This is a genomic window from Rheinheimera baltica (genome assembly GCF_030731985.1).
Classification (GTDB): domain Bacteria; phylum Pseudomonadota; class Gammaproteobacteria; order Enterobacterales; family Alteromonadaceae; genus Alishewanella; species Alishewanella baltica.
Window position 1 is genome coordinate 173,014 of sequence record NZ_JAPJDY010000002.1, and the last position, 115,343, is coordinate 288,356.

Annotated in this window: 96 protein-coding genes, 2 tRNA genes, 1 other RNA gene and 1 pseudogene (2 of these 100 only partly in view); 33 read left to right on the forward strand and 67 right to left on the reverse strand. The window is 47.3% G+C overall.

What is annotated here, in order from left to right; genetic code table 11:
* From mrdA to lipA, 7 genes are all read left to right on the forward strand, one after another.
* Positions 1 to 567 carry the 3' portion of a penicillin-binding protein 2 gene (mrdA, locus tag ORJ00_RS03700; RefSeq protein ID WP_306126113.1) on the forward strand. The gene continues 1,302 nt to the left of window position 1, outside the view, so the window shows 567 of its 1,869 coding nt (coding positions 1,303–1,869); its start codon lies off the left edge, out of view; it ends in the stop codon at positions 565 to 567.
* Positions 560 to 1,678: a rod shape-determining protein RodA gene (gene rodA / locus ORJ00_RS03705; RefSeq protein WP_306139027.1), complete on the forward strand. Its 1,119-nt coding sequence runs from the start codon at positions 560 to 562 to the stop codon at positions 1,676 to 1,678. Before mrdA ends, rodA begins: the two co-directional genes overlap by 8 nt.
* Entirely contained in the window at positions 1,675 to 2,490 is an 816-nt protein-coding gene (locus tag ORJ00_RS03710; RefSeq protein ID WP_370304633.1) for a septal ring lytic transglycosylase RlpA family protein, read from the forward strand. The genes rodA and ORJ00_RS03710 overlap by 4 nt, the downstream gene beginning before the upstream one ends.
* 46 nt (positions 2,491 to 2,536) lie before the next feature.
* A complete protein-coding gene (locus tag ORJ00_RS03715) occupies positions 2,537 to 3,694 on the forward strand; it encodes a serine hydrolase (protein WP_027669747.1) in 1,158 nt (385 codons plus the stop codon).
* Between the two features lie 96 nt (positions 3,695 to 3,790).
* Complete coding sequence (gene ybeD, locus ORJ00_RS03720; RefSeq protein WP_027669746.1) at positions 3,791 to 4,072, forward strand: DUF493 family protein YbeD; 282 nt, start codon at positions 3,791 to 3,793, stop codon at positions 4,070 to 4,072.
* A 49-nt stretch (positions 4,073 to 4,121) separates the two neighbouring features.
* On the forward strand, positions 4,122 to 4,829 hold the full coding sequence (gene lipB, locus ORJ00_RS03725; RefSeq protein ID WP_306139029.1) for a lipoyl(octanoyl) transferase LipB: 708 nt from the start codon (positions 4,122 to 4,124) through the stop codon (positions 4,827 to 4,829).
* Positions 4,822 to 5,787, forward strand: coding sequence for a lipoyl synthase (gene lipA / locus ORJ00_RS03730; RefSeq protein ID WP_306139030.1), 966 nt, complete (start codon positions 4,822 to 4,824; stop codon positions 5,785 to 5,787). Before lipB ends, lipA begins: the two co-directional genes overlap by 8 nt.
* A 109-nt stretch (positions 5,788 to 5,896) precedes the next feature.
* On the opposite strand, the gene ORJ00_RS03735 is transcribed toward lipA, so the two are convergent.
* The gene (locus ORJ00_RS03735; protein WP_306126111.1) at positions 5,897 to 6,190 is read right to left on the reverse strand and encodes a hypothetical protein; all 294 of its coding nucleotides are present in this window, start codon (positions 6,188 to 6,190) and stop codon (positions 5,897 to 5,899) included.
* Between the two features lie 292 nt (positions 6,191 to 6,482).
* On the opposite strand from ORJ00_RS03735, the gene ORJ00_RS03740 reads away from it, so the two are divergent.
* Complete coding sequence (locus tag ORJ00_RS03740; RefSeq protein ID WP_305975930.1) at positions 6,483 to 6,839, forward strand: PilZ domain-containing protein; 357 nt, start codon at positions 6,483 to 6,485, stop codon at positions 6,837 to 6,839.
* A gap of 6 nt (positions 6,840 to 6,845) precedes the next feature.
* Here ORJ00_RS03740 and ORJ00_RS03745 read toward each other — a convergent pair whose 3' ends face one another.
* The 17 genes from ORJ00_RS03745 to rlmE all read right to left on the reverse strand — a co-directional run bounded on the left by ORJ00_RS03745 (position 6,846) and on the right by rlmE (position 24,373).
* Positions 6,846 to 8,021 carry a hypothetical protein gene (locus ORJ00_RS03745; protein ID WP_306137303.1) on the reverse strand — a complete coding sequence of 392 codons (1,176 nt, stop codon included), beginning with the start codon at positions 8,019 to 8,021 and terminating at the stop codon, positions 6,846 to 6,848.
* A complete protein-coding gene (gene nlpI / locus ORJ00_RS03750) occupies positions 8,011 to 8,919 on the reverse strand; it encodes a lipoprotein NlpI (protein WP_306139031.1) in 909 nt (302 codons plus the stop codon). Before nlpI ends, ORJ00_RS03745 begins: the two co-directional genes overlap by 11 nt.
* Positions 8,900 to 11,029 carry a polyribonucleotide nucleotidyltransferase gene (pnp, locus tag ORJ00_RS03755; protein WP_306139032.1) on the reverse strand — a complete coding sequence of 710 codons (2,130 nt, stop codon included), beginning with the start codon at positions 11,027 to 11,029 and terminating at the stop codon, positions 8,900 to 8,902. Before pnp ends, nlpI begins: the two co-directional genes overlap by 20 nt.
* A gap of 177 nt (positions 11,030 to 11,206) precedes the next feature.
* Positions 11,207 to 11,476 carry a 30S ribosomal protein S15 gene (gene rpsO, locus ORJ00_RS03760; RefSeq protein WP_027669738.1) on the reverse strand — a complete coding sequence of 90 codons (270 nt, stop codon included), beginning with the start codon at positions 11,474 to 11,476 and terminating at the stop codon, positions 11,207 to 11,209.
* Between the two features lie 121 nt (positions 11,477 to 11,597).
* Positions 11,598 to 12,521: a tRNA pseudouridine(55) synthase TruB gene (gene truB / locus ORJ00_RS03765; protein ID WP_306139033.1), complete on the reverse strand. Its 924-nt coding sequence runs from the start codon at positions 12,519 to 12,521 to the stop codon at positions 11,598 to 11,600.
* Positions 12,521 to 12,979: a 30S ribosome-binding factor RbfA gene (gene rbfA / locus ORJ00_RS03770; protein WP_037053468.1), complete on the reverse strand. Its 459-nt coding sequence runs from the start codon at positions 12,977 to 12,979 to the stop codon at positions 12,521 to 12,523. Before rbfA ends, truB begins: the two co-directional genes overlap by 1 nt.
* Positions 12,980 to 13,050: 71 nt before the next feature.
* Positions 13,051 to 15,735 carry a translation initiation factor IF-2 gene (gene infB, locus ORJ00_RS03775; protein ID WP_305975922.1) on the reverse strand — a complete coding sequence of 895 codons (2,685 nt, stop codon included), beginning with the start codon at positions 15,733 to 15,735 and terminating at the stop codon, positions 13,051 to 13,053.
* A 21-nt stretch (positions 15,736 to 15,756) separates the two neighbouring features.
* A complete protein-coding gene (gene nusA / locus ORJ00_RS03780; RefSeq protein WP_305975920.1) occupies positions 15,757 to 17,256 on the reverse strand; it encodes a transcription termination factor NusA in 1,500 nt (499 codons plus the stop codon).
* Positions 17,257 to 17,285: 29 nt separating this feature from the next.
* The gene (gene rimP, locus ORJ00_RS03785) at positions 17,286 to 17,741 is read right to left on the reverse strand and encodes a ribosome maturation factor RimP (protein ID WP_027669734.1); all 456 of its coding nucleotides are present in this window, start codon (positions 17,739 to 17,741) and stop codon (positions 17,286 to 17,288) included.
* A gap of 323 nt (positions 17,742 to 18,064) precedes the next feature.
* Positions 18,065 to 18,141 (reverse strand) — tRNA-Met (locus ORJ00_RS03790).
* 74 nt (positions 18,142 to 18,215) lie between these two features.
* A tRNA-Leu gene (locus ORJ00_RS03795) sits at positions 18,216 to 18,300 on the reverse strand.
* 15 nt (positions 18,301 to 18,315) lie between these two features.
* Positions 18,316 to 18,645, reverse strand: coding sequence for a preprotein translocase subunit SecG (secG, locus tag ORJ00_RS03800; RefSeq protein ID WP_027669733.1), 330 nt, complete (start codon positions 18,643 to 18,645; stop codon positions 18,316 to 18,318).
* A gap of 2 nt (positions 18,646 to 18,647) precedes the next feature.
* Complete coding sequence (gene tpiA, locus ORJ00_RS03805; protein ID WP_027669732.1) at positions 18,648 to 19,400, reverse strand: triose-phosphate isomerase; 753 nt, start codon at positions 19,398 to 19,400, stop codon at positions 18,648 to 18,650.
* 83 nt (positions 19,401 to 19,483) lie between these two features.
* Positions 19,484 to 20,818 carry a phosphoglucosamine mutase gene (gene glmM / locus ORJ00_RS03810; RefSeq protein WP_027669731.1) on the reverse strand — a complete coding sequence of 445 codons (1,335 nt, stop codon included), beginning with the start codon at positions 20,816 to 20,818 and terminating at the stop codon, positions 19,484 to 19,486.
* Between the two features lie 3 nt (positions 20,819 to 20,821).
* The gene (gene folP, locus ORJ00_RS03815; RefSeq protein WP_306139034.1) at positions 20,822 to 21,655 is read right to left on the reverse strand and encodes a dihydropteroate synthase; all 834 of its coding nucleotides are present in this window, start codon (positions 21,653 to 21,655) and stop codon (positions 20,822 to 20,824) included.
* Between the two features lie 110 nt (positions 21,656 to 21,765).
* Complete coding sequence (gene ftsH / locus ORJ00_RS03820; protein WP_306126203.1) at positions 21,766 to 23,685, reverse strand: ATP-dependent zinc metalloprotease FtsH; 1,920 nt, start codon at positions 23,683 to 23,685, stop codon at positions 21,766 to 21,768.
* Between the two features lie 58 nt (positions 23,686 to 23,743).
* The gene (rlmE, locus tag ORJ00_RS03825) at positions 23,744 to 24,373 is read right to left on the reverse strand and encodes a 23S rRNA (uridine(2552)-2'-O)-methyltransferase RlmE (protein ID WP_305975912.1); all 630 of its coding nucleotides are present in this window, start codon (positions 24,371 to 24,373) and stop codon (positions 23,744 to 23,746) included.
* Between the two features lie 83 nt (positions 24,374 to 24,456).
* Here rlmE and yhbY point away from each other — a divergent pair, with 83 nt between their 5' ends.
* Together yhbY and radD are read left to right on the forward strand one after the other, a co-directional pair.
* The gene (yhbY, locus tag ORJ00_RS03830) at positions 24,457 to 24,753 is read left to right on the forward strand and encodes a ribosome assembly RNA-binding protein YhbY (protein ID WP_027669727.1); all 297 of its coding nucleotides are present in this window, start codon (positions 24,457 to 24,459) and stop codon (positions 24,751 to 24,753) included.
* Positions 24,754 to 24,867: 114 nt separating this feature from the next.
* A complete protein-coding gene (gene radD / locus ORJ00_RS03835; RefSeq protein ID WP_306139035.1) occupies positions 24,868 to 26,619 on the forward strand; it encodes a DNA repair helicase RadD in 1,752 nt (583 codons plus the stop codon).
* A gap of 62 nt (positions 26,620 to 26,681) precedes the next feature.
* Here the strand turns inward: radD and greA are convergent, their stop codons facing one another.
* The 5 genes from greA to ORJ00_RS03860 all read right to left on the reverse strand — a co-directional run bounded on the left by greA (position 26,682) and on the right by ORJ00_RS03860 (position 34,655).
* The gene (greA, locus tag ORJ00_RS03840; protein ID WP_027669725.1) at positions 26,682 to 27,158 is read right to left on the reverse strand and encodes a transcription elongation factor GreA; all 477 of its coding nucleotides are present in this window, start codon (positions 27,156 to 27,158) and stop codon (positions 26,682 to 26,684) included.
* Positions 27,155 to 30,376 carry a carbamoyl-phosphate synthase large subunit gene (gene carB / locus ORJ00_RS03845; RefSeq protein ID WP_305975908.1) on the reverse strand — a complete coding sequence of 1,074 codons (3,222 nt, stop codon included), beginning with the start codon at positions 30,374 to 30,376 and terminating at the stop codon, positions 27,155 to 27,157. The genes greA and carB overlap by 4 nt, the downstream gene beginning before the upstream one ends.
* Positions 30,377 to 30,520: 144 nt before the next feature.
* Positions 30,521 to 31,660, reverse strand: coding sequence for a glutamine-hydrolyzing carbamoyl-phosphate synthase small subunit (gene carA / locus ORJ00_RS03850; protein WP_306139036.1), 1,140 nt, complete (start codon positions 31,658 to 31,660; stop codon positions 30,521 to 30,523).
* 197 nt (positions 31,661 to 31,857) lie between these two features.
* Positions 31,858 to 32,667, reverse strand: a complete 810-nt coding sequence (dapB, locus tag ORJ00_RS03855; RefSeq protein WP_306139037.1) for a 4-hydroxy-tetrahydrodipicolinate reductase — start codon at positions 32,665 to 32,667, stop codon at positions 31,858 to 31,860.
* 101 nt (positions 32,668 to 32,768) lie between these two features.
* Positions 32,769 to 34,655, reverse strand: coding sequence for an MFS transporter (locus ORJ00_RS03860; protein WP_306139038.1), 1,887 nt, complete (start codon positions 34,653 to 34,655; stop codon positions 32,769 to 32,771).
* Positions 34,656 to 34,827: 172 nt separating this feature from the next.
* Here ORJ00_RS03860 and ORJ00_RS03865 point away from each other — a divergent pair, with 172 nt between their 5' ends.
* Positions 34,828 to 36,147 carry a Na+/H+ antiporter NhaC family protein gene (locus ORJ00_RS03865; protein ID WP_306136208.1) on the forward strand — a complete coding sequence of 440 codons (1,320 nt, stop codon included), beginning with the start codon at positions 34,828 to 34,830 and terminating at the stop codon, positions 36,145 to 36,147.
* Between the two features lie 95 nt (positions 36,148 to 36,242).
* On the opposite strand, the gene ORJ00_RS03870 is transcribed toward ORJ00_RS03865, so the two are convergent.
* The 3 genes from ORJ00_RS03870 to dnaK all read right to left on the reverse strand — a co-directional run bounded on the left by ORJ00_RS03870 (position 36,243) and on the right by dnaK (position 40,266).
* Positions 36,243 to 37,043: a M48 family metallopeptidase gene (locus ORJ00_RS03870; RefSeq protein WP_084153434.1), complete on the reverse strand. Its 801-nt coding sequence runs from the start codon at positions 37,041 to 37,043 to the stop codon at positions 36,243 to 36,245.
* 107 nt (positions 37,044 to 37,150) lie between these two features.
* On the reverse strand, positions 37,151 to 38,287 hold the full coding sequence (dnaJ, locus tag ORJ00_RS03875) for a molecular chaperone DnaJ (protein ID WP_027669718.1): 1,137 nt from the start codon (positions 38,285 to 38,287) through the stop codon (positions 37,151 to 37,153).
* Positions 38,288 to 38,352: 65 nt separating this feature from the next.
* Positions 38,353 to 40,266 carry a molecular chaperone DnaK gene (gene dnaK, locus ORJ00_RS03880; RefSeq protein ID WP_027669717.1) on the reverse strand — a complete coding sequence of 638 codons (1,914 nt, stop codon included), beginning with the start codon at positions 40,264 to 40,266 and terminating at the stop codon, positions 38,353 to 38,355.
* A 225-nt stretch (positions 40,267 to 40,491) separates the two neighbouring features.
* On the opposite strand from dnaK, the gene luxS reads away from it, so the two are divergent.
* On the forward strand, positions 40,492 to 41,001 hold the full coding sequence (luxS, locus tag ORJ00_RS03885) for an S-ribosylhomocysteine lyase (protein ID WP_306139039.1): 510 nt from the start codon (positions 40,492 to 40,494) through the stop codon (positions 40,999 to 41,001).
* A 44-nt stretch (positions 41,002 to 41,045) separates the two neighbouring features.
* On the opposite strand, the gene ORJ00_RS03890 is transcribed toward luxS, so the two are convergent.
* The 25 genes and pseudogenes from ORJ00_RS03890 to ORJ00_RS04005 form a co-directional block, all read right to left on the reverse strand.
* Positions 41,046 to 42,668 (reverse strand): diguanylate cyclase, encoded by a 1,623-nt coding sequence (locus ORJ00_RS03890; protein ID WP_306126097.1) that lies wholly within the window; start codon positions 42,666 to 42,668, stop codon positions 41,046 to 41,048.
* Entirely contained in the window at positions 42,665 to 44,917 is a 2,253-nt protein-coding gene (locus tag ORJ00_RS03895; RefSeq protein ID WP_440480642.1) for a PAS domain-containing protein, read from the reverse strand. Before ORJ00_RS03895 ends, ORJ00_RS03890 begins: the two co-directional genes overlap by 4 nt.
* Before the next feature lie 15 nt (positions 44,918 to 44,932).
* Positions 44,933 to 45,439 (reverse strand): annotated as a pseudogene (locus ORJ00_RS19055) (GAF domain-containing protein); the annotation flags it as partial.
* Entirely contained in the window at positions 45,439 to 47,910 is a 2,472-nt protein-coding gene (locus ORJ00_RS03900; RefSeq protein WP_306139041.1) for an ATP-binding protein, read from the reverse strand. The gene ORJ00_RS03900 and the pseudogene ORJ00_RS19055, both read right to left, overlap by 1 nt.
* Before the next feature lie 27 nt (positions 47,911 to 47,937).
* Positions 47,938 to 48,321: a response regulator gene (locus ORJ00_RS03905; protein ID WP_306126094.1), complete on the reverse strand. Its 384-nt coding sequence runs from the start codon at positions 48,319 to 48,321 to the stop codon at positions 47,938 to 47,940.
* A gap of 17 nt (positions 48,322 to 48,338) precedes the next feature.
* On the reverse strand, positions 48,339 to 51,242 hold the full coding sequence (locus ORJ00_RS03910; protein WP_306139042.1) for a response regulator: 2,904 nt from the start codon (positions 51,240 to 51,242) through the stop codon (positions 48,339 to 48,341).
* Between the two features lie 97 nt (positions 51,243 to 51,339).
* The gene (locus ORJ00_RS03915) at positions 51,340 to 52,830 is read right to left on the reverse strand and encodes a PAS domain-containing sensor histidine kinase (protein ID WP_306139044.1); all 1,491 of its coding nucleotides are present in this window, start codon (positions 52,828 to 52,830) and stop codon (positions 51,340 to 51,342) included.
* Positions 52,827 to 53,642, reverse strand: coding sequence for an alpha/beta fold hydrolase (locus tag ORJ00_RS03920; protein WP_306139045.1), 816 nt, complete (start codon positions 53,640 to 53,642; stop codon positions 52,827 to 52,829). The genes ORJ00_RS03915 and ORJ00_RS03920 overlap by 4 nt, the downstream gene beginning before the upstream one ends.
* Positions 53,643 to 53,733: 91 nt before the next feature.
* Positions 53,734 to 56,508 carry an FAD-binding and (Fe-S)-binding domain-containing protein gene (locus tag ORJ00_RS03925; RefSeq protein WP_306139046.1) on the reverse strand — a complete coding sequence of 925 codons (2,775 nt, stop codon included), beginning with the start codon at positions 56,506 to 56,508 and terminating at the stop codon, positions 53,734 to 53,736.
* Positions 56,509 to 56,612: 104 nt separating this feature from the next.
* Positions 56,613 to 57,773, reverse strand: a complete 1,161-nt coding sequence (gene pelA / locus ORJ00_RS03930; protein ID WP_306139047.1) for a pectate lyase — start codon at positions 57,771 to 57,773, stop codon at positions 56,613 to 56,615.
* Complete coding sequence (locus ORJ00_RS03935; RefSeq protein ID WP_306139048.1) at positions 57,773 to 60,781, reverse strand: TonB-dependent receptor; 3,009 nt, start codon at positions 60,779 to 60,781, stop codon at positions 57,773 to 57,775. Before ORJ00_RS03935 ends, pelA begins: the two co-directional genes overlap by 1 nt.
* 162 nt (positions 60,782 to 60,943) lie before the next feature.
* Positions 60,944 to 62,569: an NADP-dependent glyceraldehyde-3-phosphate dehydrogenase gene (locus ORJ00_RS03940; RefSeq protein ID WP_306139049.1), complete on the reverse strand. Its 1,626-nt coding sequence runs from the start codon at positions 62,567 to 62,569 to the stop codon at positions 60,944 to 60,946.
* A 423-nt stretch (positions 62,570 to 62,992) separates the two neighbouring features.
* On the reverse strand, positions 62,993 to 63,949 hold the full coding sequence (locus ORJ00_RS03945; RefSeq protein ID WP_306139050.1) for a sugar kinase: 957 nt from the start codon (positions 63,947 to 63,949) through the stop codon (positions 62,993 to 62,995).
* Between the two features lie 11 nt (positions 63,950 to 63,960).
* A complete protein-coding gene (eda, locus tag ORJ00_RS03950) occupies positions 63,961 to 64,617 on the reverse strand; it encodes a bifunctional 4-hydroxy-2-oxoglutarate aldolase/2-dehydro-3-deoxy-phosphogluconate aldolase (RefSeq protein ID WP_305976958.1) in 657 nt (218 codons plus the stop codon).
* Positions 64,618 to 64,619: 2 nt separating this feature from the next.
* Complete coding sequence (locus ORJ00_RS03955; RefSeq protein WP_305976957.1) at positions 64,620 to 66,104, reverse strand: mannitol dehydrogenase family protein; 1,485 nt, start codon at positions 66,102 to 66,104, stop codon at positions 64,620 to 64,622.
* Positions 66,105 to 66,286: 182 nt separating this feature from the next.
* Positions 66,287 to 67,711, reverse strand: coding sequence for a glucuronate isomerase (gene uxaC / locus ORJ00_RS03960; RefSeq protein WP_306139051.1), 1,425 nt, complete (start codon positions 67,709 to 67,711; stop codon positions 66,287 to 66,289).
* Between the two features lie 50 nt (positions 67,712 to 67,761).
* The gene (locus tag ORJ00_RS03965) at positions 67,762 to 69,318 is read right to left on the reverse strand and encodes a UxaA family hydrolase (RefSeq protein WP_306139052.1); all 1,557 of its coding nucleotides are present in this window, start codon (positions 69,316 to 69,318) and stop codon (positions 67,762 to 67,764) included.
* A gap of 277 nt (positions 69,319 to 69,595) precedes the next feature.
* Positions 69,596 to 71,041: a glycoside hydrolase family 28 protein gene (locus ORJ00_RS03970; RefSeq protein ID WP_306139053.1), complete on the reverse strand. Its 1,446-nt coding sequence runs from the start codon at positions 71,039 to 71,041 to the stop codon at positions 69,596 to 69,598.
* A gap of 163 nt (positions 71,042 to 71,204) precedes the next feature.
* Positions 71,205 to 72,248 (reverse strand): LacI family DNA-binding transcriptional regulator, encoded by a 1,044-nt coding sequence (locus ORJ00_RS03975; protein WP_306126087.1) that lies wholly within the window; start codon positions 72,246 to 72,248, stop codon positions 71,205 to 71,207.
* Between the two features lie 4 nt (positions 72,249 to 72,252).
* Positions 72,253 to 73,035 carry an IclR family transcriptional regulator gene (locus ORJ00_RS03980; protein WP_306139054.1) on the reverse strand — a complete coding sequence of 261 codons (783 nt, stop codon included), beginning with the start codon at positions 73,033 to 73,035 and terminating at the stop codon, positions 72,253 to 72,255.
* 26 nt (positions 73,036 to 73,061) lie between these two features.
* The gene (locus ORJ00_RS03985; RefSeq protein WP_306139055.1) at positions 73,062 to 74,357 is read right to left on the reverse strand and encodes a TRAP transporter large permease; all 1,296 of its coding nucleotides are present in this window, start codon (positions 74,355 to 74,357) and stop codon (positions 73,062 to 73,064) included.
* A complete protein-coding gene (locus ORJ00_RS03990) occupies positions 74,357 to 74,857 on the reverse strand; it encodes a TRAP transporter small permease (protein WP_305977184.1) in 501 nt (166 codons plus the stop codon). Before ORJ00_RS03990 ends, ORJ00_RS03985 begins: the two co-directional genes overlap by 1 nt.
* A complete protein-coding gene (locus tag ORJ00_RS03995) occupies positions 74,850 to 75,857 on the reverse strand; it encodes a TRAP transporter substrate-binding protein (protein WP_306139056.1) in 1,008 nt (335 codons plus the stop codon). Before ORJ00_RS03995 ends, ORJ00_RS03990 begins: the two co-directional genes overlap by 8 nt.
* Positions 75,858 to 75,963: 106 nt before the next feature.
* Positions 75,964 to 76,806 (reverse strand): 5-dehydro-4-deoxy-D-glucuronate isomerase, encoded by an 843-nt coding sequence (gene kduI / locus ORJ00_RS04000; protein ID WP_305977182.1) that lies wholly within the window; start codon positions 76,804 to 76,806, stop codon positions 75,964 to 75,966.
* A 31-nt stretch (positions 76,807 to 76,837) separates the two neighbouring features.
* Positions 76,838 to 77,596, reverse strand: a complete 759-nt coding sequence (locus tag ORJ00_RS04005; protein WP_305977181.1) for an SDR family oxidoreductase — start codon at positions 77,594 to 77,596, stop codon at positions 76,838 to 76,840.
* A gap of 373 nt (positions 77,597 to 77,969) precedes the next feature.
* On the opposite strand from ORJ00_RS04005, the gene ORJ00_RS04010 reads away from it, so the two are divergent.
* The 4 genes from ORJ00_RS04010 to ORJ00_RS04025 all read left to right on the forward strand — a co-directional run bounded on the left by ORJ00_RS04010 (position 77,970) and on the right by ORJ00_RS04025 (position 85,404).
* On the forward strand, positions 77,970 to 80,753 hold the full coding sequence (locus tag ORJ00_RS04010; RefSeq protein ID WP_305977180.1) for a TonB-dependent receptor: 2,784 nt from the start codon (positions 77,970 to 77,972) through the stop codon (positions 80,751 to 80,753).
* A 123-nt stretch (positions 80,754 to 80,876) separates the two neighbouring features.
* Positions 80,877 to 83,387, forward strand: a complete 2,511-nt coding sequence (locus ORJ00_RS04015) for a glycoside hydrolase family 88 protein (protein ID WP_306139057.1) — start codon at positions 80,877 to 80,879, stop codon at positions 83,385 to 83,387.
* A 257-nt stretch (positions 83,388 to 83,644) separates the two neighbouring features.
* Complete coding sequence (locus tag ORJ00_RS04020; protein WP_306139058.1) at positions 83,645 to 84,655, forward strand: pectinesterase family protein; 1,011 nt, start codon at positions 83,645 to 83,647, stop codon at positions 84,653 to 84,655.
* Positions 84,652 to 85,404, forward strand: coding sequence for a rhamnogalacturonan acetylesterase (locus tag ORJ00_RS04025; protein ID WP_306139059.1), 753 nt, complete (start codon positions 84,652 to 84,654; stop codon positions 85,402 to 85,404). The genes ORJ00_RS04020 and ORJ00_RS04025 overlap by 4 nt, the downstream gene beginning before the upstream one ends.
* Positions 85,405 to 85,450: 46 nt before the next feature.
* Here the strand turns inward: ORJ00_RS04025 and grpE are convergent, their stop codons facing one another.
* Positions 85,451 to 86,014 (reverse strand): nucleotide exchange factor GrpE, encoded by a 564-nt coding sequence (gene grpE, locus ORJ00_RS04030; RefSeq protein WP_306126084.1) that lies wholly within the window; start codon positions 86,012 to 86,014, stop codon positions 85,451 to 85,453.
* A 30-nt stretch (positions 86,015 to 86,044) separates the two neighbouring features.
* Positions 86,045 to 87,076, reverse strand: coding sequence for a heat-inducible transcriptional repressor HrcA (gene hrcA, locus ORJ00_RS04035; RefSeq protein WP_306139060.1), 1,032 nt, complete (start codon positions 87,074 to 87,076; stop codon positions 86,045 to 86,047).
* 127 nt (positions 87,077 to 87,203) lie between these two features.
* Between hrcA and nadK the strand changes: the two genes are divergently transcribed.
* The 3 genes from nadK (at position 87,204) to ORJ00_RS04050 (ending at position 90,277) form a co-directional block, all read left to right on the forward strand.
* Positions 87,204 to 88,085, forward strand: coding sequence for an NAD(+) kinase (nadK, locus tag ORJ00_RS04040; RefSeq protein ID WP_306126082.1), 882 nt, complete (start codon positions 87,204 to 87,206; stop codon positions 88,083 to 88,085).
* A gap of 100 nt (positions 88,086 to 88,185) precedes the next feature.
* Entirely contained in the window at positions 88,186 to 89,859 is a 1,674-nt protein-coding gene (gene recN / locus ORJ00_RS04045; RefSeq protein WP_306139061.1) for a DNA repair protein RecN, read from the forward strand.
* 67 nt (positions 89,860 to 89,926) lie between these two features.
* A complete protein-coding gene (locus ORJ00_RS04050) occupies positions 89,927 to 90,277 on the forward strand; it encodes an outer membrane protein assembly factor BamE (RefSeq protein WP_027669708.1) in 351 nt (116 codons plus the stop codon).
* Positions 90,278 to 90,322: 45 nt separating this feature from the next.
* On the opposite strand, the gene ORJ00_RS04055 is transcribed toward ORJ00_RS04050, so the two are convergent.
* Together ORJ00_RS04055 and ORJ00_RS04060 are read right to left on the reverse strand one after the other, a co-directional pair.
* Positions 90,323 to 90,670 (reverse strand): RnfH family protein, encoded by a 348-nt coding sequence (locus ORJ00_RS04055; protein WP_027669707.1) that lies wholly within the window; start codon positions 90,668 to 90,670, stop codon positions 90,323 to 90,325.
* A 1-nt stretch (position 90,671) separates the two neighbouring features.
* The gene (locus ORJ00_RS04060) at positions 90,672 to 91,106 is read right to left on the reverse strand and encodes a type II toxin-antitoxin system RatA family toxin (protein WP_306136182.1); all 435 of its coding nucleotides are present in this window, start codon (positions 91,104 to 91,106) and stop codon (positions 90,672 to 90,674) included.
* A 105-nt stretch (positions 91,107 to 91,211) separates the two neighbouring features.
* On the opposite strand from ORJ00_RS04060, the gene smpB reads away from it, so the two are divergent.
* The 5 genes from smpB (at position 91,212) to ORJ00_RS04085 (ending at position 96,925) form a co-directional block, all read left to right on the forward strand.
* Positions 91,212 to 91,694, forward strand: a complete 483-nt coding sequence (smpB, locus tag ORJ00_RS04065) for an SsrA-binding protein SmpB (RefSeq protein WP_027669705.1) — start codon at positions 91,212 to 91,214, stop codon at positions 91,692 to 91,694.
* A 145-nt stretch (positions 91,695 to 91,839) separates the two neighbouring features.
* Positions 91,840 to 92,200: a transfer-messenger RNA gene (gene ssrA, locus ORJ00_RS04070) on the forward strand.
* Between the two features lie 250 nt (positions 92,201 to 92,450).
* The gene (locus ORJ00_RS04075; RefSeq protein WP_305977764.1) at positions 92,451 to 93,608 is read left to right on the forward strand and encodes a DUF748 domain-containing protein; all 1,158 of its coding nucleotides are present in this window, start codon (positions 92,451 to 92,453) and stop codon (positions 93,606 to 93,608) included.
* A 31-nt stretch (positions 93,609 to 93,639) separates the two neighbouring features.
* Positions 93,640 to 94,527: an MlaA family lipoprotein gene (locus tag ORJ00_RS04080; protein WP_306139062.1), complete on the forward strand. Its 888-nt coding sequence runs from the start codon at positions 93,640 to 93,642 to the stop codon at positions 94,525 to 94,527.
* Positions 94,499 to 96,925 (forward strand): efflux RND transporter permease subunit, encoded by a 2,427-nt coding sequence (locus ORJ00_RS04085; protein WP_305977601.1) that lies wholly within the window; start codon positions 94,499 to 94,501, stop codon positions 96,923 to 96,925. The genes ORJ00_RS04080 and ORJ00_RS04085 overlap by 29 nt, the downstream gene beginning before the upstream one ends.
* 47 nt (positions 96,926 to 96,972) lie before the next feature.
* Here ORJ00_RS04085 and ORJ00_RS04090 read toward each other — a convergent pair whose 3' ends face one another.
* Complete coding sequence (locus tag ORJ00_RS04090) at positions 96,973 to 97,389, reverse strand: organic hydroperoxide resistance protein (protein WP_306126079.1); 417 nt, start codon at positions 97,387 to 97,389, stop codon at positions 96,973 to 96,975.
* A gap of 172 nt (positions 97,390 to 97,561) precedes the next feature.
* On the opposite strand from ORJ00_RS04090, the gene ORJ00_RS04095 reads away from it, so the two are divergent.
* Both ORJ00_RS04095 and ORJ00_RS04100 read left to right on the forward strand, forming a co-directional pair.
* Positions 97,562 to 98,011 (forward strand): MarR family winged helix-turn-helix transcriptional regulator, encoded by a 450-nt coding sequence (locus ORJ00_RS04095; RefSeq protein WP_306126078.1) that lies wholly within the window; start codon positions 97,562 to 97,564, stop codon positions 98,009 to 98,011.
* A gap of 314 nt (positions 98,012 to 98,325) precedes the next feature.
* Positions 98,326 to 99,132: a PEP-CTERM/exosortase system-associated acyltransferase gene (locus ORJ00_RS04100; protein ID WP_305977870.1), complete on the forward strand. Its 807-nt coding sequence runs from the start codon at positions 98,326 to 98,328 to the stop codon at positions 99,130 to 99,132.
* Positions 99,133 to 99,152: 20 nt separating this feature from the next.
* Here ORJ00_RS04100 and ORJ00_RS04105 read toward each other — a convergent pair whose 3' ends face one another.
* Positions 99,153 to 99,653, reverse strand: coding sequence for a DUF1543 domain-containing protein (locus ORJ00_RS04105; protein ID WP_306126077.1), 501 nt, complete (start codon positions 99,651 to 99,653; stop codon positions 99,153 to 99,155).
* A gap of 177 nt (positions 99,654 to 99,830) precedes the next feature.
* Between ORJ00_RS04105 and ORJ00_RS04110 the strand changes: the two genes are divergently transcribed.
* The gene (locus ORJ00_RS04110; protein WP_306139063.1) at positions 99,831 to 101,198 is read left to right on the forward strand and encodes a GAF domain-containing sensor histidine kinase; all 1,368 of its coding nucleotides are present in this window, start codon (positions 99,831 to 99,833) and stop codon (positions 101,196 to 101,198) included.
* Here ORJ00_RS04110 and ORJ00_RS04115 read toward each other — a convergent pair.
* Both ORJ00_RS04115 and ORJ00_RS04120 read right to left on the reverse strand, forming a co-directional pair.
* Positions 101,188 to 102,444 (reverse strand): ABC transporter permease, encoded by a 1,257-nt coding sequence (locus tag ORJ00_RS04115; RefSeq protein ID WP_306139064.1) that lies wholly within the window; start codon positions 102,442 to 102,444, stop codon positions 101,188 to 101,190. The genes ORJ00_RS04110 and ORJ00_RS04115 overlap by 11 nt on opposite strands.
* Positions 102,438 to 103,148 (reverse strand): ABC transporter ATP-binding protein, encoded by a 711-nt coding sequence (locus tag ORJ00_RS04120; RefSeq protein ID WP_306126075.1) that lies wholly within the window; start codon positions 103,146 to 103,148, stop codon positions 102,438 to 102,440. The genes ORJ00_RS04115 and ORJ00_RS04120 overlap by 7 nt, the downstream gene beginning before the upstream one ends.
* A 52-nt stretch (positions 103,149 to 103,200) precedes the next feature.
* Between ORJ00_RS04120 and ORJ00_RS04125 the strand changes: the two genes are divergently transcribed.
* On the forward strand, positions 103,201 to 103,761 hold the full coding sequence (locus ORJ00_RS04125; protein ID WP_306139065.1) for a DUF3299 domain-containing protein: 561 nt from the start codon (positions 103,201 to 103,203) through the stop codon (positions 103,759 to 103,761).
* Positions 103,762 to 103,858: 97 nt separating this feature from the next.
* On the opposite strand, the gene ORJ00_RS04130 is transcribed toward ORJ00_RS04125, so the two are convergent.
* The gene (locus ORJ00_RS04130) at positions 103,859 to 104,419 is read right to left on the reverse strand and encodes a ZrgA family zinc uptake protein (RefSeq protein ID WP_306139067.1); all 561 of its coding nucleotides are present in this window, start codon (positions 104,417 to 104,419) and stop codon (positions 103,859 to 103,861) included.
* Positions 104,420 to 104,544: 125 nt separating this feature from the next.
* Here ORJ00_RS04130 and ORJ00_RS04135 point away from each other — a divergent pair, with 125 nt between their 5' ends.
* Genes ORJ00_RS04135 through ORJ00_RS04145 form a run of 3 tightly spaced genes read left to right on the forward strand, consistent with a single transcriptional unit; the run spans position 104,545 to position 108,943 of the window.
* The gene (locus tag ORJ00_RS04135) at positions 104,545 to 106,065 is read left to right on the forward strand and encodes a cryptochrome/photolyase family protein (protein WP_306139068.1); all 1,521 of its coding nucleotides are present in this window, start codon (positions 104,545 to 104,547) and stop codon (positions 106,063 to 106,065) included.
* The gene (locus ORJ00_RS04140; protein WP_306139070.1) at positions 106,062 to 107,435 is read left to right on the forward strand and encodes a DASH family cryptochrome; all 1,374 of its coding nucleotides are present in this window, start codon (positions 106,062 to 106,064) and stop codon (positions 107,433 to 107,435) included. The genes ORJ00_RS04135 and ORJ00_RS04140 overlap by 4 nt, the downstream gene beginning before the upstream one ends.
* Positions 107,432 to 108,943, forward strand: coding sequence for a cryptochrome/deoxyribodipyrimidine photo-lyase family protein (locus ORJ00_RS04145; protein WP_306126070.1), 1,512 nt, complete (start codon positions 107,432 to 107,434; stop codon positions 108,941 to 108,943). Before ORJ00_RS04140 ends, ORJ00_RS04145 begins: the two co-directional genes overlap by 4 nt.
* A gap of 16 nt (positions 108,944 to 108,959) precedes the next feature.
* On the opposite strand, the gene ORJ00_RS04150 is transcribed toward ORJ00_RS04145, so the two are convergent.
* From ORJ00_RS04150 to glnB, 3 genes are all read right to left on the reverse strand, one after another.
* Positions 108,960 to 109,859, reverse strand: a complete 900-nt coding sequence (locus ORJ00_RS04150) for a M28 family peptidase (protein WP_306139072.1) — start codon at positions 109,857 to 109,859, stop codon at positions 108,960 to 108,962.
* A 1-nt stretch (position 109,860) separates the two neighbouring features.
* Positions 109,861 to 110,991 (reverse strand): tetratricopeptide repeat protein, encoded by a 1,131-nt coding sequence (locus ORJ00_RS04155; protein WP_306126068.1) that lies wholly within the window; start codon positions 110,989 to 110,991, stop codon positions 109,861 to 109,863.
* A 76-nt stretch (positions 110,992 to 111,067) separates the two neighbouring features.
* Complete coding sequence (gene glnB / locus ORJ00_RS04160; RefSeq protein ID WP_027670788.1) at positions 111,068 to 111,406, reverse strand: nitrogen regulatory protein P-II; 339 nt, start codon at positions 111,404 to 111,406, stop codon at positions 111,068 to 111,070.
* A gap of 149 nt (positions 111,407 to 111,555) precedes the next feature.
* Here glnB and nadE point away from each other — a divergent pair, with 149 nt between their 5' ends.
* Both nadE and ORJ00_RS04170 read left to right on the forward strand, forming a co-directional pair.
* Entirely contained in the window at positions 111,556 to 112,383 is an 828-nt protein-coding gene (gene nadE, locus ORJ00_RS04165) for an NAD(+) synthase (RefSeq protein ID WP_306126067.1), read from the forward strand.
* A 90-nt stretch (positions 112,384 to 112,473) separates the two neighbouring features.
* Positions 112,474 to 112,974: a GspH/FimT family pseudopilin gene (locus ORJ00_RS04170; protein WP_306126065.1), complete on the forward strand. Its 501-nt coding sequence runs from the start codon at positions 112,474 to 112,476 to the stop codon at positions 112,972 to 112,974.
* Here the strand turns inward: ORJ00_RS04170 and ORJ00_RS04175 are convergent, their stop codons facing one another.
* The 4 genes in view from ORJ00_RS04175 to ORJ00_RS04190 are tightly spaced (at most 9 nt apart) and all read right to left on the reverse strand, a layout consistent with a single transcriptional unit that may run on beyond the window.
* Positions 112,975 to 113,448: a type IV pilin protein gene (locus ORJ00_RS04175; RefSeq protein ID WP_084153533.1), complete on the reverse strand. Its 474-nt coding sequence runs from the start codon at positions 113,446 to 113,448 to the stop codon at positions 112,975 to 112,977.
* The gene (locus ORJ00_RS04180; RefSeq protein WP_306139073.1) at positions 113,449 to 114,522 is read right to left on the reverse strand and encodes a hypothetical protein; all 1,074 of its coding nucleotides are present in this window, start codon (positions 114,520 to 114,522) and stop codon (positions 113,449 to 113,451) included. It abuts the gene before it with no gap.
* Between the two features lies 1 nt (position 114,523).
* Positions 114,524 to 114,895, reverse strand: coding sequence for a hypothetical protein (locus tag ORJ00_RS04185; RefSeq protein ID WP_305976446.1), 372 nt, complete (start codon positions 114,893 to 114,895; stop codon positions 114,524 to 114,526).
* A gap of 9 nt (positions 114,896 to 114,904) precedes the next feature.
* Positions 114,905 to 115,343, reverse strand: partial view of a PilW family protein gene (locus ORJ00_RS04190; protein WP_306139074.1) — the 3' end only. 515 nt of this gene lie beyond the right edge of the window; only the last 439 of its 954 coding nucleotides appear in the window; its start codon lies beyond the right edge, outside the window; it ends in the stop codon at positions 114,905 to 114,907.

The following is a 115,343-nucleotide window of genomic DNA, read 5'->3' on the forward strand; positions in this document are numbered from 1 at the left end:
TGGAAGCGCGCCAGACACAATCAGCCTTGGTATCTCGGTGATACCGTGCCGTTAAGTATTGGCCAAAGTTACTGGACGACGACCCCACTGCAACTGATTGTTGCCACGGCCGTAATATTAAATGAGGGGCAGTTGGCTACGCCACATCTGGTAACTGCTTTTAGCGATGAACAAAACACCACTTTTCACTCACCACCATTACAACCGGCAATAGAAGTTGTAGACCCAAATAACTGGCAGGTGGTAAGAGATACCATGCATCGCACAGTGAAAGACATCGGAGGCACGGCACACAAAGCGTTTATTGGTGCCAGCTATGATGCGGCAGGTAAAACAGGCACCGCACAGCTAGCCGCCATTGCCCAGGATGCAAAATATGATGCCAAGGCGATAGATGAACGGTTGCGGGATAATGCTATGTACATTGGCTATGCGCCTTACGACAACCCAAGTATTGTTATCGCTGTAGCATTAGAAAATGCCGGTGGCGGTGGCAGTAATGCGGCGCCGATAGCACGGCATATGCTGGACTATTACTTTACCGCCGGAGTAAACGCCAATGAATGAACAGTTTGACAGCTCAGCCAGACAAAGCAGGCTGGCGCTGTTCCACATTGACGGCCCCTTACTGCTCGGATTAATGCTACTGATGGGCTTTGGCCTAATGATCCTCTACAGTGCCTCAGGCCAAAATATGATCATGATGAAAGCTCAGCTTATTCGTCTTGGCGTTGCCCTGGCGGTGATGGTAGCTATTGCGCAGGTTAAGCCTCAAACCTTGAAGCGCTGGTCATTGCCGCTTTTTATTGCCGGCTTAGGCTTATTAGTTGCCGTGTTATTGGTTGGGCACGTGGGTAAAGGTGCCCAGCGCTGGTTAGATTTAGGCTTTATGAAGTTTCAACCATCAGAAGTAATGAAGCTGGCCGTTCCAATGGCCGTGGCATGGTTTATCTCGTCGCACAATTTACCTCCCAGACTATGGCATTTGTTGGTGGGTTTTCTCATGTGCGCTATTCCCACCTTACTTATTGCCAAACAACCCGATTTGGGTACCTCTATTTTAATTGCTACTGCGGGTGTGTTTGTGTTGTTTATGTCCGGCATGAGTTGGCGCATTATTATTTTTGTTGCTGGCGTAATTTCGGCATTTTTACCGGTCTTGTGGATTTTTTTGATGCATGACTACCAACGTCAACGTGTCCTCACTTTTCTTAACCCGGAAAGCGATCCACTTGGCTCTGGCTACCACATTATTCAATCAAAAATTGCTATTGGCTCAGGTGGGTTAGAAGGTAAAGGTTACCTACAGGGCACACAGTCACAACTGGAATTTTTGCCTGAACGCCACACAGATTTTATCTTTGCCGTGGTAAGTGAAGAAATGGGGTTGCTGGGCGTGCTGATTTTGTTAGGTGTCTATCTGTTTATTATTGCCCGTTGCATGTTCATTTCTACTCAGGCACAAGAGAATTATAGTAAGTTAGTTGCGGGGAGTTTTACCCTGACCTTTTTTGTCTACGTATTTGTTAATATCGGTATGGTATCGGGCTTGCTACCGGTTGTGGGAGTGCCACTGCCGCTGGTAAGTTATGGCGGTACCTCTATGGTAACTTTGATGGCTGCTTTTGGGGTAATAATGTCTGTCTGTACACATAAACGCATGTTGGCAACGCCATGATGAAATACTTGTGGGTAGTGCTTTGCCATCTCTGTCTGCTGTTGGCATGCAGCAATACACGTGATAATGCTCAGAGCCGCGCCAGCGAGCCTAATGCCGGTCGTTATCAACAAAGCAAAGACAGCATTCCCAAGCGACTCCCAACCTTATTGGAAATGACTGACCCAACGCCTCAATCTGAACCGCTTAGTCGAGGCGGCAACAAGCCATATAATTTATTTGGCCAAGATTACACGCCATTAATTAGTGCTGTAGATCATACTGAAGTTGGCATTGCGTCTTGGTATGGTAATAAATTTCACGGTCATCTGACGTCAAATGGTGAAACCTACAACATGTTTTCTATGACAGCGGCCCACAAAACGCTACCGCTACCGTCATACGTTAAGGTAACTAATCTGGATAACAAACAAACTGCCATTGTCAGAGTTAATGACCGCGGCCCGTTTCACCCCAACCGCATTATTGACTTATCCTATTCTGCTGCCAACAAGCTGGGGATGCTACAACAAGGTACAGCCAGAGTTCAGTTAGAACTGTTACAGTCGCCGGCCATGCTGGCACAGACAACACCTGTCGAGCCATGCTATATTCAGGTCTTTGCCAGCGTCGACAGCAATAAGCTTTCGCAATTGCAGCAAGAACTGAAGCAGCAACAAGCCTTGCCGTCTGAAGTTCGCCCTGCCAGTGGAATTTTTCGCTTGTTGGTTGGTCCGATACATGACAAGCAACAGGCTCAACGCTGGCTAAGTCAATTGCGTACGGGAAGTTTCCCATCAGCCTATTTTGCTGATAGCCAGCAGTGCAGCTGAACTCGAATTAGTGTTTAATCATCCATAAATTAAAAGAACAGGTCTCATGAATAGTTATTGCCACGTTTTCTCCGTTGCCGCCCTTACACTCGCTAGCATTAGCCTTACGGCTCAAGCACAAACGGTAATGCCTGAGCCACCTGAGGTTGCCGCTAAAGGTCACATCCTGCTTGATTTTGACACTAATAAAGTCTTAGCTGAAAATAATGCAGACATGTCATTAGCCCCTGCTAGTTTAACAAAAATGATGACTAGCTATGTTATTGGTACTGAGTTAAAAAACGGTAATATAACCAATGACGATATGGTGACTATCAGTGAAAATGCCTGGGCGAAAAACTTTCCGGGTTCGTCACTGATGTTTATTGAAGTGGGCACCAAGGTTTCAGTAGCAGACTTAAATAAAGGTATCATTATCCAATCAGGGAATGATGCCTGTGTCGCCATGGCAGAGCATATTGCAGGCAGTGAAAGTGCCTTTGTTGATTTAATGAATGCCCACGCTCAGCGCTTGGGTATGCATAGCAGCCGCTTTGGTAACTCACATGGCTTACCAAGTGCAGAGAATTTTTCTACACCAAGAGATATGGCCATACTGGCAGCAGCACTTATCCGTGATGTACCAGAAGAATATGCTATTTACGCTGAAAAAGAATTTACCTATAACAACATTAAACAATACAACCGCAACTCTTTGTTGTGGGATCGCAGCCTGGACGTTGATGGTATAAAAACCGGCCACACCAGTGAAGCTGGCTTTAGCTTAATTACATCTGCAACACGCGATGGCATGCGGCTTATATCAGTTGTAATGGGCACTAACAGTGAGCGTAGTCGCCAAACCGAAAATAAAAAATTACTTACCTACGGCTTTCGTTTTTTTGAAACCTATATGCCTTATCAAGCTGGAGAGCAGTTTGCTGAGCAACGAATTTGGCAGGGTGATAAAGAGAATATCCAGCTCGGTATTTTGCAGTCAGTGCAAGTTACAATTCCGCGAGGCCAACGCAAAAACCTACAGGCAGACTTTACCTTGAATCAACAACTTATTGCCCCCATAACCAAGGGCCAGCAAGTTGGTACTATTTACCTTAAACTCAATGGTGAAGACATTGCTACCTATCCGTTAGTTGCACTGGAAGATGTTGCCGAAGGTGGTATCTTCAGCCGTATGATTGACTATATTAAAATGCAGTTTATCTAACTGGCTCAGTTGTAAACGGATGAAGTCCCGGCAACGCCCGGGACTTTTTGTTACAATACACCTATTAACAGCAACACCTGCGACAGAGAGACAACCATGGTGCAAGAAGTAAAAAATACCAAGTTCGACGAATATCTGGAATTTCCTTGCCAGTTCAGTTTCAAAATACTGGGCCTGGCTGAAGACGCGTTGGTAGATCAAGTGATGGCTGTGGTGCGGGAACATACTGAGGCCGGTGATTATAGCCCGGCCGTTAAGCCTAGCAGCAAAGGCACTTATCACTCCGTGTCTGTCAACGTAACTGTGACCAGTAAGCAGCATATTGAACTGCTGTACACTGAGCTTGGCAAAATTGAGCTGGTGCGTTACGTACTTTAAGGTAATACCACAGGCATAGCCATTCGTATTCCATGTATAAGGCGGTATAATGCACAGCGTTTCGAACCACGCCGGACAACAAGTGCCTTTAGAACAACATATAAATAGCCAACTCGTTGTACGTGATCTGGCATTGCAGGACTACACTACCGTGTGGCATGCCATGCAGCAGTTTACGGATCAGCGCAACGCTAGCACACCGGATCAATTGTGGTTGCTGGAACACAACCCGGTGTTTACCCAGGGGCAGGCCGGAAAAGAGGAACACCTGTTGTTTCCCGGCGATATACCGGTGGTAAAAGTTGATCGGGGTGGCCAGGTAACGTATCACGGCCCTGGGCAACTGGTAGTCTATGTATTATTCGATTTAAAGCGACGTAACTTAGGCGTACGCCAGCTGGTTACGTTACTTGAGCAGGTGCTGGTGTCATTATTAGCATCCTATGGCATCAATGCTTATGCCAAATCCGATGCGCCAGGTGTCTATGTTAATGATGCCAAGATTGCCTCGTTAGGTTTAAGAGTGCGCAAAGGCTGTACCTTTCATGGCCTGGCATTAAATGTAAATATGGATTTGGCGCCGTTTTCCCGTATTAACCCCTGTGGTTATGCTGGTATGACGATGATCCAATCAAACGATTTAGGCGGCCCGCAAAGTATTGCCGAGGCCAAACAAAAAATAGTGCAGTGTTTTATGCAGCAACTGAATGTCGCGACACTGCAGCACACCACAGGGTTAGACTGGCAAAATGACTAAAACTGCACGTATGGAACCGGGCGTAAAACTGCGCGACGCGGAAAAAATGGCACTTATTCCGGTGAAGGTGTTACCGACAGAGCCAGATCAAATGTTGCGTAAACCCGAGTGGCTAAAAATCAAACTGCCAAAAAGCTCAGAACGTATTGACCAGATTAAAGGCGCACTGCGCAAACATGGTTTACATTCTGTATGCGAAGAAGCCGCTTGCCCCAACCTGACAGAATGCTTTAATCATGGTACCGCTACGTTTATGATCCTTGGCGCTATATGCACCCGTCGCTGCCCATTTTGCGACGTAGCGCATGGCCGCCCCCTGCCGCCAAGTGCTGAAGAACCTGAAAAACTGGCGTTGACCATTCGTGACATGAAACTAAAATATGTTGTAATTACGTCAGTCGACCGCGACGACTTGCGCGATGGTGGTGCGCAACATTTTGCCGACTGCATTAGTGAAATACGTAAACATAACCTTGAAATAAAAATTGAAGTGCTGGTACCTGATTTTCGTGGCCGCATGGATACTGCACTGGATATTTTGACGCAAACCCCACCAGACGTGTTTAACCACAATCTGGAAACCGCGCCACGACTATACAAGCTTGCGCGTCCGGGCGCTGACTACAAATGGTCGCTACAACTGTTACAACGCTATAAAGCGGCCCACCCGGAAGTTGCAACCAAGTCAGGTTTAATGGTCGGCCTGGGTGAAACCACGGAAGAGCTGATTGAAGTATTAAAAGACCTGCGTGCGCATGATGTCGACATGCTTACGGTGGGCCAGTACCTGCAACCGAGTAAACACCACTTACCAGTAAAACGCTATATGCCACCGGCCGAGTTTGACGAGATTAAACGCATTGCTTACGAGCTGGGATTTAAGCATGTTGCCAGTGGCCCCTTTGTGCGCTCAAGCTACCATGCCGACCGCCAGGCAGCAGGTGAAGATATTAGCTAACAAAGATTGTAATTAATGCATTATATAAAAGCGCCATAAGGCGCTTTTATATAATGCGAAATCAGCTACTTGTGTTGCCTCCACACTAATTTCATTCCTAGCTGTAGCGCTAATTTGTTACCATGTAAGCAGTGCCTTTGCAGGTCATATACGCATAACAACTTGCTCTTGTGGTTTGCAGGCCACATGCTTGAAAGACAACGCCGTTACCGCCTAAGCGCTGTGTATCAATCTTTAGTTTTGTCATCAAATAGCCCTGGCTGGGTTTTTCATCCATTCTATCAACCTGGCAGTAGTCTGCATCAACATACCCCACTACAGCAGCGTTTAATTGCCAAATCTCACCCTCGGAGTATTCTTTTACCACACCCGCTCTAATACTATTTTCTGCTTTGTTTTGCACGTAAGGACCCATGTTAGAATTAAACACAATTCCTGAGCACCCCGTTAGATAAAAACACAATATAAACAAGCTTGCTTTCATAAGCCCTCCAAACACGCACCAAAACTTTATTTCATTCTACCTGGTGAATGTTAATTTACAATAAGTCAAACTAACTAACATATTCTACTAAATCAATCGGAACTTACTTTGCTTTCCAAGCTACAATGCTAAAGATATACTGCGGGAGCATTGTCGTGCTTTTGTTTAACTTAAAAGACGCTATGCTCAATAAAGATTAATGGGGGACGAAATGGATAACAGACGTTTTAGCCGGGTCAATTTTAAAGGCAAAGCTCATCTTGATATGGGTGAGCACAGCTTACTTACTGAAGTACTGGATCTCTCATTGCAAGGTGCCTTGATCAGCAAACCTAACGACTGGCCAACGGCTATACCTCAGCAACTTCAATTGCGTATTCAGTTGGATGATTTTCCGTTGGAAGTAATTATGAGCGTTAGCGTTGCGCATACTTCTGATACGGTAATAGGATTGCACTGCGAAAAAATAGATATAGAAAGCGTCTCACATTTACGCCGGTTGTTAGAACTTAACTTAGGCGATGCTGAGCTCTTAAGCCGAGAACTGTCAGAACTAAGCGCAGACTAGTCCCTGTTAATCTACTGCTAATGCTTGCTGCGCATCTGCATAACCTTGTTCAGATGCGCGTTGCATAAACTGTTGCCACTGCAACCAACTTTGCTGCTGTCTAGCAAGATAAGCAAAATAATATTGTACCGGCATTAGCTGCTGTGGGTTTTGCAACACTTGTTGCGCTAAAGCCAGATATAAATCCGGTAATCCAAGCTCATAAAATCGCATCACATTTGTTGCACTTACCACACGATAGGCTTGCTGCCCAATAGACTGGCAGGTTTTTACAGCGGTTAAAGCAATATCCTCTGGCGCTAATTGCCAATGTTGCAAATACGCTGTGCTATTGTCACCAATAATAAGATTGGGGTAGCGCATACCCGGCTTACATATCGCTATAGCCGCTTGCTCTGTCAAAGGATACTCATCTACAAAGCCCAAAACATGCATAAACTCGTGACGAAATAATGCCAAGTCAGCATTGTCTGGCAGCTGCAAAATACCGTTGTTGTAACTGGCTTTACCCCGCCCAGCAATAACCAATAGCTGGCTAAATCTGCCAGTTTCAACAACAGTGTCAAGTGCTCGATAATGGCACTGTATAAGGGTGTCACTGCTTTCTGTACAGCCCAAAACGGTGCTATCCAGAGTATATACTGGCAAAAAACAGACTGGTAGCTGCGACAACTGCGGATCTTGTTGCCATTGCTGAGATAAGCTTTGCCAGTTGTCTGCCCCAGCCTGCTGACTAATAACCGGTTGCAACGTGAGTTTACAGCCAAGAGCATGGGAAATGCCCGCAATACGGGGTTTGTTTTGTTGCCATAATCCCAACTCAGCACGCTGTGCCAGATTTACGGCAGCGTTATTAATAGTATTGCTATCAAGTTGTTGCTGCAGCCACTGCGCTGTAGCAAGCCTACCTTGTTCGCGCTGTTGTAACTGCAAGGCATGATGCAACGCAATATCATCGCCAAGTAACGCTGCATGTCGAAACCAACGCAGCGCTGCATCATACTCTGCCGAGGCTAAGCGCTGACTCGCTAACGTAACTGCAGCAACGGGGTCGTCTGCAGCCCTTCGCATCAACTCAGCCTGATTATTATTTACCGGCTGACAAGCACTCAGTAACAGAAAAGCAAAAAAGCCGGTAAACCGGCTTTTTATAAATCGTTGTACCAATATATTACGGCTCATCGTATTCGCTGGCGGGCATAGTGTCACCTCGCAAACGTGCTATTTCCAAGCGGGCATAGCGGTGCTCAACAAACTCAAATACGTTAGTCGCCAATACTTGCTTGTAATAAGTTAATGCTTGCTCCTGACGATTCTGACTTTCATGCCATTTAGCCAAGTAGAAATACACTTCACACAATCTTTCGGCCAACAGCTGTGAATTGCTTAAATCTTGTAATACAGAATCAAGCAACGTTTGCTCAGCCATTTCTCCCGCCAGAAAGCGCACTATGTTAGTAGACCATTCCGCCTTATCTAACTTAGCAAGGTTCTGCTTCAATTCTAAGCGGGCTTGCTCAGTGGATACATCGCTTTGGGCAAGGTATAACCAAATAACACGGTAAGCATCGTTAGGTTTTAACGCCAAAAAACGTTTGAAATCAGTTAGAGCTAATTCAGTTTTGCCAGCATAATATAACGCAATACCACGATTTAAATAGGCAAATTCATGCTCGGGCGCTAGCTCTAAAGCAGAATCAAATGCTTCAAATGCCGAGTTAAAGTCACCATTAACGGTATTGTGAATACCAACAAAATTGTATGCGTCCGCCATATCAGGTTTTAAACGCAAAGCGCGAATAAAATCCAGGCGAGCCAATGAACGTAACCCAACGCTATCGTACATCACACCACGGTCGTAGTATAACTGCGCAGACTGTTCTTCCGACAACTCTGCACGGTACAAGATTTCACTTAACCGGGCGATAGCCAATTCAGTACGGGTTGACGCGGCAAGCGGTTCTGGTACAAGCCAACCAGCATGCATGGCCGGCTGCGAAGCGCAGCCGCCAAGTAACGAAGCCAATAGCGCCAAAGGCGCTATTTGACTTAACAGCCTATTAGGCATTGTCTTCAACATTTGCAGGCTCAGTAGCAGGTTTAGCGGTCGCTTCTTTAATACTTAAGCGCACGCGGCCTTGCTTGTCGACTTCTAACACCTTAACGGCAACTTTCTGACCAACAGTTAAGTGTTCAGAAACATTATTCACGCGCTCATCAGAGATTTGTGAAATATGCACTAAGCCATCTTTACCCGGTAACACGTTTACAAAGGCACCGAAATCAACAATACGTACGACTTCACCTTCATAAATGGTACCTACTTCAATCTCAGCAGTAATAGCGTTGATTTTGTCGATAGCAATTTGTGCCGCTTTGGCTGTTGTAGCGGCAATTTTAATGCTGCCGTCGTCTTCCAGTTCAATGGTAGTACCTGATTCTTCAGTGATCTGACGAATTACTGCACCACCTTTTCCGATAACTTCGCGGATTTTCTCCGGGTTAATCTTCATGGTGTAAATTCGCGGCGCGTATTCTGACATTTCTTCGCGGTGACCGCTGATAGCCTGGTCCATCACGTTCAGAATATGCAAACGGGCAGCTTTAGCTTGCTTAAGCGCAATTTGCATAATTTCTTTGGTGATACCATCAATTTTGATATCCATTTGCAGCGCTGTAATACCGTCGGTAGTACCCGCTACTTTAAAGTCCATATCACCTAAATGGTCTTCGTCACCTAAGATGTCTGACAGAACAACGAAATCGTCACCCTCTTTAACCAACCCCATAGCGATACCCGCTACAGATGCTTTGATAGGTACGCCAGCATCCATAAGTGCTAATGAAGAACCACACACCGATGCCATAGAACTTGAACCGTTTGATTCAGTGATTTCAGACACGATACGAACAGTGTATGGGAAGTCATTAAAATCAGGCATAACAGCTAGTACGCCACGCTTCGCTAAACGGCCATGACCAATTTCACGACGCTTAGGCGAGCCAACCATACCGGTTTCACCAACACAGTACGGAGGGAAGTTATAGTGCAGCATAAAGGTGTCGGTTTTTGCACTTAGCAAGTCATCGATATTTTGTGCATCACGGGCAGTACCCAAAGTTGCAGTTACCAACGCTTGAGTTTCACCACGGGTGAACAAGGCTGAACCGTGAGTACGAGGCAAAACGCCCGTCATCACGCTTAAACCACGGATCATTTCCGGGTCACGGCCATCGATACGCGGCTCGCCCTTGGTAATACGACCACGTACCACTTTAGATTCCAACTCGTGGAAAATATCGCCGACGTCGTTTTTATTAAGTTCTTCACCGTCAGCCAGCTCAGCAGTTAATTTTTCAACTAAAGCGGCTTTGATTTCACCAATACGCTCGTAGCGTTTGGCTTTTTCAGTGATTTGATAAGCTTCACTCAGTTGAGCGCGTGCTAATGTGTCAATTTTATCAATTAACGGCTGGTTCTTCGCAGGAGACTGCCAGTTCCACTTAGGCTTCCCGCCTTCAGCAGCAAATTCATTGATAGCATTGATAGCCGTTTGCATTTGCTCATGGCCATACATTACTGCACCTAGCATGACATCTTCAGACAGAATGCCGGCTTCAGATTCAACCATTAACACAGCACTGGAAGTACCGGCTACCACTAAGTCCAGCTTAGAGGTTTTCAGCTCTTCTTCTGACGGGTTCAGGACGTACTGGTTATTAATATAACCAACACGAGCCGCACCGATAGGGCCTGCAAACGGAATACCTGATAACGCCAGCGCAGCAGAGGCACCGATTAACGCAACGATATCGGGTTGAATTTCCGGCTGTACGGATACAACAGTAGCAATAACCTGAACTTCATTAATGAAGCCTTCAGGAAACAGTGGACGAATTGGCCGGTCGATTAAACGCGACGTTAAGGTTTCACCTTCAGATGGGCGGCCTTCGCGTTTAAAGAAACCTCCAGGGATACGACCGGCAGCATACATTTTTTCTTGATAATTTACCGTTAACGGGAAGAAATCCTGACCAGGTTTTGGCTCTCTCTTACCCACTACCGTTACTAAAACTGACGTATCACCCAGGCTGGCCAGCACTGCGGCATCTGCCTGACGGGCGATAACGCCGGTCTCTAAGGTAAAAGTGTGTTGGCCGAATGGGAATGATTTTACGATGGGAGTCACGTGTTTGTTTCCTTTACTTAATCGCCTAATTGCGATGTCATTTTTGTCGTTTAATTCTTACGTAGTATACTCTGTAACCAAAGCGGAAAGATAGTTCAGTCAATCGTTAAGTTTGTAGAAAATTTCATCGCCTAATATAAAAAAAGGGGCTAAAAGCCCCTTTTTTACTTAAACCGATTAACGGCGTAAGCCTAAACGCTCGATCAGTGTGGCGTAACGGCTCTGGTCTTTACCTTTTAAGTAATCCAGTAATTTACGACGCTGGCTAACCATGCGCAACAAACCACGACGAGAGTGGAAGTCGTGCTTGTGCTGGGCAAAGTGGCCTTGTAAATGGTTGATTGACGCAGTTAACAGGGCTACCTGTACTTCTGGTGAACCTGTGTCGCCTTGCTTAACAGCAAAGTCAGCAACGATTTTTGCTTTATCAGCAGCGTTTAAAGACATATGTAACTCCAAATGTGAGTGAACTAAAATAAGGGAATTGCCGATCACTCATCCAGCAAGCCCAAAAAACCGCGCGATTATACCATTTTACGGTTTTTTCTCAATACGTTTTTCACTAGCATTACAGTGCAGCTGTATTAAGTAAACGCCGTGAACTTAAGACGTTATCGGTTATCTCGCCAATACCAAAAAAGCTATCGTCAGGACCATGTAGTTTTATTGCCGTAATGTTCTGCGCAGTCACCTGACAACTCTGGCCATGTTGTAACCGATGCTGCTCAGCACCAGTCAGAACTATTTTAGGCATAGCAACAATACCCGCATCCATCGGCAGTAGCAGGCTGTCCATAGTGGTGAAATCGGTACTTTGATGACAAGCTTCAGCCAATTCATCCAATTGTAATGGCGTAATCATTTGCGCCGCGTCAAACGGGCCAACCTGAGTTCGGTGCAACTTAGCAACATGAGCACCACACCCCAGCGCCTCACCTAAATCATCAATCAGTGTGCGAATATAGGTGCCTTTTGAACAGTGCACTATAAAATCAGCATTACTACCCACCATTGCCAGTAGCTCGAAGCGAAAAATACTAATGGGCCTTGCATCACGTTGTACTTCGATACCCTGGCGCGCATAGCGATACAATGGTTGGCCTTGATACTTCAAAGCAGAAAACATCGTTGGCACCTGCAGAATATCCCCGCGAAACGCCTGCATCGCCAGCTCCAGCTCTGCCTGGCTGAAATTGACCGGCTTTTCGCTGATTATTTCACCTTCGCTGTCACTCGTATTAGTTCTAACACCAAAGGTCGCCGTAACGAGATAGGTTTTATCCGTATCGAGTAGAAACTGGCTAAACTTGGTTGCCTCACCAAAACATATAGGCAGTAAACCTGACGCCATGGGATCTAATGCCCCAGTATGACCGGCTTTTTGAGCCTGAAACAACCAACGAACACGCTGTAAAATGCCGTTACTGCTAACTTCCAGCGGCTTATCCAGTAATAAAATGCCATTTACCGCACGGGCATTTTTACGCGCCATTAGTTATTAGGCTCGTCGCTGTTGCTGACTTCTGTATCCGCTGCGTCTTTATTTGCGTCAACATCATCCAACGCTTGGCCTGATTCCAACCGGCGACGGTCATCATCAGCGCGAGCTGAGCTAACCAAGGTGGCCATACGAATACCTTCGTTAAGCGACTCATCAAACACAAAACGAATGTGGGGCACAATACGTGCCTGGATCCGCTTGCCAATTAAGCTTCGGACAAAACCAGACGCGTCGTTTAAAATTTTAAGGTTGTCTTCAACCTTTTCATCGGCAAGGCCTAAAAAGGTCACAAATACCTTGGCATGCGATAAGTCTCTTGATACTTCCACATCGGAGACCGTAATCATGCTGTGTAAACGCGGATCTTTAATTTCACGCTGTAAGATCACGGCCATTTCTTTTTTCATTTGCTGCGACAATCTGTCGACGCGCGAGAATTCTTTACTCATACACTTATTTCCGTTGTATGCAGCAGACAAAACAGGGGCCGTCGGCCCCTGTTTTATTGTTGCGTTGCCTGTTACAGGGTACGTTCAACCTGTATCACTTCGAACACTTCGATTTGGTCGCCTTCGCGAACATCGTTGTAGTTCTTCACGCCGATACCACATTCGAAGCCGTTACGAACTTCACTAACGTCATCTTTAAAGCGACGTAATGACTCCAGCTCACCTTCAAATATAACCACGTTGTCACGCAGTACGCGGATAGGCGCGTTACGCTTAATAACACCTTCGGTAACCATACAGCCGGCAACCGCACCGAATTTCGGTGAACGGAACACGTCACGTACTTGCGCCAGACCAATGATCTGTTGCTTAAATTCAGGCGCTAACATACCGGTCATTGCTGCACGAACTTCGTCTAACAGCTCATAAATGATACCGTAGTAACGTAAATCCAGACCTTCATCTTCGACTAACTTACGTGCAGTACCATCAGCACGCACGTTAAAGCCGATAACAATAGCTGAAGACGCTGCGGCTAATGTTACGTCGGTTTCGGTAATGCCACCTACGCCGCTACCAACAATTTTAACTTTAACTTCGTCAGTCGACAGCTTCATTAATGATTCAATGATAGCTTCTACCGAACCTTGTACGTCAGCTTTCAATACGATATTTAGTTCTGACACATCGCCTTCAGTCATGTTAGCAAACATGTTTTCCAGCTTAGATTTCTGCTGACGTGCTAACTTAACATCACGGAATTTACCTTGGCGATACAGCGCAACTTCACGAGCTTTACGCTCGTCTTTTACAACAGTAACTTCGTCACCCGCCTGAGGTACGCCAGATAAACCTAAAATTTCTACCGGAATAGATGGGCCAGCCGTTTTAACGTCTTTGCCGTTCTCATCACGCATCGCACGAACACGGCCGTATTCAAAACCACACAGTACGATTTCGCCCTGCTTCAACGTACCAGCTTGCACTAGTATAGACGCAACCGGACCACGACCTTTATCCAGACGTGACTCAATTACCACGCCACGCGCTAAACCATCTTTAACGGCCTTTAATTCTAACAGTTCAGATTGGTTCAAAATGGCTTCTAGTAAGTCGTCAATACCCATACCAGATTTAGCCGATACTGGCACGAACTGAACATCACCGCCCCACTCTTCTGAAATAACATCGTATTGTGACAGTTCGTTACGTACACGTTCTGGATCAGCTTCTGGCTTATCCATTTTATTAACTGCAACCACTAACGGCACACCAGCAGCTTTCGCATGCTGAATAGCTTCTTTGGTTTGTGGCATCACGCCGTCATCAGCCGCTACCACCAAAATAACGATATCCGTTGCTTTAGCACCACGAGCACGCATAGACGTAAACGCAGCGTGACCTGGCGTATCTAAGAACGTGACCATACCGCGGTCAGTATCTACGTGGTAGGCACCGATATGCTGGGTAATACCACCGGCTTCGCCTGCAGCAACTTTCGCTTTACGGATATAATCCAGTAATGATGTTTTACCATGGTCAACGTGACCCATTACCGTAACAACCGGTGCACGAGACTCTAGTACACCCTGACCTTCACGGTCAGACATTACCGCTTCTTCCAGCTCATTTTCTTTTGTCAGCGTAAACTTATGGCCCATTTCTTCACAGACAATGGCCGCCGTTTCCTGATCAATAACCTGGTTAATGGTTGCCATAGCACCCATTTTCATCATCACTTTAATAACTTCTGATGCTTTAACGGCCATTTTGGCTGCCAGCTCAGCAACAGTGATGGTTTCACCGATTTTCACTTCACGCTCAACCGGCTGAGCTGGCTTGTTGAAGCCATGCTGCATACTCGTCGGCGTTTTCTTTTTCTTAGCATGACGGTTAGCACGGTTAAATGCTTCTTTGTCATTAGCATCGTCTTTCTTTTTACCTTTTACAGGAGGCGCTTTTTTACCTGCACCACGACGACCTGCACGCTCTTCTTTCGCGTCCACTTCATCTTCAGCCTGTTTAGCAAACTCGTTGCTGGTTAGGTGGTAATCATCAGTGTCTGCTGGCTTGGCTTTTTCTTCCTGAGCCCATCGTTCACTGTTTTCTTCTGCCAGTTTACGGGCAGCTTCGGCTTGCTTGGCCGCTTCTTCTTCTAGCTTCCGAAGTGCTTCAGCCTCTTGCTGCTGACGAATATGCTCAGCTTCTTTACGGGCTTCTTCTTTTGCTGCGCGACGTGCTGCTTCTTCCGGATCATCTTTCACCAGCTGAGCTTGCTTAGCTTCTTCACGACGTTTAGCTTCTGCAGCTTTGCGTTCAGCCTCTTCTTTGGCTTTTGCTGCCGCAATTTCTCTTGCTTTGCGATCCGCTTCCTGACGCGCGTGGTCAGCTTCGGCTTTCGCTTTTTCTTCTGCTAAACGGGCTTCTTCCTGTGCTTTTAATGTCGCTTCATCAACCAGAGGCTTTTTCACGAAGGTCTTTTGTTTTCGAACTTCAACCTGAATCTCACGGTTACGACCTGCGCCACCAGACACACTCAGCGTGGTCTTCTCTTTGCGCTTTAACGTTAAGCGCGCTGGCTCTGATGAGTTTCCACCATGCTGTGCACTTAAATGTTCCAGTAAAGATTTCTTTTCATCTTCGCTGACTACCTGTCCGGCTGCTTTATTGATACCGGCATCAGCGAATTGCTGCACTAACCGTTCAACAGTAGTACCGACATCACTGGCTAGCTTTTCTATAGTGACTTCTGCCATTTGTGTTGTTACCTCCGTTGACTACTTATTTTCTTCGCTAAACCAGACAATATTACGGGCGCCCATAATCAAGTCGGCGGCTTGTTGTTCCGACATGGTGGCAATTTCCAGTAAATCATCAACACCCAGCTCTGCCAGGTCGTCTAACGTTGTTACCCCTTTACTGGCTAAAACATAAGCCATATGGGTATCTAATCCTTCCAGCGCTAACAGCGCTTCGCTTGGTTGGGCGTCTTCCAGCGATTCTTCGCTAGCGAGTGCGCGAGTTGTTAACACTGCTTTAGCACGACCGCGAAGTTCTTCAACCATCGCTTCGTCTAAACCATCAATGCTTAACAATTCACTCACAGGTACATAAGCAATTTCTTCTAGTGTCGAGAAACCTTCGTCAACTAAAACATCAGCAAAGTCTTCATCAATCTCTAAAGCATCAACAAAAGCCTGGCGTACCTTGGCTGTTTCTTCCTGGTGTTTCTGTTTCATGGCAGAAACAGACATAACATTCAGTTCCCAACCTGTAAGCTGGCTTGCCAAACGTACGTTTTGCCCATTACGGCCAATTGCCATTGCCAGGTTTGAATCTTCAACCGCAATGTCCATAGAGTGGGTATCTTCATCAACGATGATAGAAGCCACTTCTGCTGGTGCCATTGCGTTAATAACAAACTGGGCATCGTTGTCGTCATACAACACGATATCTACGCGCTCACCGGCCAATTCGTTTGATACCGCCTGTACACGTGAACCACGCATACCAACACAAGCACCAACCGGGTCAATACGACGGTCGTTACTCTTCACCGCTATTTTGGCACGTGCCCCCGGATCACGAGCAGCACCACGCAGTTCAATCATTTCTTCGCCAATTTCTGGCACTTCAATGCGAAACAGCTCCAATAACATTTCTGGACGTGAACGGCTTAAAAACAGTTGCGCACCACGCGCTTCTGGCTTTACTTCAAACAGTAAGGCACGAATACGGTCACCCGGACGATAGGTTTCACGTGGTAACATTTCGTCACGACCCAACATCGCTTCAGCATTGTTGCCTAAGTCGACAATGATGCTATCGCGATTAACTTTTTTCACTACACCTGTGACTAACTCACCCACTTGGTCGACATAAGCTTCAACAACTTGTGAACGTTCTGCTTCACGCACTTTTTGCACGATAACCTGCTTGGCCATCTGCGTGGTGATACGGTCAAATTCGATAGAATCGATTTGCTCTTCGTAGTAATCGCCAATCTGCACTGAAGGCTCGTCGTACTGCGCTGCCGATAATGTCATTTCACGGTACGGGTGCTCTTGCACCTGATCATCCGGGATAACTTGCCAGCGACGGAAAGTTTCATAGGCACCGGTTTTACGATCAATACTGACGCGTACTTCGATGTCGCCTTCATTTTTCTTCTTCGTAGCTGCTGCCAACGCAAATTCTAATGCCTGGAAGATTTTCTCCCGCGGTACCGATTTTTCGTTTGAAACTGCATCAACAACTAATAATATTTCTTTTGCCATTGTCTGTTGCCTCGCTTTGCCCCGATACCTTAAAAAACAGGTACCACGTTTGCTTTATCTACGTTATCCATCAGCAAACGATAGGGTTTGCCATCTACTTCCACTATCAACATATCGTCTTCAATAGCTGTTAGTACGCCTTTAAACTTGCGACGGCCATCCTGTGGAATCGCAAGTTTCACTTCAATCTTTTGCCCTACTACTACAGCGAAATGTGCCGGAGTAAATAGCGGGCGATCTAAACCCGGCGACGATACCTCAAGCAGGTATTCGTTCGTGATAGGATCTTCCACATCTAAAATGGCGCTGACTTCACGGCTGACCAGTGCGCAATTATCAACATTCACGCCATCGGCATGGTCAATATAAATGCGCAAAGTCGAATGACGACCAGCCTGCACCAGTTCCAGCCCTAATAACTCAAAGCCAGTTGCTTCAACTGTTGGAAGCAACAGCTCGGTCAGTGTTTGTTCTTGCTTAGTCAATGCGACCTCCGAAAAACCTGTATCTGCTGCAACCAGGTCCTAGGTCGCAACAAATAAAAAAAGGGCTGCGTAGCCCAATACTGCTTAAAACTGAGTCTGCAGATACGAAAACGCCCCGAACTAGCGGGGCGAATGGGCATCTAATCAGTAAACATATCGCCAATGTTTACTGAAAAACATAATCACTTTTGCCTTAAAGCATCATCATATGCGACAAGACTGAAAGTTGGTTGCGGGAGCCGGAGCCGGATTTCAGACCTTCGCCCTGCCGTTATAAAGAGGAGCCCGTTGGACTTTCTCTGTAACTGCTTAACCATTAAATTTGGTTGCGGGAGCCGGATTTGAACCGACGACCTTCGGGTTATGAGCCCGACGAGCTACCAGGCTGCTCCATCCCGCGTCCGTAATTGGCGCTTATTATATAGCGCTGACTGGTTAATCGCAAGGGTTGCGATGGCAAACTGTTGATTAATTTGGTGCCGAGAGCGGGACTTGAACCCGCACGTCCGAAGACACTACCCCCTCAAGATAGCGTGTCTACCAATTTCACCACCTCGGCAAATTCTTTGTTAACTTAGTTGCCTACAGGAATATCGCTAGCATCGTCTTTTTTCAATTCGACTTGCTCTGTAGTAGGAACAGAAAGATCCTGCCATTCGTCAACTTTTTTACTCTGGCCTGCACTGTAATTGCCCAGTACAATACTCAGGACAAAAAAGATGGTTGCCAGAATAGTGGTGGTTTTGGTAAGGAAGTTACCAGTACCAGAAGAGCCAAACACTGTAGCAGACGCACCAGCACCGAAAGAAGCGCCCATATCAGCACCTTTACCGTGCTGTATTAACACTAAGCCAATTAATGCCATCGCAACTAACAGATAAACTACTATAAAAATTTCGTACATGCTTATTCCTTTGCACCTTTTGTAACTGCAAGGCAAATTTGCGCAAATTCAACTGGCTTGAGGCTAGCGCCACCTACCAGTGCACCGTCTATGTCGGCTTGCTGAAATAACGCAACACAATTGTCTGCATTAACACTGCCGCCATACAATAATTTCACCGTTACGGCTGACTGCGAATTATATTTCGCCAAATGCTGCCGGATAAAATGGTGAGTTGCTTGAGCCTGTTCTGGCGTAGCTGACTCTCCGGTACCGATAGCCCATATTGGCTCATATGCAATAACTGAGTTTGCCAGTAATTCGGGCTGCGAAGCATACACCGCATCAAGTTGCCGTGCAAGAACCTGCTGAGTTTTTTCTTGTTGTCGCTCAGATAATGATTCACCAACACACAAAATAGGTGTTAAGCCTGCTGCTACTGCACGACTGAGCTTTGCCGCAATCAAGGCGTCAGTTTCAAAATTTAATTCGCGTCGCTCAGAATGCCCAACAATGACATAGGTTGCACCCGCTTCAAGGAGCAAATTGGCACTCAACTCACCGGTAAAAGCACCGCTAACTTCATGACTTAATGTCTGGCCACCTAAGGCGAACGTCTTTGGATTAGTAAAGGCTGTAAGCAAAGTTGCCGGCGGGCAAACCACAACAGTGGTAGTACCTTGCGACAACTCATTAAGCGCGGCAGTCATGTCTTGTGCCAGTGCAGCCGAACCGTTCATTTTCCAGTTAGCAGCAATCAGTGGTGTACGATGCATGATGCGGTATCCCCATTATTTACCGGGCGCGATAGTAACCAACCACGCCCAGCCAAACAAGTATTATTGGCGCAATTGAACAATCAACTGGCTATTTTTACCGCAGCGGCGATCTGTTCAGCATATTCACGCACCAATAATGCGTCTTCGCCTTCTACCATTACCCTGATCAAGGGTTCAGTACCACTTTTACGAATTAGCACTCGACCAGATCCATTAAGCCTAGTTTCAACATCTGCGATAACTTGCTTAACATGCTGCTTTTCTAAAGGTGCAGTGCCTTTTTCAAACTTCACATTGACCAGCACTTGTGGCAACTTGTGCATACCTTGGCTAAATTCAGCCAGCGTCATTTTCGCTTCAATCATCGCGGTTAATACTTGCAGTGATGCAATAATGCCATCGCCGGTACAGGTATGATCTAAGTTAAGTACATGACCAGAATTTTCACCACCGATACGCCAGTCTTTCTCACGCAGCAATTCCATCACATACCGATCACCAACTGCACTTCGGGCAAAGGGAATATCTAATTGCTGCAATGCCAGTTCAAGGCCAAGGTTACTCATTAAGGTGCCTACGACACCTCCATGTAACTTATTTTGTGACTTCGCTGCACGGGCAATAATATAAACAATTTCATCGCCATCAATAACACGACCAGTATGATCAACCATCATGACCCGGTCACCATCGCCATCATAGGCAATACCTAAATCAGCTTGTTGTTCTACTACCGTTTTCTGCACTAAGTCTGTATGCGTCGCGCCGCAGTCAGCATTAATGTTAATGCCATTCGGGCTAGCACCAATAAGCACAACCTCAGCACCGAGCTCTTTAAATACGGCAGGTGCAATGTGATAGGTGGCGCCATGCGCGCAGTCGATGACAATTTTCATCCCACTGAGCGATAGGTGGTTTGGTAAATGACTTTTACAAAACTCGATATAGCGGCCTGCCGCATCTTCGATACGCTGTGCCTTACCAAGCTTTTCTGACGATTCACAGACCATGGGCTGTTCCAGCTCATATTCTATCGCAAGTTCAACTTCATCCGGCAGTTTAGTACCATCAGCAGAGAAGAACTTAATGCCGTTATCATAGTATGGGTTATGTGACGCGCTAATAACGATACCGGCTTCGGCACGAAAGGTACGGGTGAGATAGGCAACGGCGGGGGTTGGCATTGGGCCCAGCAGGCGTACATTGATCCCGGCGGCAATTAAACCTGCCTCTAGTGCAGTTTCAAGTAAATAACCGGAAATACGTGTGTCTTTACCAATAAGCACTTTACGCGTGCCACGCTGCGACAACACCCGACCGGCTGCCCATCCTAGTTTCATGGCAAACTCAGGTGTAATAGGAAAATCCCCTACTTTGCCGCGTACGCCGTCGGTACCAAAATACTTTCTGCTCATCCTTTATACTCCATACTGCATGGCTGTCACTACCTTGACGGCCTGCACGGTTTCTTTAACATCATGCACCCGTATAATTTGGGCACCTTTTAATGCTGCAATAGTAGCGCAGGCCAGACTGCCTGCCAAACGTTCGTTCACTGGCAGGCTAAGTAACTGCCCTACCATAGACTTGCGCGACATACCGGCAAGCAACGCATAACCGGTATCACAAAACTGAGAAAGCTGGCGCAGTAACGTATAGTTGTGCTCCAGGCTTTTGCCAAAACCAAAACCGGGGTCAAGAATGATATTGTGTTTTTTTACACCGGCATGTTCACAGGCTATCGCTCTGTGTAGTAAAAACTGTTTTACCTCAGCGGTAACATCGTCGTACTGCGGTGCATGTTGCATACTGCGTGGCGCACCTTGCATATGCATTAAACAGACAGGAACCTGAGACGCCACAGCAACCGCGAGTGCTCCGGGTTCCTGCAGTGCCCGTACGTCATTGATAATATCTGCACCTGCATGAACCGCCGCTGACATCACTGCAGCTTTACTGGTATCAATGGAAATAACACAATCAAACCGTTGCCTTATCGCCTCAATAACAGGTATTACCCGCAGCAGTTCAGCTTGTTCCGGCACCTCGTCAGCACCTGGGCGGGTAGACTCACCACCAATATCTAAAACCTGCGCACCATCTGCCAGCATTTGCTCGGCTTGACGCAGTGCATCGTCTACCCGCTGAATACGACCTCCATCGGAAAACGAATCTGGTGTGATATTTAAAATCCCCATCACCACTGGCCGTGTTAAATCAAGTTGGCGCTGACGAGGTAGAGACAACAGCATAGCGACTCCTGTAAAGCATAAACGTTATTTTTACTTACGATAAAAATAGGCACTAAAAATAAACCCCGGCAAAACCGGGGCTTGGACAATATCAATTTTAGACAACGTGCTTAGTGCAGATTACCTTCAGAAGGCTTCGCCGATGTTGCGGTATCATCGTTACTTGATTTCGCATCCGGCTTATCATCAGAACCCGGTTTATCACGAGGTTCCCAGTTTTCCGGTTGACGAACTTCACGACGCTCCATTAGGTCGTCAATTTGTTTAGCATCGATGGTTTCATACTTCATTAACGCATCTTTCATCGCATGCAGTATGTCCATATTCTCTTCAATCAGCTTTTTAGCTCTGTCGTAGTTGCGATCGATAAACTGCCGGATCTCTGCATCAATGGCTTTTACGGTATCCTCAGACATATGCTTATTTTTACTGACTGAGCGTCCAAGAAACACTTCGCCTTCTTCGTCTGCATACAACAGCGGCCCCAGTTTTTCTGAGAAGCCCCACTGCGTTACCATTTTGCGCGCCAAATCTGTGGCACGTTCAATATCGTTAGAAGCACCTGTAGTTACAGACTCAAAACCGTAGATCACTTCCTCAGCAATACGACCACCGAACAACGAGCTTATCATGCTCTCAAGCAAACGCTTGCTGTGTGATACGCGGTCACGCTCAGGTAAGTACATAGTCACCCCCAGGGCACGACCACGCGGGATAATACTCACTTTGTAGACAGGATCGTGATCCGGAACTAAACGTCCAACAATGGCATGGCCTGCTTCATGGTAGGCCGTCATCTCTTTTTCTTTTTCCGTCATCACCATAGAGCGGCGTTCTGCACCCATCATGATTTTGTCTTTGGCTTTTTCAAACTCATCCATCGACACCACACGACGATTTCCGCGGGCAGCAAACAATGCCGCTTCGTTGACCAGGTTGGCTAAGTCTGCACCTGAGAAACCCGGCGTGCCTCGCGCGATTACTGAAGGCTCAACACCTTCAGCTAAAGGTACTTTGCGCATATGCACTTTAAGAATTTGTTCACGACCTTTCACATCTGGCAAACCAACAACTACCTGACGGTCAAAACGACCTGGGCGCAATAACGCTGGGTCCAATACGTCTGGACGGTTGGTAGCGGCAATAATGATGATACCTTCATTACCATCGAAGCCATCCATCTCTACCAGCATCTGGTTTAACGTTTGTTCACGTTCGTCGTGACCACCGCCTAAACCGGCACCGCGCTGACGGCCAACTGCGTCAATTTCATCAATAAAAATGATACAAGGTGCGGCTTTTTTCGCCTGTTCAAACATGTCACGTACCCGTGACGCACCCACACCAACGAACATTTCAACAAAGTCTGAACCCGATATTGTAAAAAACGGAACTTTAGCTTCGCCAGCAATGGCTTTTGCAAGTAACGTTTTACCGGTACCTGGTGGGCCGACCATTAAGATACCCTTGGGGATCTTTCCGCCCAGCTTCTGGAAGCGTGATGGGTCTCGCAAGTAATCGACCAGCTCAGACACCTCTTCTTTTGCTTCGTCACAGCCTGCGACATCAGCAAAAGTGGTCTTAATCTGATCTTCGCCCATCAAGCGTGCTTTACTCTTACCAAATGACATAGCGCCTTTACCGCCACCACCCTGCATCTGGCGCATGAAGAAAATCCACACACCAATGAGCAGCAACATTGGGAACCATGAAATAAAGATGGTCGTTAGCCAGCTACTTTCTTCTGGTTTGCTACCAAAAGAGTCCACTTCATTTTTAATCAGGTCATCATTTAACTTTGGGTCATAACCTGTCGGAATAACGGTTTCAAAGCGCTCACCGCTGCGTTTCACACCAGTAATAACGCCAGCGCGATCCACTTTAACTTCGCGGATCTGGCCTTGATTTACCTCTTTGATAAACTGAGTGTAACTGGTTTGTCTCTCACTGTTGTCACCGGGTCCAAAGCTATTGAACACCGACATTAGTACAACGGCGATAACTAACCAGACAATCACATTTTTTGCCATGTCACTCAAGGTTATAACCTCTTCTTACCGAAAATTAGATAATTACCAGACTACTTTACTAGACTTTAAAGCCGGTAGCCACGATATATGTCTCTCGTGAACGCGCACGAGACGAATCTGGTTTACGAATTTTAACCGTTGTGAAAGCCGCTCGCACATCTTTTAAGAACTGCTCAAAGCCATCACCCTGAAATACTTTGACCACAAAACTACCATTTTGCTTCAATACTTTGTGACACATATCCAACGCAAGTTCCACCAGATAAATAGAACGCGCCTGATCCGTGGTGTCATTCCCGCTCATATTCGGCGCCATATCAGATAGCACTACATCTACGTTCTGACCATTAATTCGGCTCAGTAGTGCATCAAGTACCGTTTCTTCGCGAAAATCGCCTTGTAAAAAACTAACCCCGTTTATCGGGTCCATCGGCAAAATATCGCACGCAATAATAGTGCCTGAGCCCCCAACTAAACCAACACAAAATTGAGACCAACTGCCCGGCGCTGAACCCAAATCGACTACGGTCATGCCCGGTTTAATCAACTTGTCTTGCAGATTAATCTCTTCAAGTTTAAACGCTGCGCGCGATCTTAAACCGAGTTTTTGTGCCTTTTGCACAAATTTGTCATCAAAATGCTCTTTCAACCAGCGTGTTGAACTGGCAGAGCGTTTTTTCTTGGTCATGCTATCACTCTTGATTAGTGTTATGCGTTAGATGGCGCTACAATAACGCAAATTCAAGCGTTATCTGCGGAAATAGTCATTTTATGAGTTTAACCAATAAACAAAAACAATTTTTAAAAGCAAAAGCACATGATCTTAAACCCGTCATTCTGCTCGGCGGCAATGGCCTGACCGAAGGTGTAGTAGCAGAAATCGACGTGGCGCTTAATTTTCACGAACTGATTAAAATTAAAGTTCCTACAGAAGATCGTGAAGAAAAAGTGCTCATCATGGATGCTATTGTTCGTGAAACTAAAGCAGATAAAGTACAGGTAATCGGTAAAACACTGGTACTTTTCCGCCAGGGTAAAGATAAAAAGATCCCACTGCCTCGCGGTTAATGTTGCTGCCATTAACTCTGTAGCAAGCTACTTAACTATATTATCAACTGCCTGCATCATCATGTAGGCAATGGTAACATTAAACATTTAAACAGTCACAATACCGAACCTGCCGTGCAATTAAGAGACTATCAACAGCAAGCCGTTGACGCTGCTATTGCCCATTTCAGGCACAGTAGCGAATCGGCAGTTATAGTACTGCCGACTGGTGCAGGAAAAAGTTTAGTACTGGCAGAGTTGGCGCGCCTGGCCAACGGGCGGGTACTTATTTTGACGCATGTTAAAGAGTTAGTGGCACAAAATGCCGAAAAAGTGGCTTTACTAAGCCAAGCTGGCACTGTGTTTGCTGCAGGACTAAAGCAAAAGGACAGTAGTGGTAAGACGGTTATTGCTAGCGTGCAATCAGCAGCACGTAACCTGACTCAGTTTAGCCAGCCTTTTTCGCTAGTCATTATTGATGAATGCCATAGAATTAGTCTTAGTGAAGATAGCCAGTATCAGTTACTGTTTACTCATTTACTTCAGCAAAATTCCACGCTTAAGCTCCTTGGACTTACTGCTACGCCATACCGGTTAGGAACAGGCTGGGTATACCAAAGTCACTACCACGGTAAGGTAGGCTCTGTCGAGCAGGCCACTTTTACGCGTTGTATCTTCGAACTGCCGTTACGGCCACTTATCAACAAAGGCTATTTAGCTAAACCAGTGTTGTTGGACGGCTTGGCAGCGCAGTATGACTTTAGCCATCTTGTTCCCACTGAGGGTGGTGATTACAGCGAGCAACAGGTTGATTCAATTCTCGGTAAAACGGGCCGTGCTACTAAATTAATTGTCGGCCAACTAAATCAGTTAGCCCATAATAAGCAAGGTGTGCTTATCTTTGCCGCTTCGGTGCGTCATGCCAACGAAATTGTTACTCTACTCGAGGGCTTAAATCAACAAGTCGCCTTGCTCACTGCAACAACACCTGGTAACGAGCGCGACCAGCTGATTAGCGAGTTTAAGGCGCAGCGACTGAAGTTTTTAGTTAATGTTGCAGTGCTTACCACTGGGTTTGATGCGCCTCATGTCGATTTAATCGCTATTTTGCGCCCTACAGCCTCGGTCAGTTTATTTCAGCAAATGGTAGGGCGTGGCCTTCGCAGTGCACCAAATAAAACCCACTGCCTGATTATTGACTACGCCGCAAATGGCTATGACTTATATTACCCTGAAGTGGGCAGCCCAAGGCCTACCAGCAAGGCAGTACCCGTTCAAGTGCCTTGCCCACAATGTCAGTTTGCCAACATATTTTGGGGGCTGGTCGATAACGACGGGGATATTATTGAACACTACGGCAGACGCTGCCAGGGGCTAGCAGAGCATGCGCCCACCACAGTACCCAACCAATGCAGTTATCGGTTTCGTGCCAGAATTTGTCCAGATTGTGGTGGCGAAAATGATATTGCCGCCAGAGTGTGTCAGCAGTGTCAGTCTCAACTTATCGACCCTGATAAGCGTTTGAAAGAGGTATTAAACCAAAAACATCATCATTTGTTTCGTTGTCAGCACATGTTGCTTGCTGATGTGCAAGGCAGATTGCAAGTGCAGTATGTAGATATTGATGGCAATCCGTTTTATCGTCAGTTTGCACTTCAAACCGCAGCACAGCGTAGGGCATTATTTGCGCTATTTATTTTACCGCATCAACGTGCACCAGGATTAAAACCTAAAAACTACCTGACAGCCCGTGAAGTCGTCGCCGATCAAGATAAATTTCGCATGCCGCAACTTATTCTGTTAAAAAAAACCAACAAAGGTTGGCAACATCTGGACAGTATTTTTGATTACAACGGCCGTTATCAATCTAATGCTAGCATAACGTAGCACTATAGAAATAAAAAACGCCAGCCTTAAGGCTGGCGTTTTTACATCAGTAGCGTTAATGCTTAGATATATTTAACATCTATAATTTCAAACTCTACCACCCCTTTTGGCGTAGTAATGTTAGCAACGTCATCAGCAGATTTGCCAATCAAGCCACGCGCAATAGGCGAATTGACAGAGATCAGGTTATTTTTAATATCGGCTTCATCATCTCCAACAATGCGATACGTCACTTCTTCTTCAGAATCTAAATTCAAAATAGTGACTGTACAACCAAAGATCACCTTACCATTGTTAGGTTGTTTACTAATATCAATGATCTGCGCATTAGATAACTTAGCTTCTATATCCTGAATACGCCCTTCACAAAACCCTTGCTGCTCTCGCGCAGCATGATATTCAGCGTTCTCTTTTAAGTCGCCGTGTTCACGCGCCGTCGCAATAGCCTGAATAATGATAGGCCGTTTTACTGACTTAAGTTCATGCAGCTCGGCGCGTAATCTCTCTGCGCCCAGCACTGTCATCGGAATTGCACTCATCCGTTTACTCTCTTATGTAGTTCCTGCACCGAGGCTACGCTATCAAACGCACTGGCAGTGTTTGATTTAACGGTAGCAAAGGCGGCATTTAAAGTAGTGGTATAGTTGGCTTTATACTGCAGCGCTCCACGACGAATGACTTTGGAGTCTTCAATGGCCTGGCGACCGTCAGTGGTGTTTACAATATAACTGTATTCACCGTTTTTAATACGATCTAATATATGCGGCCGACCTTCTGATACTTTGTTAACCGTACGACACTCCACGCCTGCAGCTTGTAAAGCTTTAGCCGTACCGCCGGTTGCATCTAGCTCAAAGCCTTTTTCTACCATCCGTTTTGCCAGTTCAACAACGCGCACTTTATCGCTGTCACGAACTGAAAGCAAGGCACGGCCACCGGTTGGAATAAGCGTACTTGCGCCTAACTGTCCCTTAGCAAAGGCTTGTTCAAACGTGTCGCCCACCCCCATAACTTCGCCGGTTGAACGCATTTCCGGGCCTAAAATAGGATCGACACCCGGGAATTTGTTAAACGGAATAACCACTTCTTTTACTGAGAAGAACGGTGGAATAATCTCTTTAGTCACACCTTGCTGAGCCAGAGACATGCCTGCCATGCAACGTGCGCCTACTTTAGCCACCGCTACACCGGTCGCTTTAGAAACAAACGGCACTGTACGGGCAGCACGCGGGTTGACTTCAATTAAGTACACTTCGTTATCTTTAACCGCAAACTGGGTGTTCATCAGGCCAACTACGCCTAACTCAAGTGCCAGTTTCCGTACTTGCTCACGCATCACATCCTGAATTTCTTTGCTCAAGCTATGCGGTGGCAGCGAACAGGCAGAGTCACCAGAGTGCACACCCGCTTGTTCAATGTGTTCCATAATGCCGCCGATGACAACATCTTTACCATCACAGATGGCATCGATATCAACTTCGATCGCATCGTCAAGGAAGTTATCCAGCAATACCGGTGAATCGTTAGATACACTGACCGCTTCGTTCATATAGCGGCGTAAGTCTTGCTCGTCATAGACAATTTCCATTGCCCGGCCACCCAACACATAAGACGGGCGCACCACCATCGGAAAACCAATATCGACCGACTTAGTAATCGCCTCTTCCATACTGGTTACGGTAGCATTTTTCGGCTGTTTAAGCCCCAAGCGCTCAACGGCCTGCTGGAAGCGCTCACGATCCTCAGCACGGTCAATAGCATCAGGCGAAGTACCAATAATTGGCACTCCGTTAGCTTCCAGCGCACGTGCTAATTTCAGCGGTGTCTGACCACCATATTGCACGATAACGCCTTTAGGTTGTTCTTTGCGGACAATTTCCAATACGTCTTCTAACGTAATCGGTTCAAAGTACAACCGATCTGACGTGTCGTAATCGGTAGAAACGGTTTCCGGGTTGCAGTTCACCATGATAGTTTCAAAACCATCTTCGCGCAGTGCCAGCGCGGCATGAACACAGCAATAATCGAACTCGATACCCTGACCTATACGATTTGGGCCACCACCGATAATCATAATTTTATCGCGGTTGGTCGGTGCAGATTCACATTCTTCATCGTAGCTTGAGTACATGTAAGCCGTGTTAGATGCAAACTCGGCGGCACAGGTATCTACCCGTTTATAAACCGGATGAATACTGAAACTGTAGCGCTTTTTACGCACTTCATTTTCACTGACACCTAATACGTCAGCGATACGCTTATCGGCAAAACCTTTGCGTTTCAGGCGTGCAATACGAGCTTTATCCAGGGCAACAAAACCGTCTTTAGCTAATGAATGTTCTTCTTTAACTAAATCTTCCAGCTGCACTAAAAACCAGCGGTCAATATTGGTTAGGCTGAAAATATCATCCATGCTCATGCCCATGCGAAATGCATCAGCAATGTACCAAATACGGTGCGAACCCGGCTCTTTTAATTCACGAATAATCTTATCTTTGGCTTCTGGCAGCGTGATATCAATTATTGGATCTAAACCGCAAACGCCAATTTCCAGGCTACGCAGCGCTTTTTGTAAAGACTCTTGCTGGTTACGACCAATCGCCATTACTTCACCAACCGACTTCATCTGGGTGGTTAAGCGATCGTTAGCGCCGGCAAATTTCTCAAAGTTAAAGCGTGGCACCTTAGTGACAACGTAATCGATACTCGGCTCAAACGAGGCAGGCGTTTTACCACCGGTAATATCATTGGCCAACTCATCCAACGTATAGCCAATCGCCAGCTTAGCGGCCACTTTGGCAATAGGGAAGCCTGTTGCTTTGGATGCCAGTGCAGAGGAGCGTGATACCCGAGGGTTCATCTCAATAATAACCATACGGCCATCAACCGGGTTAATACCAAACTGTACGTTTGAACCGCCGGTTTCAACGCCAATTTCACGTAAAACTGCCAACGAGGCATTACGCATAATTTGATATTCTTTATCGGTTAGGGTTTGCGCTGGTGCGACAGTGATAGAGTCACCGGTGTGCACCCCCATAGGGTCGAAGTTTTCAATGGCGCAGACGATAATACAGTTATCGTTTTTGTCGCGCACCACTTCCATTTCGTATTCTTTCCAGCCGATCAATGATTCGTCAATTAACAACTCTTTGGTTGGCGACAAATCTAACCCACGGGTACAAATTTCTTCAAACTCTTCGCGGTTATAGGCAATACCACCGCCTGAGCCGCCCATGGTAAAAGAGGGCCTGATAATACAAGGGAAACCGATATCATCCAGTACCTGATACGCTTCATCCATCGAGTGAGCAAAACCTGCTCGCGGACAGGCCAAACCAATAGAACGCATAGCTTTATCAAAGCGCCCACGGTCTTCTGCTTTGTCGATAGCATCGGCTGTGGCGCCAATCATTTCGACATTATATTTAGCCAATACGCCATGACGCTCTAAATCCAGCGCACAGTTCAGTGCAGTCTGACCACCCATTGTTGGCAGCACTGCACAAGGGCGTTCTTTTTCAATAATTTTTTCTACTACCTGCCAGTGTATTGGCTCGATATAAGTAGCGTCAGCCATTTCCGGATCAGTCATAATGGTGGCTGGGTTAGAGTTCACCAGAATAACGCGATAACCTTCCTCTTTTAAGGCTTTACAGGCCTGAGCGCCGGAATAGTCAAATTCACAGGCCTGACCAATTACGATTGGTCCAGCGCCTAAAATGAGAATACTTTTTAAGTCGGTACGTTTTGGCATTGCTGCTATATCTCCGTAATTCGTGTCTGCTTATACCCTTCATCTGTCATCATGCACGGTCGTTGCCTGTGCCGAGGTGCCCAATCACTTAGCACAACTAAGCTCATGAGCCCCCGGTCTTGCCGCCTACGTGCATTTCGACATTTATTGGGTAACGGCTTTATGCTGTTGCATCAGCGCAATAAAGTGGTCGAACAGCTCAGAAGCTTCGTGCGGCCCCGGACTGGCTTCAGGGTGCCCCTGAAAGCTAAATGCCGGCTTGTCGGTACGATGTATACCCTGCAAGGTGCCATCAAACAACGATTTATGGGTTGCGCGCAAATTCGTTGGCAAACTGGCTTCATCTACTGCGAAGCCATGGTTTTGTGCAGTAATCAGCACGCGCTTGGTATCCAGGTTTTGCACCGGATGGTTACCACCGTGATGGCCGTGGCTCATTTTCACGGTTTTTGCACCGCTGGCCAATGCCAGTAACTGATGGCCTAAGCAAATGCCAAACAGCGGAATATCTGTATCTAAAAAGGCTTTGATAGCGTCAATGGCATAAGTACAGGGTGCAGGATCGCCCGGGCCATTAGAAAGAAAAATGCCATCTGGCTTCATCGCTAACACATCACTGGCCGGTGTTTGAGCGGGTACCACTGTTAACTTGCAACCACGGTCTACCATCATGCGCAAAATATTACGCTTCACACCAAAGTCATACGCTACTACATGAAACTGTTCTGTGGGTGCGCTGCGGTGTCCTTCGCCTAACGCCCAACTTCCTTCCGTCCAGTGATAAGGGGCCTTAACAGTAACTTCTTTGGCTAAATCCATACCTGACAAACCAGGAAAGCCCTTGGCAAGTAGTAATGCTTTAGCTTCATCTAGGTTGTCACCAGCCATTAAGCAGCCGTTTTGAGCGCCTTTTTCACGCAAAATACGGGTTAATTTACGGGTGTCGATGTCGGCAATGCCGAGTATGTTGTGTTGTGCTAAATACTGACTAAGTGAGAGTTGGTTACGGAAATTACTGGCAAGAAGTGGTAAGTCGCGGATAATCAGGCCTCGGGCCCAGATTTGTCCGGATTCTTCGTCTTCAGTGTTGGTACCGGTATTGCCGATGTGTGGATAAGTAAGCGTTACAATCTGTTCTGCATATGAGGGATCAGTTAATATTTCCTGATACCCGGTCATAGAAGTGTTAAACACCACTTCACCAACAGAAACTCCTTCAGCGCCAATGGCTGTACCGCGAAATACGGTGCCGTCTTCCAGTACGAGCAGGGCGGACTTAGTCAAGATAACCTCCAAACAGCAAAAAACGGGCGAAAACTGACACTGTTTTACAACCCGTTTTGACCCAAAATGTGATACCCGGATTTGCCTTAGGCAAACCTGACTATTTTAGGCGATAAGCACAGAATTAGCTATGCTTTTTTTGATATTTATCACAAATGGCAAGTTAAGCGTAATTTCATCCTTAATAAGGCAAAAGACTAGCTTAAATCAGCCAAACCTAACACTTGTTGCATAGTATAAAGTCCTGCCGGTTTATTTTGTAACCACTGAGCAGCACGCAGTGCGCCTTGCGCAAAGGTGTTTCGGCTTGATGCTTTGTGTGTAATTTCCAGTCTTTCGCCTAAATCTGCGAATAAGGCAGTATGGTCACCAATAATATCGCCGCCACGTACGGTAGCAAAGCCTATTGTTTGCTGCTCACGTTCTCCAGTAAACCCTTCACGACCATAAACTGCAACGTCAGCTAGATTGCGATCAAGCGCTTTGGCAATGCTCGTGCCAATGGCCATTGCGGTGCCTGATGGCGCATCTTTCTTGAAGCGATGGTGCGCTTCTATAACCTCAATATCAGCGGTTTGTCCCATTACCTTGGCGGCTGTTTGCACCAAATGCAGCAACAAGTTCACACCAACACTCATATTAGGTGCCCAAACAATCGGAATATGCTGGCTAGCCTGCTGTACCTTAGCATATTGCGCGTCAGTTAAGCCGGTAACACCAATAACCATAGCTTTTTTGGCTGTTACAGCAAGCTCAAGGTGCGCAAGCATTGGTTCTGGCATGGTAAAATCGACCCAAACGTCGGCCAAACTTACGCTGTTCTGGTTGGTTTGTTTCAGAGCTACATCACATTTACCAACGCCAGCTAGTTCGCCAGCATCAACGCCTATAAGTTCAGAACCTGCCCGCACCGTAGCAGCGGTCAAATTAAGCTGCTGCTCTTTGGCAACAGTGATTAATGCACGCCCCATACGGCCGTTAGCACCAAAAATTCCGATAGTGGCCATAGTAAAACTCTTTATAAAATTCAGATGGCGGCTATTAAAGCAAAAGCCGCCTGCGGTAGGAAGAGAAATAGCCATCTTTATAGCTAAATAATAAGCTTTGTTTAGACGCGTTTGCTCTCGACACTGTCTTGATAGAGTTGGCGGACTTCTTGCTCCAACGTCATTGCATTGGCGGCCTCTGCAGCTATGGCTGCATTCGCAACAAGACCAACTTTTGACCAGAGCCGACCTTTGAATTTGAATGCCCCACTGCCATGATGACTAAAGAACGACCCCCACAACCCTTGTAACGCCATTGGAACGACTGGTACCGGCGTTTCAGCCAAAATACGCTCTATCCCTGGACGAAAGCTATCTATCTCGCCAGTTTTGGTTAAACGCCCTTCTGGAAAAATACAGACCAGGTTTCCAGCGTCTAGCTCACGCTTGATAGCAACAAATGCAGCTTCATATACGACTTCATTTTTTTGCTTACTACAAATCGGAATAGTACGCGCAGCTTTAAACAACCAATTGGCTACCGGTAAATCATAAATGGCTTTTTCCATCACAAAGCGCACCGGCCGACGCACGGCCCCTCCTATTAGCAATGCATCGACATAACTAACATGGTTTGCAACCAGCACTGCCGCGCCTTCTGCCGGAATATGCTCCAGCCCGCGGCTAGTTACCCGGTACATAGTATGGCTCAGCAAATAAATGACAAAACGCACCGCAAACTCTGGCACCTGGCTGAATACGTAGAGTGCAATAACCGCATTCATAATGGCCAGCACCAGAAAGTATTCCGGGATTGCTAAATCCAATACACTTAAAAATAAGATACCGGCTAACGCGCTTACCACCATAAACAGCGCATTAAAAATATTATTGGCAGCAATCACCCTGGCCCGTTGCTGCGGTTCGGCTCGTTGTTGTAACAGCGCATATAGAGGCACAATAAACAGGCCACCAAATATGCCAATAAACAATAAATCAAATAGCACTTTCCAGCCGAGGCCGGTTGCCAAAAATTGCGACAGCGATAACAATTCTGTTGTTATACTGGCGGGGCTGCTAAAAAACAGACTGATACCAAATATGGTTAATCCTAAGGCCCCAACTGGCACAATCCCCAGTTCAACCTTATCGCAAGACAAACGTTCACACAGCATTGAGCCTGCGCCTACCCCTACTGAAAAAGCCACCAGCAGCGCTGTAACGACGGTATTGTCGCCGCCCAGAACCGTCTTGGCAAAGTTAGGAAACTGCGTTAAATAGCCAGCGCCCAAAAACCAAAACCAGCTAATCGCCATAATCGACAGATACAAGGTGCGGTTTTGATAGCTGATACGCACCGCTGCCTTTGTTTGCTGCCACGGTGCAAATTTGAACGGATCCGCTTGATGCACTTCACCAACCAACGGAATATTGCGGCTGACAAGGTAACCCAATACAGAAAATACAATAACAACAGCCCCAATCCAGATCGGTGCATTAGCAACACCAACCAACAAACCACCCACTATAGTGCCAAGTAAAATGGCGACAAAGGTACCCATCTCTACCCAGGCATTGCCGCTTAATAAGGTTTTGTCATCCAACAACTGCGGTAATATGGCGTATTTTACCGGACCAAAAAAAGCAGACTGGCTGCCCATTAAAAACAGCACCCCCAATAGCAACAAATATTGCTGATAGTAAAAAGCCGCCCCCGCTAACAGCATTAAGCCAATTTCTAATAGCTTAAGTGCACGGATAAGCTTTGTTTTACACATGGCATCGGCCAGGGTGCCAGCCGTTGCGGAGAACAATAGAAAAGGCAATATAAACAGCCCGGCAGCTAAGTTCATGGTTAAGTCCGTGTCCCATGGCAACGCATTAGCAGCAGTAAACGCCAGCATTAACATCAGCGCATTTTTAAATACATTGTCGTTAAAGGCGCCGAACGCCTGAGTAAGAAAAAACGGCAAAAAGCGCCGCGAGTAGATTAACCGGTTAGCTGACATAGACACTCCAGCGAAAAAAGCAGCCAAATAAATAAGTTGCCAGCATAATCAACTCAGGTAGCTTATACCAGCAGAGAAAATAATCTGCGCAAATTGACAGGCCATCTAGCCATCTATATATTGCGCAGCTATTAAGATGCCCAGGCCGTCTGTTTACTGAAAAGGTAATACTATGAATTCACATTCTTCGACACCAATTGGCGCCAAACGCTCGTTGTTGCCGCTGCTCTTTTTTGTCGCGTTATTTCTGGGGACCGGCTTGTATTTACATAGCCAGGACGTAGCGTATGCTTTTTATCAGCTACCGGGGCATGTGGCGATTATTCCAGCACTTATGCTTGCAATCTGGTTACATAAAGCGCCGTTACAACAGTCGATCGATGTAATGATTAAAGGCGCTGGTAACAGCAATATTATCACCATGTGCATTATTTACCTGTTAGCTGGTGCTTTTGCTAGTGTTGCTACAGCAACCGGTGGTGTGGATGCGGCTGTTAATGCCGGCCTGAGTTTAGTGCCTGCCCCCTGGTTATTGCCTGGCTTGTTCGTGATTGCCGCGCTCATTTCCACGGCTATGGGTACTTCTATGGGCACCATTGGCGCCTTAGCCCCCATCGCTGTGGGTCTGTCCAATCAAGCGGACCTGGAACCGGCGTTAGTTGCCGGTGTGCTGTTAAGCGGCGCGATGTTTGGTGACAACTTATCTATTATTTCCGATACCACCATCGCCTCTACCCGTACACAAGGCGCACAGATGGCAGATAAATTTCGAGAAAATATTAACATTGCTCTACCCGCAGCACTGCTCACATTGTTACTGTATGTAGTGTGGGCCGGTGACAGTGCGCAAGTGCAAACAAACGCGGTAAACTGGACCGGGGTGTTGCCTTATGCGGCAATATTAGTGTTAGCCGTACTGGGTTTAAACGTCTTTGTTGTGCTGTTGCTGGGCATCGTCTTAGCCGCATTACAAGGTGCAGTATTTGCCGATTATGCCATCGCAAATTTGGGCAAAGATATCGCGACAGGTTTCGCTAATGTACAGGAGATATTCTTACTGGCGATGCTGGTAAGTGCGTTAAGTGAGTTTATTAAGCAGCAAGGAGGCTTACAATGGATAGCCGACAACATTCAACGTATCGCCAACAAGCTCCAGCTGGCAGGTAATAAAGCACAACAACTAGCCATAGCCGCGCTGGCATTTATCAGTAACCTCTGTATAGCCAATAACACTGTTGCGATTGTGCTTACCGGTGACGTGGCTAAAACGCTGGCGCAACAGCATCACATTACACCCCGGCGTAGCGCCAGCTTACTGGATATTTTTGCCTGTATCAGTCAGGGTTTAGTTCCCTACGGTGCACAAGCGCTACTGTTAGGGGCCAGTTTTGGTATTTCACCCTGGCAAGTCGTTAGCCAAAGTTACTATTGTCTGCTGCTGTTACTGGTAGCCGTGTTGGTCGTGTTGTTACGTAAAACCACAACGCCTTAGTTTGACGGGATAGCTGGACGGAACAGTTTGGCGTTATCACATTACCGTATAACGAGGTAGCTGTTATGCGGTAATGTGCAAAATACGTTAACCGTTCATAATCTACATTTAGGCAGTGCTGACGCGGCTTTGCGTTCATTAAATGTTTTCATAGCTTCAGGCAGTTTCTCTCGCAACTCACGGATACGGGTATCTGGTGCCGGGTGGGTAGACATAAACTCTGGCGTACCACCACTGCCTTGAGCAGCCATATTTTGCCACAAATTAACCGCTTGACGTGGTTCAAAACCGGCCCGGGCCATTAAGTCTAAGCCAATAATGTCAGACTCAGACTCGTGCGCCCGGCTAAATGGTAACACAATACCAAATTGAGAACCGGCACCAATCAATGCCATAATTTCCTGCTGGTATTTAACACCATAGGCTTTCATACCGGCATCGCCCAACGACATTGCCGTCTGAATTGCCTGATTAGTGGATAAACGCTCATTGCTGTGGCCTGCGATGACGTGGCCAATTTCATGACCCACCACAGCAGCCAGTTGATCTTTATTTTCTGCCACTTTTAACAAACCAGTGTAAACACCAATTTTACCGCCCGGCAACGCAAAGGCATTTACCTGATCGGATTCAAACACCACGATTTCCCAGCTTTGTGCACGAACATTCTCCGGCGTAACGGCCAACAAACTGTTGGCCACACACTGCACATAATTATTGGTTTTTGCGTCTTTAGAAATAGGGACTTCAGCTTTCATACTGTCGAAGGTTTGTGCACCCATTTTGCTTAAATCAGCGTCATTAAACAGCATAATCTGGCGTCTGCCAGTAGGGGACTGCGCACAGGCGGCAATAACGAGAGCGCAGGTCGCGGTAATAAACAACTTTTTCAACATGAATATATCCTTATTTGTGACCAAAGCGGGTAAACATATGTCAGCACCACTTTATTGTATCCCCGAAAAAACAAAAAACCACCCGCAGGTGGCTTTTTCATTTGCAGTTAACTGGTTAAATCATCAAAAAACTTCTTCACACCATCGAAGAACCCTTTAGATTTTGGCCGATGTTTGGCCTCACCATCACCCGCCATAGTGTCATCAAGCTGTCGCAGTAAGTCTTTTTGCTTATCGCTTAAATTGACCGGTGTTTCAATCACGACCTTACAAACTAAGTCACCAACACCACCACCACGCACAGACTTAACACCTTTACCCCGTAAACGGAACATTTTCTCTGTTTGCGTTTCAGCAGGGATTTTAAGTTTAACGCGGCCATCCAGTGTGGGTACGTCAATTTCGCCCCCAAGCGCTGCGGTAGTAAAACTCAGCGGCACATCACAGTAAAGGTTATTACCATCACGCACAAAAATAGGATGCTCTTTAACATGTACCTGCACATAAAGATCACCCGCTGGTGCACCATGCATACCGGCTTCACCTTCACCGGTTAGACGAATACGATCACCAGTATCTACGCCGGCTGGAATTTTTACAGACAACGTTTTGGTTTTCTCTATGCGGCCTTCGCCATGGCACTTGCTGCAAGGATCCGGGATGATTTTACCGCGGCCACTACAGGTTGGACAGGTTTGCTGTACCGCAAAGAAGCCCTGACGCATGGTAACCTGACCAGCGCCATGACACGTTGGACAAGACTTAGCTGATGTGCCTTTTTTGGCACCTGAACCATCACAGCTGTCACAACCCACCATAGTCGGTACTTTAATATCTACCGACTTGCCACGAACGGCGTCTTCCAGGCTCATCTCAAGGTTGTAGCGTAAATCTGAACCACGCTGGGCTCGAGATTGGCCACGACGTCCACCGCCGCCACCGAAAATATCACCGAATACATCGCCGAAAATATCACCGAAATCAGCACCACCGGCACCGCCGCCTGCGCCGCGGTTAGGATCTACTCCGGCATGGCCATAACGGTCATAGGCTGCACGCTTCTGCTCATCCGACAACACCTCATAGGCTTCCTGGACTTCTTTAAACTTCTCTTCCATAGCTTTATCACCCTGGGTACGGTCCGGGTGAAATTTCATGGCGAGGCGTTTATAAGCCTTTTTGATGTCTTTATCGTCGGCGCTTTTAGCAACACCTAGTACTTCATAATAGTCACGCTTGGACATACTTCTCGCTCAGTGTTTCTCAACGTAAAAGGCTGCAGTATACTGCAGCCTGGGTTAAACCAAACTTATTTTTTGTCGTCTTTAACTTCTTCAAACTCAGCATCAACGACATCATCATTACCATCAGCTTGTGGCTGATCTGCAGCGTCTCCGCCCTGTTGAGCTTTTGCCTGAGACGCTTCCATCAGCTTCTGAGAAGCCTGGATAAGCGCTTGAGACTTCTCGTCAATTACAGCTTTATCACTGCCTTTCAACACAGCTTCCAGCTCTTTAATTGCCGTTTCAATCTCTTCTTTATCGTTTGCCGCTAAGCTATCACCCACTTCTTCCAGTTGTTTGCGCGTAGCATGTACCATCGCATCAGCCTGGTTACGGGTTTGTACCAATTCTTCAAACTTTTTATCGTCTTCAGCATGGGCTTCGGCATCACGAACCATGGCTTGAATTTCTTCATCGGTTAAACCCGAGTTAGCTTTGATGGTGATTTTCTGCTCTTTACCCGTGTCTTTGTCTTTCGCTGACACATGCAGAATACCGTCAGCATCCAGGTCAAATACCACTTCAATTTGTGGCTCGCCACGACGACCGCCGCGAATACCTTCTAAGTTAAACTGACCCAACGACTTATTGTCAGACGCACGCTTACGTTCGCCTTGCAGAACGTGAATCGTTACTGCCGACTGATTATCTTCTGCTGTTGAGAACACTTGCGACTTCTTAGTCGGAATAGTGGTATTTTTCTCAATCAGCGCCGTCATTACGCTGCCCATGGTTTCAATACCCAGTGACAGAGGTGTAACGTCAAGTAACAGTACATCTTTTACATCACCTGAAAGTACTGCACCTTGAATAGCTGCACCTACTGCTACCGCTTCATCCGGGTTGACGTCTTTACGTGGCTCTTTGCCAAAGAAAGCTGTTACAGCTTCTTGTACTTTTGGCATGCGGGTTTGACCGCCAACCAAAATAATATCGTTGATTTCACCAACGCTTAAATCAGCATCTTTCAGTGCTTGCTTCAGCGGCTCAATAGTACGCTGAATTAAGTCTTCCACTAAAGATTCCAGCTTAGCGCGGGTGACTTTAATGTTAAGGTGTTTCGGGCCAGACGCATCTGCAGTAATGTACGGCAGGTTAACTTCAGTTTGTGACGCTGAAGACAGCTCAATTTTGGCTTTCTCAGCAGACTCTTTTAAGCGCTGCATCGCCAGCGGGTCGTTGCGCAGGTCTATGCCCTGCTCTTTCTTAAATTCTTCTACCAAATAATTGATCAAACGGTTATCAAAATCTTCACCACCTAAGTGGGTATCACCGTTAGTGGCCAATACTTCAAAGGTTTGTTCGCCGTCAACGTCGTCAATTTCAATGATAGAGATATCAAAAGTACCACCACCTAAGTCATATACTGCAACCTTGGTATCGCCTTTCTTTTTATCCATACCATAAGCCAGTGCAGCAGCTGTTGGCTCGTTGATAATACGTTTTACGTCTAAGCCCGCGATACGGCCAGCATCTTTAGTGGCTTGGCGCTGAGCATCGTTGAAATACGCCGGTACAGTAATTACTGCAGCCGTTACCGCTTCACCTAAGAAATCTTCTGCTGTTTTCTTCATCTTTTTCAGCACTTCAGCTGAAATTTGTGGTGCAGCTAACTTTTTACCTTTAACTTCAACCCAGGCATCGCCATTATCAGCTTTAACGATGGCGTAAGGCATAATTTTAATATCACGCTGTACTTCTTCATCTTCAAAGCGACGACCAATTAAACGCTTAATCGCGAATAAGGTATTTTTCGGGTTGGTTACCGCCTGACGCTTAGCTGGCTGACCTACTAATACTTCGCCATCTTCAGCATAAGCAATAATAGATGGCGTAGTACGTGTACCCTCTGCGTTTTCTAATACGCGAGGTTTATCGCCGTCTAACACCGCTACACATGAGTTAGTTGTACCTAAGTCAATACCGATAATTCTGCCCATAACTGCTCTCCACTTATATTCTTTACAATTACAAATTGTGTTGAAGCATTTATGGGGATTAGCCCTGATCCATTCAAGGTTATTCAAGTAAAAAAATTACTTTAATAGCTAAAAGCAATGCTTTAGCCGTGATTTGCCGCTTTTAGCGGCGAAAGCGGTTAACTTATAACAGCTGACCTGACTATAATAGCTGCTATCAACCGTCGTTAATTACAGGGTTTAGTTATGCCATTATTAGATAGTTTCACTGTAGACCACACCATTATGAAAGCACCTGCTGTGCGGGTTGCTAAGAAGATGAACACACCAAAAGGCGACGCCATTACCGTATTTGATTTGCGTTTTTGTGTGCCAAACGAAGAAATTCTGTCGGAAAAGGGTATTCATACCCTGGAGCACCTGTTTGCCGGCTTTATGCGCGACCATTTAAACGGCGCAGATGTAGAGATAATCGACATTTCGCCGATGGGCTGTCGCACTGGCTTTTATATGAGCTTAATTGGCACACCAGATGAGCAACAGGTAGCAAAAGCATGGCAAGCCGCCATGGATGATGTACTGCATGTCGCTAGCCAGAACGATATTCCCGAACTTAACGTCTATCAATGCGGCACAGCACAAATGCACTCACTAGAAGAAGCTAAGCAAATTGCCAAGAACATCCTTGAGCGTGGTGTAGGTGTAAACCGCAATGACGAGCTGGCCTTACCGGCTGAGATTTTAAATAAGCTTTGATTTTTACCTTAAATAAAAAACCGCTGTTTAAAGCGGTTTTTTATTTAGCAAACCTGATTCCGGCCAGCCCGTTTTGCCTGATACAAGGCTTTATCTGCAGCCTCAATCATTTGCTCAGCGTTGTTAAATTCATTTTCCTCACTACTAATCACGCCAGCAGAAAAAGTACAGCTGAAGTGCTTAGCATCTGCAGTAAAGTTTAACTGTCTAAACGCATCTAAAATGTGCTCCGTCAAAGTAACAGCCTGTTGGCGCGGACAATTTGGCAATACCAACATAAATTCTTCACCGCCGTAGCGTCCGGCTTTGTCTGTTTTGCGTATGCGTTTGCGCAGTAAGGTCGCCAGAGCGGTAATCACCATGTCACCTGTGGCGTGGCCATAGTTGTCATTAACGGCTTTAAAATGGTCAATATCCAGCATCACCACACTAAACGGCTTGTCGTAGCGTTGGCTGCGCTCAAACTCCAGCTCAGCAGCTTCTTTAATTGCGCTGTGTTTTATTAATGCGGTTAAACTGTCTTTTTCAATCAAATTCTTTAATTGCAAACTGCGTTTAAGTCGTGTTTTAACGGCCTGTACCAGCTGTGCATCATCTATCGGCTTAGTTAAAAAGTCATCAGCACCATAAGCCATAGCACTAAGTTGAAGCGCTTTGTTGATTTCGGAGGATAAGAATACGATTGGCAAACGCTTCAATGACGGGTATTGCCTTATAACACCGGCCAGCTCAGCGCCGGAATATTCCGGCATATACATATCCATCAGTAATAAATCCGGCTGAAATACTACAAGCTCCGCAATGATCTGCCGCGTGTTGGCCATAATATGAGTTTCTATGCCGGCGCTATTAAGCACAAGAGCATAATGCTGCGCCAACAGTTTGTCATCATCAACAATAAAGACTCTGCCACTTTGTCTGGTGCCATGCTCTAACAGCTCACTGATGGTGGAAATCATATTAGGTACATCCAGCGGTGAAACAAAAAATGCGTCAGCACGCTGCTGTGCAGCTTTTATGCGAAGTGCAAACTCGTCCCGGTCAGACAATACCAATAAACGACTACTATGTTGCTTCAGCTGTTTTAACAAAAGGGTTTGTTCAAATAACGAGCCGCAACTGTCAATATTAATAGCCGAAAACAGTACCGCAGGTGCCGTAATCTGCAAGCGCTTAAGGCAGCTGGTAAAGTCAGTAAAACATTCAACCTTGTGACCAAATGCCTGCAACTGCCGCGTTAATTCCTCAGCCAGCGTCGCAGATGGCAATAACAACCATACGGTGTCAGGCTGATGCAGCATCACCGCCTGTTCTGTTTCCAACTCACCTGACGCTTGCACAGCCGCATTAACCGCAATATCAAATTCCAATACAACCTGACGCAAACTGGGCAATGCCTGCAGACGTTCATCATCGTCTTTGCTGTCAATCTCTATGGCTAATTGCTCAATCTGTCTGGCATGACTGCCCAGTACGGATTGGCCAAAAGTGCCACAGGCACCGGCCAGCTTATGTGCCTCAGCGACTAAGTCCGCCAGGTTGCTGTGTGAGGGTTGCTCCATTAGCACCAGCATCTTAGCAGAGCGCTCAGGTAGGCTAGCTTCAAACCGGCGGCGCAAGGTAGCAAAAGCGGCAGACAAATCGGATCTGGATTTAGCACTACTCAAGCGTTTTCTCCTTTACTATCTGCAGACAAGGCTATTCCGGCGATGGGTAAACTCACGACAAAGCGGGTCTCGACACAGGGCTTCGAACTAAAACTAATACTACCCTGCATTTGCTGCACTAACTCCTTACAAATTGCCAGCCCCAAGCCAGTTCCGCCTTTTTGCCGCTGATTAGAGCCGTCTGCCTGAGCAAAACGCTCAAACACCCGATGCTGAAACTCCGGTGCTATGCCAGCACCTTTATCCGTCACTACAATTTGCACGTTTTCACCTTGTTGCTGCGCTATTAACTTTACGTCGCTGCCTGCAGGTGAAAACTTAATCGCATTTGACAGTAAATTTGTCAGCACTTGCTGCAAGCGCAGTGCATCAGCCAATACCATCGATGCACCCACCGCCTCAATAACCAAATCAACATGATGTTGCATTGCGAACGGCTGTAGATTATCCACCGCTTGCTGAAGCTCGGCTACTACCGCCAGCGGCTGGATATCAAATGGCATTTTGCCTGCTATTAACTTTTCCATATCCAGCAAATCATTAATTAACTGCGCTAAGCGCTCACTGTTACTTGAAGCTATATCCAGTAAACGATGCATAGCATCTGGTACCTGGCCCAGCTTGTTGGAGTTAAGTAGACTTAGCGCACCTTTAATGGCAGTGAGCGGAGTGCGTAATTCATGGCTCACCGTCGAGATAAATTGATCTTTTAGTTGTTGTAGTTCAATGCGTTCGGTAACGTCCTGCACTGAACCAACCATAATCTGCTGCGGGTTTTGCTCTGCAGGCAGCATTTTTGCCAGCTCATGTACCCAACGTATACTGCCATCCGGCCTGATAATACGGTGCACTACGTCGTGCAAACCGGTTTCCAGCGCTTTTTGTTCACTATTAGCCACTAACTGGCGATCCTCAGGGTGTAGTGTGCTTCTAAATAATGCCACACTGGGTATTGAAGATTCTTCCAGTCCAAAAATCTGATAAATTACTGGCGACCACCATAAGTCACCGGTTATTAACGAAGCCTGCCAAAAGCCCATCTGTGCGGTTTCACTAGCTATATCAAGGCGTTGCTGGCTAAGTCTGTATTCTGTATTTAACCGCTCCAGCTCCAAATAATGCTGCTTCTGAGCAGTGATATCCTCAATGTAACCGTGCCACAAGGTACTGCCATCCGGCATCCGCTCCGGCGTAGCGCTACCTGACAGCCAAACAGGCTGACTATCATTTGAGAAAAACCGGTATTGGTGTTGCCATACCGATAAGTTATTGGCTGACTGCTCAATGCTTTGCGCTAAACCTTGCAGATCATCCGGATGCATTTTACTGAATAAAAAAGTTGCATCGTGTTTAACGTCTTCGGCAGAAACACCATAAATTTTTTTAATATTGTCACTGGCATAAGGGAATGCAACCCGGCCATCTGGCCATTGCTGATACTGGTAAACCACGCCGGGCAGCTGTGAGGTTAGTTTTAAAAGTTGCTGTTTCAGGCTTTTTTCTTCAGTAATGTCCAGAATAAAACCATCCAGACAAATAACCTCACCATCCTCGTTATATTCCGCCTGCCCGCGCTCTTCCACCCAGTGTGTAGTGCCGTCTTTGTGCAACACCCGGTATTGCAATAACCAGTTGCGCTTTTCGGCTATAGCACTGTTTACATCAAGTTCAAGGCGGCTTTGATCCTCCGGGTGAATAACACTGGCATAGCTGCGTACACTGTTATTAATAAAATCGCTGGCCGGATAACCTGAAAGGGGATCAATACTGCCGCTCATGTACAACATGGTCCAGTCTTTATCGACCTTACAGCGGTAGGTAATGCCCGGAATATTTGCCACAAGCGCCTGAAACTGGTCGCGACTGGCTTTTAATTCCAACTCGGCCTGCTTTTGTTCGATAATATCCGCATGAGTGCCATACATCATTAGCGGCTTACCATCTTCGGTCCAGCTAATTACCCTGCCGCGATCATGCACCCACACATAATGGCCGGCTTTATGTTGCATCCTGCATTTACAGTCATAAAACGCTGACTGGCCGGCAAAATGCTGCTCCAATAAACGGCCAGATTCGGGTAAATCATCCGGATGCGCCAGTTTAAGCCAGGTATTGATATCTATCGGCGCGAGCTCGTCCAGGGTATAACCGACTATGTCGGCCCAACGTTCATTAAATATCGTCTCGCCCGTTTGCACATTCCACTGCCAGGTACCAATACGGGTACCTTCCAATACCGAGCGATACATTAGCTCACTGGCGGCTAGCTGGTTGTGAGCTTGCTCCTGCAACCGGTCACTAATCTCCTGCTCCACTGCATCAGCAAAGCTGCGTAAAATTTGCCGCTCAGTAGCAGTTAACTGGCGGGGTTGGGGCTCTATGATGCATAAAGTGCCAATACGCTGGCCGTTAAAGTGCAGCGGCGCACCGGCATAAAAACGGATAAGGGGTGCACCGGTAACCAGAGGGTTGTCAACGAAACGCGAGTCCAGCGAAGCATCCGGTACTTCAAATATATCGCTGGCTAAAATAGCGTGGCCGCAAAATGAAATATCACGACCGGTTTCGCATGCATCTAAGCCCTGACGCGACTTAAACCACTGCCGCTCACTGTCAACCAGCGATATCAGCACGATATCGGTATTCAGGCATTGCTTTACGAGACCCGTTAATCTATCAAAACGTGGATCAGCCTCAGTATCAAGCAATGCCGAATCTGACAAAGCCTGCAGGCGTAAGGTTTCATTTTTTGGCTTCAGCGGTAACTGCATTATGCCCCCAACGACGTTGAATGATTTGCCGCAGCGGACAACTCAGTGCCAGTTTGCCTATCATAACGCTGAAAACGCAACCAAAACGTCGTGCCTTTACCAGTTGTTGATGTAAAACCGATTTTACCCGACATTTTTTCCGTCAATTCTTTACTGATTGCCAAGCCAAGGCCGGTGCCACCCTGGCGGCGGGTACTAGCAGCATCGCTCTGAGCAAACTTTTCAAAAATGCGCTGCTTAAAATCGTCAGCTATACCGTCCCCCCGATCAATGACTTCTACGTGTATAGTTGTAGTGTCGGCATAGAGCCGCACAGTTACCGCTGCGCCAGCAGGTGAAAACTTAATAGCATTTGACAATAAGTTGGTAGCCACCTGGACAAAACGGGCAGCATCCAACATTGCCAATACCGGATCTGCGGCAAAATCGTTCACCACTGTTACTTTATACTGTGTTGCATAACCAGCAATATCATTAATTGCCTGCATCAGAAGCGGCTGTACTGGCTGTAGCTCAAGTACAAGCTGAAACTTTCCCGCAGTAAGTTTTTCGATATCCAGTAAATCATTAATTAACCTACCCAGGCGCTGACTGTTGCTTTCCGCCAGTTGCATTAAGTTAGCCATCTTTAACGGCAGCTCTCCGAGCTTGCCAGAGTTTATCATACGCAAAGCGGCGTATAAGGATGTCAGCGGTGTACGCAGTTCATGGCTTACTGTCGAGATAAATTCATTTTTTAGTTTTTCATGGCGATTACGCTCAGATATATCTTTTGCCACGCCCAAATAGCCACTAATATCATTAGATGCTTCTAGTATAGGCGTAACAGTCAGCGATACCGGTACTCTGTCGCCATCTTTACGCACATAGTGCCATTGCCGGGTTTCGCTGCCTTGTTGTTCAGCCACTGCAACAAAAGCCCGAAAACCAGCAATGGGCTGCTGCATCAGCTCTGTTAATTGTTGCGATCTTTGTTCAACCTCTTCAGCTACGTGCAAAATAGCCGGTGTTTGCTTACCAACCAACTCCTCAGCGGTGTAGCCCAGTAACTTTTCGGCACCACGACTAAAATAACTAATCTGCCCGTCACGATTGGTGGCAATAATAGAAAAATCAGAAGCAGCGGCTAAAATAGCCTCCAGCTGACCGTTAGCCTGCTGTAATTGCTGAGTTCTTTCATCAACTTGCCGCACCAGGTCCGATTGATTCGCCTTGCTGATTTTAAACGCTGATGTCAGCTCACGGCTCATTGCCCGCAAATTAAGCCCCAGGGTGTTATATTCGGCAACGATACTCTCCGGTATCTCGCTTTCTGCCCCAGAAGCAATATTAAACTGCAACTTTTCGCTGACAAGTGCCAAGCGGTGTAAGGGGCCACCTATCGTTTTACTAAGCCAATTGGCTATCAGAGTCGCCAGTAACAAAAAGCTCACCAACAGTAATAACTGCCTGGCGCTGTCCTGCTCGAGTTTGGTCATCACCTCTCTAGCACTGTGCTCCAACACTATAGCGTTTATACCCGGTAAGTCAGTTGCATGATGCACTAAAACATAGCGGCTTTGCCGCCAGCGCTGCAGCAGCGGCGATATAGCTGTGGGTTGCCAGTGCGAAAATCCGGCTTCCGGTATCTCAGCCTTTGATATATCAACGCTTTTTATTAAACCTGCCCGGCTAACAACACTGCCGCCGGAATACAACAACTGCACGCCGTAGCTGTCATCTGGTAATACAGCCAGCAGCAGCTTAGCTATATCTGCTTCATTAGGCGGCTGCCCCAATGCTTGCAATTGCTTTTGCAAATTGACAGCTAAAAATTGCAATCTCTGTTCAACACTGTGTATGTACTCGGCTTGCAACTTGCGCGCATCCAGCAGCAAGGGTACAAAGCCGGCAAATAAGGTTAAGGCTGTCAGAATATGAAATAACCACTGGCGTAAACTGGTAAGCGGCAGGGCCAGATGCCGGCGGGTCGGCTGTTGCGACTGCAACACCAGTATCAGCAGGCTGGCAAGTAAGACATTAAAAACGCCATTTGTCATCTGTTTAAGCGCAATAAGCACTGAGGTTTGCCAGTTGACGTCCAAGCCATAGGTATACAACAAACTAACAGCAGGTAAGCCGGCAACTAACCAGAATAGCAAGTCTTGCTGCACCAGATTCAAACCTTTGTCAGGCCGCCAGCGCCAGCTCAACCAGATAATTTCCGCTATAAAAACCAGCAAGGCGTAGGGATGCCCCCAAATAGCCAGCGTTACAGCTGCGGCCGCACTACCGACAATAATGGCTGCCCCCCGACCAAACACTAACAAAGTCAGCACCGCTGCAGCTGAACCAAAAATAAACTCGACACTGAAAAACAGCGGTAATCGGGTGAAATTTAAGCCAACTGCGGCAATTAAAAATAGCGGGACAAGCATCATATATCCGATGCCCGCTTTGCTTATAACGCCCTGCTTTGCCCCAATTGTCATAATACTGAACCTTTAAACGGCGATTCGTTATACGCTATATTGTTGGTATAGCTGACTTAAAGTGTTGCCAAGCTCCATCGGCTCAAATGGCTTTTCAATGATGCCTACAGCACCGGCATCTAAGTAACGTTGCTTTTCAGCTTGTTGGATTTTCGCCGTCATAAATACAACCGGTGTTTTTGCTAATGCCGGAATTTGCCGCAGCGCTGCCAATGTTTGCAAACCATCCATTTGCGGCATCATTACATCCAGCAAAATAAGCTGCGGCGCAAATGTCTCAGCCTGTGCCAGGGCGCTTTGGCCACTGTCACAACTTAGCAAAGTAAAACCGGCTACATCGGTAAGCGCAATTTCAGCCACCGCGCGGATCGATTCATCATCTTCTACATGCATTACCCGTTCAAGCGCCATATGCACCTCTTTTATGCTTAATTCAGAATGTTTTTCAAATAATTTGCCAATACTTCGGTATTAATGCGGCTTTTACTATATACCGCCCGCACTTGGGTTTTATGTTCCGCACTGAGATCTTGTGCAGAAAAAATCACCACCGGAATATCGCCCTGAGTAGCGGCTATATCAGGTAACACATCGATACCATTACCATCGGGTAGCCCCAAATCCAGTAAAATTAAATCGAACCTTTGCTGTTGCAGTGTTTTTCTTGCCTGCGCCAGTGATGCTACCGCCTGATAATCGCACAGATTCTCCAGCTGCATGCGCATAATAGTGACAATATCCTGATCATCTTCAACATGTAAAATGCGTTGATAGCGATTTGTTGTTGGCAACTGGCTTAATAGCTGCCCCAGCTTAACACTGAGCAATTCAGGGGTAACCGGCTTTTCCAGCCAGTCGAGTGCGTGGGCCAGCGCTGCTAACTGTAATTTGCCGTGCTCGACAAAAGCAGAAATAACCAGCACCGGCAAATTAGCCGTTGCCGGGTTATCACGCAGACGCAGAAAGAAGTCTGCACCACTGTCATTATGCAGCTTTAAATCCAGTGTCAGTGCAACATAGCTCTGGTTGGTTAACTTTTGCCAGGCCGTTGAAGTATCTGCTGCCCAGTCCGGTACATAGTGCTGGGCACGCAAAAACTCACACAACAAGTGAGCGGTATCGGCATCATCCTCTAACACCAGCACGGCATCACCTTGCTCTGCTTGTACTTCAGGCTGATGTAATGGCAGTTCCAGCCAGAATGTTGCCCCCTGGCCGGCAGCCGATTTAACGCCGACATCGCCACCTGAATGCAGTGCAATTTCGCGGCTTATAGCCAGGCCAAGGCCGGTGCCACCTTTAGCCTGATTATCAGCATGATTAAGCTGCGAAAACCGTTTAAACAGCTGCGGTTGGTCGGCTGCGGCAATGCCCGGCCCCTTATCCTGCACCGATATCCTGACTTTTTGCCCTTGCAATTCGGCGCTTAATATCACTTCAGCGCCAGAGGGTGAAAATTTTACTGCGTTGGATAAAAAGTTCGTCAGCACCTGCTGAATACGGGCAGTGTCTATCCATAACTGAACGTCGGGCACATCCTGCAGGGTTAAACTAACTTTGTGCTGCAGGGCAAAGGGCTGATGCTGTTCCAGCGCTTCGCGCAATAAGCGTGGTAAAGCCACTGCGGCCTCATCAAAGCGCATTTTACCGGCCATCAGTTTTTCAATATCTAACAGATCGTTAATCAGCAGGTTTAAGCGCTGGCTGTTTTTGTGGGCAATACTAAGCAATTTTTCCGCTTTTGGGCCAAGCGCACCACCGGCACCGCCAAGCACTAAGCCAAGTGAGCCACTTATTGAGGTTAATGGCGTTCTGAGCTCATGGCTAACGGTAGAAACAAAGTCATCTTTGAGTTTTTCCAGGCGTTTAATTTCGCTGATGTCTTTAATAATGGTCCAGATAAATTTTTCGTCACCGCCATCACTAAACAGTACGCCATTAAGTTCTATGTCTATCAAGTCACCATTTTTATGGCGGTATTGCTTAACATAAGGGCCATAGCGGCCGGTGTCTGTAAGTGCTTTTAGCTGCTGTTGCTCTGCATCAGCATAACATTCCGGGGTTAAATCCCAGTAACTAAGCTGTTTTAACTCCTCTGGTGTATACCCCACCAGTTGCTCCATGGCGGGGTTTGCTTCAATGTAAGCACCATCACTAAAACGGTTTAATAAAATAGGCAGCGGCGACAACTGATACAGTGCTGACAGTTTTTGCTCTTGTTGTTTTAGCAAAGCTTGTTGATCTGCTACCTCATACAGTGCCTGGCGGCGCAGGTACGATACCAATAACACCCCCAGCGCCAGCAACAATAAGGTGGCAGCAAACCAGATTAGCCAAATAAGTTTGTTCGCTTTTTGCTGGGCATTAATTTGCGCTGTAACATCCTGCCAGCTTACACTAAGTAACCGGGCCTCAGCCTGGTCTTCGCCCCAAACCGGCATTGGCAGCAGCGAGACTAAATATTCTCTGCCATCATAATTAAGCAGCAACTGCTGCTGTTGGGTTAGCTGACGCGGCAAGGCATTGTTGCCGAGCCAGTAGCGCAACAGCGCAGATGACTCAGCTGTGCTCCAGCCTTCGCTTTGATACCAGTTTTGCTGCATGTCTTTATTCAGCACAGCCGTAATATCAGATGCCACCAGCAATGCCATCGACATCTCAGCTGAATCGTTTTCACTGTCGCCGGCTGCCAAACCGGTTTGAACCTGTTGAAATACTTTTTGTAAATCTACGCCCAGCTCAACAGCCCCCTGCACCATGCCCTTCGGGTCTGTTAGCGGCACCACGGCACGCAGCCCCAAACCATGCTTGCCAAGCTCAATGCCGACAGCATTTTTACCGCTGTTAAGGCTGTGCATTACTAAAGGGCGCATATCGGCAAGCCGGTCGCTGTGCCGCTCTGGCCGGTGCGCGCGTAAAAAGGTGTAGGCATCAGGTGCCAAATGCAAATGCAATTGGCTGGCAGCATAAGGCTGCAGGGTTTGCCAGTAATGGTTTAATAGTGGTGACACCTGTTCGCGCAGTGGGTTAAGTGCCGCTGCCGGTTCGTTTGCACGATAGCGCTCAGCCGCCGCCAGCAGTAATTGTTTAATGTGCTGATCAGATGCTACAAGCTGCGCCGCTACCATAACTTGCTGCCTGGCATCATAATTTACTTGCGCTAACTGGTTTAATTGCAACTGGTGCAAGTGGCTTAACCGCGTATCAAAACTCTGCTGGCGTTGCTGCATGGCATACCAGGCCGACAGCAGCATAACCAACATCACGGCAGCAGCGACCAACAGATAAAGGTTAGTGTTCGAGAAATAGCGCTGCTTTATCTTGTTAATCATTACATTAACCAAACAAGTGACTTTGTCTCAGCATTAACCAGCTGACATTGAATTGCAAGTGTGCTGCGAGATAATCATTTTTACAGGACAAGTTACGTCAGCCCTCATTTTTTAACAGTGCCAACACAGTGGTAAACCAAAATGTCGCACCGCCGTCTTCACTCTTCTGATAGCCAATATCACCACCCATTAACTCTGTCAGCTGTTTACAAATAGACAAACCCAGCCCTGTGCCCTCGTATTCGCGGCTTATACTGTCATCTTGCTGCCTGAACTGGCCAAACAAGAATGGAATAAAACCGTCAGCTACACCAGGCCCTTGATCGGTAATACTGACTTTGACAAAGCCAGCTAACATTTCAGTCTCTATTTTTATTTCGCTGTTGCCAGGGGAAAACTTTTTTGCGTTTGAGAGTAAATTAGACATAATTTGCAAAAAACGGCAGGCATCTGTCTGCACCAGCACGTCAGACACGGGCAGCTCCAACACTATTTGTATCTGTTTTTCCGGCAGGTAATACAACTGTTCATCGATTGCCTGTTGTAACAAGCCAGCTAAAGATTTCGTCTGTAACTGCACAGATACTTTACCGGCAGTCAGTTTTGAGAAATCTAAAATATCGATAATCAGCTGCTGTAACCTGTCGGCATTTTTTACGGTAAGGTCGAGCAGTTTTTGGCTCTGCGCCGTGTACACAGACTTCTTATCAAAGCTTAACAACTTAAGCGCGCCAAGAATCGAGGTCAGCGGCGTTCTGAGCTCATGGCTGATATTGGCAACAAAGTTATCTTGCAGCGCCTGATATTGCTTACGCTGTTGAATATCCGTGACGATAACAATATAACTGAGCGATTTTAGTGTTTGCTGTGGTGCCAAGCGCCTTAACTGCAGTTGCACCGCAATATGGCGACCATCATTTAATCGCAGCTCTGTTTCAACATCGTGCTGGGCGGCACTAAGCTCATTGCCATTAGACTCTGCGGGTAATGATAAGGTGTGCAGTATGTCATCGGGTTTACTTAACCAGTCAGTTATCCGGCTTTTCGTCAGCGTCTGCGCTCCTGCACCAAAAATTAACTCAGCGCCAATATTGGCAAATTCAATACTGCCCCCCGCAGACAGCGCCAAAATGCCGACATCTTTTACGCCATCCAGTACCGTTTGCAGAATTTTCCGATCAGACTCGGCAGCTCTGGCGAACTCCTGCATTTGCTGCCGGTTTTTCAATAACTGCTGTTCAAATTCGGCTCTGTGCTGTGCCGGCAACATCACCCAACGGTAGCAAGCCTTATCACCAAACATACCTTGCTGGGCATTTAGCAACATTGGAATTTGTAATGCAGCGGCCCCTTTTACTTGCAGATAAATTTCTTTAACCACACCTTCGTTACGTAGCATGGGTAAGATGTGCGTTTGCAAAAAAATCTGCCCCGCACGGGGCAGAAGCTGCTCCAGCCGGTCAGGCAGCGCCGCTGCTGTTAAACCAAACGCCGTTTGCGCCCATTGATTAATAAACAACATAGCCCCGCCGGGATCCGTCACTATTACCGCGCAAGGTAACGCATCCAGTTCAGCCAGGTGGTTCAACAGTGTAATTCCTGCTGCAAAAAGTGTTGCATAGCGTCAATCACTAACGCCGGATGGCTCATATGCGCAGCATGCCCTGCCACATCAAGGATAACAAATTGACTGTTTTTGATTTGCTGGTGCACAAACTGCCCCACGGCAACTGATGCCAGGGCATCCTCTTTGTGCTGTAATATCAATGCTGGCACTGAAAGCTTTGCAAAGTCAGCTCTGTTATCAGCAAAAAAGGTAGCTTGTGCAAAGTGCCTGGTTATAACGGGATCGGTAGAACAAAAGCTGTCAGAAAGCTGGCCAGCAATAATAGGATCTGTGCCAGCGCCAGCAACAACCGGCGCCAGATAGTTAGCCCAGCCAAGATAATTTTGGTCCATCAGTTCAATCAAACCGGCTAAATCTTCTTGCTCAAATCCGCCTGCATAATCAGGTGGCATATTTAAAAAACACGGCGATGGGCCAAGCAAAATCATTGACTTAAACAACCCTGGCCTGCGGTTAGCGGCAAGAATGCCAATGCTGCAACTGACTGAATGCCCGACAAAAATAATATCGCCAGTGAGTTCAAGCGCATCGCAAATTTCAAGTATATCGTCAGCATAGCCATTTAGGTCGGCGTAACGCGAAAAACTGTACTGGCTGATGTCTGACTGGCCGCTACCGACAAAATCAAACAACACTTGCCTGCTGCAATGCTCAAAGGCTGGGGTAACTGCGGCCCACATGGCCTGGCTGCAGCCGAAGCCATGGGCATACATAATAATGGGCGCGCTCTTAGAACCGGTGATTTTTACATTGTTTCTTTGCAATACATTCATAAAGCTCTCCGAAAGGGGCAGATAAGCGCAACCTTAAGTAACAGCAAAAGAGCACAAGGTTGCCACTAAGATGCAGACACTCTGAATATATCTACTTCAGCACCTGTTTGCCACCAAACTGGTCACTTTGTTTATCCAGCAAATACATAAGATGCTGATATTCAATGCTACTGTGGTGCGATAAACCAATTTCACAGGTACGGCTGCTTGATACCCCTTGTGAGCAACCACTTACCTGCAGCTTTAAGCCAGACAACGCCGAAGCATTTAATTGTGGCAATACAAAACCTTTATCACCGGCAAAACCGCAACAACTTATGCCTTGTGGTACCACCACCTGATTACTGCAAGCGCTAAGCAAAGCCTGTAACTTTTGTGCCTGGCCCAACTGGCTGGCACTGCAGGTAATATGTAATGCTATCGGCTTAGTTAGTGGTGTGAGACTGAGTTTGGGCAACACCTGATCATGCAAAAAATCGACACTGTCGATAATGTTTAATCGACTATCTAGTTGCCCCTTTAAAGTTAAGCTGCATGGGCTACTGTCAGAAAAAACCGGCCATTGACCATTATTGCTTACCTGCAATAACCATTGTTCCAACTCTTGTTGTTTTAAACTGCCCACGGCAAACTGGCCTTTAGATTGAAACGGCATACCGCAGCATTGTTGGTTAATACCGTCTGGCACAATTAGCTGATAACCGGCTTTTTTAAGTAAGTTGGCACTTACCTGCTGCAAGGTGCGAGGGTCTTGGCTAGCAACCTGCGGTGCCATCACCCGGCCCGCGCAACTGGCCAGATAAATCACAGGTTGTAAGTTGGCATCTGCCGTCTTGTTATCCACGCGATTCACGCTGTAATTTGCCGTTGGCATTGCAGAATGCCAAAATGGCACCAATGCACTAAATCGCCGGCCAATGCTCAAACCAAAACGCGCCAGGGTGGACACCGCGGCAAAATGCCGGGCCAAGAACGCGGCAACACTACGCCATTGCCGGTTATTCACCGCCCGCAGCTGGCGGGTTAAATCGCCGGTATTAATACCCACCGGGCAGGCGCTACTACACATCCCACAGGCAGCGCAGGTATCATTACCCTTATATTGATAAGACTGCTGCAATATGCGCAAACGCTCAGGTTCATCGCCGCTACGTTGTAAGCGTGATATTTCCCGCTGCGTAACAATACGCTGGCGTGGTGTCAGTGTTAAATTTCGCGACGGGCAAACTGGTTCACAAAAGCCGCACTCGATACATTTGTCTACCAAGTGGTTTGTTGCCGGTAATGGTTTTAAATTTTGCAGGTGTAGCTGCGGATTATGGCTTAACACCACATCAGGATTAAGAATATGCTGCGGGTCAAGTAGATGCTTAATCCGCCACATTAACTGATACGCCTCAGTGCCCCACTCCAACTCAACAAAAGGTGCCATATTGCGGCCAGTGCCATGCTCGGCTTTCAAAGAGCCGCCAAACTCTGTGGCAACTAAGGCGGCAACATCTTGCATAAACGCATCATAACGGGCCACCTGAGTCGCATCGTCAAAGCCTTGGGTAAATACAAAATGCAAGTTGCCTTCCAGCGCATGGCCAAAAATAATCGCCTCGGTGTAATAGTATTTATCAAACAACTGCTGTAAGCGGGAAACCCCCTCTGCTAGTTGCGCAAGGGGAAAAGTCACATCTTCAATAATCACCGTAGTGCCGGTTTTACGCACCGCACCAACGGCCGGAAATGTGCCTTTGCGAATAGCCCATAGTTGGTTATATACCCCTGGATCACTGCTAAATGCAACCTGCTGCTCCAGCTCAAACTGTGGCAATAACGCAGTTAGTTGCAGTAGTTGTTGTTGCAATAAGTTGTTACTGGCAGCAGTACTTTCTATTAAGAGCGCACATGCGTTATCTGATAGCGTGCTAACCCATGATGGCATTCCTGCTTTATTTTGCACTGAGCGCAGGCTGCGCCGGTCCAATAATTCAACCGCGGACACCGGGGCAGTTTTAAGTACACTCACAGCGCGACAACAACTTTCTACCGTTGGAAAAACCCATAATGCACTGGCCCGATGCGGATAATCAGGCACCGTGTTATAAGTCACAGCACTAATAAACCCAAGGCAACCTTCAGAACCGACCATAAGGTGCGTTAAAATATCAATGGGATCAGTAAATTCTGTCAGCGCGTTGAGTGAAAAACCGGTGGTATTTTTTAACCGGTATTTATGCCGGATTTTATCTGTTAGCGCTGTGTCAGCACGGGTTTGTCTGGCTAGTAATTCAAGCTCAGCCAGCAAGGCGCTATGGCTGAGCTTAAAGGCAGTAATGCTGGCAGGGTCTTCCGTGTCCAGCACAGAACCGTCAAACAACACAACGCGCATTGCCGCCAGGGTATTAAAACTGTTATGGGCCGTGCCACAACACATGCCACTGGCGTTATTGGCTACGATACCGCCGATTTTGCAGCTGTTAATTGATGCCGGATCGGGGCCGATTTTACGCTGAAACTTGGTTAAAGCGCGGTTTGCCTGCGCACCTATCACGCCAGGTTGCAGGCGAATTTGTTCACCTAAACCGCGCACCTCACGTTGCTGCCAATTTTCGCCCAGCACCAATAACACAGAGTCTGTGACTGCCTGACCGGACAAACTGGTGCCGGCTGCACGAAAGGTCAGCGCCACTTTATATTCGTTAGCCAGCTTTAACAGCGACACCACTTCGGCTTCGCTTTCTATACGCAACACTAATTTCGGCAGCAGTCGATAAAAACTGGCATCAGCGCCGTAAGCCAAAGTAGCAATAGGGTCGTCAAAATAACGCTCAGCGGGAATGAGCTGTTTAACGGCCTGAATAAACTGCGCGTGCATGCAAACCTCTGGCGATAAAACACTTCAATCAGATTAACTGATAATACGGCATTCGCCGACAGCTCGCATAAACATTTTTTCAAGCCTATTATTTTGCGTATAAATTATTCATCAAATATCTTGTCATATTCTGCCAAAAATTTAGCCGCTTCAGACTGGTACCAGCCATAACCCTGCTGGCGTTCCAGCGAAATTTGGCTGACATCAAGATAGGTTTGGCCATCCCGGTCAAAAAACACCGGCACACCAGTGTTAATGTCATAAAAACGCGCCCATACCACAGCACCGGGTTTATCAATCAGTTTTAAACCGGTGTCATCACGAAAACGTGCTTTGTCATTTATCTGATGTTGCTGTAACCAGGCTGCGGCACTGGCTAAACTGGCTTTTACCCCAGGATAGCCGGCGACATGGCGCAACAGTAATTGCAATAAGTGGGCACTTTCACTACTCACCAGCGCAATTTGTTCAAACTTGCGTGCTGCAACCGGTACTCCTGTTAGCGGATGATGTTGCGCCGTCCAAACTGTCCGCTGCCCCTTTAGGTTAACTTGCTGTGCTAATAACCAGTCTACCGCCAAAAAAAATGCGTGCTTGGCTTGCTCGCGCAGCGCAGGGCGCAGCATGGCGTACTGTTTATCATGTGCAACCTGCCATAAAAGCTGCATACTTTTGTACATAACATCATCATTTAGTGTAATGGCATCATGATAACCACCACGTAATGGATAACTCTGCGGAAAACCGCCATTGGGATATTGTGCCTGCAGTAACAATATGACACCTCGCTCTAGCGCTTCAGTAATACGGTCACGTAGCATCAGGCTTGCCTGCGGATAATATTGTGCCAGCCAGCCAAGCTGCGTTGTGGTTGCGCCATTATCAAACGTAGGCACGTATGCCGGTTCACTACCGTAGTATTGGCCGCTTTGTCGTTTAAGTGACATATCAGTGCGTTTACTCCAGCCCCCAGAGGGTGTTTGGAAACTGAGTACTGCCTCTGCTTGCTCATCATTCTCAATACGACTTAAGCCAAAGTCAGGGTGTTTTGCCGCGATGTTTGGTGTGAGTAATGCTTGCTGTTTTACTTCTGCGTTAAGTTGCTGCAGATCTTGCTGCAAAAGCGCGCTGGATCGCTGCAAATACTGCTGCCAGGCAGGCGGTAACGACTGCCCCTGCCAGTAATCGGTCGCCCAAACGGGCGACCCAAGCAGCACACACAACCCAAGCAGCATTTTGCCAATATGGCTGTATGTGCTTTGCATTAGAACGTCCCTCTTACACCCAACAAGAACTGACGCCCGGTTAACAGATACTCATAAGGCCGCGGACTATATACATCACTCCACTGAGTTGACGCCGCATTGGTTAAATTAATAGCTTCAAAACTCACTGAAAGTGTGTCACTGATTTTATAACGTGACGAAAAATTCAGCTGTGCTTTGTCATCATAACCACGGCCAAAAGCACCTTCATCTTTATACTTATTCAGATACTCCTTAATATAACCCTCGCGGAAATTATACGAGAAACGCGCACTGAAATTGTCATGCTCGAAATACAACGTGGCGTTGTAACTGGTTTGTGACGTTTCCTCTGCCAGTAAACTGCTTACCTGCCCTGTTAGCGGATCCTCAATGTCCCGTTCATAATCAATCCAGGTATAATTAGTTTGCACCCCAAATCGGTTAAACGGCTCTGGCAAAAAGTTAAACGGTTGCTGATAAATAAACTCAATCCCCAGTACTGACTCTGCCGGTGTATTAAGCAACTGCGTGACGTCCCAGGTAACGGTTGCCGGATCAATATCTCCCAAATCGATACCCAGTTGTGCCAGTTGTGCTGCACTAAGCACTTCCTGACTTGAGCCTTTGGATAACCCGGTAATATCTTTGTAAAATACCGATATCGCTAACAACGACTCTTCATCAAAGTACCACTCCAACGCCACATCAACCTGATCAGACTCATATGGCCGCAGTGTTGGGCCAGCTCCTAGCTGCATGGTTGCTGTGGGGTCATTGCTATCCGGTTGATTTACTTTTATTGCAGACGCCAGGTCAGAAAGTGCAGGCCGGGTTATAGCTTTCGCCATACTAAAGCGGCCGACAATGTCGTCGGTTAAGTCATATGCCAAGTTTAAGCTTGGCAAGAAATCTTTGCCGCTGCTGTTTGTGTAGCGCCAGCCATAACCGCTAGCAAAGTTGGCGCCTTCGCCCCGTCCTGCGGTATAACCATCAGCATAAACATGGTCCAGATTAATAATACCGGACGTATTGCTGTTATCTAAATAGCGGCCACCGATGTTACCCCGCAGTTCGCGGTCAAACAGCTCGGTACGAAAATCCAATTGCAGGTAGACACCTGTCACTTTTTCTTCAATATCATAGGTGCTGTTAAAGCGCTCTTTCGCGGTAAAAAACGTTTCGTCAGAAAATGCCGCCAGTACTTTCTGATAATCAGGCGTTAACCAGCTTGCTGATGACAATGCAGAACTGCCAGGCACATTGGCAGCATTGCCAAAATATTGCCCCGCTTGTGCCAACGTTAATGCATAAAGTGCGCCTGCAGTACGGCTTTCATCCAGCGCTTGTACCCACTCTTCTGAAGCTGGGCCACTTGTTTTGTTGGTGTCCATATTAAGCGCTTTCCAACTGGTGTCACGTTGCACGTTAGCCGTGCTAAACACTCGGTGGTTCAGGCCCCATTTCAGCACCAGGCTATCGTTTATGTCATAAGCAAAATCGAGTGTTAAATTCGTATTTTTGCTGTTAATTTGCTGATTTCGATTGCGTACCAGCCCTAAACTGTATAAATCCGGGTTTAGCATCAACTGCTGTAACTCAGCCTTGCTGTAATCAGCACCAAACGCCTGCCCAGGTGCAAAAGCAAATGACGGGATGTCCAGATTTAGACGGCCAGCGCTAAGGTCGCTGCCTTGCTGAGAAATTAACGCCACCGGATCTATGCTACTGTCAAAGCTATAGGCAAAGGTGGAGTCAAAACTGTCCAGCGCAAAGGTACGCTGGTATGGAATGTCTAAATCTGACTTACCTACCCCGGCCAAAAAACTGATATTAAGTGCATCGCTTAGCTGCCAATCTGCTGAAAACGTTAACTGGGTAAAATCAGAGCTGGAGACATCTTGCCGTGCCTCAGAGCGCAATGGTACCCCAGACAGCGTCGCGGCCACTAAGGTGTTATTGCTATCCACCACCAGGTTTTGCGCATACACGTTGGTTTTACTGCTAACATTGTTGCGTAATAAAGCGGAGTACTGGAACTCATCCATGGTGCTATCAAGTTTGGCATGTAAGATATCAACATTTAGCAGCAGGTCATCAACGGGCCTAAACTGAAATGCCGCTGTTACCCCTAAACGGTCTTGCTGTTTATTAAAAATGGAATAGCGTGGAATACGAGGTATCCAAATGCCTTCCATATTTTCATTAGTGTAAACCCCGTTTGGCGACAGCTGCGTAACCGGTTTGGCTGTAAGCTTATTGTTTGGATCGTCTTTAGCCCATGCAGGATGATTCAGACTCCAACGTCCGGTAGTGCCACCTTCACTTTGCACTAAGCCCTCAGAATATGCCGCTGACAGCAATACACCAAAGCGATTGTCCCAGTTTTTACTAAACATCAACGAGGCTCGTGGCGTGACTTCGTCTGCCACATCGTTGTAACGGCCATTCAGGTTATAAGCAAACTTGGTATCCTGATACTGAAACGGCCGTGCCGTTTGCAAATTAACATTGCCGGAAATACCACCATCTTCCAGTTCCGCAGAAACAGTTTTATTGATATCAATCTGGGTAAATAACTCCGATGCAAATACATTAAAATCAAATGCGCGGCTTTTGTTAGAACCACCAGCAGCATCTGTAGCAGCCCCGGCTGAAGCAGATTCCATACCATTAATGGTGGTTTTGACAAAGGTCGATCCCAAACCGCGTAAACTAATTTGCCGTCCTTCACCGGCATCTTGTTCAATGGCAATACCGGGTACCCTTGCCAAACTGTCTGCCACATTTAAATCAGGAAACTTACCCAAGTCTTCTGCCAGTATTGTTTCTTTGGAACCGACCGCCTCCCGCTTTGACATCAGTGCAACATTGAGGCTACCACGAAAGCCTGAAACCTGAATAACTTCAATATCATCTTGCGCGTTCTTTGATTCTGCTACCTGATCTTGCGCCATTACCCACGATGTAGGTGCTAACGCCAGCATCACTGCCGTTGCTAGTTTGTGATAGTTAACTATTGTCTTCATATACCCCGTTCTCCTTATTATTATTTCATTTTTGATTACCGGTGTGGCGTGGTGTATCCCCAGCCTCATCACTGCAAACCAAAATGCCACCGGTAGCATTTACAGGTAAATTTTTCTTATATTAATAAACCACCCTGCGGCATATCAGGTTGGTGTGCCGACTCAAAACAAAAAATCCGTTGATAAAAAGTGTGAACTGCGCGCCTTTACCATCTGTTTAACAAAGTCGATATCGCCATCCTGGTACTTGGCTGCCACTAAGGTGGGTGTAGAAAACTGCCGCAGCGCATCAACCACCGACAGCGTCCCTTCGGCTGAGTCTTTGCGGCCATTAAATGGAAAGCTGTCCGGCCCTCGCTGACATTGGCTGTTAATATTAATCCGCCCAACCTGATTAGCAAAAATGTCTACCAGCTCGCCCACTTGCTGTGGGTCTTGCCCAAAAATACTCAGCTGCTGGCCAAAGTTAGCATTAACAACATAATCTATCACTTCGTTGATATCGTTATAGGGCACTACCGGCACCAGCGGGCCGAATTGCTCCTCGTTATATAGCCGCATACTGCTGTTTACCGGATACAGCAGTGCAGGGGTAAATAAGGATGCACTCGTTTGCCCTCCGCCCGGGTTTTGCAGCTTGGCGCCTTTGTCTAGTGCATCTTCAAGGAGCTGTGTCAGGAACTGCGTTTTACCGGGCTCCGGCAATGGCGTTATCGCCACGCCTTGTTGCCAGGGCATACCGGCTTTTAACTCGCTGATAGCGCTTGAGAGTTTATCTACCAGCTCGGCAGCGCGGCTTTGCTGCACAAACAGAATTTTTAATGCCGTGCAGCGCTGACCGTTAAACGACAAGCAGCCTGCCACACATTCTTTTACCGTACGTGCCATATCGGCATCAGGCAAAATAATGGCGGGGTTCTTGGCATCCAGCCCCAGCACTGCACGCAAGCGGTGAGGCTTGGGATGCATACGCTTTAAATCACTGGCACCTTTGTTAGTGCCGATAAAAGCAAACAGGTCTATTTTGCCACTTTCCATTAGCACGCCAACGGTTTCACGGCCACGACCGTAAATAATATTAATTACCCCTGCTGGAAAGCTTTGCAAAAATGCCTGCAACAATGGCTGAATAAGCAGTACGCCGTATTTTGCCGGTTTAAAAATCACAGTGTTACCCATAATCAGCGCCGGAATTAAGGTGGTAAAGGTTTCATTTAGCGGATAATTAAACGGCCCCATACACAGCGCGACGCCTACCGGCACACGGCGGATTTTACCCAGGCTGCCCTGCTCAATAATAAAGTGGCTGGCGTCTCTGTCCTGTTGTTTTAATGCCGCGATGGTATCGCGGATATAATCACAGGTACGGTCAAATTCTTTTGCCGCATCAGGGTAGGTTTTGCCGATTTCCCACATTAGCAAGCGAATAACTTCATCACGCTGCAGTTGCATTAAAGCAAGGAATTTCTCCACATGCTGAATGCGCTCCAGTACCGCCATGGTTGGCCAGGTGCCACGGCCTAAGTCATAGGCTTTTACTGCGCTATCGAGGGCTTTTAGTGCTGTTTCACCATCTAATAATGGCGTATGGCCCAGCACCACTTGCTGCAGTGCATCGCCCTCGCGCTGCTCGTCGCGAATATAAATCGGGCTAACAACCGGGCTAAGTTCGCCCTGCCACTGCACCAACTCGCCATTGAGTAAATAGTCGCGCTGGGTTATCTCGCCTTTATGGGCAAACTCTGCCGGTATATCAGCGGCTTGCGGAAAAACTGTTGCTAAACTCATGCCTTGCTCCTTCTAACACTTATTGACTTGGTTGTTAGTCAGGGTCAGATGCGACGCTTGTCCGGCTTGGGCCGGATCTTGTTCTTTGTTTCTACATTTTTGTGCTGTTAACTGTTTCCGGTTGCAACACCCGATGTGCTCGCCACAGCAACTCGCTCGCTTTCGCTCACTCAGACACTCTGTGGCTGTGCGCTTCGGGGTTCCAACCTGCTTCTGACGTTTGCCGCAGTGAGAATCGGTTTGCTGTAAGCTGACCGTTGAAGGCATGGATACCTGACAAATTCGTCCGGAACGAATTTGAACAGCTCCGCTGCTCCAACGGACAAACTTCTCGGATGAAGTTTGTAATCGAGCCTACAGGGACGTATTCACGGCGTGTCAGCGTGAGCAAACCGGTTCGTGCCGAAACCACTAAACCCGTGGCTACTTCACAAACACAGACGGCCGGTTCTGCGCCCAAAAGCCGTTAAAGTGATCTTTGCTGACAATAGCGCCAGTGTGTTCCACCACAAAGCCGGCCAGCCGGGCAGCAAACTTCACCGCATGCTGCGGCGCTATACCACCTAACCGCGCTGCCAGATAACCGCCGTTGAACGAATCGCCGGCTGCCGTGGTGTCTACTACTTTCTTCACCGGATGCGCCAGCGCAGTAAAACCCTGCTGCTGATAACGGCCGTTAATGCCGTTTACACCGTCTTTAACAATAATCTCGGCCACACCCAGCTCAGTAAGCTGCCCCAGTAAATCTTGAGTCGTATTAGCTTCAAACAGCACACGGTGGTCATCCAGTCCAGGCAGAGCAACATCTGCTAATTTATACGCTTGTACAAAGGCGAGTCTTGCGGCATCAGCATTAGGCCACAACGCCGGACGGTAATTCGGGTCAAACACAATTTGGCTGCCATCGGCTTTTAGCTGCTGCACAAGCTCAAACAGTTCAGCGCGATCGGCATCAGATAAAATCGCCAGCGTAATACCAGAGAAGTAGAACATATCGCAGCCTTTGATAGCGTCATAACTAAGCTGCTGCTTAAAACACTGTAAGGTTTGCTTCGCGGCTGAGCTGTCTCGCCAGTAGACAAAACTACGTTCGCCAAACGCATCGGTATTGATCATATATAGGCCTGGCCGGGCCGTTTTGGTACGTAGCATCAGGCTGGTATCAATTTTCTCACGCTCGACCGCACGTACCAGCTTGTCGCTGATAAGATCAGTACCTACAGCCGTAAAAAATTGCACATCCACGGCCTTTTCGCAGGTACGCTTTAAGTACACGGCGGTATTAAACACGTCACCGGCAAAATTTTGGTGATAAACGCTATCAACAAGCTGGTACAGCTCAACCATGCACTCACCCATAATGACAATACGTTTGCTCATCGCTATGCTCCTTAGGCTGCGGATTTAGTGGTATTGGCTATCGCCGTAGCGTCGGCGGCCAGAGCGGTTATCTGGTGCCATTGCTGTGCTTTGACCATAACAGAAGGTGACATCCAAGAACCACCCGCCACAAAAACATTTGGCAGCGCTAAGAATTGCGCCAGGTTAGTCTGACTGACACCGCCGGTGGGACAAAATTTAACCTGTTGAAATACCCCACTCAGTGCTTTTAGCATCTCAATGCCACCAGATAAGTGCGCAGGGAACAACTTCAGCTCCCGCAATCCAAACTCATAGGCCAGCGCAACCTCAGACGGTGTGGCTACGCCGGGCGCCAATGGCAAGCCTGTGTTAATCATGGCTTCAAGTAAGGTTGGCGTGCTAGCCGGGCTAACCAAAAACTGGGCGCCGGCATTTTTGCATGCTTTAGCATCATTAGCCGACAATACGGTACCGGCACCGACCAATAAATCGGGTAACGCCGTGCGAATCGCCGTAATGGCAGCCAAGGCCTGACGCGTACGCAACACTACTTCAACTGAACCTATGCCACCGTCTTGCATCGCCTTGGCTATCGCCACGGCTTCATGCGGCGTATCGGCCTGAATAATAGGTAATAACGACGGCCCTTTAATCACAGACGACAGTAACGGAGGTAAAGACAACATTATTAAGCAACTCCTGCAAATGAAGCCAGCGCCGTCGAGGGCTCTGACACTAACTGCTGATAGGCAGCGTGTACTGCCGAGAAAAACGTTTTATTTAAGCTAAGCTCAGCCGGAAACACCGCATCTACGGCTAAAAATAGCGCTACATCAGTATCGGCTTTGCCACTGCACTGCGCTGCGACTGCCAGTAACGGTTCAGCCAACGGGTCAACCAGCTTCTCGCTATCGTTGAAACGCTTAACAATAAAACGACACCAGGCGGCAATGGCAAAAGCTAATTTATCGATAGGTTTGCCTGCAGCTAAATTGTCGCTGATGGCAGGCAAGATACGCATAGGCAGCTTTTGTGAGCCATCCCAGGCAATTTGTGCCAACAAATGCCGAATTGCCGGATTACGAAACCGCGCCAGGATGTCTTCACTGTATTGCTTAACATCCAACTCTGCCGGTGCGTTAAACGATGGCATAATTTCATTTTTAAGCATTTGCTGAATAAATTCGGTCAGTGGCTTATCTTGCATCGCGTCAAATACGGTTTCATACCCCAGCAAACAACCAACATAGGCCAGCGTTGAATGTGGTGCGTTTAGTAATCGCAGCTTGGCTTTTTCAAACGCGGTGACATCCTGGGCATAAATTACCCCCGCCTGCTGCCAGGCAGGTCGGTCAGCAGGCAACACATCCTCAATAACCCACTGCACAAAGGCTTCGCGTTTAATAGGCCAGTTATCTGTTACACCAAGCACATCAGCGACTTGTGCTTTAATAGCGTCGTCAGTGGCCGGTGTGATGCTGTCAACCATAGTGCAAGGGCTTATTAACTGCTGCCTAAGCCAGTTAGCAATAACCGGATCTTTTTGCTCGGCAAACGCAATTAACGCTTTGCGCAATTTATGGCCGTTGTCGGTTAAGTTGTCGCAGCTAATTACGCAAAATGGGGCGATATTGGCCTGATACCTTGCTGCCAGTGCGGTAAACAGTAAACCAATTGCCGTTGTCGGCTGGCTATTGCCGGTTAAATCTTGCTGGATTTGACTGTGGCTTAAATCCAGCTTACCACTGCCATTTAAGCAGTAGCCTTTTTCGGTAATAGTCATGGTAACGTACTTAGTGCTGGCGGCGGTTAACCGCGACAATACCTGCGGATATTGCTCACTGGCTATCAATACCTCCTGCACTGCACCAATAACCTGATAGCTTTGCACGGCATCGAGCACGGCCAGTGTATACAAACCATCTTGCGGCATAAGCGCCTGACTGACATCAGGCGAGCGCATTGATACGGCGCTGATGGCCCAATCGCCACCAAATTGTAATGCCTGCTCGGTATACCAGGCTTGATGGCCCCGGAAAAAGGCGCCGGGGCCTAAATGCACTATGCCGATTTGCGGTTTTTGTTCGCCCAGCCGGTAAGCCGGGATTGGCAGTTTGCCGTTTAGGCTTGCCAGAGTTTGATTGTTAAGTTGTGTCATCAGTTTTTTTGCCATTTGATTTGGGCTCCGCGGTCAGACAGCACACAAAGACGTCGTAAATACGTCCATGTAGACTCCTCTGCCGCATCCATGCGGCAGAGGCTTTGTTTAGCTGTCTGCCCGCTGCGCTTTCAATATTGGTGCAACGTCCGCAAAGCAAAGCAACAAATTGCCCCGCTGTTAGGTTCTATTCAGCATCATTTCAACTGATACGCTTTCTTTACCAGACCGTAAGTCAGCTCGTAGGCCAGTTCGCCGGCTTCTTCTTCGCTTAAGCGGTGCTCAGCCACCAAGCCTGCCAGGAAACGGCAATCGATACGCCGTGCCACGTCGTGACGCGCCGGAATAGACAAAAATGCCCGCGTATCGTCGTTAAAACCTACAGTGTTATAAAAACCGGCCGTTTCAGTTACCTGATGACGAAAACGCAGCATGCCTTCCGGACTATCGTGGAACCACCAGGCAGGGCCGAGTTTTAATGCTGGGTAATGCCCAGCCAGCGGCGCCAGTTCACGGGCGTAGGTGGTTTCATCAAGCGTAAACAGAATGATGTTTAAGCCCGCTTCGTTACCGTATTTTTGCAATAGCGGTTTAAGTGCCTGCACGTACTCAGTTGGGCTTGGAATATCTGCGCCTTTATCGGCACCAAAGCGCTCGAATATCACTTTATTGTGATTACGGTGCGCGCCGGGGTGAATTTGCATCGTCATGCCATCTTCCAGGCTCATGCCCGCCATTTCAGTTAGCATTTGGCCGCGGAATAATTCGGTTTCAGCTTTTGAGGCACTGCCGGTTAAACAACGTTGAAACAGTGCAGCAGCGTCGTCCATGGCCAGATCTGCAGTAATCGCCGTTGGGTGACCATGATCTGTTGCCGTGGCGCCATGCTCGCGAAATACTTGCCGGCGTTTACGCAGCGCTGCCAGGTAACCCTGCCAGCTGTTGGTGTCTTCGCCGGTTATTTCACCTAATTTCGCTACGTTAGCGGCAAAATCGGCGCGATCTGCATCAACAACATCGTCCGGACGAAACGTGGTGATTACCCGGGTTTCAAAACCACTGCCTTTTAACTTAGCATGGTGTTTTAAATCGTTAAGTGCGCCCTCAGTGGTAGCTATTAATTCAATATTAAAACGTTCCAGCAATGCACGCGGCTTAAACTCCGGTTTTACCAATTGCGCGTTAATGCTGTCGTAATAGAGATCTGCTGTCTCTTCACATAAGGTTTCAGTTAAACCAAATACGTCATGAAAGACGGTGTCTAACCAAATACGTGACGGCGTTCCACGAAATAAATAATAGTGCTTGGCAAAAATGTGGAAAATTTTGCGGTAGTCGCTTTCAACCACTACGCCATCTTTGCGTCTTATACCCAGCTCTTCCAGTTTAATACCCTGGCTGTACAACATGCGAAACACATAGTGGTCTGGCAGCAATAATAAAGCGGTAGCATTATCCCAGTTGGCATCTTCAGCAAACCAGCTTGGATCGGTATGGCCATGTGGGCTAACAATCGGCAAATCTTTAACTTGCAAATATAAGCGCCGGGCAATATCGCGCACCACCGGATCTGACGGAAACAAACGGTCTGGGTGCAGTTCAAAACGACGACTCTGTGCCATATTCAAGTCCTGTTCTATAAAGTATTTACGTTCAATTAATCAATTTAGTGTTACAGCGTGACGCCGTTTTTCCAGATCGCTATTTCGCGATTATCCGACACCTCATTACGTGTCAGCTTGCCTGAGGCAACATCAATCAAATAGCGGAAAAAGTCATAACTAAACTGTTCAGCATTCTGGTCTTTCTTTAACAAACCACCCGCGTCAAAATCTATCCACTGCGGTTTACGCGCGGCGAGAGATGAGTTAGATGAAATTTTTACCGTTGGCGCCGGAAAGCCCAGCGGGGTGCCTCGACCCGTGGTAAACAACAATAGCGTTGCACCCGCCGCGGTTAATGCCGTTGACGACACCGCATCATTACCTGGCCCTTCCAGCAGAGTTAAGCCACTTTGGCTTGCCGTATCACCATACCGGATAACCTGATTAACCACTGCCGAGCCGCCTTTTTGAATAGCGCCAAGAGATTTCTCCTCCAACGTGGTTAAGCCACCGTCTTTGTTGCCCGGGCTGGGGTTTTCATATACCGGCTGCTTGTTGTCGATAAAGTACTGTTTAAAGTCATTTACCAGGCTCACGATATCGCCAAACACCTGCTCGTTTTGCGCCCGTGCCATAAACACCTGTTCGGCGCCAAACATTTCCGGTGTTTCGGTTAATATGACTTTACCACTGCCTGCAGCGACCAAATCAGCCATTCTGCCCACTAATGGGTTTGCGGTTAAACCACTTAACCCATCTGAGCCACCGCATTTCATACCCACCACTAAGTCCGATATCGGGCAAGGTGTGCGTTTATCGCTGCGCATCTGCGCTATCAGCTCTTCAACTGCCGCTAAGCCCTGCTCTATTTCATCTTCCACCTGCTGGGCGTTAAAAGAGCGGATGCGGCTTAAATCGACACCCGGGCTGGCAGCAAGTAACTTACTTAATTGGTTATTTTCGCAGCCAAGGCCCATAACCAACACCGCACCGGCATTGGGGTGTTGAATAAGCCCGGCCAGCAAACGCCGGGTATGGTCTAAATCGTCTCCCAACTGTGAGCAGCCAAACGGATGGGTAAAGGCATGGATACCGTCAATCTCGTCGCCATACAGCTTGCGCGCCTGCTCGGCCACCCGCATTGCGGCGCGGTTAACGCAGCCAACGGTATTAATAATCCACAGTTCATTGCGGGTTCCTACTTTGCCATTAGCCCGGCGGTAGCCCATAAATTCCCTTGGTAAACCAGGCGGAAACGCCAACGGCTGCGCCTGACACCCATCAAAACGATAATTCACCTGCCCACTGAGCAAGGTAGCTAAATTGTGCGAATGGATATGCTCGCCAGCTCGAATATCTTTCGTCGCGGCACCAATGGCGAAGCCATATTTAATCACCGGCTCACCTTTAGCGATATCGATCAGTGCCACTTTATGCCCCGCGGGTACGGCTTGTTGGGCATTTAACGCTGCAAAAGGCACAGGCAAAGCAACCCCTTGTTCCAGCGGTTGCAAAGCCACTACCACGTTGTCACGTGGATGTACCTGCAACACTTGCAGCTGCTCGCCGATATCTGCCGGTGTGTCCAGTGTGATACTGCAACCGGTTTTTTGTTCTGTGCTCATATTCAGCCTTCCTGCACCTTGTCTAGCGGTGGCAAACTGTGATTAAAAAAACACGTTGTTCGGGACTGTAGCAGGTGGAAACCGGCTTGCCCTAAACCAACCGTTGAAGCTCTGGGGCCGGACAAATTCGCCAGGAGCGAATTTGAACAGCTCCGCTGGCCCAACGGGGAAACTTCACGGATGAAGTTTGTAATCGAGCCTACAGGGACGTATTCACGGCGTGTTGGTGTGGGCAAACCGGTTTTCGCCCCCGCGGCTGCAACCACACTCATACCCGTCATAATGTTAAAGCTTCGCCATTTAAGGTTAAATCTACCGCATCAATCTGCGCGACATTCTCCAGTACGCCCAAACTGGCGGTCTGGTTAAACTGCACATGGTGCAAGCTGACACCACTTATTGGTGCTCGCTCAAAACCACGCAATTCAAACGCCCGCTGTGCTTTTTGCACGCGTAAGTTGCTGATATGCAAATTCTTCACCTGCGGCAAATGGCTATCGGCATCACCCTCTTCGTAGAAAAAGTTAATCACGATAGCGTCTTTTACTTCGCCGATATCAATATCGCGGATAAATATGTTTTCAATTAAACCGCCACGCACCGAATTGGTTTTAATGCGAATACCGCGCTCTAAATCCGGGCTGCTCATACGACAACGACGGGCAAAAATATTGCGCGCACCACCTGATATCTCACTGCCCAGCACTACACCACCGTGGCCGGCGCGCATCATACAATCCTGGATCACCACGTTTTGCACCGGTGTTGCCAGGCGACGACCGTCATTATTACGGCCGGATTTAAGCGCAATACAATCATCACCGGTGTCAAATAAGCAGTTTTCAATTAATACCCGGTTGCTCGACTCCGGGTTACAACCGTCTGAATTTGGACCGTGGCTAACACAGTTTACACCGCGTACTATCACATCTTCTGACAACACCGGGTTTATCAGCCAAAACGGTGAATTGCGAATGGTAATACCTTCAATTAATACCCGCTTACAGCGATAAGGCTGAATGAATGGCGGACGTAAATAGTTTTCAGCAAACACACGATCGCTAACCTCAGCGCCAGCCTCAGCCATAGCAAACAAGGGATCGCGGGTATTACTCTGATCTGTCGTCGCATCTAATTGCCAGGGGGTATGTTTCCACTTGCCTTTCCACGGCCACCAATGCGTTACCGAGCCATTTCCCTCCAAAATACCCTCACCGGTTATAGCAATATTTTCTTGTTCAAAGGCATAAATCAGTGGTGAGTAGCCCATTAACTCAATGCCCTCCCAGCGTGTAAACACGGCGGGTAAATAGCGCTCTGGCTCGGGATAAAACGATAACACCGCATCTTTTTTCAGATGTAGGTTTACATTGGACTTTAAATGCACAGGGCCGGTATTAAAACGGCCAGCAGGCACCACGACTCTACCGCCCCCCGCTTTTGCACATGCGGCTATCGCTGCGCTGATTGCAGCACTGCTGTCTACCTGTGGTGAGGCAACGGCGCCGAAATCGGTAATAACAACATCACGTTTAGCAAATGCCGTTGGCGCGATACTGGCAATAATAGCATCGGCTTGCTGCCACAACGCTTCATCGGCGCGGTTACTGATCTCAATAGTTGAACGTACAACAGACGAGCAGCCGTTTAATGACCATAAAGAAAGGCCAATACCGGCCAGCCCTAGGGTTTTTAAATGTTGGCGTTTACGTCTGTCTGTCATGCAAAACCTCTTGTCCGTTGTGATCTACTTACGCGGCCTTTGGCGCAATTACTGTTTCACCTGCTACTATAATAACCAATTTGCCACCGGTGGCAAGCCATTGAATAAATTTTTTGCTAGCGGTGGCAAAAATAGTTATCCAAGTAATGCAGGTTTAATAAACTTACTCTGTTGAATCATTAACACGCGCGGTAGATTCACGCACAACTAACGTCGGTGCAACTTTAGCCGCCACGTTAGATGCGGCTTTGTCGTTGTTCTCAATCGACATAATCATTTTACTGGTAGCAAGCAATGCCATTTGCCGCACGGGGCGTTTTATGGTGGTTAGAGCGGGTATTACTCTGGATGCCAACATATTGTCATCAAAACCGGCTACTGATAATTGCACAGGCACATTAATTCCCAGGCTGTGCGCCACTTTTAATACACCTGCAGCCATTTGGTCATTGTTAGCAAAAATGGCAGTGGGTTTTTCATCGCGCTGCAACAACTGACGCGCACATTCAATACCGGTCTCGTAAGTGTTATTACCTTCAATGATCCAGTCTGGGCGTAATTTTATTCCATAAGCTGACAAGCCCAGCTGAAAGCCTTCCATCCGCTCTGTGGACGACTTATAACGATGTGGACCGCTGATAAATGCAATTTTTTGATGGCCAAGTTGAGCAAAATAGCGCGCCATTTCAGCGGCGGCGGCTCTGTCATCAGACACGACTATATGTTTAGGCTCATCTAATGCCACCGAGCTTAAACGGACATAAGGGTTACCAGACTCTTTTAATGCCTGAGCCAACAATTCCGACTCTGACACTGGCGGTAAAACAATAACGCCATCCAATTTAGAACGCTGCATAAAACGCAAACAGTCTTGTACCAGTGTTTCGCTGCGGTAGCGGCAGGGATGCACCACCAGTTCATATCCCAGGTTAGAGCAGACCTCTAAAACGCCACGCTGTACGTCATCAAGATAAAGTGCATCAGGGTTGTCGTAAATGAGCCCCAACAAGTAAGAGCGGCTAGAGGCTAAGCCCCGCGCCTGCGTATTAGGCGAATACTTTAATTCGCTTATGACTTTTTCTACCCGTATGCGGGTAGCTTCGCCCACACTGAGTGAATTATTGATAACACGCGACACGGTGCGTTTAGACACGCCGGCAATACGGGCAACATCATTTATAGTGGCTTGTTTTTGCATAAGTCTCATCTTATTAACCACGCGCGCTGTTTGCCACCAGCTGAGGCCGGTAGGTGCTTAGTGCAATATCAATCGCGGTTTGTTTTACGCTAGCAATAAGGACTGAGTGCTGATGCTGACAAAACAACATTGACGGCCCGGTAACGCCGACGGCAGCAACCACATTACCCTGGCTATTACGTATCGGCACGGCCAGACATCGCACATCGTCATGGTATTCTAATTCGTCGCTAGCATAACCGCGCGCGAGTACCCGCTGCAACTCTGTTGTTAACTCAGGTAGCTGGGTCAGACTATTTTTTGTGCGTTGTTTAAATAAACCATCGGCGGCCATCGCAGCCAACTGATCAAAATGATGGAAGGCTAAAAACACTTTTCCTGCAGCAGAGCAATTAAAATGGGCAACGGTACCGGGCCGCGCTGCCAAGCGCATTGGGTTCAGGCTATCACATACCTCTACTAACAATGCGCCTTGCGCATGGGGCATGGCCAAGTGACAGCTAAGCCCGGTTTTCAACGCCAGTTGTTGCAACATGGGTAACGCTTGCTGCTGCAGACGCTGCGAACTGAGCAAACTTAACCCCATTTTAAATAACTGCGCACCCACCAGATAACGTTTACCGTGTTTTTCCAACACTTGCTCCTGGCACAACGTCTGCAAAATGCGAAACGCCGTTGTGCGCGGCACGGCTAAACGCTGCTCTAACTCAGTCAAACTCAGGCCCTGCTCAGATTCTGTCACCAGCGACAAAATACGACAGGCATTGGCTAAATTTGGAATAACATAGCTGACCATAAGTTAACTCCTGCGCCAGGCGGCAGTTAAAAACCAAACTGAGCCGGTAACCATTCACTGATGGCCGGCACATAAGTAACTAACATCAGCACCACAAACATGGCCAGGTACAACGGCATGAGTGGCCGTATAATCGCTTCAAGTTTGGTTTTGGCAATGGCACAGCTGACAAACAGCACACTCCCTACTGGGGGGGACACTAAGCCAATAGACAAGTTTAGCACCAGCATAATGCCAAAATGCAGCGGGCTCATGCCTAGTTCAACCGCAACAGGCAAAAAGATCGGGGTAAAAATTAGTACCGCAGGTGTCATATCCATAAAAGCGCCAACTAACAGCAATATCAAATTTATCATCAGTAAAATTAATAGCGGGTTATCACTAAGCGCCAACATTGCCGCACTCATCGCCTGCGGGATCTGCTCATATGATAGGATCCACGACATTGCTGACGATGTCGCAATAAGGGCAAGTACAATGGCCGTTGTTTCAGCGGCTTTAATGAGGATACCGGGTAATTCAGTCGTTTTAACTTCCCGGTATATACCGACAGCCAGCATGAGTGAATACACCACAGCAATGGCGCCCGCCTCTGTAGCGGTAAAAACCCCACTGACAATGCCGCCAATCACCAACACAATCATAAACAAACTAGGTATCGCCGCCGCCACTTTTTGTAAGACCAGTTTGAGTGGCAGCCGTGCACCTACCGGGTAACCTTTTAACTTGGCATAACCCGCGCATACAATCATCAGGGCCACACCTAATAAAATACCCGGCAGATAACCAGCAATAAATAATGCGGCTATCGAGACACCACCACTGGCAATAGCATACACAATCAAAATATTGCTAGGCGGAATAAGCATACCCGTTGTGGCTGCCGCAGCAGTAACAGCTGCGCTGTAGTTAACGTCATAACCTTGTTTTTTCATCTCTGGCAGCATAAAGCTGCCAATGGCAGATGTTGCAGCAACGGCTGAGCCAGAAATGGCACCAAAAAACATACACGACACAACATTAACCAAGGCCAAACCGCCAGGTAACATACCAATTAACGCCATTGCACATTCAATTAGCCGCTTAGCAATGCCGCCGCGCCCCATAATTTGCCCGGACAACACAAAAAATGGGATGGCTAATAGGGCAAAGCTGTTAATACCGCCAGCCATACGCTGCGCCATTGTCGTTACTGCGGGCAGTATATCTACACTTAGCAACATGGTCGCAAGCGTTGCCATACCAATACAAAACGAAATAGGAACGTTTAGTAGCAATAAGCCAAAAAACACCACCAGTAATACGATAATTGCCATTTCCATTAGTGCATCTCCTTAACCGGCGGCAGCGCTTTTCCTGTCACTAAGGCATACAACTGGCATACACCGTAAAACGCAATTAACACGCCTGATAACGGTACTGCGATGTAGATATAGGCCATTTTAATATCCAGTGCCGCTGACATCTGGTTCAATTCGTAGGTTAGCGCCACTAAATTACCTCCACCTAACACCATCACCACCAGGGCAAACAACACCACCGCGCAGGTAAGCACTACGGCCAACTTGCGCTGTATTTGCAGGCTAAATTTATTGGTAACAATATCTAAACCCAGATGCATGCCGGTGCGATACGCAAATGCGGTACCTACCATACCAATCCATATTAGCAAGGCACGCGATAACTCCTCGGTAATGGAGCTGGGCGCATTAAGTACAAAGCGAGATACCACTTGCCAGCAAACGACCAGCACGATGGCCGCCATCAGTATCGCGAGAAAGCGCATCAGCACGGCATCAATAGGATAAAGTAGCTTATTCATCGCTTGCCTCCTGCGTATTACCAACAATAGCAATTTGTTGCAGTAAGGGGCCGATGTCGGTTTGCTGTAAGCTTTGATGGAACGGCGCTACGGCATCCCGAAACGGCTGTTTATCCGGTGTAATCACCTTAACGCCGGCCGCTTTAACTGCCGCTAACGCATCGTCAGAGGACTGTTGCCAGGCTTCACGCTGATATGCAATAGAGTCGTCTACCGCCTGTTGCAACCATTGCTGCCGCTCTGCAGATAACCCTTGCCATACTGGCAAGCTCACAATTAGCACATCGGGTACCGATGTATGTTCGTCTAAAGTGTAATATTTGGTTAATTCGTAATGTCGGGATAAATACAGACTGGGTGGATTGTTCTCAGCACCGTCGACAACCCCCTGTTGCAACGCGGTGTAAAGCTCGCCCCAGTCAACCGGGGTTGCCGCCCCACCAAGCGCTTCAACCATACGCACTGCGGTTTGGCTGGCTAATACGCGAAATTTCTTGCCAACTAAATCTGCCGGGCTATTAATTTCAGTGTTGGTAGAATAAAAACTACGGCTGCCAGCATCGTAGTAACCCAAACCGCGCAAACGGGCTTGTTGCAACGCCAGTAGTAAATTGGTGCCTACATCGCCATTTAACACGCGCCACAAGTGCGGGTTATCATTAAAAATATAGGGCACGCTAAACACGCGCATCTGCGGCACAAAGCTTTCAACAGAGCTGGCTGACACCTTGGTCATCGCCAGGCTGCCAATTTGCAGCAGCTCTATCAATTCACGCTCGTTACCTAACTGACCTCCGCTGTATATTTCAACCGCCATGGTGCCGCCCGAATACTGTTCCAGCCGTTCGCCCATTAAGACCATCGCTTTGTGTACAACGTGTTCCTGATCTAATGTATGCGCCAGACGCAACGTAGTGACATCCTGATGCGGCTTACAACCTAATAGCAGCGCAGCGGCCATCAGCAGCAAGCTCGATGCCCGCCAGGTAATATATTTCATAACTCGTCCTACCCTGTTGCTTCGGTCGGCGCGTCTGCTCGCGCGCCTTACCGGGTGTGCGCCCGCATAGTACAGGCTCAAATTGAAACGTCGAAAATACCAGTGCTTACTTCATCGCACTGGCAGGAAATTTATCCATGTCGTGGTAGTCTAAATTCTCACCAGCCATGCCCCAGATAAACGCATAATTGCTGGTACCGCAGCCACTGTGAATAGACCAGGCCGGTGACACGACTGCTTGCTCGTTAGCCACCCAAATATGCCGGGTTTCTTGGGGTTGTCCCATAAAATGACAAACACGCTGATCATCAGCCAGATTAAAGTAAAAATACGCCTCCATGCGCCGGTCATGCTGATGCGCAGGCATGGTATTCCATACACTGCCCGGCTTTAACACGGTTAACCCCATTTGCAGCTGACAAGTTTCAACCACGTCGTTAATCATTAACTGATGGATCGCCCGCTCATTTGACGTTTCCAATGCGCCCATTTGTAACACCGTGCACTTATCCATCGTCAAATGTTTGGTTGGGTACGCATGGTGAGCCGGCGCCGAATTTAAATAAAACTTAGCCGGTTTGCTGGCATCGTCACTGGAAAAACTCACATCACGCGCGCCCATACCTACGTACAATGCCTCAGTGTTTTTAAGCACGTATTCGGTGCCATCAACACTGACCTTACCAGTACCACCAACATTGATAATACCCAGTTCACGGCGCTGCAGAAAAAACTGCGCTTTAAGCGCCTCTGGTGCAGTTAATGCCACTGCCGTCTGCACAGGTACAGCACTACCTACGATTACACGCTCATAGTGTGTGTAACACAGTACTAACTTATCGCGTTGCATCAGGTTATCTACCAGAAAATGCTGGCGCAGCTCGTCAGTATCGTAATGCTTTACGTCGTCCGGATGCGTTGGGTAACGGCTTTCAAAAAGTACAGTCATGCTAACCTCAATAAAATAAAATGAATTCGAATTAACGCGCTAGCCAACCACCATCAACGGCCAATATATGACCATTAACGTAATTACTCGCGCCTGACGCCAAGAATACCGCAGCGCCAGCTAAATCTTCAGGCTCGCCCCAACGTGCCGCGGGAATACGGGCGGTAATAGCCGCATTGCGCGCAGTATCGGCTTGCAATGCCGCAGTGTTATCCGTTTTAAAGTAGCCCGGCGCTATCGCATTCACCTGGATGTTGTGCTGGGCCCATTCATTGGCCAGCGCCTTTGTCACACCTGCGATTGCGTGCTTACTGGCGGTATAAGCCGGTACCGTAATACCACCACTGTACGACAGCATAGACGCTATATTTATAATTTTGCCCTGCTGGCGTTTAATCATCTCGGTACCTAAGCGCTGGCTTAGCAAAAAGGCCGCATCGACATTCACGGCCATCACCTTGTGCCATTCCTGCATGGGAAATTCGTGTGCCGGGGCGCGAAATATGGTGCCGCCACAATTAACCAGAATGCCAATAGGTCCCAATGCCAATGCTTGTTGCGCTAACTGTTCAACGGCCGCTTCATTACTTAAATCAGCGGCCAAACCACTTGCATTGCCTCCTGCCGCCGTAATTTTTGCTACGGTGTCGCGACTGCCTTCTTGCGTTGAGCTGGTACAGATCACGTTAGCACCGGCCGCCGCTAGCGCCACTGCGATGGCTTGCCCTAACCCTCTGCTGGCTCCGGTGACTAATGCGGTCTGTCCTGCCAGTGAAAATAACGATGTCATTAGGCTCTCCTATTCTTTTTTAGCCGCTTCTCAACCTAAAATTTTGTTCACATATGGAACAAACAACCAAATCAAAAAACAGACATTAAATAATACATTTCAACAAGTTAAATCAATGAACCCCGTAAGGTGCAAAAATAAAACTGATTTAATTTCCATCAATAATTGACAGATTTTAGCTGATAGTGTTAGCTTTTTGCCATCGGTGGCATAAAATTGCAAGTTTTTTTTGCCACCGGTAGACAAAGCGCTTAAGCTGAATACAAAACAGGCAAATCAACAGGGAGCAAGCCCCTTTTGCTCCAAGAATTTATAAAGCCGGGCATGACCCAGGCAAAGACAACAGGTCAAAATCAGGACGAGGTGAACAAACATGGCTACTCGACATTCGCAATTCCGCCCCAGCCAGCTGGCGCGCTCACTTACACTGGCAGGTTTAGCAACACTGCTTGGTGCTGCCCCTACACTGCAAGCACAAGACACTCAGCAACAGCCACCCGCGCAGGTGCAGGAAGAAGAAATTGAAGTGATCACCGTTAGCGGCGGATTTCGCGGCAGTTTAGCCAGTGCACTAAACCAGAAACGCTTTGAAACCGGCTCTACCGACACCATTAAAGCTGAAGACATTGCTGACTTTCCAGATCTTAACCTCGCCGAATCTTTGCAACGTATCCCAGGTGTTGCCATTAGCCGCGTGGCCGGTGAAGGTAGGCAAATATCCGTTCGCGGCCTAGGCCCCGATTTTACCCGGGTTCGTATCAACGGTATGGAGGCACAATCTACCAGCGGCGGCACTGATGCTATCGGTGGTGCAAACCGCGGGCGTGGCTTTGATTTTAATACTTTTTCATCTGATTTATTCAGTGAGCTTACGGTACGTAAAACAGCCTCAGCCAATATTGAAGAAGGCTCTTTAGGTGCTACGGTAGACCTGCGTACAGCCCGCCCATTCGATTACGATGGTTTAACCTTTGCCGCAAACGTACAGGCTGGCTACAACGATTTATCAGAAGAAATTGATCCCAAGGCGTCGTTTTTAGTGAGTAATATTTTTGCCGACGGTAAGTTTGGTGCGCTGTTTTCACTGGCTATGTCGGAGCGTAACATAGTCGATAACGGTGCCAGCACAGTGCGCTGGGACAACTCCAATGATTTTGGTAGCTACCTTGGTGATACAAGTGCACCAGAGCTGACGGCGATCAATGATGGTTTCCGCCCTCGCTTACCGCGTTACGACTCTTACACCCACAATGTAAAACGCACCGGTGCCGCTGCAGCATTTGAATTCCGCCCTACTCAGGAAACACGGTTTAACTTTGACCTGTTATATTCAAAAGACGACTCCAGCCGTAATGAGATTTTTTCACAGGGCATTTTAAACAATAACGCCATTGCGGCGCGAATGAATGTGCTGGACTACGAAATTGACGACAGCAATACGGTTACCTATGCCGCCTTTGAAAATGCTACGCTGCGCAATGAAAATCGCTACGATGAGTTATCTACTGAGTTTTTACAAATTTCACTGAGCGCCCAACATCAGCTAACCGACAATATCAAAATAGACGGTATGATTGGCCGCGCTAAATCAGAGTTCGACAACCCAATTCAAACCACTATTGTAATGGAAAAAACCGGTGTTGATTTTAGCTACGATTATCGTGGCGCTAAGCGTCAGTCACCCGAAATTATCTATGGCGCCAGCGCCTATGTGGCCGATGATTGGACAATTAACAGTGTAAGATTACGTCCTTTGGGCGCAGAAAACACCTTTGACAACGCCGCGGTAAACTTAGAATACGTACTGAATGATAACCTAACATTACACAGTGGTTTGCATTACAAGAAATTTCAATTTGAAACCCGCGAAGCCCGCTTAGCGAAAGAAGGTGGTTTAGTCGGAACCAATAACTTACCGATGCCCACCGACCTTATCACCACGCACAATTCCGGCCTGGGTGCATCAAACGCCTGGCTAATACCTAACTTAAACGCATTTGCTGATGCTTATGGCATTTATAGCAATAGCGGTGATTTTGTGGTGAGTACCGATAATCGCCGGGCAGATAACTACTCAGCGGATGAAAAGACGCTGGGGGCTTATGTGCAACTGGCATTTGAGACGGAACTTGGTGATACCACCATTCGCGGTGACGTAGGCGGTCGGTATATTTCAACCGACCAGTCTTCTACAGCCTGGGCATCATTGGGAGGAACCCAGACTTTAGTCACCGCCGAGCATGATTACAGCGATTTTTTACCGTCACTAAACATAGTTTTCGAGCCATTGGATGATGTGCTAATTCGTTTTGGTTATGCAGAAGTAATGGCGCGTGCCGGCTTGGGCAGTATTCGTCCAAACGTTTCTGTGTCAGTATCTGGCGGCTCTCGCAGTATTAGTGGGGGCAACCCAACACTCGAGCCTACGACAGCAAAAACCTATGATTTAGGCTTAGAACTGTACTTTGACAATGAGTCACTACTGGGTGTTGCGGTATTCCGCAAAGACATCGACAGTTACGTACAGGGCTTACGCGAAACCAAACCCTTTACTGAAACGGGTTTACCAATACAGGCGGCAATTGATGCCTGTAATGCAGGCCCCGGTTATGGTGCCGAGTTTGGCTGTACAGAAAATGACGAATGGCAAACCAACACACCGCTCAATGGTCCTGGTGGCGACCTATACGGCTTTGAAGTGCAATATCAAATGCCGTTTACCTTCTTACCTGAATTTTGGGATCGTTTTGGCTTTATCGGTAACTACACTTACGTAAAAGCGCAGCTAGATTACGTAAACGCTGACGGCCAATTGTTAGCCACCCGCGATTTGCAAGGTTTGTCTGAAAATACCCGTAGTGCCACCTTGTACTATGAAGATGATGCCTTAAGTGCCCGGGTATCGCTAACAGACCGCTCACGTTATCTAACAAACGCCATTGGCCGTAACAACAACGATATGGAAGGCACCAATGCTACCCGTAACATTGACGCGTCAGTCTCTTATCAGTTAACAGAGCAATGGAAAGTCAGTTTTGAAGCACTTAACCTTACCGACGAAGTGGATGATCAGTGGGTGGATTCCAGCGGTAATCGCTTAACCTACTACCATGAAACGGGCCGGCAATATTACATTGGTGCGCAATACAAGTTCTAATCAAGCGTCACAGCCTCACTCGCTAGCCTGAACTTAGCGGGTGGCGGTTTACTGCAAAACGCCAAGCCAAGGACGGCGCGTTTTATCTAGCAAGGACAGATAAATTGTAATAACAGGTATTTTATGGCCCGCATTCTTTTTGGCAAAACGGTATTAAGTTTAAGTATTGTCGCTATCGTCAGCGCTTGCTCGCCGCAACCGGCTACCACTGACCTTTCAACTGATAGCGCTTTCGCTACTAACTCTTCAGCCAACAACTTTGGCACCAGCGATGATGCAACACTTGCCACGCTCTTTGTTAGTAACCCGTCAACCTTTGCCCGCTTTCAGCAAACGCTGATAATCCCATTTTATGATCTGGGGTTAACGGCAGCTCAGGCTCAAGCGCTGGTGGATCAGCAAGCGGGCGAAAATGTGGCATCGCAATTGATTGACCACAACGGTGATGGCAGCAAAGACAGCCTATTGCTGCAACTTGATTTTGTCGCTGCCGAACAAAAGCAACTTACCATTAGCAGTAACACTGAACGCTTTAACGCCCAACAATTAACTAAACGCACCCAAGCTGAAATTTCACATAAAATTGGCGGTGAATGGCAAGCTGAAAAATACATAGGGGGCGAATTTAAAAATGTCAGCGAACTAACTCCGCCACCGCAATATACTGATCATTCCGAATGGATCCGCTACGAAGGCCCGGGTATTGAGTCTGATAAAGTCGGCTACCGTATTTACCTGGACTGGCGTAACGGCTTTGATGTGTTTGGTAACAAAACCGGCAAACCCGTACTCCACAACATTGGCCTTGACGGTTACAGCTCATATCACAACATGGCTGACTGGGGTATGGACTTGCTAAAAGTAGGTAAGTCACTGGGTGCCGGCGGCTTTGGTTACTGGGACGGCGAAAAAGTACAACTGGTATCCAATATCAGTGGCCATACGGCAAAAGTGATTGAAGATGGTGCTTTGTACTCGGCACTACAAATTCAGTATAAAGACTGGCAAATTGCCGGCAAAACGCGTCAACTTACCGCCAATTTGGCAATGACAGCAGGCAGCCGCCTGGTGCATACACGTTTAACCACTAGCGAACCGATAGACAATATTGCAATTGGTTTGGTTAAACTGCCTAAAACTACACTTCTGCAAGGTAAGCAGGATATACCTGGTCACAGTTGGACCTATCTGGCCACGTGGGGCGAGCAAACGCTAACTGGCGGCAGTGATAAAATGGGCATGGCCGTGCTATTTAAAAAAGGAACAAACAAACAAATTACCGGTGATGAACACAGCCATGTCGCAGTGCTAACGCCTGACAGCAATGAGCTGGAATATTATTTCCTTTCAGCTTGGGATGGCGAACCCGGTGGGATAACAACCGAAGCGGAATTTGTTGCCTACCTTGAGCAAGAAATAGAAAAGTTAACCATGCCGCCCAGGCTTTCGCTTAAAACCGCCTATTCAGAACAGCAGAAAACAGCCACCTTAACCGCTGACGTTGCGCTGGATTGGAGCGAGCGATTAGCGGCCAGCGAAATGCAGCGGCAAACACCGTATTACGCCTATGGCGGCTGGGACTATGAACGCCAGCGCCCCAGCAAATGGGAATACACCACTGGTTTGCAACTGCAGGCCTATGATGACCTGCTAAAACTGCGCCCAAACGCCCAGTGGCAGCAAGTACTCACCGATGTAATTGACTCCTTCATTACACCAGAAGGCGATATCCGCACCTACAAAATAAGTAACTACAATATTGACAGCCTAAATACCGGCAATATGTTACTGCGTGAATACCAGCGCAACCCCAAGCCACAATACAAACAAGCCCTGGATTTACTGCGCAAGCAACTTAACAACCACCCGCGTACCAAGGAAGGGGCGTTTTGGCATAAGAAAATTTATCCACACCAATTGTGGCTGGATGGGGTCTACATGGGTATGCCATTTCTAGCCAACTACAGCCAGGCTTTTGAACAAGGCCATGCCTTTGATGAAGTAGTTAAAGAATTTACTATTAGCCGGGCAAAACTGCGCGATCCTGCCACAGGCTTGTACTTTCACGCCTGGGATGAAGCACGCCAGCAGGAATGGGCCAACAAAGATACCGGCCTGGCCAGCCAGTTTTGGGGCCGGGGTTTAGGATGGTTAGCCATGGCACTGGTGGATGTGTTGGATATCATCCCTGCAGATCAAGCTGACTTGCGCCAACCACTACTGGATATGACGACAGAGCTGGCCGCAGCGCTGGTAAAGGTTCAAGACGCTCAAACTGGTACCTGGTACCAGATTTTGGACAAACCGGATGCCACGGGTAATTATTTAGAATCCTCTGCCAGCAGCATGTTTACTTACTTTTTTGCCAAGGCCGTAAACAAAGGTTATCTGGATGCGCGTTATAAAGACACTGCAATCAAAGCCTATCAGGGCCTGGTAGATGAATTCATTCTGGTCCATCCGGATAACAGCGTTAGTTTAGTAAACACCTGTCAGGTGGCCGGTTTAGGCTTTGGCCGAGACGGCAGCTATGAATACTATATGAGCGAGCCGGTGTTTCGTAACGACGCCAAAGCAAACGGCCCCTTTATTATGGCCGGTGTGCAAATGGCTAAACTGCTTGGCACTAACTAAGTTTCTTCCTGTGTTTAGCCGGTTTTGATGCTTCGGCACGAACCGGCTTGCCCACGCTAACACGCCGTGAACCCATCCTGAGGGCGCGATTATAAACTTCGTCCATGAAGTTACCCTTCGGGCCAGCAGAGCTGTTCAAATTCGTTCCAAACGAATTTGTCAGCATCCGGAGTTTTGACGGTTAGCTTAGGGTAAGTCGATTTTCGCTATGCTGCCCCTGTAATCTTGTGGTACCGGCTTTTTTTGGAATCAACAATATGCAAAAAGCTCTTCAACTCTGCACTCTGTCACTGCTGTTTATCTGCAGCATCAGCTTCGCCGATATCATCCGCCTGCAGGTAGCGCAAAGCGGCGATGCGCCCTTTCGCAGTATTCAGCAGGCGATAAACAGCCTGCCGGATAACGATACTCAGGCCATTATTCAAATTGGCCCCGGCGTGTATGCGGAAAAAATTTATCTCACCCGCAATAAGGTTGCACTGATTGGCGCAGGAATGGATAACACCGAAATTCGTGCGGCAGAGCTGCGCACCAACTGGTTAAAACAGCACCCCAGCGACTGGGGCGCAGCGGTGGTAAATATCCGCGCCAGCGACATTGCGCTGCTTAATATCAGCATTGTAAACAGTTATGGCGAACTGACCGGTGACAACGAACACCAATTTGCCGTGCGCGCCTTTGAGCAAGCTACGCGTATTATTACCGCCGACTGCCGCATTATTGCCGGCGGCGCCGATACGTTAAGCCTGTGGAATAAAACCGACGGCATGTACTACCATCACAACTGCTACTTTGAAGGTCATACCGACATGGTATGCCCGCGCGGTTGGGCTTTTTTTAGCAATAGCGTATTTATGAATAAAAAAGCCTATGCCACCTTGTGGCATGACGGTGAGTTAAACCCGCAGCAAAAAATGGTGGTGCGTGATTCGCGCTTTGAAGGAGTTCCCGGCTTTATGCTGGGTCGGCGTCACTACGACGCCCAGTTTTACCTAATAAACAATCGCTACAGTCATAATATGGCTGATAAGCCCATATTCCGTCATAACTACCCCGCAGAGCCAGAACGCAACCGGGCTAACTTGTGGGGCGACCGTTATTACTTTAGCCACACAGATAATAAGCAGGTTATTTATCCGTGGCTGCAAACTCACTTGCCTGATGATGTAACCGCAGAGCAGATCACTGCTAAGTGGACCTTTGCCGGGCGCTGGGATCCAGAGCTGCAACTAAAAACCCTGCTGAAATTAAATGAGGAAAACCAATGAAATTCCTGGTCTTACTGTTTTTGTGCCTTGTTTTAACTCAAGCTCAAGCTAATGAGCTAAAGCCACTGAAGTTGCATCTGGTAGGCGATTCGACTATGTCGGATAAACCCAATCTAGCCTACCCCGAGCGCGGCTGGGGTCAGTTGCTGCCGCAGTTTTTATTGCCGCAGTTAACCGTAGTTAATCACGCTGCCAATGGCCGAAGCACTCGCCGTTTTATCAATGAAGGCCGCTGGCAATTGGTACTTACTGAGCTGGCTGCCGGTGATTATGTGCTAATTCAGTTTGGCCATAATGATTCTAAACAATCAGATCCGGCACGCTATGCTGCCTTTGATGGCGATTATCAGCTATTTCTGCAACAGTTTATTACTCAGGTGCGCGAACATGGTGCCACACCATTGCTGGCCAGCTCAATTTGTCGGCGTAACTTTGCCGAAGATGGCAGCCTGAAACGCGATTTAGCCGATTACGCCAGCGCGGCGGCGCAAGTTGCGGAAAAAACCGGAGTAACTTTTTTTGATTTACAAAAAACCAGTTGTGATCTGTGGCAGCAGCTTGGCGTAAATGACAGTCAGCCATACTTTATTCAAGTACCCGCCGGCTTATATCAGAAGTTTCCGCAAGGCAAAGTAGACAACACACACCTTACACTGCAAGGCGCCAGTAAAATAGCGCAGTTTTTTGTGCAGGACTTACAGCGCCAACAGCATCCGTTAGCAAGCTACGTCTACCGCGAGCTGCTGTAAATTCAGCAAAAAACCGGCGTAAAGCCGGTTTTTTGCATAAACGGGCTTATTCAGGGGCTTTAGATACGCCTACCATAGCCGGGCGCAATAAGCGGCCATTTAGCTCATAGCCTTTTTGCATAACAAAAGTAACAGTATTTGGCGCAACGTCGGCAGATGGCTGAATACTCATTGCCTGATGCAGTTCCGGATTAAACGGCTGCCCCTGCGGATCTACCTGGTTTACGCCAAATTTGGCCACAGTATCAAGGAAGCTTTTAAGTGTAAGTTCAACCCCTTCCACCACGCCTTTTAATGTCTCGTCTTCCCGGTCAATAAAACCTAACGCGCGCTCCAGGTTATCAACTACCGGTAATAAATCACCGGCAAATTTTTCCAATGCAAACTTATGTGCTTTTTCCACGTCCATACTGGCACGGCGGCGCACGTTCTCAGATTCAGCTTTAATGCGCAGCATAAGGTCCTGCTGATCTGCCAGTTGCGCTTTCGTCTCAGCCAATTCGGCTTCTAATTTAGTGATAATGGCCTGCTCACCGGATAATTCAACGGTATCAGCATGCTCATTAGCTTGCTCAGTTGTGTTGTCGTTTGGCTGTTGTTGCTCAGTCATGCGTTACTACTCCCAAATTAAGTAGATGTATTATGGGGATGCTTGGCGCCGATTCAAGTTTAAATTTAACTGGCGGGCACAAGCGTCCACTAATGGAATTAATCGGGCGTAATTCATTCGCCTCGGGCCTAACAACGCAATAAAGCGTTTAGGTTGTACTTGATAGCGCTGCACTATCACACTCACGTTTGCCAGCTCGATAAAACCAGACTCTTTACCTAACAATAACTTGGGTTGTTCATCCAGCGTAACAGTTTGTAATAACTGCATTAAACCGTCCGGGCGTTCTAACATCTCCATCACCTGTTGTAGCGCGGTATTCTGCTGGTATTCTGGCGTTAACAATAATTGATGCTGGCCATAAATAAGCGGTTGATGCTGTTGTAACTCATCTAAGCTCAGTTGCCCAAGTACCTTTTGCAATAACTGCTGACATAATGCTGACTCACCACGCACTATGGTACCCAGGCGCTCAATACCATCCTGCCATTGTCCACCGCCGCCCAAGGCCGCATTAAGCAAACATAAAACCTTACTCAGGGTGCTGTTATCAATTGCGGTTTCGCAGTGCAGCACCCGATGCAAAATATCGCCATCTTCATCTATCACCACTAACAACAAGCGATCACTGGCTAAACGCACTAAGTCAATTTGCCGAACTATACGCCCATCGGCCTTTGGTGCACTGACAATAGCAACAAAACCCGTAAGGTTTGTCAGTAATTGCCCAGCTTGCTGACATAGCAGTGATACGGGTAACTGTGGTACCAGCTTTCGCTGAAGCTCCATATTCCAAAAATTGCTCAGTGGCTGTAGCTGCAGCATTTTATCAATAAACAGACGAATGCCAGCGGTGGTAGGAATACGCCCGGCTGAAGTGTGCGGTGAACGAATAAGCCCCTGTTGCTCCAATGCCATCATGGTATTTCGAACGGTGGCAGAACTTACTGCTAGTTGTGTATTATCAGCAAGCAGCTTAGATGACACCGGCTGACCATCCAACAGATACTGCTCAACAATCAGCTTTAAAATAAGCTCTGGTCTGCTTAGGGTTAACGTCATGCGCCACACTCATTTCTTCAATGACATTTGATATGGGGGCATCGCTTTACAATTCAAGCGTCTTGCATCGCTAGTGTCTAACGCACGCTGCCGTTATACTGCGAAAACGCACTGAAAGGAAACCGCTATGCAGCATGCTTTTACTACAGTTGGCTTGATCGGCAAACCGCATCATCATGGGGCAAATAATACCCTGATGGCACTCTATCTTTTTCTACAGCAGCAGGGACTGAAAATCTATGTAGAAGAACGTGTGGCCCAATCTATCAATATCCCTGACGTTGAAGTGCTGGATTTGGTTGAATTAGGCAAAAAATGCGACCTGGCGATTGTTGTAGGTGGTGATGGCAACATGCTCGGTGCTGCCAGAGTATTAGCCCGGTTTGATGTAGCGGTGTTAGGCGTTAATCGTGGAAACCTGGGGTTTCTAACCGATTTAGCCCCAGAGAACTTTCAACAACCGTTAAGCGAAGTATTAGCTGGAAATTTTGTCACTGAAAAACGCAACTTACTGGAAATATCGGTTCATCGCCACGGCACAGTAAAAAGCAGTAACAGCGCGGTAAATGAAGCCGTACTGCACGCCGACAAAGTAGCGCATATGATTGAATTTGAAGCCTACATTGATGATGAGTTTGTGTTTAGCCAGCGCTCTGACGGCTTAATTGTCAGCACGCCAACAGGCTCTACAGCCTACTCCCTTTCTGGTGGCGGCCCTATCCTTACCCCCGACCTGGACGCTGTTTGTCTGGTACCCATGTTTCCCCATACACTAAGCAGCCGTCCGCTAGTGGTATCTGGCAATAGTAACATCCGGCTAAAAGTGGCCAGCACTAACGACGCCCATTTACAAATTAGCTGCGACAGCCACGTTATACTGGCGGTTATGCCTGGCGATGATATTTATATTCGTAAGCATCCCACCCCTCTTCGGCTGGTTCACCCACCGGGTTATAGCTATTTCAACGTACTACGAAATAAGTTGGGTTGGGGTAGCAAACTTTATTAACCGGCTACTTGCCAGCGCTTAATTTACTGTATAAAGTTACTGTATAAATAACCACTGTTATTATTAACAGCAACCTTACTACTTAGCACTGGAGCAACGCATGCTGTGTCATCTGCATATCAGTAATTTTGCCATCGTTCGTGCCTTAGAAATAGACTGGGCCAATGGCATGTCTACCATTACTGGCGAAACCGGTGCCGGTAAATCTATTGCCATAGATGCATTATCGTTGTGTCTTGGTGAACGTGCAGATGCCGGTGTAGTAAGACCCGGAGCAGATAAAGCAGACATTGTCGCCAGTTTTGATATCAGCAAACTACACGCCGCGCAGCAGTGGCTTACAGAGCAAGACTTAGCTATGGGCAACGAGTGTATTGTCCGGCGCGTAGTAAGTAGCGAAGGACGTTCCAGAGGCTATATCAACGGTGTGCAAGTACCGGCGCAACAGCTAAAAGCGTTGGGACAACATTTACTGAGCATTCATGGTCAACATGCCCATCAACAGCTGCTAAAACAAGACTACCAGCGCCAGTTGCTGGACGCCTTCGCGGCCAACAGCGCAAGCCGGGACGCTACCCGCAGCGCTTGGCGCAACTGGCAACAACTGCAACGAGAATACGTTGAGCTAGAACAATCTCAACAGCAGCGAGATGCACAGCGCCAACTATTAGAATACCAGGTTGCCGAACTAGACAACTTTGCTGCATTGGAAGATGAATTCGCCGCTTTGGAAAGTGAGCATAGCCGCTTAAGCCATGGCAATACCTTGCTAAGCCAAAGCCAGCAATGCCTGCAGTTAATGTATGATGACGAGCAGCAAAATATTTATCAGGCGCTGTCTGCGGCAACAGCCCAGTTAGAGCAACTAAGCAGTTTAGACCCCGCGCTAAATAGCATTACCCAAATGCTTAACGAAGCGTTAGTGCAGACAGAAGAAGCCAGCCGGGAATTACGTCGCTACGCCGATAAAGTTGAATTAGACCCCGAACGTTTGGCACAAGTAGAAGAACGTTTAAGCCTGTGGTTAAACCTCTCCCGTAAGCATCAGGTTGCTAATGAAGCGCTACCCGCTCTGCACCAACAGTTATCAGCTCAATTGGCTACATTAACTGGCAATGATAAACGGCTACTGCAACTCGCTGACGATATCACTAAAGCGCAGCAGCAGTACGTCACAGCTGCTACGCAATTAAGCAATGAACGTGCGACGGCCGCCGGTCTGTTAAGTGAGAAAATAACAAGCAGTATGCATGAACTTAGTATGGCCAATGCCCGTTTTACTATTCAACTGCAACAGCAGAGTATTGAACAGGCCAGCGCCAACGGTCTGGACAATATTGAATTTCAGGTATCCACCAACCCCGGTCAGCCATTACAAGCGCTGCATAAGGTCGCGTCTGGCGGCGAGTTATCCCGAATCAGCTTGGCAATTCAGGTGATATTGGCGGATAAAATAACCACCCCCACACTGATATTTGATGAGGTCGATGTTGGCATTAGCGGCCCGGTCGCAGCAGGTGTAGGCCGCTTACTACGCCAGCTGGGCGAGTCAACGCAGATTATTTGTGTTACCCATTTGCCGCAGGTAGCAAGCTTAGGACATCAACAACTATTTGTAGAAAAATATACCGACGGTCAGGCTACCGAAACCCGTATGCGCCAGCTAACAGATGAAGAGCGCATCAGTGAAATAGCCCGCCTACTGGCAGGCGAAAATATCAGCGCCAGCGCTTTAGCAAACGCACGCGAACTTTTATGTACACCAGGGGTCTGAAAGAAGGTTTTTAACCGGGCGCGTCATAGGGTATGATGAGCCCATTCAGATAAAGCAGATGTGACAAATGAAAGCAGTAATAGCAACTTTAGTACTGGTAACAGCGTTAATGGGCCTAAGTGGCTGCAGCAGCTGGGTATACCGCATTGATATTCCACAAGGTAACTTTTTAGAGCAGAAAGATATCGACAAACTGCGTATTGCCATGACCAAAGAGCAGGTTAAATACGTACTAGGCACGCCAGTGGCCGCTAACGCCTTTGACAACGACACCTGGCATTATTTTTATGCGTTGAAAAGTGGTAACGGTAAGCACTTCGAAAAGCAATTAGTCATTGAATTTGAAGATAATAAATTACAGAACATTAAAGGCGATTTTGCTAAGTCTGCCGACTTTGATACGCCGCTGGATATTTAAGCGCTGCGGTTAAGTGAAAAAAACCAGCTTAATGCTGGTTTTTTGCTATTCAACGCCTGCTTTTACTTCATGTGGCCGACCACCGGTTGTTTTGTCGGCCCGCCCTTCTTCTTTAGCCTTCTCTGCCCGACGACGGCGTAAATCTTTTGGATCCGCAATCAGGGCGCGGTAAATTTCAATGCGATCGCCCGCTTTTACCTTATCAGTCAATTTAACTGGCCGGCTCCAAATACCAACTTTTTGTTGGCTTAAGTCAATATCAGGAAACTGTTGCAAAATACCGCTTTGCTCAATAATTTGCTGCACGGTGCTCAAATGATTCACTGCCACAGTTAGCAAGCTTTGCCGCTGTGGTAAGGCATAAGCCACTTCAACGGTAATTAAATCAGACATGCTACTCTCCATACACTTGCTTCGCGCGTTGTGTAAAAGCATTCACCATAGACGCGGTAAGTTCGCCAAATATCTTACCAAAGGCAAACTGAATAAGTTTGCTGGAAAACTCAAATTCCAGTTTAAGGATCACCTTACAAGCATTGTCACTAAGAGGTTGAAACTCCCAACCTCCCTGTAATTGTTTAAAAGGGCCGTCTACCAGTTGCATGGCTATACGATGATCAGGGTACAATGTATTACGGGTAGTAAAAGTATGACCAATACCAGCCTTGGAAACTTGCAATGATGCCACCATGTCTGTATCAGATTGACTAACGATACGGGCAGAAGTACAGCCAGGTAGAAATTGTGGATAGTCAGGAACAGCGTTGACTAAGTCAAACATCTGCTTTGCACTGTAAAAAACCAGCGCACTGCGCTCAATTTGTGGCATACTCTCTCCCCTTTAAACTCGCCGCCGATTGTAACAGAATAACGCGCTGCAACAAGGCTTGAGCCATCGCTGACATAGAAAACAGAGCTGCGAATACAACACATTATGAGTAAAAAACAAGCTAGTAAAAATAAGAACGGTACCATCGCGCAAAATAGAAAAGCACGCCACGAGTACTTTTTAGAAGAGCGCTATGAAGCAGGCATGGCCCTGCAGGGCTGGGAATTAAAAAGCATCCGCGAAGGTAAGGTTAATCTGTCAGATTCTTACGTTATTTTGCATAACGGTGAGGCTTACCTGTTAGGTGCGCAGATCCAACCGCTAAACAGTGCCTCATCACACGTAATATGCGACCCAGAGCGTAACCGCAAACTGCTGTTGCACAAGCGTGAGCTAAATAAACTTATCGGCTTAAAAGAACGCGATGGCTATACCCTAGTAGCGACAGCAATGTACTGGAAAGCCTGTTGGGTAAAACTGGAATTCCACCTGGCCAAAGGTAAAAAAACCTTTGATAAACGTGACGATATTAAAGATAGAGATTGGTCACGTGAAAAAGAGCGGATGATGAAACATTCCAAGCGCTAAACAGCAATTGAAACTTTTCCTGCAACACCCCATCTAATAGGTGTTGTAGAAAAAAGGCTGGCGATGCAAAGCTTACTTGTTTAATCAAAGCGAGCTGCGTACAATAGCCAAACACTGTAAGTGTGAGTGTAACACCACAGAATTCGGGGCTGATTCTGGATTCGACGGGATTCACGAACTCTTAGGTGCATGCCGAGGTGCGGTAGGCCTCGTAAAAAAGCCGCAAAAAACTAGTCGCAAACGACGAAAACTACGCAATCGCTGCTTAATAGGCAGTAGATAGCTCTTCCCCTCACGCATGCCTATAAGCTGAGACTCTGGAAGATCACCCCTAATAGGATCGCGTCGCGTCTTCGCCTGGAGACAACACGTTAAGACCAATCAGGCTCGCCCGACGATAGCCTGCCATTCGGCGCTCATAGGGTTAACTAAATGAATGCGCTAAGCATGTAGTACCGACGATGTAGGTTTTTCGGACGCGGGTTCAACTCCCGCCAGCTCCACCAAATAACAAAAGGCCAGCAGCAATGCTGGCCTTTTGTTTTCTGCCTGCCGGGCGCTGTGTCAGTTTTACATAGCCGATGGGTAAAAATAGCCCACTGCTACAATACTTTAGCGCTGCGCCCTGCCCCACCCCAGATAAAACCACGAAATTTCATAAACTTACCTTAACCACACAACTGGAATGATCTTTGCTGCGTAGTCTGAATAAGCTGCAAGCCAATAGCGCCGCATTAGTCAGGGCATAACAACAGCATGACATTAAACAAACCGGTCAAAATAACCATCGCTATTTTACTGCTTTTACTGGCAGCGCGCATCGCTGCACCTGAAGCCATGGTGTGGTATGTCAATTCACTGCTGCAGCGCCAGCAGGGCATTAGCGGCCATGTGCAGGATATAGATTTAGCATTGTGGCGCGGTGGTTACGATATAAAGCAGATCGAAATTTTTCAGCACAATGACAAAGGCAAACTGCCGCTGTTTTCTACCGAGCGCCTGAGTTTACAGCTGTCGTGGGCCAAGCTGTTAAAGGGTGAAATTGTTAGCACTATGGCATTTTATAAACCGGTGATTATGGCGCTGGACCGTACAGATCAAACCGATATTACTGAAGACGCCGTGTTGGACGAACGTACCTGGATTGGCCTGGCAAATGACTTAACGCTGTTTTCTATCGATAAGCTGTCGCTGTATGACGGCCGTATTGAGTTTAACGCCATTGCCAAAGATGTGCTGGGCGAGCTGATTTTAAGCGACGTACAGGGCGAGGTACGAAATTTACATAACGACGCCGAGTCTGAGCTGCTAACCGACATCGACCTTGAAGGAACTGTAGGCGGCAGCGCACCGTTTTTTATCCGCGGCAAGTTTAACCCTAACGTGAAAAAGCCCAGTTTTGATATCAATATGCAAATGGAAAAGCTACCTACCAAAGTAACTGATAGCATTGTAAAAATTTATGCCCCTTTTGATGTTGAGGCCGGTGAGTTTGAGCTGGCAGCAGAACTGGCCAGTGATAAAGGCCAGGTGAATGGCTATGTTAAGGCTGGCATTTATCAGCTTGAAGTGTTCTCCTGGAAAGAAGATGTGGTTAACGATGTGATAAAAGGCGACGATAACCCCCTGCAGCTGTTTATTGAGGCACTGTCTGCGGCACTGGCCGAGCTGTTTGAAAATGATGATGAAAAACTTATAGCCACGCGCATCCCGATACAGGGTGATATTAGTTCACCGGATACCTCAGTGTTAAAAGCGATAGGTGGGCTGTTCTACAACGCTTTTATAAAGGCTTACCAGATGCGGGTGGAGGATATTATTGATTTCACGTCAGTGACATCTGACGATAAAGATAAAGCCGCTGCTAACAGCAGCGATAAAAAAGCAGCTTCAGATAAACAGAATAAACACTAAATGCAGTTAACTAACTGCGTTGGAGCACTCTATGACATCTAATACCACGCTTAGCCTGATACTGCTGTTGCTGTTAAGCGGCTGTGCCAGCCAACCGCAGACACCGCCTGAGGATACCCCGGCGCCGATAACCAGCAGCCAGAGCACTGATGATAGTGCCAACACAGAGCTTACTGCCAGCGAACAGTTAAGCAGTGGTAAAACCGCCACTATTGAAACCTCGCAGGGCCGGATTGAAATTGAGCCCACCGTAGTTGATATGGCAGAGCGCGCCCCGGCGACAGGCGAAGAGCAGGCGCAGCAATACAACGACCCGCTGGAAGGCTGGAACCGTGGCACCTTTGCCTTTAACCACTTCACCTATACCTATGCCCTTATTCCTCTAGCAAAAGGCTATGAATACATAACGCCGGCACCGGTGCGGGACAAAATAGGTAATGCGTTTAGCAATATACGTGAGCCTCTGAGCATGCTGAACAACCTGGCGGCCGGTGAGTTAAAAGATGCCGGTACTAACCTGGGCCGCTTTCTGATTAACACCACCATTGGTATTTTGGGCTTATTTGACCCGGCAACCGCCTGGTTTGATTTACCAGAAGCTAAGCAGTCGATAGCCGATACCTTAGCCGGTTATGGTGTCGCGCCAGGGCCTTATCTGGTGCTGCCTCTTCTGGGGCAGAACAATGTGCGCGGCTCAACCTCGGTTGTCAGCGAATACCTGCTCGACCCGATTGGCCAGGTAACCAACCCGCCGGATACCTATTATTTGCAAGGGGTAGATGCTGTTGACAGCTTTAGCGACCGCGCCCGGGTATATGAAGAGCTTTACCGCCAGGCAGAAGATCCATATCTGTATTTTCGTAATCAGTTTTTACAGGGAGTAAAGCGCGATGACCACTTCAGCCAGCCACAGCAGTAACACGCCGGTAAGCAACTGGCTGGCACAGCGCATATTACAGCTGCGTATTGCCATTTTGCTGCTGTTTGCCGTTTTACTTGCTGCTGCGGCAGTGTTTGTACCGCAGTTTCGCATTGATGCTTCAGCTGATACCTTGCTGGTAAAAAACAATGCGCTGTACATTAAAACCCAGCAGGCCAATCAGCGCTTTTCGCCCGATGAGTTTATTCTGGTGGCATATAAGCCACGCAACGGTGAAATTTTCAGTAGCACCACTTTTACTGATCTGACCTGGCTGCGCGAACAGTATCTGGCGTTATCCAGGGTACAAAGCGTGACGTCCATTCTGACAGTGCCGCTGCTTAGCGATGCCTCGGTGCTAACGTCAGACGCCGATGTTGCAGAGCTCACCTGGCAAAAACAGCAGTTTTCACCGCAGCAGATGCAACAAATGCTGTCTGACCACCCTATCTTTACCGACCTGCTGATCAATAAAGCGCAAACCGCAACGGCGCTACAAATTGTATTTAAACCCGACCCTGAGCTTGGCGCACTGGAGCAGGAAATCCTGGCGGTGCAGCAAAACAGCCTGCAGCGGCCATTGACCGCTGAAGAAGAGCAAAAACTGGAGCAGCTGCAACAACAAGCCGACCCGTTACGTCAGGCGTTGGTTAAACAGCGCCAGCAGGAGCTTCAGCAAATTAGCCACATTAACCAGCAGGTAGCGCAGCAGGCTGAAACCTTTACCGGAGGGGCCTATGTAGTAGCGCAACATCTGGTCGATATTATCTCAAGCGATCTGACCGTATTTGGCAGCGCCATCACCGGTATTATCGCCGTGCTGTTACTGCTGTTATACCGCAGTATCCGCTGGGTGGTGTTCCCGCTTTTGGCATGCGCTGCCAGCGTCTGGCTGACATTGGGTTTGTTTGCCGTGCTGGATATTCGCGCCACTGTTATCTCGGCCAATTTTATTGCGCTGCAGCTTATTTTAACGCTGGCGGTAATGATTCACCTTATTGGCGCTTATCGCGACATTGCCCGCAACAACAGCGCAGCCAGCCAGCAGCAACGCGTAGTAATGACATTACAGCAAAAGCTGGCGCCCTGCTTTTATGCCGCGGTTACCACCTCGGTCGGCTTTGGCTCGTTGCTTTTCAGCGGTATTCAACCGGTGGTTGATTTTGGCTTTATGATGCTGATTGCCATGCTGCTGACCATGAGTGTCAGCCTGCTGCTGTTCCCTGCTCTGCTTAGCTTGCTAAAAGCCACCCCCGAAACAGCCGACTACGCCATATTTCACCATGTGCTGCAGGCTATTCGCCATCGGGTAGCACGCGCCCCCTTGGGCACTGTTTTTGTCGGCGTGGCATTGTTTGCCATGCTACTGCCTGGCCTGGCGCAACTTAATGTGGAAAACAGCTTCATTAATTATTTTGCCAAAGATACGCAGGTATACCGCGAACTAAAGTTTATTGATCAAGAATTTGGCGGCTCTACGCCGCTGGATATTGTTATTACCCTTGACCCGGCAAAAGCCAAAGCAGATTTACTGCTAAGCGCAGAGCAGTTTAATCAGCTGCATCTGGCCCATGCGGTGGTGGCAGAATTTGCCGCCAGCGGCAACGTGACCTCGCTGGTTAATTTTACTACCCTGGCCACACAGTTGAACGATGATAAGCCACTGACAGAGTATGAATTAAATTCTATTTACCTGCTGCTGGAGCAAAAGGTTGTCAACCAACTGGTGGGCGCATACCTGGCCGAACAACCATTGCAAGTACGCATTGCCACCAGAATTAAGGACACCACAGAGGGGCTTAACCGCGAATTACTGATGCAACAACTGCATCAGGATTTACAATCGGTTGGCCTGACAGCTGAAGATTACAGCCTAACTAATCTGTTTGTGTTGTATCAGGATATTTTATCGCGCCTGTTTGACTCGCAAATTATGACCCTGGGTTTGGTGTACCTTGCCATGGCCATTATTTTACTGCTGATCTTCCGTTCATTAAAAATTGCGCTAATAGCCCTGGTGCCAAATATTTGCACTACTTTGGGTATATTGGGCCTGATCGGCTGGCTAGGCGTTCCGCTCGACATTATGACCATTACCATCGCAGCCATTGCAATGGGTATCGCCATTGATGACACCATTCACTTTGTACATAGCTATTTGCAAGCACCGCCCAACAAAGCATTACAACACGCTTTCGCCCACACAGGGCTAGCGATGCTGTTTACCTCCGTGGTTATTGCCACAGGCTTTGCCGTATTTGGCTTTTCCGGTTTTTTACCCAGTGTGTATTTTGGTTTGCTTACCGCCGCCGCTATGTTAATGGCATTGGTAGCTGATTTAACTATATTACCTGCCCTACTCAAACGCTTTGTTGCCTCCTCGGCTCGGAGCACATAATGCAAAAAGCCGGCAATGTTGCCGGCTTTGTTACAGAGATATGCTATTTATACACTAACGTGTAAGCGTACGTCGATGTTGCCACGAGTGGCGTTTGAATACGGGCACACCTTATGGGCCTTTGCGACCAGGTCATCTGCAGCATCTTGCGCCATACCAGGTAAGCTAACAAACAAATCTACATCTAAACCAAAACCGCCTTCTATTTTACCAATACCCACTTCAGCACGCAGGCTTACGTCTTTTGGCAGGTTTATTTTGTCTGCGCCAGCGACAAATTTTAACGCGCCAATAAAGCAGGCTGAATAACCAGCGGCGAACAGTTGCTCAGGATTAGTCGCCCCACCGTTACCACCAAGCTCTTTTGGTGGTGCTAATTTAACGTCTAACAAGCCGTCACTTGACTTAGCTGCACCATCACGGCCACCGGTTGACGTAACAACAGCTTTATACAGAATATCCATGTTTAATTCCTCAATTTGGGTTAATGGCTAACAACGGAGCTAGCTTAAACGCTATTTATCTTGCATGCAAGATTATTGCATATAACTTTAAATTCTAAAATATGTTGTTTGCAGCTGTAAGAACGCCGGTTAAGTTTGCTAGACTGCGTGTAACTTAATGGATAGCTTGCTGATGAATAAAACCTTACCGCTAGATCAACAGTTATGTTTTGCCTTGTACAGCGCGACAAATGCCGTCGTGCGCTTGTATCGCCCCTTGTTGCAGCCGTTTGATCTGACCTATGCGCAGTACGTTGTTATGTTAGCGTTATGGCAACAGGACAGTATTAGCCTTGGCGAGCTGGGCAACAAAACGCTATTTGATTCTGGCGCGTTAACACCACTGGTTAAAAAGCTGGAACAAAAAGGCTTGTTGCAGCGTATCGCCTCTTTGCATGATGAAAGAGTGAAACAGGTTGTTTTGACACCTGCCGGTAAAGCACTGGAAAACGAAGTGGCAACCGTTATGCCCGCACTGCGCTGCCAAATATCGCTGGCAGACGAGCGTTTAATTCAGCTTAGAACGTTGGCTCGCCAGGTTCAGCTTGATATTCAGCAACTTGAACAATGTGTACAAAAATAGAACTACACCAGGCTGCAACTCCTCTGTCGTGTTAATGAATTACCGCTGAATAACAATTAATAACAATCGTTAAAAAAAGTTGATTTTTTTCTTAGATTAAAATCAGAATGTTAGCCCAAAACACCGCTATTTCCTCGATTTTTGCAGTTTACAGTGTTTGACCTGAATCGTTTTAGTCCGCATAGTAGGTTTTGTTAGCAATGCAACTTACTGCATTTTTGACAGCCTATACCCAAGGATTGGTTTTGTAAGGTTTTATTTACACACAAAAATAACCGGCAAATTAAAGTAGCAATACATCTTTGGGGCAACAAATGACCTTACAATCTGTAGCCAACAGCACAGCTATGTTGGAAGATCACAACTTTGAACCTTACAAGGTTCCACCGGCGAATACCATACACGAACAGTTCCCGCATTATTTTTCTGCCACACTGGCTGAGACTGAACAGCAAAAGCAACGCATTTACCGGCTACGCCATCAAGTTTATTGTGAAGAGCTGCAATTTGAGCCTGAGCGCATGGATGGCGAAGAGCAAGATGACTTTGACAGCCGTTCACTGCATGTGGCAATAAATAAACTCAGCAGCGATGCCTTAGCTGGCACGGTGCGCATTGTTACGTCCCAGTTTAACAATGAACAACTGCCGTTGGAACATTACTGCAGTAATGCCCTTACCAATACTGTACTAGCCCCGAACAATTTTAGCCGCCAGCATATTTGCGAGATATCACGCCTGGCTGTTCCTGCAGATGTCCGCAGCCGGGCTCTGCTATCGCAACAGGTAGCAGCAGAAGTTAACTGCAATAAACTGGTAGCGATTTCTCTGTATTTAGTTGCACAGATCCTGTGTTTACGCGCCGGGCGTATTCACGCCTATGTAATGGTAGAACCGGCGCTTGCCAGAGCGCTGCGCCGTGTGGGTATTCATTTTGTGCAAATAGGCCAGCCAGTTAATTTAAACGGACTAAGAGCACCGCATTATTTAGATGTACGCACAATGACAGCAACGCTAAAACCGGATTATCTTAGACTGCGCACAATGCTGGAAGCGCAGCTTTTTAACAAAACCAAACATGCCAGGCCTTCGATAGCGCTATGCTACAGCGCTAAAGACTAAGCTAAAATGAGCTAAACGAATTAACCAATTACGTTATAACCAGACCAGTCTGGCCGCATTGGCTGGCTTTGGCCAGATGGCGTCAAGTGAATATACTGCCCTTGTAGCTGCTCTAAAGCAAAGCAGTCGTCCAGTTCAAGTAAGTCATCTTTATGCGGGCTATCTGCGTCAGTTAACAGCAGACGCTTCGCCTTCGCTTTCGCCTGTGCGACATTAGACGCCACGCACAGCATAAAGTCATGTTGCTCGGCAATTTTATCCGGGTAATAGCCACCGAAATTCACAAAAAACAGTTTGTGCTCTGCCTGTTGTGGTGCCGTGTGCAAACTAACCTGAAAACCGTCGATGTGCTGTATTTGCATGTAACTGTCGATATGTAAGCCTTTTTTAGTACCAAACCATTGCTCGCGCAGCAGCGGATACGTTGCTTCAATATTGTCAGCAGCGACAAAGCGTATATCGTGTAATTCTATATTCGCACCAGGGGCCGTACCACCGATATACACTAGATACAGTTGCATGTTTAAACCTCCACTTTAACTAAAGTACGCAGTATAAACGGATACTTAGGTACTACCAATGTCATCAGCAAAAACAGTAAATTTAGCGATCAGATAATTAACATGCTATACATTGCTATTGTTACGTCGGTAATTACCTTTAAACGCCGCTTTTAAGCTGGAGTTCAAGTTGTCCACATGCAGAAACATTTACACGATATTTTATTGCAAATAAGCCGAAGTCCCGCAGTAGACAACGGTGAGATGACCGCCAGCAACCGCGTGATTTTAGATAGTATTACACAGGGTCTTGCCATCGACAGAGCAAGCGTTTGGTTACTATCTACTGATAAATCACAAATTGATTGTACGTATTTAGTCGACGGTAAGCTGCACCAAGCAACACCCAATATGACTTTGGCACGGCGAGATTTCCCGCGTTATCTGGCAGCGCTAGATGAAGAACGAAACATCGTCGCAAATGATGCTCATACTCATCCTCATACCAGTGAGTTTTCAACCGGCTATCTTCAACCGCTAGGCATCTGCTCAATGTTGGACACCCCTATCCGCCATCATGGTGTGATGGTTGGTATTATTTGCATTGAACATCGGCAAGCAAAACAATGGCAAACTGATGAGATAGTATTTGCTGGCTTCCTTGCCGATATCTATGGTCGGGCATTAAGTGCCTCTGAGCGGATGAAGTATCAATTTGAACTGGAAAAACTTAACAGTGATCTCGAGCATATTATTTACGAGCGAACACAGGAGTTAACACAATCGATAGAGCAGTTGCAACAGACGCAACACCGACTTATTGAAGTCGAAAAGATGGCAAGCTTAGGTCGTTTAGTTGCCGGTATTGCCCATGAAATTAATACACCACTGGGTGTTGCGGTTACAGCTTCCAGCCATGCTCAGGCAACATTAACAGAACTGGAGAAACTGTTTGAGTCTAAGCAGTTAACACGCCAGTTATTTATGCAACATGGTCATATAATCACTAACAGTATTGCCATGGTAAACGCTAATTTGCTGCGGGCTGTTGATTTAGTGAATAGCTTTAAACAAACCGCAGGGGCACGCAATGACCAAAAAGCAGAGTGGCTAGTACTTCATCAGTTTATTCCTCAGGTACTGCTCAGTGTTCAGTCACTGCTACAAGAACATCACGTTGAGATTATCCTGAACGTGCCGGACGAACTGCAAGTACAAAGCTTTTCCAGCCCCTTAGCTATTATCTTAACCCGGTTAATAGAAAATGCCTGCCAGCATGCGTTTACGACACAGTCTGAACGCAAGATTGAAATACGGGCTAACCAAAATACCTATAATTGGCAGTTGGAGGTGGCCGACAATGGCCGGGGAATGAGCAATGATGAACTTGCTCTGGCATTTGAACCTTTTTTTACCACACGGCGCAGCCAAGGTGCTAAAGGTTTAGGGCTGACGCTGGTTTTTAATTTAGTGTCTCATTTGCTACAAGGTGAAATCAGCCTGCGAAACAGCGATACAGGCTGTATCATAAGTTTAACTTGCCCCAGACAACTCATTACAACCTAATAGTAAGTCCATCCGCCAGCGCTTTGCGATAAGCAATAATGCCCGGAATGGTGGCCAACACCGCAGATAACAGCATCACCCCGCCCGCCCAATACAGAGTGTTTAACTTAATAATTTGCAGGCTGATAAACAGGCCGAACTCGGCAGCAAGTTTATCTTGCAGGACAAAGAGGCTAACAAAAAGTAAGCCCGCAGCCGACAGCATTGATAGCAGCGTGACAATTTGCACCTCAAGCTGAATAAGCACAAACAGATACCATGGGTGTGCCCCGGTAGCGCGCAAAATGGCCATCTCGCGCTGGCGCTCTTTCATCGACGCTAACAAGGTGGTGATCATGCCAACCAATGCCGCCAGCAATACCAATAGGCTAATAAGCAACAATAGGTTTTCTACCATACCCAACATTTGCCAAAGTTCTGCCAGCGCGACACCCGGCAAAATAGCGGTTAATGGCTCTTGCTTATACTCATTAATTTGCCGTTGCACGGTAAAGGTAGCCATGCGCGATTTAAGCCCAACCATAAAAGCCGTTATCGATTTCGGTGTAAGATCTGCGGCTAAGGCTTGCTCTGCCGTTAATTGGCGTCCGGGTATTGGTGCGCCTTGCTGCCAATCTAAATGTATTGCCTCGATAGCTTCAAGCTTCACGTGTACAGTTTGATCCACAGGCGTGCCCGTGCGCGCCAATATGCCCACAACAGTAAACGGCTTATCCTTATGCTGACTAAAGCTAACCTCGCCAACACCATGAGACAACGCTATCTGCTCGCCGATACCATAGCCTAGCTTTTGTGCCACTTCAGCCCCTAATACTGTCTCAAACACCCCGCTAAACACTTTGCCTTCTGTTAGCTTAAGTGGCTGGCTATTGGCGTAACGGTAATAGTTAAAATAGTCGTCGCTAGTGCCCATAACCCTATAACCACGATGCGAATCGCCCAATGCAATTGGGATACTCCAGTCTATTTGCGGATGTTTGAGTATGCGCTGGTAACTAGGCCAGCTGATGTTGGCTGTAGCATTACCAATGCGAAATACAGAGTACAACAATAGGTTAAGTTGGCCTGAGCGGGCGCCAACAATTAAATCCGTACCGGATACTGTGCTGGTAAAGCTGCTTTTTGCCTCGGTACGTAAGTGATCAATCCCCAATAGGAGTGCAATGCTAATGGTTAACGACAACCAGGTCATTAGCACAGTGCCACGCCGGTTCCATAAACTTAATCGGGCTAATTTCATCAACATGGCTTAACCCCCTGAGCTAACTGCTGCATATCCAGGTAGCTATTGAAGTATTGCATCAAACTTTGATCATGACTGACAAAGATCACGGTACAGCCATTACTGTCAGCTTCTGCCAACATCAACCGCATAAAGGTGTCTCGATTATCACTATCCAGTGCCGATGTCGGCTCATCTGCTATTAACAAGGTTGGCTTGGGTAATAAAGCTCTGGCAATAGCAACACGTTGCTGCTGCCCAACACTTAAAGTAGTAGCTGCCTGGTGCCACAACTCCGGCGATAAACCCAGCCGGTTAAGTAATGTGGTAGCCCGCGGTTGTACTTCAGATTTTTGTATACCAGCAAAATGGCTACTCAATAATGCGTTGTCCATTACCGACAAATACGGAATAAGGTTAAGTTGCTGGAACACCACGCCAATATGTTTTGCCCGCAGATTATCACGGGCGCGGCTAGATAATGTATGCAGCGGTTGGCCGTTGACATTCAGCTCACCACTCACCGGCTTAGTAATACCACATAGCAAATTGAGTAAGGTTGTTTTACCACTCCCCGACGCACCTCGAACAAATAAATGTTGGCCACTTTGTAATGTCAGTTCAGGTAAAGATAATTGCCAGCCACCCGCTTGGTAAAAAAACAGCAGCTGTTTGAGCTCAATGGCAGGAATTTTCGGCTTGTCGGTCACAGGCGCCCTCAGTGTCATGTTATTATGTTGGCGTTTTAGCCATTATGCCAATTTAGGGGAGTAAGCTCCAATGCTGAAGACGTTATCTGTTGCGTTATATTTGACAATGGTCGCATCCATATCATCTGCTGTTTTGCCTGGCTCAGTAAGTGCTGCCGAAGTAACAACCATTGAGTGGACAGACTTAATGCCAGAAGAAGATTTAAAAGCATTACAACAAATGCCAGAAGTGCAGCATGACTATAGTCAGCCGTCGCCGTTTGATGATAACTATCAGGGCGATGACCCAGCTGCACAGCAATGGCAGCAAATCCTAAGCTCCGCCAAGGTAGTGGAAAAGTACAATAACACTAAGGTTAGGGTACCGGGTTTTATTGTACCGCTAGAGTTTGATAGCGAGCAAAATGTCACCAGCTTCTTTTTGGTACCTTATTTTGGTGCCTGCATTCACGTGCCGCCACCGCCACCAAACCAAATTATTTTTGTAAGTGGCGCGAAGAATTTAAAAGCCGATATGATTTATTCACCGTTTTGGATTAGCGGCACTCTAACAACGGAAGTGATGACACACGATTTGGGCCAGTCAGCATACAGCATCAAAGCAGACACGATTGAAGAGTACACCTACTAATAAAAAAGGCAGCTTAGATAATCATCATGATATCAAGCTGCCACTTTTTTTTCGTTTAAACCAACATAAATGAAACGTATTGGTATAACGCCCTGTATTAGCGAAAATATATTGTACTGCTACCAAGAGACGCTTTTGAAGCCCCTTGCTTGCCGTTAATAATCCATTGCACATCAATTTCCTCCAGCGCCGGAACTAAACTAAATATGGATAATTGTAATTCATTTAGCCTTGCTGGCCGCTGACACAAAAGTTGGTAGTTGGCATAAAAATCGGCGTGTCCTGTATTGGCATGAAGCTCGGTCAAATCGGTGCTCGCATCAGCCTGAGCCAGCTCGCAGTTTGCATCAGCGTTAAGGCTAAACCACTCTGCCTGACTAAAGACCGCAATGGCTGCAGCCACCTCTTGCTTTTCTTCGTTGCTTTGCGCCTTGTGTTCAAAGCCAACAATACTTTGCGCTGCAGATTGAAAAGCCAGCTGCATTTCATTGCCCTCAAGCACCAGTGTTAACACGGCTTTACCATGAACATGTGCACCTAAGGCCGTAATATCCTCCTCATGGTTGCCATGGTCGTGCTCTGCATCTTGCGCGCCTGCAACAGTACAATACAACATGCTACCAATGATCAGTACACTGGGGAGTAATGAAAGTCTCATGAGAACAAGTCCTGTATTAACTGGTTTTGTGACAACATAACACAAATTAGTTTGTCTCGGCTATGCTCTGATCGCAATGGCAGAAAGCGCCGTATTGGCGTTACAATTCCAATTTGGTAAACGCTATGCCAAAGCTCATTGTTGTTTTGGGCGATCAATTAAGTCCGGCTTTATCCAGCTTGCAACATCTTCAGCCTGAAGACGTAATTCTATTGGCAGAAGTAGCCGAAGAAGCCTGTTATGTGAAGCACCACAAACATAAAATAATATTACTCTTTAGTGCCATGCGTCACTTCGCTGCTGTGCTTAAACAACAAGGCATGTCTGTATATTATTTGCAGTACGGCAATGTTAATAACATGACATCAGCCGTAAGTGCCGCTCTGCAGCAACACCCCTCTCTGGAGCAAGTCGTTATTACGCAATGCGGTGAATATCGGCTGCAGCAAGAAATAGATCAGTGGTCACAACACTTTTCGCTACCAGTACAGGTGCTTGATGATGACCGGTTTATCTGCACGTTGTCGCGTTTTTCACAATGGGCCAGCGGTAAAAAACAGCTACGGATGGAATATTTTTACCGCGAGATGCGCCGCTATACCGGCTTGCTGATGCAAAACGATCAACCAGAAGGAGGAAAGTGGAATTATGATGCGGACAATCGCAAAGCCTGCCCAAGCGATATGCAGCAAATTGTGCCGCTGACATTTTCTGCAGATGACATTACAGAACAAGTGAAAATGCTGGTGCTAAAGCACTTCCCAGACAACATGGGAGAAGTAGACAATTTTTGCTATGCGGTAACCGGTAAAGACGCCCGATTGGCTTTTATGCATTTTGTTGAGCAGCAGTTGCCACGATTTGGCGATTATCAGGATGCAATGTTGTTAGACCAACCTTTCTTGTTCCATAGCATTTGCTCAGTTTATTTAAACTGCGGCCTGTTAGACGTGCGCTGGATGTGCAACAAAGTTGCTGCTGCTTACCACAGTGGTGCGGTTCCATTAAATGCTGCCGAAGGGTTTATTCGCCAACTTATTGGCTGGCGAGAGTATGTAAGGGGGCTATATTGGTTGCTGATGCCAGGCTACGCAACAGAAAATTATCTGCAGGCGACACGTGAATTGCCAGCGTTTTACTGGCACGGTAAAACCCGGATGCGCTGCATGCAACAGGCCATCAGTAGCACCATTGAACATGCTTATTCGCATCATATTCATCGCTTAATGATTACCGGCAATTTCGCCTTACTGGCAGGTTTATCGGTTAAACAACTGACTGACTGGTATCTGGCGGTATATGCCGATGCGTACGAATGGGTAGAACTGCCAAACACACTTGGCATGGCGCTTTTTGCCGACGGCGGTGTTATGGCATCAAAGCCCTATGCCGCAAGCGGCGCTTATATTAACCGAATGAGTAACTACTGCCAGCATTGTCATTATAAAGTGAAAGACACCATCGGCGATGCAGCTTGTCCCTTTAATGCCCTATATTGGCATTTCTTACACCGTAACGAGCAGCAGCTTGCCGCTAATCCGCGTCTGGCATTGGCCTATGCCAACTGGCGCCGGCGAATTGAAGCAGACCAGAACGCGATTTTAGCCAAAGCGGAACATACACTTATTCATTTGGAGCAGCTATGAGCCTGAACATAATACTGCTAAACGAGACATTGCGCTGGCATGACAACCCACTGCTACAACTGGAAGTAGGCCCTAAAGTTGCTGTACTCGTGTTAGATGAAAAGGCTTTTTTCGCTTCTCAGTATGGCGTAGCGCGCGCGAATTTACGTCGGTTACAGCAACAGCTCGAGGCAATTGCAGCATTAAAGCGCCAGTTAGCTAGCCAGCATATCGGGCTTATTGTCTGTGTTGGCAACATCAAAGAGTGTATTCGTCGCCTGCAACAACAACTTGGCGCTACCAGCCTCTATGCTGCCGAGCCTGTTGGCTTCAATGAGTACTCTGCATTACAGCAGCTTAAACCCTATCTTAGCGTTACCCTTTTAGACTGTAACTCGTTACTTGGCGATGGGCTGCGCCCGCAACTGGATTCCTTACCAAATACTTTTACACCGTTTCGTAAACAACGCGAACCCTTGCTTGAAGTAAGCGCGCCGTCAGACCATAGCGTGTCATCAAGTGCGTGGCTGTCAATTGCACAGTGCGAGGTATTTAATCCTCCATTTAACCAGCTGTATCATCAGTATGCGGCTACCGACAAAAACTTTAGCGCACTAGAGCAATCGGCAACAACCCACTTTACGCAATACATTTGGCAGCAACAACATGTACGCCATTACAAGGAAACACGTAATCAGCTTTATGGTGAGCACTATGCGAGCTTTTTGTCGGCGCCACTGGCATTAGGCACCTTGTCTGTGCGCTGGGCTTGGCAACAAATTATTGCGTTTGAGCACAGCGTAACCGCCAACGACTCTACTTACTGGCTTAAATTCGAACTACTGTGGCGTGAGTTCTTCCGCTGGCAGTTTAGAAAATACGGCGCGCGTTGGTTTAGCAAGGGCGCGATTAAAGGAGCCATCGATTTTAACAAGCCTAAACTCAATGCCGCGCAATTGAAGCGTTTTGAGAATTGGTGTCAAGCCAGTACCGGGGTTCCTTTTATAGATGCCAATATGCGCTTGCTTAACCAAACCGGCTTAATGAGCAACCGCGGCAGACAAAACGTTGCCAGCTTTTTAGTACATGATCTGGGAGTAGACTGGCGGCTTGGCGCTGCCTATTTTGAACAACGTTTACTGGATTATGACTGCGCCAGCAATTGGGGAAACTGGGCATATATTGCTGGCAGTGGCAATGCAGCAGAACGACAATTTAATGTTATAAAACAAGCCCTTCACTATGACCCTGATGGCAGCTTTGTACGCGCAATGCTACCGGAGATCACTTTAAGTGGCAGTTTAGCTCACCAACCTAGTCAGCAATTCCAAAGCCCTGAGCACTGGCATCACTGGCTGGCAAAACTACAACCAGCAAGTTCCACCCCATGACAACGCTGGTATGGTTTAAGCGGGATTTACGTATTGAAGACCACCAACCGCTATGGCACGCGGCGAAGCTTGGGCTGGTATTGCCGGTTTATATTATTGAACCAGATTACTGGCAACAGCCTGACGTTTCTTTGCGGCATTGGCAGTTCATCAGCCCTGCACTTGAGCAGTTAAATCAGCAATTAACCGCATTAGGCCAGCCACTGTTAGTGGTAAAAGGCCCGGCAACTTTAGTGCTGCGTAAACTGTGCCAGCAATATGCTATAACCCAGGTATTTAGCCATGAAGAAACTGGTAATCTTTGGACCTATCAGCGTGACATTGCTGTAAGCCGCCTGTTGCAGCAATTACAGATACCCTGGCAGCAATTTCGTCAGTTTGCGGTATTTCGTCATTTGGCCAATAGGGACAATTGGTTTAATTTGGCAGACCAATGGTTAAAGTCATCAACTGCTCCTCCCGTTTCACGCCTGCCGTTTTTAACAGCCGCAGAATGGGACTTAACCGCCATGGCGCCAACCCGAAAGCATGACCTGCCGCTTTGTTACCCAATACAAGTTCCGTTTCACGCAGAAGCTACTTTTGATAGTTTTCTTTCACAGCGCAGTATGAACTATCGCCAGCATATTTCCTTTGCCGCCAAAGCAGTACAAAGCTGCTCCAGGCTTAGCCCTTATATTAGTTATGGTCAGCTTAGCCTTAGACAGCTGCAGCAACAAAGTTTTAGCGCAATTAAGCGCAGCCCCAATATACGCCAACAACAAGGCCTGCAGGCTTTTTTTAGCCGGCTTAGATGGCACTGCCATTTTATGCAGAAACTAGAAGATGAACCGGCAATAGAATTTTTTAACATGCACAGAGGCTTCGACGGCTTGCGTGAGCAAGACTTTACCCCGGCATACTTTCTGGCGTGGCAACGCGGGCAAACAGGCTACCCGCTTATTGATGCCGCAATGCGCTGCCTGTTGGCAACCGGTTGGCTGCATTTTCGCGCCCGCGCTATGCTGGTCGCGTTTGCCAGCTATCATTTATGGCTGCATTGGCGGCCGCTTGCTCTGCATTTGGCTCAGTGCTTTGTCGACTATGAGCCGGGCATTCACTATCCCCAAATTCAGATGCAGGCAGGCACAACGGGCATTAACCCCAACCGCATGTACAACCCGATAAAACAAAGCCAATTAAAAGACAATGAGGGCGTTTTTATTCGCCAATGGTTGCCTGAACTTCGCCGCGTTCCCAACAGCTGGCTGCATACGCCCTGGTTGATGCCTGCAGAGCTACAACAACGTTATGGTTGTATTATCGAAACAGACTACCCAGCCCCAATCGTAGACTTAACCCAGGCACAACAACATGCCAGAGCAAAATTGAAAGATTGGCTATTGAATACTGATCGTCAGCACTGGCAACAGCAAAAACGCGCAGTGTTTCAGCGGCACGCCAGTCGCAAACGGCCGGTTACACGCAATACAAAGCCGCATCGGGATCAGCTGAGTTTTAATTGGTAATTATTTCGAAAGGTGATTAGTTCGGGGCTTGTAAGCTTTGTGGTGCTTGTTGCTCAAGCCATTGCACGGTATGCCAGATAGCCTGCATTGCCTGCTCAAGAAACTCTGGCTCAATATTCTGCCACGTATCGTTAGGCGTATGGTAATCGCGGTGATCTTGCCCGCCAAAAAACAAATAAGGGATACCGGCGCGGTGAAAAGGACCATGGTCGCTGGCATTTGGCCAGTCGTAACGAGGAAGGCTGCGTAAGCCTTGTCCAGGCCCTCGATGAGGTAAATACTGCAGATGGCTAAATTGCTGTTCCAACTGTGCGATTAACGCAGGGTAACGCTTTGCACCTGTAAGATAGAGCCTTCCGCGACGGTCTGGCCGACCAATCATATCCAGATTAAGATTCAGCGTTATATTACCCAACGGAACTGACGGCGAAGATACAAAAGCTTTACTACCATACAAACCGTTTTCTTCTGCATCCGTGGCAATAAAAATATAAGAATAAGCAGAACAACGTTCACTTAGTCTTGATGCAAGCTCAAGCAGTGCAGCAACACCAGACGCGTTATCGTCAGCGCCATGAAATATGTTTTTTCCTTCGTTACCCAAATGATCATAGTGTGCTGTCACCACAATGTAGTGCTCTGGGTAAGTGCAACCACGCTGATACCCCACTACATTAGTGCCGGTTTTATGTTGTCCAAAACCATAGTTAAACATTTGCAGGTATGACGTATTAAACGCCCCCAGCTGCAATTTTTCAAAACGTTGGGCAATAAACTGCCGAGCCAGTTCGGTACCATCAGAGCCTGTTTTGCGACCTTGCATGTTGTCAGCACTTAACTCTTGAATATCTTTTAGTAGCTGCGCCTGAGCACTAAAAATAAATAAGCACCAAACTATACTAATAATCCACTGCATTTTAATGCGCTTCGACACTGCGTTTTAATGCGTCAAGTTTAGCAAAGTAGCGTTGTTGCGTTGTCTTTGCCGTAGCCAGTTCCGCCGCACGTTCCAATGTGTTTCTGGCTCGTTGAGGTTGCTCATTTTGATATTGTGCGACTGCAAGCTCCAAATACAATTCATGCATGTAAGGGGCCCGCTCAATAGCTTTACTAAAATAGATCGCCGCATCAGCTGGATGCCGCTGTTCTATTGCTGTTTTGCCCAATAAATACCAAAGATAAGGGTCGTTATCATCTTGCAGGCTAAGTGATTGTCGAAGCTGCTCTGCGCCGTGTTCATCACCTTGCAGCTGTTTTAGCACAGCATAATTACTGGTAAGCGACGTTTTTCGATTTGACACTTGTAGGCCGTATTCATAAAATTTTGCAGCCAGTTCAGGTTCGTTTAGTCTTCTATGTGTTATAGCGACTAAATTAATCACAGCGCCATAAGTTGGATCGAAACTAAGGGCAGTTTTAAGCAAGGCTAAAGCCTGATGATAATTTTCTTTCAGCAAAGCATCAGCGGCTAAATTACGATAAAACATCGCGATAAAGGTTTTTTCTGAAATATTCTCGCCTACGATATCGCCTGCTGCAGGCAGATAATCAATGACGAGCAGAGGTTGTAAAAAATAACTATTACCCCTTTTAGAGACAAAATCCGATTCATATAAAAACGTTCTGACATGATCAGATGACAGCATATAGCTATTTTTCATGTCAAATACAGGCGCAGAAATAATGCTCTGAAACTTTATATCTACGCCCACTACATCAGCTAAAGCTTTAGTTAATACTGCTAAAGAAATACAGTTTCCGGCCTTAAGACGGTATGCTTGGCTCGCCGTATAATTGTGTCCCTGGTAATCAAAATAGGCAGTGTGCTGAGATAAAAAATTATACAACCTTTTACGCCCAGCCAGGTCTTGATGCTCAGGCGCATGAAAATAAGCTAAAAACTCTTGCTCTTGCTCAATGGTAAGACTAAAAATGTCTTGCACACTTGGCACGTCTGAGTGTACCTGGGCAAGTAAATCTGAGTAAGGTAATGTTGGTTCCTGCAGGGTTAGCTTACCGGTGCTAGAACACGCAGATAAACAGAACATTAAAAACACCCAAACGACAACATTGATATAAGTAATCAATCGATAAAACCCAGTTAATTAACAATCATTAACCTTGTTATATCGCATCCTCATCCTCTTCGCCAGTACGAATACGAATGACCCGTTCTACTTCAAAAACAAAAATCTTACCATCGCCAATGCGGCCGGTCTGTGCTGTCGTCATAATCGCTTCAATACAACGTTCAACTTGTTCATCAGACACCACAATTTCTAATTTTACTTTAGGTAAGAAATCCACCATATATTCAGCGCCACGGTAAAGCTCAGTATGCCCTTTCTGCCGACCAAACCCTTTAACTTCAGTGACTGTCATACCAGTGACATTGATATCCGCCAGCGCTTCGCGCACATCATCCAATTTAAAGGGTTTGATAATGGCTTCAATTTTTTTCATTGTAATATCCGTCTGTTAAGCGCGCCTGATGCTTGCAGTATAATACAAGGCGAACAAGTGTTCAGCAGTTAATCGGTAAGAATCACTTGATCTGGTCAGGGTAAAGCACGGTAAGATAGATAAGATTGTTCACTAGAGGCCCAATTGCTATGAATGCAGCACAGATAATTGCCGAAATGCGGGTATTGCCGCAAATAGATCCCCAGTTTGAAATTCGCCGCCGGGTAGATTTTATCAAACAGCGATTAACGGATTCAGGCATGAAAACCCTGGTACTGGGTATTAGTGGTGGTATCGACTCAACAACATGTGGCCGCCTGGCACAACTTGCCGTGGATGAATTAAACCAAAACACTAGCGAGTACCAATTTATTGCTGTACGCCTGCCGTATGCAATACAAAAAGATGAAGCAGAAGCGCAGATGGCCATTGAGTTTATACAGCCTAGCAAAGCAGTATCAGTTAATGTTCAACCTGGTGCCGATGGTATACATCAGGCTACCTGGAATGCGATGGCAGCACTGGGTATTGCTACCGCCAGTGATAGCCAATCAGATTTTGCCAAAGGCAATGTTAAAGCGCGAACCCGTATGGTTATTCAATACCATATTGCTGCGTTGACAGGCGGATTAGTATTGGGCACAGATCATTCTGCTGAAAATATTACCGGTTTTTATACTAAATGGGGTGATGGCGCTTGTGACTTAGCACCATTATTTGGTTTAAGTAAACGTCAGGTCCGTTTAATCGGTAAAACCCTTGGTGCACCAGAAGTATTGGTGGGTAAAACGCCGACAGCCGACCTTGAATGCCTGGCTCCACAAAAAGCGGATGAAGCCGCCTTAGGACTAACGTACGAACAAATTGACGATTTCCTTGAAGGTAAAGTGGTTTCAAACGACGTGAGCAGTAAGCTAATTGCAATATTTCAGCGAACACAACACAAGCGTCAAGCCATACCAACAATATATGATTAACCGTCGCAAAAAACCATTTGGCTACACATTTGTCACATAAAGTTAATCTTAGCTATACTCCCTGTATCTTAGTACGACAGGGAGTCACTTATGTATACCTCAACGTTTCGGGGGTTTAGCTTTCCAGAGTTAACCATTACCTTAGCCATCATGGCTATTTTTGCGCATACCGCAATACCTGCTACAGCATCGTTTATTGATCAGCAGCGAGCCAATGCTTACATTCGCCAGTTCAGCCAGCATTTAGCCTATGCCAGAGTAGCGGCAACCAGTAGTAACCTGCCAGTTCAAGTTTGCCCTTTTGTCGCCGGCCAGTGCGCTGAACAATGGCAAACGACGCCCGTGCAGGTATCATTGTTATACCCAGATAGCCGAACAGTATTGCGCGAACTCCCTGCTATACATAACCAACATAAACTTATCTTTAACCGGGCCGGTGTAACTTTTCGTCGTGACGGTAGTTTAGATGGTTTTGAGAATGGCACATTTTTGTACTGCGGTCGACAAGGCGCATCCTGGCACTTTCGATTAACGTTAAATCAAGCTGGACGCAATCGCCTGACTAAAGTTGCAACACCTTGTCCTGGTTAATTATTTCCAACACATAAGGCTTTGAGGATTACCTTGGTTGCGTTGGCCTAGATGGTTGAGTGTAAATTGAGGACATTCGTTATCCTCTCGTTGCGCTCCTATTGCATCAGCAACCACTTTAAACCCCGCTCCCTCATGTGTTAGCTGTACGCTAAAACGATAGCGCGATGACACAGCTTCCTGCGCGACAAGCGCGTCCAAATCGCTGCTAAAACTGCCATAGTCTGCTTGATACTGCGTTTGCGCATTCGCCAGTGTTAATAACATGGTCATCGCCTCAGAGCGGTAACTGTTAAGTATATGCTGTTGATATGAAGGATAACTAATAGCCAGTAAGATGCCCATAATAACTACGGCTATTAGCAGCTCTATTAGCGTTAGCCCTGTGTTATTGCCTGCAACGTTTAGATGGCTAGCAACATTATTCGGCCTTTGCCCATGATTAGCGGCTGCAGTTTTGCTAACTAAGCGCATTTAATGCGCGCCCTGTTCGGTTTGAAATGTGGCTAACCTTATACGCTGGGGATACTGATCTGCGCTAAGCGTGGAAACACAATCTGCACATTCATCGGTAATCGCTAGTAATTCCGATAATAGCGGCTGAACTTGGCCTTCTGCTTGCAAACTTAGTTCAAGCTCCCCCTCACTGTTACTTATCAACGCCAGGCTACCACTCGTTTCGCTGGAAATATCCCAATGTCGTTGTGCGTAAATAAGCCCGGCATGGTGTAAATGCATGGCATAGAGTTGCGAAGCAGCTTCATCCGCTAAGGAACAATCTGCTTGAACTGCACTGCCGTTTGCCGCAGTTACATACACAACGCCAGCGTAAACCTGAGGTACTGCTGTAATACGCTGCTGCAAATTAACAAACCAGCCATTTCCTTGCTGTATTTGCGTCCATAGCGACTCGCTGATACCGTAGCGAACTTCATCGGCGGTAATGGCAGTTCGGTCAGTTAACTGGGAAAGCATCACGGGTTCCGCACTGCCTTTGGAATGCTTTAACGCCAATAGTATATCGCCATCGGCTTTCTTCCCGATAACCAACAGCATGCTCACCTTACGCAAAATACCGTTGTGGTCCGGCGATAACGTTTGTACCATTTGAAGTGGTTGATCGAAAACTGCTTCAGTTACACTCAGATCGGCTACCCACTCTGGCTCACCGAACGATGTCGCGTTAAGTGGAATGAACCAGAGCTGGCCATTAATATCAACAACATAAACGGCATCGGCGATACCATCATGATTAGTATCAATCACAAAGGGTTCCGCATTAATAGTGGCAACCTGCTCTGATGGCGTCGGCCATTGGTTTAATTGTGCAAGCAATGCAAAATTGTTAGCACTATGCATTTGCAATAAACCCGGAGTGCCTGGTGCAGCTGACTGAACATTATTGCTCAGCAACACCTGCCTCGGCTCGGTACTATCGTGCACCGAGCTTACATTAGCTACAACGGGTTCAGCCCTATTTAAATTACAGCTTAACGCAACCGCCGACTGTGCCAGAGCCAAAGAAGTCATAATAAGACGTAACAGCATATTAATGACTCCCCAAAGCTAAATTTTGCTGTAACACCAGGCTACTGTAGCCAGCGTAAAAATAACGGTTTTCAGAGTATGTCTCTGTATTGAGTAACTGAAGATCGCAGCGCAGTACAGCGCTTGTCCAAGCAGCATATTGCGCCGGACAAGTCGGCATACTTTCAATCGCGTCCTCGTTACTGTCACTTGGTAACTGCATTTGTTGCAAATGCTGCTGCAGCGCCTGCTGAGATATTTGCAGTTGCTGTTGGCCGGAATAAGCGGCTTTATGGCTAAGCTGAGTAACCAGTAACATCGCTGTCACCAATAAAGTCATAATTAATAAAAATACCAAGGCCATGATCAGTACTACTCCTTTCATTGCGGACATAGCGTGCTCCTATAGCGCGTTGTTTTGAAAGAAAATACTGCTGCTAACTAGCATCCGGCGATAGTGATCACCAGGTGCGACAAACTGAAATTGCCCCATATCATATTGCTGTTCATTGACATAAGAAGGATCCGGCTTACGTGCCCGAAGTATTACATAGTATTTAAGGCTAATGATGAGTACACCTTGCTGTTGCCAGGCGGCTGCAGGCACCTCAGTGGTTGCCAGTTGATAGTTCAGCTGGCCGTCAGCATCGCTATCAATACCAAATTCAAAATGCATTCGTTCGACACCGTCTAAGATAGAGTCAGTGCTAATCACTGCCATACCGGCTTGATTCCTACTCAACCTTTTGCGCATCAACACCGGGATAACATCACCATCTACACGTTGTTGCTGCAAATAAAACACCAGATGCTGATAGGGAAAGTAGTGAAAATGCTCGCTT

Coding starts and splice junctions, on each gene's coding strand:
- ORJ00_RS03990 (WP_305977184.1), bottom strand. CDS start 74,857: ATGAATAAGCTACTTTATCCTATTGATGCCGTGCTGATGCGCTTTCTC.
- pelA (WP_306139047.1), bottom strand. CDS start 57,773: ATGCAAAGCACATACAGCCATATTGGCAAAATGCTGCTTGGGTTGTGT.
- ORJ00_RS04025 (WP_306139059.1), top strand. CDS start 84,652: ATGAAATTCCTGGTCTTACTGTTTTTGTGCCTTGTTTTAACTCAAGCT.
- ORJ00_RS04155 (WP_306126068.1), bottom strand. CDS start 110,991: ATGTTCTGTTTATCTGCGTGTTCTAGCACCGGTAAGCTAACCCTGCAG.
- ORJ00_RS03910 (WP_306139042.1), bottom strand. CDS start 51,242: ATGATTAACAAGATAAAGCAGCGCTATTTCTCGAACACTAACCTTTAT.
- ORJ00_RS03980 (WP_306139054.1), bottom strand. CDS start 73,035: ATGGTCAGCTATGTTATTCCAAATTTAGCCAATGCCTGTCGTATTTTG.
- ORJ00_RS04105 (WP_306126077.1), bottom strand. CDS start 99,653: ATGCAACTGTATCTAGTGTATATCGGTGGTACGGCCCCTGGTGCGAAT.
- ORJ00_RS04120 (WP_306126075.1), bottom strand. CDS start 103,148: ATGACACTGAGGGCGCCTGTGACCGACAAGCCGAAAATTCCTGCCATT.
- rlmE (WP_305975912.1), bottom strand. CDS start 24,373: ATGACCAAGAAAAAACGCTCTGCCAGTTCAACACGCTGGTTGAAAGAG.
- carB (WP_305975908.1), bottom strand. CDS start 30,376: ATGCCAAAACGTACCGACTTAAAAAGTATTCTCATTTTAGGCGCTGGA.
- ORJ00_RS04055 (WP_027669707.1), bottom strand. CDS start 90,670: ATGTCTGATTTAATTACCGTTGAAGTGGCTTATGCCTTACCACAGCGG.
- ORJ00_RS04135 (WP_306139068.1), top strand. CDS start 104,545: ATGCCAAAGCTCATTGTTGTTTTGGGCGATCAATTAAGTCCGGCTTTA.
- dnaJ (WP_027669718.1), bottom strand. CDS start 38,287: ATGTCCAAGCGTGACTATTATGAAGTACTAGGTGTTGCTAAAAGCGCC.
- ORJ00_RS03995 (WP_306139056.1), bottom strand. CDS start 75,857: ATGAAATATATTACCTGGCGGGCATCGAGCTTGCTGCTGATGGCCGCT.
- ORJ00_RS04005 (WP_305977181.1), bottom strand. CDS start 77,596: ATGACATCGTTATTTTCACTGGCAGGACAGACCGCATTAGTCACCGGA.
- ORJ00_RS03860 (WP_306139038.1), bottom strand. CDS start 34,655: ATGTCAGCTAACCGGTTAATCTACTCGCGGCGCTTTTTGCCGTTTTTT.
- ORJ00_RS04180 (WP_306139073.1), bottom strand. CDS start 114,522: ATGCTGTTACGTCTTATTATGACTTCTTTGGCTCTGGCACAGTCGGCG.
- ORJ00_RS03865 (WP_306136208.1), top strand. CDS start 34,828: ATGAATTCACATTCTTCGACACCAATTGGCGCCAAACGCTCGTTGTTG.
- truB (WP_306139033.1), bottom strand. CDS start 12,521: ATGGCGCGTAAAAATGCCCGTGCGGTAAATGGCATTTTATTACTGGAT.
- ORJ00_RS04185 (WP_305976446.1), bottom strand. CDS start 114,895: ATGTCCGCAATGAAAGGAGTAGTACTGATCATGGCCTTGGTATTTTTA.
- ORJ00_RS03900 (WP_306139041.1), bottom strand. CDS start 47,910: ATGACAATTGGGGCAAAGCAGGGCGTTATAAGCAAAGCGGGCATCGGA.
- ORJ00_RS03870 (WP_084153434.1), bottom strand. CDS start 37,043: ATGTTGAAAAAGTTGTTTATTACCGCGACCTGCGCTCTCGTTATTGCC.
- tpiA (WP_027669732.1), bottom strand. CDS start 19,400: ATGCATCGTACACCACTGATTGCTGCTAACTGGAAAATGAACGGTTCG.
- ORJ00_RS04145 (WP_306126070.1), top strand. CDS start 107,432: ATGACAACGCTGGTATGGTTTAAGCGGGATTTACGTATTGAAGACCAC.
- ORJ00_RS04080 (WP_306139062.1), top strand. CDS start 93,640: ATGACATCTAATACCACGCTTAGCCTGATACTGCTGTTGCTGTTAAGC.
- ORJ00_RS04010 (WP_305977180.1), top strand. CDS start 77,970: ATGGCTACTCGACATTCGCAATTCCGCCCCAGCCAGCTGGCGCGCTCA.
- ORJ00_RS03925 (WP_306139046.1), bottom strand. CDS start 56,508: ATGCACGCGCAGTTTATTCAGGCCGTTAAACAGCTCATTCCCGCTGAG.
- rbfA (WP_037053468.1), bottom strand. CDS start 12,979: ATGAGTAAAGAATTCTCGCGCGTCGACAGATTGTCGCAGCAAATGAAA.
- nusA (WP_305975920.1), bottom strand. CDS start 17,256: ATGGCAAAAGAAATATTATTAGTTGTTGATGCAGTTTCAAACGAAAAA.
- ybeD (WP_027669746.1), top strand. CDS start 3,791: ATGGTGCAAGAAGTAAAAAATACCAAGTTCGACGAATATCTGGAATTT.
- lipB (WP_306139029.1), top strand. CDS start 4,122: ATGCACAGCGTTTCGAACCACGCCGGACAACAAGTGCCTTTAGAACAA.
- infB (WP_305975922.1), bottom strand. CDS start 15,735: ATGGCAGAAGTCACTATAGAAAAGCTAGCCAGTGATGTCGGTACTACT.
- ORJ00_RS04150 (WP_306139072.1), bottom strand. CDS start 109,859: ATGCAGTGGATTATTAGTATAGTTTGGTGCTTATTTATTTTTAGTGCT.
- nadE (WP_306126067.1), top strand. CDS start 111,556: ATGAATGCAGCACAGATAATTGCCGAAATGCGGGTATTGCCGCAAATA.
- ORJ00_RS03745 (WP_306137303.1), bottom strand. CDS start 8,021: ATGAGCCGTAATATATTGGTACAACGATTTATAAAAAGCCGGTTTACC.
- ORJ00_RS04020 (WP_306139058.1), top strand. CDS start 83,645: ATGCAAAAAGCTCTTCAACTCTGCACTCTGTCACTGCTGTTTATCTGC.
- ORJ00_RS04130 (WP_306139067.1), bottom strand. CDS start 104,419: ATGAGACTTTCATTACTCCCCAGTGTACTGATCATTGGTAGCATGTTG.
- ORJ00_RS03715 (WP_027669747.1), top strand. CDS start 2,537: ATGAATAGTTATTGCCACGTTTTCTCCGTTGCCGCCCTTACACTCGCT.
- ORJ00_RS04085 (WP_305977601.1), top strand. CDS start 94,499: ATGACCACTTCAGCCAGCCACAGCAGTAACACGCCGGTAAGCAACTGG.
- ORJ00_RS03935 (WP_306139048.1), bottom strand. CDS start 60,781: ATGAAGACAATAGTTAACTATCACAAACTAGCAACGGCAGTGATGCTG.
- kduI (WP_305977182.1), bottom strand. CDS start 76,806: ATGACTGTACTTTTTGAAAGCCGTTACCCAACGCATCCGGACGACGTA.
- ORJ00_RS03975 (WP_306126087.1), bottom strand. CDS start 72,248: ATGAGACTTATGCAAAAACAAGCCACTATAAATGATGTTGCCCGTATT.
- ORJ00_RS04090 (WP_306126079.1), bottom strand. CDS start 97,389: ATGGATATTCTGTATAAAGCTGTTGTTACGTCAACCGGTGGCCGTGAT.
- luxS (WP_306139039.1), top strand. CDS start 40,492: ATGCCATTATTAGATAGTTTCACTGTAGACCACACCATTATGAAAGCA.
- ORJ00_RS03920 (WP_306139045.1), bottom strand. CDS start 53,642: ATGAATGTATTGCAAAGAAACAATGTAAAAATCACCGGTTCTAAGAGC.
- ORJ00_RS04110 (WP_306139063.1), top strand. CDS start 99,831: ATGCAGAAACATTTACACGATATTTTATTGCAAATAAGCCGAAGTCCC.
- ORJ00_RS04060 (WP_306136182.1), bottom strand. CDS start 91,106: ATGCCACAAATTGAGCGCAGTGCGCTGGTTTTTTACAGTGCAAAGCAG.
- ORJ00_RS03740 (WP_305975930.1), top strand. CDS start 6,483: ATGGATAACAGACGTTTTAGCCGGGTCAATTTTAAAGGCAAAGCTCAT.
- ORJ00_RS04075 (WP_305977764.1), top strand. CDS start 92,451: ATGACATTAAACAAACCGGTCAAAATAACCATCGCTATTTTACTGCTT.
- hrcA (WP_306139060.1), bottom strand. CDS start 87,076: ATGACGTTAACCCTAAGCAGACCAGAGCTTATTTTAAAGCTGATTGTT.
- ORJ00_RS04015 (WP_306139057.1), top strand. CDS start 80,877: ATGGCCCGCATTCTTTTTGGCAAAACGGTATTAAGTTTAAGTATTGTC.
- recN (WP_306139061.1), top strand. CDS start 88,186: ATGCTGTGTCATCTGCATATCAGTAATTTTGCCATCGTTCGTGCCTTA.
- glmM (WP_027669731.1), bottom strand. CDS start 20,818: ATGAGCAGAAAGTATTTTGGTACCGACGGCGTACGCGGCAAAGTAGGG.
- ftsH (WP_306126203.1), bottom strand. CDS start 23,685: ATGGCAAAAAATGTGATTGTCTGGTTAGTTATCGCCGTTGTACTAATG.
- smpB (WP_027669705.1), top strand. CDS start 91,212: ATGAGTAAAAAACAAGCTAGTAAAAATAAGAACGGTACCATCGCGCAA.
- rodA (WP_306139027.1), top strand. CDS start 560: ATGAATGAACAGTTTGACAGCTCAGCCAGACAAAGCAGGCTGGCGCTG.
- ORJ00_RS03940 (WP_306139049.1), bottom strand. CDS start 62,569: ATGAGTTTAGCAACAGTTTTTCCGCAAGCCGCTGATATACCGGCAGAG.
- nadK (WP_306126082.1), top strand. CDS start 87,204: ATGCAGCATGCTTTTACTACAGTTGGCTTGATCGGCAAACCGCATCAT.
- dapB (WP_306139037.1), bottom strand. CDS start 32,667: ATGGCCACTATCGGAATTTTTGGTGCTAACGGCCGTATGGGGCGTGCA.
- secG (WP_027669733.1), bottom strand. CDS start 18,645: ATGTACGAAATTTTTATAGTAGTTTATCTGTTAGTTGCGATGGCATTA.
- ORJ00_RS04175 (WP_084153533.1), bottom strand. CDS start 113,448: ATGCGCTTAGTTAGCAAAACTGCAGCCGCTAATCATGGGCAAAGGCCG.
- glnB (WP_027670788.1), bottom strand. CDS start 111,406: ATGAAAAAAATTGAAGCCATTATCAAACCCTTTAAATTGGATGATGTG.
- yhbY (WP_027669727.1), top strand. CDS start 24,457: ATGAGTTTAACCAATAAACAAAAACAATTTTTAAAAGCAAAAGCACAT.
- ORJ00_RS04170 (WP_306126065.1), top strand. CDS start 112,474: ATGTATACCTCAACGTTTCGGGGGTTTAGCTTTCCAGAGTTAACCATT.
- ORJ00_RS04050 (WP_027669708.1), top strand. CDS start 89,927: ATGAAAGCAGTAATAGCAACTTTAGTACTGGTAACAGCGTTAATGGGC.
- uxaC (WP_306139051.1), bottom strand. CDS start 67,711: ATGGCACAGAGTCGTCGTTTTGAACTGCACCCAGACCGTTTGTTTCCG.
- ORJ00_RS04100 (WP_305977870.1), top strand. CDS start 98,326: ATGACCTTACAATCTGTAGCCAACAGCACAGCTATGTTGGAAGATCAC.
- ORJ00_RS03955 (WP_305976957.1), bottom strand. CDS start 66,104: ATGGCAAAAAAACTGATGACACAACTTAACAATCAAACTCTGGCAAGC.
- ORJ00_RS04095 (WP_306126078.1), top strand. CDS start 97,562: ATGAATAAAACCTTACCGCTAGATCAACAGTTATGTTTTGCCTTGTAC.
- ORJ00_RS03945 (WP_306139050.1), bottom strand. CDS start 63,949: ATGAGCAAACGTATTGTCATTATGGGTGAGTGCATGGTTGAGCTGTAC.
- ORJ00_RS04115 (WP_306139064.1), bottom strand. CDS start 102,444: ATGTTGATGAAATTAGCCCGATTAAGTTTATGGAACCGGCGTGGCACT.
- ORJ00_RS03905 (WP_306126094.1), bottom strand. CDS start 48,321: ATGGCGCTTGAACGGGTAATGCATGTAGAAGATGATGAATCGATCCGC.
- ORJ00_RS03895 (WP_440480642.1), bottom strand. CDS start 44,917: ATGTATCGCTCGGTATTGGAAGGTACCCGTATTGGTACCTGGCAGTGG.
- ORJ00_RS03970 (WP_306139053.1), bottom strand. CDS start 71,041: ATGACAGACAGACGTAAACGCCAACATTTAAAAACCCTAGGGCTGGCC.
- folP (WP_306139034.1), bottom strand. CDS start 21,655: ATGCTGTTGTCTCTACCTCGTCAGCGCCAACTTGATTTAACACGGCCA.
- dnaK (WP_027669717.1), bottom strand. CDS start 40,266: ATGGGCAGAATTATCGGTATTGACTTAGGTACAACTAACTCATGTGTA.
- grpE (WP_306126084.1), bottom strand. CDS start 86,014: ATGACTGAGCAACAACAGCCAAACGACAACACAACTGAGCAAGCTAAT.
- nlpI (WP_306139031.1), bottom strand. CDS start 8,919: ATGTTGAAGACAATGCCTAATAGGCTGTTAAGTCAAATAGCGCCTTTG.
- ORJ00_RS03710 (WP_370304633.1), top strand. CDS start 1,675: ATGATGAAATACTTGTGGGTAGTGCTTTGCCATCTCTGTCTGCTGTTG.
- rpsO (WP_027669738.1), bottom strand. CDS start 11,476: ATGTCTTTAAACGCTGCTGATAAAGCAAAAATCGTTGCTGACTTTGCT.
- ORJ00_RS03965 (WP_306139052.1), bottom strand. CDS start 69,318: ATGAGCACAGAACAAAAAACCGGTTGCAGTATCACACTGGACACACCG.
- ORJ00_RS04140 (WP_306139070.1), top strand. CDS start 106,062: ATGAGCCTGAACATAATACTGCTAAACGAGACATTGCGCTGGCATGAC.
- eda (WP_305976958.1), bottom strand. CDS start 64,617: ATGTTGTCTTTACCTCCGTTACTGTCGTCTGTGATTAAAGGGCCGTCG.
- ORJ00_RS04125 (WP_306139065.1), top strand. CDS start 103,201: ATGCTGAAGACGTTATCTGTTGCGTTATATTTGACAATGGTCGCATCC.
- lipA (WP_306139030.1), top strand. CDS start 4,822: ATGACTAAAACTGCACGTATGGAACCGGGCGTAAAACTGCGCGACGCG.
- ORJ00_RS03985 (WP_306139055.1), bottom strand. CDS start 74,357: ATGGAAATGGCAATTATCGTATTACTGGTGGTGTTTTTTGGCTTATTG.
- greA (WP_027669725.1), bottom strand. CDS start 27,158: ATGAGTGCAATTCCGATGACAGTGCTGGGCGCAGAGAGATTACGCGCC.